The 115,343-nt window shown below is 37.0% G+C and carries 111 protein-coding genes and 2 pseudogenes (2 of these 113 running past the window's edge); 73 read left to right on the top strand and 40 right to left on the bottom strand.

Features of this window, described 5'->3' with window-relative positions:
• The 3 genes from F984_RS10135 to F984_RS10125 all read left to right on the top strand — a co-directional run.
• Nucleotides 1-868 carry the 3' portion of an ABC transporter permease gene (locus tag F984_RS10135; protein WP_004709074.1) on the top strand. Its footprint begins 275 nt before the window's first position, so 868 of the gene's 1,143 nt are visible here — the last part of the coding sequence; its start codon lies beyond the left edge, outside the window; it ends in the stop codon at nt 866-868.
• Between the two features lie 12 nt (nt 869-880).
• Nucleotides 881-2,611 (top strand): ABC transporter ATP-binding protein, encoded by a 1,731-nt coding sequence (locus F984_RS10130; RefSeq protein ID WP_004709072.1) that lies wholly within the window; start codon nt 881-883, stop codon nt 2,609-2,611.
• A 107-nt stretch (nt 2,612-2,718) separates the two neighbouring features.
• Entirely contained in the window at nt 2,719-3,378 is a 660-nt protein-coding gene (locus tag F984_RS10125; RefSeq protein WP_031944769.1) for an SOS response-associated peptidase family protein, read from the top strand.
• A gap of 53 nt (nt 3,379-3,431) precedes the next feature.
• On the opposite strand, the gene F984_RS10120 is transcribed toward F984_RS10125, so the two are convergent.
• Entirely contained in the window at nt 3,432-3,800 is a 369-nt protein-coding gene (locus F984_RS10120; RefSeq protein WP_002049893.1) for a hypothetical protein, read from the bottom strand.
• Nucleotides 3,801-4,109: 309 nt separating this feature from the next.
• Between F984_RS10120 and F984_RS10115 the strand changes: the two genes are divergently transcribed.
• Complete coding sequence (locus F984_RS10115) at nt 4,110-4,967, top strand: 3'(2'),5'-bisphosphate nucleotidase CysQ family protein (protein WP_004709066.1); 858 nt, start codon at nt 4,110-4,112, stop codon at nt 4,965-4,967.
• A 57-nt stretch (nt 4,968-5,024) separates the two neighbouring features.
• The gene (locus tag F984_RS10110; RefSeq protein WP_004709064.1) at nt 5,025-5,759 is read left to right on the top strand and encodes a histidine phosphatase family protein; all 735 of its coding nucleotides are present in this window, start codon (nt 5,025-5,027) and stop codon (nt 5,757-5,759) included.
• A gap of 56 nt (nt 5,760-5,815) precedes the next feature.
• Here F984_RS10110 and rpsT read toward each other — a convergent pair whose 3' ends face one another.
• Complete coding sequence (gene rpsT, locus F984_RS10105) at nt 5,816-6,082, bottom strand: 30S ribosomal protein S20 (protein ID WP_000013652.1); 267 nt, start codon at nt 6,080-6,082, stop codon at nt 5,816-5,818.
• Nucleotides 6,083-6,294: 212 nt separating this feature from the next.
• On the opposite strand from rpsT, the gene F984_RS10100 reads away from it, so the two are divergent.
• From F984_RS10100 to F984_RS10065, 8 genes are all read left to right on the top strand, one after another.
• The gene (locus F984_RS10100; protein WP_004709063.1) at nt 6,295-6,960 is read left to right on the top strand and encodes an NAD(P)H-binding protein; all 666 of its coding nucleotides are present in this window, start codon (nt 6,295-6,297) and stop codon (nt 6,958-6,960) included.
• Nucleotides 6,961-6,971: 11 nt separating this feature from the next.
• Nucleotides 6,972-7,478 carry a ribonuclease E activity regulator RraA gene (gene rraA, locus F984_RS10095; RefSeq protein ID WP_000108826.1) on the top strand — a complete coding sequence of 169 codons (507 nt, stop codon included), beginning with the start codon at nt 6,972-6,974 and terminating at the stop codon, nt 7,476-7,478.
• 24 nt (nt 7,479-7,502) lie between these two features.
• Nucleotides 7,503-8,282, top strand: coding sequence for a glutathione S-transferase N-terminal domain-containing protein (locus tag F984_RS10090; protein WP_004709060.1), 780 nt, complete (start codon nt 7,503-7,505; stop codon nt 8,280-8,282).
• A gap of 145 nt (nt 8,283-8,427) precedes the next feature.
• Nucleotides 8,428-9,360: a Dyp-type peroxidase gene (locus F984_RS10085; RefSeq protein WP_025469311.1), complete on the top strand. Its 933-nt coding sequence runs from the start codon at nt 8,428-8,430 to the stop codon at nt 9,358-9,360.
• A gap of 82 nt (nt 9,361-9,442) precedes the next feature.
• Nucleotides 9,443-9,799, top strand: a complete 357-nt coding sequence (locus F984_RS10080; protein WP_004709057.1) for a hypothetical protein — start codon at nt 9,443-9,445, stop codon at nt 9,797-9,799.
• Nucleotides 9,800-9,933: 134 nt separating this feature from the next.
• A complete protein-coding gene (gene mfd, locus F984_RS10075; RefSeq protein ID WP_004709054.1) occupies nt 9,934-13,395 on the top strand; it encodes a transcription-repair coupling factor in 3,462 nt (1,153 codons plus the stop codon).
• Nucleotides 13,396-13,596: 201 nt separating this feature from the next.
• The gene (locus tag F984_RS10070) at nt 13,597-14,031 is read left to right on the top strand and encodes an HIT domain-containing protein (protein ID WP_000492048.1); all 435 of its coding nucleotides are present in this window, start codon (nt 13,597-13,599) and stop codon (nt 14,029-14,031) included.
• Nucleotides 14,032-14,083: 52 nt separating this feature from the next.
• Nucleotides 14,084-15,553 (top strand): adenylate/guanylate cyclase domain-containing protein, encoded by a 1,470-nt coding sequence (locus F984_RS10065; RefSeq protein WP_004709052.1) that lies wholly within the window; start codon nt 14,084-14,086, stop codon nt 15,551-15,553.
• Nucleotides 15,554-15,604: 51 nt separating this feature from the next.
• On the opposite strand, the gene fdx is transcribed toward F984_RS10065, so the two are convergent.
• The 8 genes from fdx to F984_RS10025 all read right to left on the bottom strand — a co-directional run bounded on the left by fdx (nt 15,605) and on the right by F984_RS10025 (nt 21,718).
• Entirely contained in the window at nt 15,605-15,943 is a 339-nt protein-coding gene (gene fdx, locus F984_RS10060) for an ISC system 2Fe-2S type ferredoxin (RefSeq protein WP_002049779.1), read from the bottom strand.
• 18 nt (nt 15,944-15,961) lie between these two features.
• On the bottom strand, nt 15,962-17,821 hold the full coding sequence (gene hscA / locus F984_RS10055; RefSeq protein ID WP_004709050.1) for a Fe-S protein assembly chaperone HscA: 1,860 nt from the start codon (nt 17,819-17,821) through the stop codon (nt 15,962-15,964).
• Nucleotides 17,822-17,859: 38 nt separating this feature from the next.
• On the bottom strand, nt 17,860-18,378 hold the full coding sequence (hscB, locus tag F984_RS10050) for a Fe-S protein assembly co-chaperone HscB (protein WP_004709049.1): 519 nt from the start codon (nt 18,376-18,378) through the stop codon (nt 17,860-17,862).
• An 85-nt stretch (nt 18,379-18,463) separates the two neighbouring features.
• The gene (iscA, locus tag F984_RS10045) at nt 18,464-18,784 is read right to left on the bottom strand and encodes an iron-sulfur cluster assembly protein IscA (RefSeq protein ID WP_002050042.1); all 321 of its coding nucleotides are present in this window, start codon (nt 18,782-18,784) and stop codon (nt 18,464-18,466) included.
• A gap of 30 nt (nt 18,785-18,814) precedes the next feature.
• Nucleotides 18,815-19,201, bottom strand: coding sequence for a Fe-S cluster assembly scaffold IscU (iscU, locus tag F984_RS10040; RefSeq protein WP_002049835.1), 387 nt, complete (start codon nt 19,199-19,201; stop codon nt 18,815-18,817).
• A gap of 66 nt (nt 19,202-19,267) precedes the next feature.
• Nucleotides 19,268-20,485 (bottom strand): IscS subfamily cysteine desulfurase, encoded by a 1,218-nt coding sequence (locus F984_RS10035; protein ID WP_002050229.1) that lies wholly within the window; start codon nt 20,483-20,485, stop codon nt 19,268-19,270.
• A 1-nt stretch (nt 20,486) separates the two neighbouring features.
• The gene (locus tag F984_RS10030) at nt 20,487-20,960 is read right to left on the bottom strand and encodes an Rrf2 family transcriptional regulator (protein ID WP_002050146.1); all 474 of its coding nucleotides are present in this window, start codon (nt 20,958-20,960) and stop codon (nt 20,487-20,489) included.
• Nucleotides 20,961-21,070: 110 nt separating this feature from the next.
• Entirely contained in the window at nt 21,071-21,718 is a 648-nt protein-coding gene (locus F984_RS10025; protein WP_004709045.1) for a hypothetical protein, read from the bottom strand.
• A 210-nt stretch (nt 21,719-21,928) separates the two neighbouring features.
• Here F984_RS10025 and F984_RS10020 point away from each other — a divergent pair, with 210 nt between their 5' ends.
• From F984_RS10020 to F984_RS10010, 3 genes are all read left to right on the top strand, one after another.
• Entirely contained in the window at nt 21,929-22,384 is a 456-nt protein-coding gene (locus tag F984_RS10020) for a phasin family protein (RefSeq protein ID WP_002049921.1), read from the top strand.
• 169 nt (nt 22,385-22,553) lie between these two features.
• A complete protein-coding gene (locus tag F984_RS10015) occupies nt 22,554-22,826 on the top strand; it encodes an HU family DNA-binding protein (protein WP_001043034.1) in 273 nt (90 codons plus the stop codon).
• 131 nt (nt 22,827-22,957) lie between these two features.
• Complete coding sequence (locus tag F984_RS10010) at nt 22,958-24,823, top strand: SurA N-terminal domain-containing protein (protein WP_004709041.1); 1,866 nt, start codon at nt 22,958-22,960, stop codon at nt 24,821-24,823.
• 39 nt (nt 24,824-24,862) lie between these two features.
• On the opposite strand, the gene F984_RS10005 is transcribed toward F984_RS10010, so the two are convergent.
• Nucleotides 24,863-25,807 carry an AraC family transcriptional regulator gene (locus tag F984_RS10005; protein ID WP_025469310.1) on the bottom strand — a complete coding sequence of 315 codons (945 nt, stop codon included), beginning with the start codon at nt 25,805-25,807 and terminating at the stop codon, nt 24,863-24,865.
• A gap of 189 nt (nt 25,808-25,996) precedes the next feature.
• On the opposite strand from F984_RS10005, the gene F984_RS10000 reads away from it, so the two are divergent.
• Nucleotides 25,997-27,220 (top strand): alkane 1-monooxygenase, encoded by a 1,224-nt coding sequence (locus tag F984_RS10000; protein WP_004709037.1) that lies wholly within the window; start codon nt 25,997-25,999, stop codon nt 27,218-27,220.
• Between the two features lie 115 nt (nt 27,221-27,335).
• On the opposite strand, the gene F984_RS09995 is transcribed toward F984_RS10000, so the two are convergent.
• The 4 genes from F984_RS09995 to F984_RS09980 form a co-directional block, all read right to left on the bottom strand.
• On the bottom strand, nt 27,336-28,541 hold the full coding sequence (locus tag F984_RS09995; protein ID WP_004709036.1) for an acyl-CoA dehydrogenase family protein: 1,206 nt from the start codon (nt 28,539-28,541) through the stop codon (nt 27,336-27,338).
• Nucleotides 28,542-28,562: 21 nt separating this feature from the next.
• Nucleotides 28,563-29,846: an acyl-CoA dehydrogenase family protein gene (locus F984_RS09990; RefSeq protein WP_171062028.1), complete on the bottom strand. Its 1,284-nt coding sequence runs from the start codon at nt 29,844-29,846 to the stop codon at nt 28,563-28,565.
• A gap of 229 nt (nt 29,847-30,075) precedes the next feature.
• Nucleotides 30,076-31,449, bottom strand: a complete 1,374-nt coding sequence (locus tag F984_RS09985; protein ID WP_004709031.1) for an ABC1 kinase family protein — start codon at nt 31,447-31,449, stop codon at nt 30,076-30,078.
• 237 nt (nt 31,450-31,686) lie between these two features.
• The gene (locus tag F984_RS09980) at nt 31,687-31,989 is read right to left on the bottom strand and encodes a hypothetical protein (protein ID WP_004709029.1); all 303 of its coding nucleotides are present in this window, start codon (nt 31,987-31,989) and stop codon (nt 31,687-31,689) included.
• 190 nt (nt 31,990-32,179) lie between these two features.
• Here F984_RS09980 and ybaK point away from each other — a divergent pair, with 190 nt between their 5' ends.
• From ybaK to F984_RS09940, 8 genes are all read left to right on the top strand, one after another.
• Nucleotides 32,180-32,644 (top strand): Cys-tRNA(Pro) deacylase, encoded by a 465-nt coding sequence (ybaK, locus tag F984_RS09975; RefSeq protein WP_004709027.1) that lies wholly within the window; start codon nt 32,180-32,182, stop codon nt 32,642-32,644.
• Nucleotides 32,645-33,069: 425 nt separating this feature from the next.
• Nucleotides 33,070-35,208, top strand: a complete 2,139-nt coding sequence (mtlD, locus tag F984_RS09970; RefSeq protein ID WP_004709026.1) for a bifunctional mannitol-1-phosphate dehydrogenase/phosphatase — start codon at nt 33,070-33,072, stop codon at nt 35,206-35,208.
• A gap of 113 nt (nt 35,209-35,321) precedes the next feature.
• Nucleotides 35,322-35,945 carry a 2'-5' RNA ligase family protein gene (locus F984_RS09965; RefSeq protein WP_004709024.1) on the top strand — a complete coding sequence of 208 codons (624 nt, stop codon included), beginning with the start codon at nt 35,322-35,324 and terminating at the stop codon, nt 35,943-35,945.
• The gene (cobU, locus tag F984_RS09960) at nt 35,933-36,451 is read left to right on the top strand and encodes a bifunctional adenosylcobinamide kinase/adenosylcobinamide-phosphate guanylyltransferase (protein ID WP_004709022.1); all 519 of its coding nucleotides are present in this window, start codon (nt 35,933-35,935) and stop codon (nt 36,449-36,451) included. Before F984_RS09965 ends, cobU begins: the two co-directional genes overlap by 13 nt.
• 2 nt (nt 36,452-36,453) lie before the next feature.
• Nucleotides 36,454-37,509: a nicotinate-nucleotide--dimethylbenzimidazole phosphoribosyltransferase gene (gene cobT / locus F984_RS09955; RefSeq protein WP_004709021.1), complete on the top strand. Its 1,056-nt coding sequence runs from the start codon at nt 36,454-36,456 to the stop codon at nt 37,507-37,509.
• The gene (locus tag F984_RS09950; RefSeq protein ID WP_004709018.1) at nt 37,502-38,101 is read left to right on the top strand and encodes a histidine phosphatase family protein; all 600 of its coding nucleotides are present in this window, start codon (nt 37,502-37,504) and stop codon (nt 38,099-38,101) included. The genes cobT and F984_RS09950 overlap by 8 nt, the downstream gene beginning before the upstream one ends.
• Nucleotides 38,102-38,228: 127 nt before the next feature.
• Nucleotides 38,229-39,797 (top strand): histidine-type phosphatase, encoded by a 1,569-nt coding sequence (locus F984_RS09945; RefSeq protein ID WP_004709015.1) that lies wholly within the window; start codon nt 38,229-38,231, stop codon nt 39,795-39,797.
• Between the two features lie 108 nt (nt 39,798-39,905).
• A complete protein-coding gene (locus tag F984_RS09940; RefSeq protein ID WP_004709013.1) occupies nt 39,906-40,646 on the top strand; it encodes an adenosylcobinamide-GDP ribazoletransferase in 741 nt (246 codons plus the stop codon).
• Nucleotides 40,647-40,693: 47 nt separating this feature from the next.
• On the opposite strand, the gene F984_RS09935 is transcribed toward F984_RS09940, so the two are convergent.
• The 8 genes from F984_RS09935 to F984_RS09905 form a co-directional block, all read right to left on the bottom strand.
• On the bottom strand, nt 40,694-42,814 hold the full coding sequence (locus tag F984_RS09935; RefSeq protein WP_004709012.1) for a TonB-dependent receptor: 2,121 nt from the start codon (nt 42,812-42,814) through the stop codon (nt 40,694-40,696).
• A 66-nt stretch (nt 42,815-42,880) separates the two neighbouring features.
• The gene (locus F984_RS09930; protein ID WP_004709010.1) at nt 42,881-43,372 is read right to left on the bottom strand and encodes a hypothetical protein; all 492 of its coding nucleotides are present in this window, start codon (nt 43,370-43,372) and stop codon (nt 42,881-42,883) included.
• Nucleotides 43,373-43,508: 136 nt separating this feature from the next.
• Nucleotides 43,509-44,618: a 3-deoxy-7-phosphoheptulonate synthase gene (locus F984_RS09925; protein ID WP_016805781.1), complete on the bottom strand. Its 1,110-nt coding sequence runs from the start codon at nt 44,616-44,618 to the stop codon at nt 43,509-43,511.
• A gap of 96 nt (nt 44,619-44,714) precedes the next feature.
• Complete coding sequence (locus tag F984_RS09920) at nt 44,715-45,599, bottom strand: sulfite exporter TauE/SafE family protein (protein ID WP_004709006.1); 885 nt, start codon at nt 45,597-45,599, stop codon at nt 44,715-44,717.
• Nucleotides 45,600-45,737: 138 nt separating this feature from the next.
• Complete coding sequence (locus F984_RS09915; protein ID WP_004709004.1) at nt 45,738-46,034, bottom strand: hypothetical protein; 297 nt, start codon at nt 46,032-46,034, stop codon at nt 45,738-45,740.
• The gene (locus tag F984_RS09910; protein WP_004709002.1) at nt 46,031-47,587 is read right to left on the bottom strand and encodes a PepSY-associated TM helix domain-containing protein; all 1,557 of its coding nucleotides are present in this window, start codon (nt 47,585-47,587) and stop codon (nt 46,031-46,033) included. The genes F984_RS09915 and F984_RS09910 overlap by 4 nt, the downstream gene beginning before the upstream one ends.
• A complete protein-coding gene (locus F984_RS0103820; protein ID WP_004709000.1) occupies nt 47,580-47,879 on the bottom strand; it encodes a hypothetical protein in 300 nt (99 codons plus the stop codon). The genes F984_RS09910 and F984_RS0103820 overlap by 8 nt, the downstream gene beginning before the upstream one ends.
• A 60-nt stretch (nt 47,880-47,939) precedes the next feature.
• Nucleotides 47,940-50,075 (bottom strand): TonB-dependent siderophore receptor, encoded by a 2,136-nt coding sequence (locus tag F984_RS09905; protein WP_025469308.1) that lies wholly within the window; start codon nt 50,073-50,075, stop codon nt 47,940-47,942.
• A gap of 220 nt (nt 50,076-50,295) precedes the next feature.
• Here F984_RS09905 and lpxB point away from each other — a divergent pair, with 220 nt between their 5' ends.
• Complete coding sequence (gene lpxB / locus F984_RS09900; protein WP_004708995.1) at nt 50,296-51,471, top strand: lipid-A-disaccharide synthase; 1,176 nt, start codon at nt 50,296-50,298, stop codon at nt 51,469-51,471.
• 3 nt (nt 51,472-51,474) lie between these two features.
• On the opposite strand, the gene F984_RS09895 is transcribed toward lpxB, so the two are convergent.
• Nucleotides 51,475-52,116, bottom strand: coding sequence for an error-prone polymerase regulator EppR (locus F984_RS09895; protein ID WP_004708993.1), 642 nt, complete (start codon nt 52,114-52,116; stop codon nt 51,475-51,477).
• 116 nt (nt 52,117-52,232) lie between these two features.
• Here F984_RS09895 and F984_RS09890 point away from each other — a divergent pair.
• Nucleotides 52,233-52,976: pseudogene (locus F984_RS09890) on the top strand (biotin/lipoyl-binding protein); the annotation flags it as partial.
• Nucleotides 52,977-53,199: 223 nt separating this feature from the next.
• Here F984_RS09890 and F984_RS09885 read toward each other — a convergent pair.
• From F984_RS09885 to F984_RS09875, 3 genes are all read right to left on the bottom strand, one after another.
• Nucleotides 53,200-54,225, bottom strand: coding sequence for a hypothetical protein (locus F984_RS09885; protein ID WP_004708988.1), 1,026 nt, complete (start codon nt 54,223-54,225; stop codon nt 53,200-53,202).
• A 255-nt stretch (nt 54,226-54,480) separates the two neighbouring features.
• Entirely contained in the window at nt 54,481-55,590 is a 1,110-nt protein-coding gene (locus F984_RS09880) for an XRE family transcriptional regulator (RefSeq protein WP_004708986.1), read from the bottom strand.
• Between the two features lie 13 nt (nt 55,591-55,603).
• The gene (locus F984_RS09875) at nt 55,604-56,314 is read right to left on the bottom strand and encodes a hypothetical protein (RefSeq protein ID WP_004708984.1); all 711 of its coding nucleotides are present in this window, start codon (nt 56,312-56,314) and stop codon (nt 55,604-55,606) included.
• 150 nt (nt 56,315-56,464) lie between these two features.
• Between F984_RS09875 and F984_RS09870 the strand changes: the two genes are divergently transcribed.
• Nucleotides 56,465-59,515 (top strand): DEAD/DEAH box helicase, encoded by a 3,051-nt coding sequence (locus F984_RS09870; protein ID WP_004708981.1) that lies wholly within the window; start codon nt 56,465-56,467, stop codon nt 59,513-59,515.
• A gap of 10 nt (nt 59,516-59,525) precedes the next feature.
• Here F984_RS09870 and F984_RS09865 read toward each other — a convergent pair whose 3' ends face one another.
• Entirely contained in the window at nt 59,526-60,560 is a 1,035-nt protein-coding gene (locus F984_RS09865) for a DNA-binding protein (protein WP_004708979.1), read from the bottom strand.
• Between the two features lie 183 nt (nt 60,561-60,743).
• Here F984_RS09865 and F984_RS0103815 point away from each other — a divergent pair, with 183 nt between their 5' ends.
• Complete coding sequence (locus tag F984_RS0103815) at nt 60,744-61,178, top strand: DUF6367 family protein (RefSeq protein ID WP_004708977.1); 435 nt, start codon at nt 60,744-60,746, stop codon at nt 61,176-61,178.
• 91 nt (nt 61,179-61,269) lie between these two features.
• Here the strand turns inward: F984_RS0103815 and dmeF are convergent, their stop codons facing one another.
• On the bottom strand, nt 61,270-62,205 hold the full coding sequence (gene dmeF / locus F984_RS09860) for a CDF family Co(II)/Ni(II) efflux transporter DmeF (RefSeq protein ID WP_004708976.1): 936 nt from the start codon (nt 62,203-62,205) through the stop codon (nt 61,270-61,272).
• Between the two features lie 60 nt (nt 62,206-62,265).
• On the opposite strand from dmeF, the gene F984_RS09855 reads away from it, so the two are divergent.
• The 16 genes and pseudogenes from F984_RS09855 (at nt 62,266) to F984_RS09780 (ending at nt 80,881) form a co-directional block, all read left to right on the top strand.
• Nucleotides 62,266-62,526 (top strand): metal/formaldehyde-sensitive transcriptional repressor, encoded by a 261-nt coding sequence (locus tag F984_RS09855; protein ID WP_004708970.1) that lies wholly within the window; start codon nt 62,266-62,268, stop codon nt 62,524-62,526.
• A 61-nt stretch (nt 62,527-62,587) separates the two neighbouring features.
• Complete coding sequence (locus F984_RS09850; protein ID WP_004708968.1) at nt 62,588-63,034, top strand: hypothetical protein; 447 nt, start codon at nt 62,588-62,590, stop codon at nt 63,032-63,034.
• Nucleotides 63,035-63,082: 48 nt separating this feature from the next.
• Complete coding sequence (locus F984_RS09845) at nt 63,083-64,300, top strand: TolC family protein (RefSeq protein WP_004708966.1); 1,218 nt, start codon at nt 63,083-63,085, stop codon at nt 64,298-64,300.
• Entirely contained in the window at nt 64,293-65,762 is a 1,470-nt protein-coding gene (locus F984_RS09840) for an efflux RND transporter periplasmic adaptor subunit (RefSeq protein ID WP_004708961.1), read from the top strand. Before F984_RS09845 ends, F984_RS09840 begins: the two co-directional genes overlap by 8 nt.
• 17 nt (nt 65,763-65,779) lie before the next feature.
• Nucleotides 65,780-68,914 carry an efflux RND transporter permease subunit gene (locus tag F984_RS09835; protein WP_004708960.1) on the top strand — a complete coding sequence of 1,045 codons (3,135 nt, stop codon included), beginning with the start codon at nt 65,780-65,782 and terminating at the stop codon, nt 68,912-68,914.
• A gap of 12 nt (nt 68,915-68,926) precedes the next feature.
• Nucleotides 68,927-69,286: a hypothetical protein gene (locus F984_RS09830; RefSeq protein WP_025469307.1), complete on the top strand. Its 360-nt coding sequence runs from the start codon at nt 68,927-68,929 to the stop codon at nt 69,284-69,286.
• A 19-nt stretch (nt 69,287-69,305) separates the two neighbouring features.
• Nucleotides 69,306-70,019 carry a HupE/UreJ family protein gene (locus F984_RS09825; RefSeq protein WP_004708958.1) on the top strand — a complete coding sequence of 238 codons (714 nt, stop codon included), beginning with the start codon at nt 69,306-69,308 and terminating at the stop codon, nt 70,017-70,019.
• Between the two features lie 10 nt (nt 70,020-70,029).
• The gene (locus tag F984_RS09820; protein ID WP_004708957.1) at nt 70,030-70,719 is read left to right on the top strand and encodes a hypothetical protein; all 690 of its coding nucleotides are present in this window, start codon (nt 70,030-70,032) and stop codon (nt 70,717-70,719) included.
• 76 nt (nt 70,720-70,795) lie between these two features.
• Nucleotides 70,796-72,103: an MFS transporter gene (locus F984_RS09815; protein ID WP_004708956.1), complete on the top strand. Its 1,308-nt coding sequence runs from the start codon at nt 70,796-70,798 to the stop codon at nt 72,101-72,103.
• Nucleotides 72,103-72,537: a YqaA family protein gene (locus F984_RS09810; RefSeq protein ID WP_004708954.1), complete on the top strand. Its 435-nt coding sequence runs from the start codon at nt 72,103-72,105 to the stop codon at nt 72,535-72,537. Before F984_RS09815 ends, F984_RS09810 begins: the two co-directional genes overlap by 1 nt.
• 23 nt (nt 72,538-72,560) lie before the next feature.
• Complete coding sequence (locus F984_RS09805; protein WP_004708945.1) at nt 72,561-73,523, top strand: site-specific integrase; 963 nt, start codon at nt 72,561-72,563, stop codon at nt 73,521-73,523.
• A gap of 6 nt (nt 73,524-73,529) precedes the next feature.
• Entirely contained in the window at nt 73,530-76,502 is a 2,973-nt protein-coding gene (locus F984_RS09800; RefSeq protein ID WP_004708944.1) for a Tn3 family transposase, read from the top strand.
• A gap of 83 nt (nt 76,503-76,585) precedes the next feature.
• Nucleotides 76,586-76,867: pseudogene (locus F984_RS09795) on the top strand (HlyD family efflux transporter periplasmic adaptor subunit); the annotation flags it as partial.
• A complete protein-coding gene (locus F984_RS09790; RefSeq protein ID WP_004708942.1) occupies nt 76,860-78,623 on the top strand; it encodes an ATP-binding cassette domain-containing protein in 1,764 nt (587 codons plus the stop codon). The pseudogene F984_RS09795 and the gene F984_RS09790, both read left to right, overlap by 8 nt.
• Nucleotides 78,624-78,633: 10 nt before the next feature.
• Nucleotides 78,634-79,758 carry an ABC transporter permease gene (locus F984_RS09785; protein WP_004708941.1) on the top strand — a complete coding sequence of 375 codons (1,125 nt, stop codon included), beginning with the start codon at nt 78,634-78,636 and terminating at the stop codon, nt 79,756-79,758.
• A gap of 4 nt (nt 79,759-79,762) precedes the next feature.
• On the top strand, nt 79,763-80,881 hold the full coding sequence (locus F984_RS09780; RefSeq protein ID WP_004708940.1) for an ABC transporter permease: 1,119 nt from the start codon (nt 79,763-79,765) through the stop codon (nt 80,879-80,881).
• Nucleotides 80,882-80,927: 46 nt separating this feature from the next.
• Here F984_RS09780 and F984_RS09775 read toward each other — a convergent pair whose 3' ends face one another.
• Nucleotides 80,928-81,797: a DUF2797 domain-containing protein gene (locus tag F984_RS09775; RefSeq protein WP_004708933.1), complete on the bottom strand. Its 870-nt coding sequence runs from the start codon at nt 81,795-81,797 to the stop codon at nt 80,928-80,930.
• A gap of 39 nt (nt 81,798-81,836) precedes the next feature.
• Here F984_RS09775 and F984_RS09770 point away from each other — a divergent pair, with 39 nt between their 5' ends.
• Nucleotides 81,837-82,298, top strand: a complete 462-nt coding sequence (locus F984_RS09770) for a DUF6231 family protein (RefSeq protein ID WP_002049924.1) — start codon at nt 81,837-81,839, stop codon at nt 82,296-82,298.
• 99 nt (nt 82,299-82,397) lie between these two features.
• Nucleotides 82,398-82,988, top strand: a complete 591-nt coding sequence (locus F984_RS09765; RefSeq protein WP_004708930.1) for a YidB family protein — start codon at nt 82,398-82,400, stop codon at nt 82,986-82,988.
• Nucleotides 82,989-83,092: 104 nt separating this feature from the next.
• Here the strand turns inward: F984_RS09765 and F984_RS09760 are convergent, their stop codons facing one another.
• The 3 genes from F984_RS09760 to F984_RS09750 form a co-directional block, all read right to left on the bottom strand.
• Nucleotides 83,093-84,154, bottom strand: a complete 1,062-nt coding sequence (locus tag F984_RS09760) for a porin (protein WP_002050241.1) — start codon at nt 84,152-84,154, stop codon at nt 83,093-83,095.
• A gap of 253 nt (nt 84,155-84,407) precedes the next feature.
• The gene (locus tag F984_RS09755) at nt 84,408-84,821 is read right to left on the bottom strand and encodes an HIT family protein (protein ID WP_000312749.1); all 414 of its coding nucleotides are present in this window, start codon (nt 84,819-84,821) and stop codon (nt 84,408-84,410) included.
• 18 nt (nt 84,822-84,839) lie between these two features.
• Complete coding sequence (locus F984_RS09750; protein ID WP_002049864.1) at nt 84,840-85,109, bottom strand: YARHG domain-containing protein; 270 nt, start codon at nt 85,107-85,109, stop codon at nt 84,840-84,842.
• 264 nt (nt 85,110-85,373) lie between these two features.
• Between F984_RS09750 and F984_RS09745 the strand changes: the two genes are divergently transcribed.
• The 5 genes from F984_RS09745 to F984_RS09725 all read left to right on the top strand — a co-directional run bounded on the left by F984_RS09745 (nt 85,374) and on the right by F984_RS09725 (nt 88,415).
• Nucleotides 85,374-85,799: a GFA family protein gene (locus F984_RS09745; protein WP_004708928.1), complete on the top strand. Its 426-nt coding sequence runs from the start codon at nt 85,374-85,376 to the stop codon at nt 85,797-85,799.
• 127 nt (nt 85,800-85,926) lie between these two features.
• The gene (locus F984_RS09740; protein WP_002049802.1) at nt 85,927-86,127 is read left to right on the top strand and encodes a hypothetical protein; all 201 of its coding nucleotides are present in this window, start codon (nt 85,927-85,929) and stop codon (nt 86,125-86,127) included.
• A gap of 501 nt (nt 86,128-86,628) precedes the next feature.
• Nucleotides 86,629-86,853, top strand: a complete 225-nt coding sequence (locus F984_RS09735; RefSeq protein ID WP_004708927.1) for a hypothetical protein — start codon at nt 86,629-86,631, stop codon at nt 86,851-86,853.
• 177 nt (nt 86,854-87,030) lie between these two features.
• Nucleotides 87,031-87,405 carry a cell envelope integrity TolA family protein gene (locus tag F984_RS09730; RefSeq protein ID WP_004708925.1) on the top strand — a complete coding sequence of 125 codons (375 nt, stop codon included), beginning with the start codon at nt 87,031-87,033 and terminating at the stop codon, nt 87,403-87,405.
• A 242-nt stretch (nt 87,406-87,647) separates the two neighbouring features.
• Nucleotides 87,648-88,415 carry a class I SAM-dependent methyltransferase gene (locus F984_RS09725; RefSeq protein ID WP_004708924.1) on the top strand — a complete coding sequence of 256 codons (768 nt, stop codon included), beginning with the start codon at nt 87,648-87,650 and terminating at the stop codon, nt 88,413-88,415.
• A 121-nt stretch (nt 88,416-88,536) separates the two neighbouring features.
• Here F984_RS09725 and F984_RS09720 read toward each other — a convergent pair whose 3' ends face one another.
• The gene (locus tag F984_RS09720; RefSeq protein WP_004708922.1) at nt 88,537-89,622 is read right to left on the bottom strand and encodes an alpha/beta fold hydrolase; all 1,086 of its coding nucleotides are present in this window, start codon (nt 89,620-89,622) and stop codon (nt 88,537-88,539) included.
• 133 nt (nt 89,623-89,755) lie between these two features.
• Between F984_RS09720 and F984_RS09715 the strand changes: the two genes are divergently transcribed.
• The 7 genes from F984_RS09715 to F984_RS09685 all read left to right on the top strand — a co-directional run bounded on the left by F984_RS09715 (nt 89,756) and on the right by F984_RS09685 (nt 95,215).
• A complete protein-coding gene (locus F984_RS09715; protein ID WP_004708921.1) occupies nt 89,756-90,943 on the top strand; it encodes an O-succinylhomoserine sulfhydrylase in 1,188 nt (395 codons plus the stop codon).
• A gap of 178 nt (nt 90,944-91,121) precedes the next feature.
• Nucleotides 91,122-91,358 (top strand): hypothetical protein, encoded by a 237-nt coding sequence (locus F984_RS09710; RefSeq protein WP_002050238.1) that lies wholly within the window; start codon nt 91,122-91,124, stop codon nt 91,356-91,358.
• A gap of 256 nt (nt 91,359-91,614) precedes the next feature.
• A complete protein-coding gene (locus tag F984_RS09705; protein ID WP_001024697.1) occupies nt 91,615-91,944 on the top strand; it encodes a YbaB/EbfC family nucleoid-associated protein in 330 nt (109 codons plus the stop codon).
• Nucleotides 91,945-91,953: 9 nt separating this feature from the next.
• Nucleotides 91,954-92,550, top strand: coding sequence for a recombination mediator RecR (gene recR, locus F984_RS09700; RefSeq protein WP_000490551.1), 597 nt, complete (start codon nt 91,954-91,956; stop codon nt 92,548-92,550).
• A gap of 306 nt (nt 92,551-92,856) precedes the next feature.
• Complete coding sequence (locus F984_RS09695; protein WP_004708920.1) at nt 92,857-93,981, top strand: ribonuclease D; 1,125 nt, start codon at nt 92,857-92,859, stop codon at nt 93,979-93,981.
• A 496-nt stretch (nt 93,982-94,477) separates the two neighbouring features.
• A complete protein-coding gene (locus tag F984_RS09690) occupies nt 94,478-94,744 on the top strand; it encodes a hypothetical protein (RefSeq protein WP_004708919.1) in 267 nt (88 codons plus the stop codon).
• A gap of 129 nt (nt 94,745-94,873) precedes the next feature.
• Nucleotides 94,874-95,215 (top strand): hypothetical protein, encoded by a 342-nt coding sequence (locus F984_RS09685; RefSeq protein WP_004708917.1) that lies wholly within the window; start codon nt 94,874-94,876, stop codon nt 95,213-95,215.
• Nucleotides 95,216-95,288: 73 nt separating this feature from the next.
• Here the strand turns inward: F984_RS09685 and F984_RS09680 are convergent, their stop codons facing one another.
• The gene (locus F984_RS09680; RefSeq protein ID WP_000086293.1) at nt 95,289-95,453 is read right to left on the bottom strand and encodes a hypothetical protein; all 165 of its coding nucleotides are present in this window, start codon (nt 95,451-95,453) and stop codon (nt 95,289-95,291) included.
• 441 nt (nt 95,454-95,894) lie between these two features.
• Between F984_RS09680 and F984_RS09675 the strand changes: the two genes are divergently transcribed.
• The 7 genes from F984_RS09675 (at nt 95,895) to aroC (ending at nt 102,249) form a co-directional block, all read left to right on the top strand.
• Nucleotides 95,895-96,200: a YcgL domain-containing protein gene (locus F984_RS09675; protein ID WP_002049830.1), complete on the top strand. Its 306-nt coding sequence runs from the start codon at nt 95,895-95,897 to the stop codon at nt 96,198-96,200.
• Nucleotides 96,193-96,579, top strand: a complete 387-nt coding sequence (locus F984_RS09670) for a hypothetical protein (RefSeq protein ID WP_002050047.1) — start codon at nt 96,193-96,195, stop codon at nt 96,577-96,579. Before F984_RS09675 ends, F984_RS09670 begins: the two co-directional genes overlap by 8 nt.
• Before the next feature lie 29 nt (nt 96,580-96,608).
• Nucleotides 96,609-97,460 carry an AAA family ATPase gene (locus tag F984_RS09665; protein ID WP_001271636.1) on the top strand — a complete coding sequence of 284 codons (852 nt, stop codon included), beginning with the start codon at nt 96,609-96,611 and terminating at the stop codon, nt 97,458-97,460.
• A gap of 15 nt (nt 97,461-97,475) precedes the next feature.
• Complete coding sequence (locus F984_RS09660; protein ID WP_000498059.1) at nt 97,476-98,663, top strand: vWA domain-containing protein; 1,188 nt, start codon at nt 97,476-97,478, stop codon at nt 98,661-98,663.
• Nucleotides 98,664-98,699: 36 nt separating this feature from the next.
• Nucleotides 98,700-99,905: a tryptophan synthase subunit beta gene (gene trpB, locus F984_RS09655; RefSeq protein WP_004708913.1), complete on the top strand. Its 1,206-nt coding sequence runs from the start codon at nt 98,700-98,702 to the stop codon at nt 99,903-99,905.
• Nucleotides 99,906-100,140: 235 nt separating this feature from the next.
• Entirely contained in the window at nt 100,141-101,145 is a 1,005-nt protein-coding gene (gene prmB / locus F984_RS09650; protein WP_002049811.1) for a 50S ribosomal protein L3 N(5)-glutamine methyltransferase, read from the top strand.
• Nucleotides 101,146-101,157: 12 nt separating this feature from the next.
• On the top strand, nt 101,158-102,249 hold the full coding sequence (gene aroC, locus F984_RS09645) for a chorismate synthase (protein ID WP_004708911.1): 1,092 nt from the start codon (nt 101,158-101,160) through the stop codon (nt 102,247-102,249).
• Nucleotides 102,250-102,349: 100 nt separating this feature from the next.
• On the opposite strand, the gene F984_RS09640 is transcribed toward aroC, so the two are convergent.
• Nucleotides 102,350-103,579 (bottom strand): GGDEF domain-containing protein, encoded by a 1,230-nt coding sequence (locus tag F984_RS09640; protein ID WP_002050016.1) that lies wholly within the window; start codon nt 103,577-103,579, stop codon nt 102,350-102,352.
• 320 nt (nt 103,580-103,899) lie between these two features.
• On the opposite strand from F984_RS09640, the gene F984_RS09635 reads away from it, so the two are divergent.
• Nucleotides 103,900-104,652: an iron-containing redox enzyme family protein gene (locus F984_RS09635; RefSeq protein ID WP_004708909.1), complete on the top strand. Its 753-nt coding sequence runs from the start codon at nt 103,900-103,902 to the stop codon at nt 104,650-104,652.
• Nucleotides 104,653-104,699: 47 nt separating this feature from the next.
• Here the strand turns inward: F984_RS09635 and F984_RS09630 are convergent, their stop codons facing one another.
• Together F984_RS09630 and lipA are read right to left on the bottom strand one after the other, a co-directional pair.
• On the bottom strand, nt 104,700-105,839 hold the full coding sequence (locus F984_RS09630; RefSeq protein ID WP_004708908.1) for a helix-turn-helix domain-containing protein: 1,140 nt from the start codon (nt 105,837-105,839) through the stop codon (nt 104,700-104,702).
• 157 nt (nt 105,840-105,996) lie between these two features.
• Complete coding sequence (gene lipA / locus F984_RS09625; RefSeq protein WP_004708906.1) at nt 105,997-106,983, bottom strand: lipoyl synthase; 987 nt, start codon at nt 106,981-106,983, stop codon at nt 105,997-105,999.
• A gap of 364 nt (nt 106,984-107,347) precedes the next feature.
• Between lipA and F984_RS09620 the strand changes: the two genes are divergently transcribed.
• From F984_RS09620 to F984_RS09595, 6 genes are read left to right on the top strand one after another with little or no spacing between them, the layout of a single operon-like run.
• A complete protein-coding gene (locus F984_RS09620) occupies nt 107,348-108,310 on the top strand; it encodes a thiamine pyrophosphate-dependent dehydrogenase E1 component subunit alpha (RefSeq protein ID WP_001177517.1) in 963 nt (320 codons plus the stop codon).
• A 13-nt stretch (nt 108,311-108,323) separates the two neighbouring features.
• Nucleotides 108,324-109,343: an alpha-ketoacid dehydrogenase subunit beta gene (locus tag F984_RS09615; RefSeq protein WP_001133053.1), complete on the top strand. Its 1,020-nt coding sequence runs from the start codon at nt 108,324-108,326 to the stop codon at nt 109,341-109,343.
• Nucleotide 109,344: 1 nt separating this feature from the next.
• Nucleotides 109,345-110,871, top strand: coding sequence for a 2-oxo acid dehydrogenase subunit E2 (locus tag F984_RS09610; RefSeq protein ID WP_004708904.1), 1,527 nt, complete (start codon nt 109,345-109,347; stop codon nt 110,869-110,871).
• Between the two features lie 10 nt (nt 110,872-110,881).
• Nucleotides 110,882-112,285, top strand: a complete 1,404-nt coding sequence (gene lpdA, locus F984_RS09605; RefSeq protein ID WP_004708902.1) for a dihydrolipoyl dehydrogenase — start codon at nt 110,882-110,884, stop codon at nt 112,283-112,285.
• 26 nt (nt 112,286-112,311) lie between these two features.
• On the top strand, nt 112,312-113,097 hold the full coding sequence (locus F984_RS09600) for an acetoin reductase (RefSeq protein WP_004708900.1): 786 nt from the start codon (nt 112,312-112,314) through the stop codon (nt 113,095-113,097).
• Nucleotides 113,098-113,126: 29 nt separating this feature from the next.
• On the top strand, nt 113,127-114,185 hold the full coding sequence (locus F984_RS09595; RefSeq protein ID WP_004708898.1) for a 2,3-butanediol dehydrogenase: 1,059 nt from the start codon (nt 113,127-113,129) through the stop codon (nt 114,183-114,185).
• Between the two features lie 47 nt (nt 114,186-114,232).
• On the opposite strand, the gene F984_RS09590 is transcribed toward F984_RS09595, so the two are convergent.
• The gene (locus F984_RS09590; protein ID WP_004708896.1) at nt 114,233-115,144 is read right to left on the bottom strand and encodes a bestrophin family protein; all 912 of its coding nucleotides are present in this window, start codon (nt 115,142-115,144) and stop codon (nt 114,233-114,235) included.
• Nucleotides 115,145-115,213: 69 nt separating this feature from the next.
• A protein-coding gene (locus F984_RS09585; RefSeq protein ID WP_004708893.1) for a sigma-54 interaction domain-containing protein crosses the window boundary here: on the bottom strand, nt 115,214-115,343 show its end. It continues 1,142 nt past the right edge of the window; the window shows 130 of its 1,272 coding nt (coding positions 1,143-1,272); its start codon lies off the right edge, out of view; the stop codon is at nt 115,214-115,216.

Here is a 115,343-nt window from a genome sequence, read left to right as displayed (position 1 = left end):
AGAGTTACCGGAAAATCCAGTCGATCCTTTAAAAGATGTCATTCACCAACTCAAGGCTGAAATTAAACAAGAAAAGACCTCTGGAAATGCAATTGATTATTATGGGGTAGTTGACCCACTAGCTGATGATATGAAAGCAATTGATCAGCAACTAGGTGGACACTTACTCGATCAGCAGAGTGAACTAAAAAGTACTCTTATATTTGGGGCCGACAAATGGGGGCAAGATGTTCTTAAAAAAACCATTAAAGGTGCTGAAACTTCAATTATTGTAGGGCTAGTTTCTGCATTACTCGCAGTGACCTTAGGCACATTATTAGGGGCAATTTCAGGCTACTTTGGTGGTTGGGTAGATGACATCCTTAACTGGTTTTATAATATTTTTACTTCCATTCCATATTTATTATTAGTTCTTGCGATAGCTGCCGTACTGCAACAAAAGGGCATTTTATCTATTGTTTTGATTTTAGGTTTAACGGGTTGGACTGGTGTTTACCGTTTAATTCGTGCGGAGTATATGAAACATACCTCACGTGAATATGTTCTGGCGGCCAAGGCAATTGGTGTTGGCCATTTTCGCCGTATGTTTATTCATATTTTTCCTAATGTCAGCCATATCGCATTGGTTCAAATGTCGATTTTGGTGGTTTCCTTTATTAAATCGGAAGTTATTTTAAGTTTCTTGGGATTTGGTGTACCAGTGGGTGTAGTGTCTTGGGGCAGTATGTTAAATGAAGCTCAAAGTGAACTTCTTTTAGGAAAATGGTGGCAGCTTGTTGCAGCCTCGGTAGCAATGGCTGTTTTAGTTACGGCATTTTCAATGTTTACTGATGCACTGCGTGATGCATTAGATCCAAAATTAAAATAAGAGGAAACGCTAATGTCAGAACAACAAAAAAATGTCCCATTACTTCACATTGAAAACTTACGTGTAAGTTTTAAAGGTGAAGACAAGCAGTATATCGAAACTGTTAAAGGAATCTCCTTTGATATTCTAGCAAATACGACTGTTGCTTTAGTTGGTGAGTCAGGTAGTGGTAAATCGGTTACTTCTTTGGCAACCATGGGTTTACTACCTGTAGGCCAAAGTAAAATTGATGAAAAAAGTAAGATTGTTTTTGAAGGTCAAGATTTACTCAGCTTATCCCGTAAAGATATGCGAAAAATCTGTGGTAAAGATATTGCCATGATTTTTCAAGAACCGATGTCATCATTAAATCCCGTTTTTACGGTAGGTAATCAAATCGCAGAAGTGTTGTGTTTACACATGGGTATGAGTCGTAAACAGGCCCGTCAACGTGTTTTAGAGTTACTTAAAGAGGTCGGGATACCTTCACCGGAAACTAAGATTGATGCTTATCCTAACCAACTGTCTGGTGGTCAACAGCAACGTGTCATGATTGCAATGGCGATTGCTTGTGAACCTAAGCTACTGATAGCCGATGAACCGACTACGGCACTTGATGTCACCATTCAAAAACAAATTATTGATTTACTCGAATCGTTGCGCCAGCGCCGTCAAATGTCGATGCTTTTTATTACGCATGATTTGGCTTTAGTGGGTGAAATTGCAGATCAAGTCATTGTGATGCGTCATGGTGAAATTAGAGAGCAGGGATTTGCAGAACAAGTTCTAGAGCAACCTAAAGATGTATATACCCGAGCATTGCTCTATTGTCGTCCTCAAATATCACAGCGACCTTATCGTTTGCCTGTGACCAGCGATTTTATGCGTCAAGAAGACAATATATTGGTAGAGCAAAGTTTTGATGTTTCAGAAATTCCACAGCGTAAACGTGGTTTAAATGGCGATGAGCAAATTATTTTAGAAGTAAAAGATTTGAAAAAAAGCTTTTATAGCCGTAAGGGGTTATTTGGCAAAGAAGAATTTCAGGCGGTAAAAGGCGTTTCTTTTAAACTTGCTAAAGGTAAAACGCTTGGTTTAGTGGGAGAGTCTGGCTCAGGCAAAACCACTGTCGGGTTATTGCTTATGCGCTTACATCAAGCATCTGGGGGGCAGGCTTTAATTGAAGGTAAAGATATTCTGTCTTTAACTGAAAAAGAGTTTGCCAAATATCAAAGGAAGATCCAAATCATTTTCCAAAATCCATATGCTTCGCTAAATCCACGCTTTACCATTGGGCAGATTTTATTAGAACCTATGCAAATTCATGGCATTGGTAAAGATGATGCGGAACGTAAGCAAATTGCACTTGGTTTACTTGAGCGAGTGAATTTACCTGAACAAGCTTATTATCGATATCCGCATGAGTTCTCGGGTGGTCAACGCCAACGTATTGCGATTGCACGTTGTTTAACGCTAAAGCCTGAAATTCTAATTTGTGATGAATCTGTTTCGGCACTAGATGTGTCGGTTCAGGCACAAGTACTTAACTTATTACAAGACTTACAAGATGAGTTTGGCCTTAGTTATATTTTTATTTCACATGACTTATCGGTTGTGAAATATATTTCTGATCAGGTCATGGTCATGAATCATGGTGAAGTTGTTGAAATCGCTAACTCAGATGAGCTCTATGCGCATCCTCAACATGACTACACTAAACGACTATTACAGGCCATTCCGCAAGGAATTCAGCACATTTCCTAAGCGTAAAGTTATGTCGTTAAAGGCACTTTCGAGTGCCTTTTTATTTGGTTTATAGAATAAATACTTATAAAATAAGAGATGTAAAAGTACAGTATTTTATTCTTGCTATGTGTGCCAACTTTAAACCTTTAACTCTTGCCCAATTGCAGCAACTTCAGTTGCCTGTGGTCGGCTTTAGCTATGCCGATGAGGTTTATCCGGGTGGGACAACGCCGCTATTATTCAAATCACCGCAAGGTTTTGAGTGGCGTGAAGTCATGTTCGGTTTGGTTCCTAAATGGGCCGAAGATACAAATATAGCAAAACATACTTATAACGCCCGTCATGAAACGATTTTCCAAAAACCGAGTTTTCAAGAAGCCGCTCTTAAATGTAAGTTTGGTGTAATACCCGTGACGGAGTTTTATGAGAGTAAATATATAAATGATAAACCTGAGCGATGGGGCGTCCGCCGTAAAGATGGACAGGCTTTTTTCATTGCCGCAATTTATGAAATTTGCAAAATGAATGAAACCATTATCCGTTCTGCAAGTATGTTAACTATGGATGCCATAGACCATCCCATGATGAAAGATTTTCATGAACCGGGCGATGTCAAACGATCAGTCATTGTGATTCCGCATGATCGTCTAGAGGAATGGTTAAGTTTAGAAACACCAGATATTTCAAGCTTTATTGAAGGTTTTCCTATTGAGGAATTTGAATGTTTACACGTTCCCAAAGAGAAGCTTATAAAGCCCACGCCTCAATTAAGTATGTTTGAATAACAACAGTAGAGTCAGGTTATTGGCTTAATTTTTAAGTCAATAACCTTTGTTATTTAGTCAATATTTTTACTTAAAGTTTCTACCTGCTCATCTTGGGCCAGATAAGCCAATTCAATTGGTGAAATCACAAAAGTCGAATTATCTGAGGTTTGTTTAAAAACAAATCCATATTCAAATGATTGTGTATTCTTACTTGGTAACCAGAATAAATAAGGGCAACCCGTATAGCTACCGTCCCAACCCATTTCTTTAGCTAAAGCCAAAGCTGTATCGGATTTAGCAATAATTTCTTTCAGTGATTCTTTGTCTCTTTGGGAGACATCACCATCATCATCAGCAAATGTTTGTAAAAACTCATTTAATGGGGTTAAGTCTTCCCAGTTATTTTCAATTGTTGAAAAGTGATATCCATATAGCGTCATATTTAGTCTTCCATTTTGTTATTGTGCTATTGAACATAGCAAGAAATGTGTGAAAAGGAAATGGTTGGTTTTACATTAAGTTGTTTATTTTTCATAAGTTATAATATGTTTTTTATACAAAATTTAACGTTACTTTCTCTTGAGTAATAAGTGGTTTAATAAGTAAAAATATAAAGAATCAGCTTTTAAGGTAATAGAAGACTTCTTAGTTAAAGATAAGAGCTTTTTGTAAGAATACTAGACTGTTGGTGAATACTGAATTTTTCACAATTCACTTATAATGAAAAGGAAAGTAAATAGAGCTTATTTATGTTTATAACAACAACTCGCCCCAATGATGTCTTAATTGAACAGCTACTACCAATATTGGAAGAGGCTAGTCAGATCTTATTACAAGAATATCAGAACTATTCAGCTGGATATGAGTTTAATATTCAAGAAAAACATGATGATTCACCTGTGACCCAAGCAGATTTAAAAGTAAATCAATTTTTATTAAAACATCTTGCAGAAATCACACCGGAGTTACCAGTTTTATCCGAAGAAAGCGACTATAGCGCTCGCCACGATTGGTCTTCTTGTTGGATGCTAGATCCTCTTGATGGTACGAAAGAGTTTATACATGAACGAGATGAGTTCACGATAAATTTGAGTTTGATTGAGGGGCGTGAAACTGTATTTTCTGTAATTGTTGTACCGTGTGAACAAGTTGTTTATTTAGGTTATTTAAATGATTTGCCTTTTAAATATAACTTTAGCCAACAACAATGGTACCAATATCAAAAAGAATCTTATTCGACACAAGCGCCTGTACAAATTGGCTTAAGTCATAGTAGTAAAAATCCGAAGTATCAGAAGTTTATTGAGCCAATTGAAAAGAGCCGTACCGTAATTCGACGTGAAGCGGGAAGCGCTTATAAATTTTGCATGATGTTAGAAGGCGAGATTGATATTTACCCTAGATTTCACCCTACATCTGAATGGGATACTAGCTCAGGTCAGGGATTATTAGAAAGTATAGGTGGAGGTTTGCTCACACTAAAAGGTAAACCTTTTGAATATAACCAACGTGATACTGTATTAAACGGGGGCTTTATCGCATTTCGTGATCAAGAAAGCAAAAAAATAGCATTTGAAGCTTTGGTACAATCGGGTGTTTTGGATTGAGAGTTATTGCAGACATGCTATAGTGGCAAAATATTGAGAAAAGATGACACGATAAAAATGGCACTCGATTTATTGCCTAAAAGCATGTTTGAAGCAATTGATTTATTGCCTGATGCTTCAACTCCTGTAACCCTTTTTACACGTCACTCCTTAAGAGAGCTGGTAGATGGGCAAGGCTTGGCAGGATATGACCTTCAACTTACACCTCAAGGACGTGAGCTTGCACAGGAATGGGGTAGCTATTTAATCAAAAATACGGATCGTGTAATTCAACACTGTATTTCTAGTCCAATTCAACGTTGTGTAGATACTGCTGCACTTATGATTGAAGGTGCAGATGGGGTAAGTCCTGAGCCGAATACACATACAATTGAAATTGTTGAACAAGGCTTACTGGTAGAACCGGGGAGCTTTGTACTCGATATTCAACAGGCTGCACCATATTTTCGTAAACAAGGTGCTTTAGGCTTTATTAATAGTTTTGTGAACAATGCATTACCTGGTATGAAACATCCCATTACTGGGGTTTTAGATGTGTTGGAACTTATTTATCAGACTCATCCTAAAACAAAAAGTGGGCTGAGTTTAGCTGTTAGTCATGACACAATTATTGCTGCCATAGTTGCCGTAATTTCAGGCAACAATCAAATACAAAAAGCAGATTGGCCAGAAATGATGGAAGGCCTGTTTGTGTGGTTTGAAGGGGATGAATTTCCAAATTGTAAATTGAAATGGATTTGGCGAGGCGAAGCTTACGAGTTAGATGTCTCTAAATTTCATAAAGTAGAGTAATTATAAAATTATAGGTAATAAAAAAAGCCCTGTTGGGCTTTTTTTACATGCTTCAATTAGTTAGCTAAAGCTTTAACTTGAGCATTTAAACGGCTCTTATGACGAGCAGCTTTATTTTTGTGGATGATGCCTTTATCAGCCATGCGGTCGATTACAGGAACAGCTTTTTTGTAAGCTTCTGTAGCAACAGCATAATCACCACCAGCGATTGCACTTAAAGTACGTTTGATGTAAGTACGAACCATAGAACGCAAGCTTGCGTTGTGTTTACGCGCTTTAACGTTTTGGCGCGCACGTTTTTTAGCTTGAGCAGAGTTTGCCACTCTTGCACTCCTTGAAAATAAGTTGGTCTGGGCGGGCTGTGGTCAATCCAGTAAACTGGTGTAACCATCACCAGCCCGTAAACAAGTGCCATATTGTGATGAATCAATACCGTGAAGTCAAGCCTTGAGAGCATTTTAAGCCGTTTTAGGGGCTGCTAAAACCGTAAGAAAAGGTTAAATTTGATACAAACTTAAAGAAGGTTGGATAAAAAATGACTATAAGCACGAAAAAAGCAATTGTAGTAGGTGCTACAGGACTCGTTGGATTAGCTCTAGTTGAAGAGCTTGAACAAACACCGGAATTTGAAGCGATTACAGTTGTTGTTAGAAAAGAATCACAACTACTTAATACATATAAAAAAGTTACTCAGTTAGTAATTGAAGATTTTTTATTGCTCAACGATGAAGACGTAAATGATCATACTCACGCATTTAGCTGTTTAGGTACAACTTTAAAAATAGCAGGTTCAAAACAAGGCTTTTATGCGGTGGATTATGAGATAAATGCTCATTTTGCAGACTTGATCCAAGATAAACATATCCATTTTTTAATTGTAAGTGCACTTGGGGCAAATGCTAATTCACCAATTTTCTACAATAAGGTTAAAGGACAATTAGAAGACTATATTCAGAGTTTAGGCATCGAAAAATTATCTATTTTCAGGCCATCTCTATTGATTGGTAAGCGTAGCGATGTGCGTTTTATGGAAGATTTAGGACAAAGTCTTTTTAAATTCATTGAAAGTAAATGGAATAAACCATTCAAATATAAACCTGTTACCGCAGAGCAATTGGCTCATACCATGGTTGTAGCGGCGCTAACGCAAATTGAAGCATTTAAACGATATGATAATCTCAGTATACAACAAACTCGATAGGGAGAATAAAAGTGTCAACAGTACCATTTGTGACATGTGATTTATTGGATGATAACCCGGAAAAAGATTTACAAGTGGTCACGCCCTCAATGGACGGTAAGTTCTTTAAAAGTTACGGTGCACGTCAAACTTTTGGTGGACAAGTTGTGACTGTAAAGTGTTTTGAAGATAACTCGCGTGTAAAAGAATTATTGGCTACAGATGGTACAGGGAAGGTATTAGTTGTAGATGGTGGTGCTTCAATGCGCTGCGCACTTATGGGAGATATGATTGCTGAATCAGCAGTTAAAAATAACTGGAATGGTGTGGTTATTTATGGCTGTGTACGTGATGTTGATGCACTTGCAACTTTGGATTTAGGTGTACATGCATTGGCTGCAATTCCGCAAAAAAGTAATCGTAAGGGCATTGGTGAAGTAGATATTCCTTTGTATTTTGGTGGAGTCACAATTCAATCTGGCGATTTTATTTATGCAGATAACAATGGAATTGTGATTGCTAAGGAAAAATTAGTTTAGCTCCACAATATAAAGGAACGTGTAATGGTGAATCATCAAATTAAAGTGCTGCAAGCAGTAGCATCTGCAATTGCTCAAGGTGGTAGAGGGGTTACAGGTACAGCATTTCCTAATCAGCCTGTTAAAGCTCTAAAACTTTATGAGTTTGAAGGTTCACCATTTTGTCGGCGTGTTCGTGAAGTGATTACACTTTTAAATTTGGATGTGGAAATTTACCCATGTCCCAAAGGGGGAACAAGATATCGTTCAGTTGTAAAAGAAATAGGCGGTAAATTGCAGTTTCCATTTTTAATTGATGAAAATACAGGCGATAAACTATACGAATCACAAGATATTATTCATCACTTATTCAAACATTATGGTAAGACAGGGCAAACGCCTCAGAAATTTTCAAATTATCCTGAAAAACCATATGTTGCATTTGCTGGAACCTTATTAAATGGTGCTCGTGGAGTCTGGATTGATAAAAAAATAGTAAATCGGGCCGCACCTGAACATAAACTTGAATTATGGAGTTTTGAAGCAAGCCCATATTCAAGAGTAGTAAGAAATGTACTATGCGAACTTGAAATTCCTTATATTTTGCATAATGTGGCTAAAGAAAGGTGGCAAGATATGGGGCCTGCTATTCTTCGCTTAAAACCGGGAAAATATGTACCCTTAAAGGGTGGTAAACGAGAAAAATCGTTGCAGATTATGCAAGGAAAAATGCAAGTGCCTTATTTAGTTGACCCAAATACAGGCGTTAAAATGTTTGAATCTTCCCAAATTGTAAAGTACCTAAAAAAACAATATGGTGGCTAAATATAAATTAGAAAAATTACAAGAGATTGGGATCGTTCAATCTCTTTTTTAATAGTTGAGAACCATAAGAAATCGTACGATAAAAACATGAATATGCTAAATTACTACCGTAAATTACCAAAATAAGGCCTGTTTTATGGAATGTATGAGAATTCAACCTGTAACGAGTCATCCTGGAGAAAATGCATTATTTATTGTATTAGGATTAGCTCAAGGTGATTCTGTTGTAGAAAAAGTAAAAGATTTTGCAGCTAATTTTTCAGCGTTAACTAGAAGTTTGTCTAATCGTTATCCAGAAAGTAAATTTAATGCCACATTCGGTTTTAGCTCAAATGCGTGGGATATCTTATTTTCAGAACAATCAAAGCCTCAAGAATTAGAAACATTTCAAGAAATCAAAGGTCCAAAGTACACAGCCGTTTCAACACCAGGTGATTTATTCTTTCATATTCGTGCTGATCGACAAGCTCTCTGCTATGAATTGGGAAGTATTATCAATGAACAGTTGGGTAAAGTGACTTATCCAATTGATGAAGTACATGGTTTTCGTTATTTCGATGGTCGTGCAATTATTGGCTTTGTAGATGGAACAGAAAATCCTGAACCTGTAATTGCAGCGCAGTGGGCTCTAGTGGGCAGCGAAGATCCCGAATTCATTGGGGGAAGTTATGCATTTATTCAAAAATATACCCATGATATGGAAAAATGGCGTGCTTTAAGTGATGAAGAACAAGAAAAAGTAATTGGTCGTAAGAAGTTTAATGATATTGAACTCGGTGATGATGAAAAGCCTTTAACAGCTCATAATGTTGTAAGTAAAGCGCATGATGCGGAAGGTAATGAGCTAAAAATTATGCGTGCCAATATGCCTTTTTCTAACCCTTCAAAAAATGAATATGGGACTTTCTTTATTGGATACTCGCGTAAATTTAGTACAACCCGTCAAATGCTTGAAAATATGTTCTTAGGAAATGAGCAAGGTCATCTTGACCGCTTACTTGACTTTAGTACTGCCCAAACAGGTACTTTATTTTTCGTACCGACAGTAGATTTTCTAGATGACTTGGGTGACGAGTAGGCATTAAAAAAATAAACTTAGATGGTAGAGGTGAGTAGATTACCTCTACTATATAAATTGAAAATTAATAAGATGTGATGAAATGTTCAAAAAGTTAAGCCAGCTTTTTCAAGGCTCGAAAGAGTCACCAGAGCAATTATATTTACAGGAGAATCAGCTCAGTTTTGATTCAGAGCGTGGTCCGGTTATTAAAGATGTCGTGATTAATGAAAAGTGGTCAGAGCACCTTGAATATTTTTCAAATCGTAAATTACAGAACTTTGATGATTTACGTAAGTTATTCCAAATCACACCACAAATTAATGAAAAAATTGATTTAGAAATTGCAAATCAACGCTATGTCGAAAGGTTAGGTAATACTCAAGAAAAGTTGCTTGAACTTAAAGCAATCATACAAATATTGAACCAATATTATGTGATGTTTCTACGTGATAAATAAGTTCAAACATTTGTTTAAGAACTATAAAAAAGTATCTTAAAGTAGTAGCTTGATTTCAGAAAAATAACTCAATTCAATAAAAACATCATGCTACTATTAACCTCATACCTTTTTAGCTCATAAAAGCCATATACATGTTTCAACAAGAAATCTCTCAATTGAATTTGCAACAGCTCAAGGCCGGTGAAAAGCGTTGGGTGGGGTCATTATTAGGTTCATCAGCAGCTTTATTGCTTAAAGAAATTGCGAATCAGCATTCTTCTTTATTAGTTTTAGTCGCTCGAAATAACCAACATGTTGCTCAATTAGAAAGTGAACTTGAGTTTTATGGAGTAAAGCCGACAATTTTTCCCGATTGGGAAATTTTGCCTTATGATCGGTTATCTCCGCATCAAGATATTGTCTCGGAGCGTCTTGCGATTTTATCGAATATGCCGCAGCAAGGCGTATTACTCATTTCAGCAAGTACTTTGGCTCAACGGGTTGCGCCTTACTCATGGGTTTTGGGTAAGCACTTTGATATAAGAGTGGGGCAAAAATTTGATTTAGAACAGCAAAAACTAAGATTGGTTCAGGCTGGCTACCATTTGGTAGATACAGTTTATGATCATGGAGAATTTGCTGTACGCGGTAGTATTATGGATATTTTTGCATCTGGGCAAGAAGCTCCTATCCGAATAGACCTATTTGATGACGAAATTGATTCGTTAAAATTCTTTGACCCTGAAACCCAGAGAACAACTACAACGCTAAAAAGTTTTACAGTTCTACCCGCTAAAGAGTTTCCATTAAAAGAAGCACGGTCAGTTTTTAGAGATCGTTATTCTGAGTTTTTCCCGACAGCAAACCCTAAGAAAAATCCAATTTATCAAGATGTTTTAGATGGTATAGCATCTCCCGGAATTGAATTTTATTTACCATTATTTTTTGATAAAGAACAAATGCAATCGCAAAGTATGTTTACAATGTACTTGCCAAAGAATTGCATTGTAATTACAACTAGTGATGTTGATACCGATTTAACTAACTTCTGGAAAGAAGTTGTGCGTCGTTATGAAGATCGACGTCATAATATTGATCAACCTATTCTTGCTCCTGAAGAGTTATTTATTTCTCCAAATAATTTGCTTAGTGCTTTAAATCAGTTTCCGCGCATGCTTGTAAGTGCAGAAATTATTGAAGAAAAAGCTGGTGCACTTAACCTTAAAACTGAACAACCACCCAAGTTGCCAGTCGATCCGAAAAAAGAAAAACCATTTAGTGCCGTAAAAAAATATATTGATGAAGCAAATCATCCGGTTCTATTGGTTGCAGAAAGTGCAGGACGCCGAGAAAGTTTAAAAGATGCATTGCGTTCAAGTTTGGGTGAAATTCCGAATGTAGAGAATTTTGAGCAATTCAAAACCAGTCAATTTGCAATTGCGATTACCAATGCACCTTTAGACCGTGGTTTACTTATAACTGATCAATTAACAGTTATTTCAGAAAATCAGCTTTATGAACACCGAGTTGTACAGCGTCGTCGTAAGCGTCAACAGGAGGTTTCTGAAGAGTTTCTAATTCGAAGCTTAACTGAGCTAAGTATTGGTGCTCCTGTCGTACATATTGATCATGGTGTGGGACGTTATGCTGGCTTAATTACACTTGCTATCGAAGGTCAAGACTATGAATTCTTGCAGCTAGATTATGCTGAAGATGCCAAAGTTTATGTCCCAGTAACGAACTTACATCTAATTAGCCGTTATAGTGGTGGTGACCCAGATTTAGCACCTTTACATAAAATTGGTACTGATGCTTGGAGTAAAGCAAAGCGTAAAGCATTAGAGCAAATTCATGATGTTGCAGCCGAGCTTTTGCATATTCAGGCACGTCGTCAGTCAAAACCTGGTTTTGCTTTTGAATTGGATCAATCACTTTATATGCAATTTGCAAGTGGCTTTGCGTATGAAGAAACACTTGATCAGGCCAATGCAATTGAAGCTACGCTGTATGATATGCAGCAAGCAAAACCAATGGATAGATTGGTATGTGGTGATGTAGGTTTTGGTAAAACCGAAGTGGCCATGCGAGCAGCATTTGTTGCAGTACAAAATGGTAAACAAGTTGCAGTTTTAGTTCCTACCACGTTACTTGCCCAACAGCATTATGAGTCTTTTAAAGATCGTTTTGCTGATTGGCCTGTTCGTATTGAAGTGTTATCACGATTTGGTTCGAACAAAACTCATTTAAAAAATATTGAAGACTTGGCGGATGGTAAAGTCGATATTGTGGTAGGCACACACAAGTTATTACAAGAGAATGTTCAGTTTAAAGATCTAGGCTTAATGGTCGTGGATGAGGAACATCGCTTTGGTGTACGTGACAAAGAGCGAATTAAGGCTTTACGTGCTGATGTTGATATGTTAACCCTTACCGCAACTCCAATTCCTCGTACGCTTAATATGGCTTTTTCGGGAATGCGTGATTTATCGATCATTGCCACTCCACCAGCGCGTCGTTTAGCAGTAAAAACGTTTGTTCAAGAACATACAGATGCTTCAATCAAAGAGGCGATTTTGCGTGAGTTATTACGTGGTGGACAAGTTTACTTCTTACATAATGAAGTAGATACCATTGAGCGAGCGGCTGAAAATATTCGTATGCTTGTGCCAGAAGCACGCGTGGCGGTAGCACATGGACAAATGCGCGAACGTGAACTTGAGCAAGTTATGCAGCAGTTCTACCACAAAGAATATAATGTGCTGGTGTGTTCAACCATTATTGAAACGGGTATTGATGTTCCAAATGCCAATACAATTTTAATTGAACGTGCAGATAAGCTTGGCTTAGCACAATTGCACCAGTTGCGTGGACGTGTAGGTCGTTCACATCACCAAGCTTATGCTTACTTATTGGTGCCTTCAATCAAACACTTGAAAGGTGATGCTGAAAAACGTCTTGATGCAATTCAACGAGCTTCTACATTAGGCGCAGGCTTTATGCTCGCTACGGAAGATTTAGAAATTCGTGGTGCTGGTGAATTGTTGGGTGAGCAACAAAGCGGTTCAATGCAGGCGATCGGATATAGCTTGTATATGGAAATGCTTGAGAAAGCGACTAAAGCAATTCAACAGGGTAAAACACCGAATTTCGATGCTCCATTGTCGTTAACTGCAGAAATTAACTTACATATTCCCGCACTTATTCCGGATGATTACTTAGGGGATGTTCATCAACGTTTATTATTCTATAAACGTATTAGTAATACAGATACTCAAGAAAAACTGGATAATATTCGCATGGAGCTTATTGACCGTTTTGGTGTTCCACCGCAATCAGTTAAACACTTGTTTAGCGTGCATCAGATCCGCTTAAAAGCGGAGCATTTGGGTATTACAAAAATTGATATTAATACTCAAGGCGGCAACATTGAATTTTCACCAGATACTCCAGTTCAGGCGATTAGTATTATTCAACTCATGCAAAAGAACCCGACCTATTATCGTATGGAAGGTGGACAGCGCTTGAAAGTGATGGTGCAGCTTGAAGACTATGAAAAACGAATTCAATTTATCAATGATTTACTACAAAAATTGATGAGTGAATTACATGCCTGAGTCCAGTTTTTTGAATAAGCCATAACTGATCAGGGCATTTGTCTTGTTGTGATTGGATTTTATGTACTTTTTTATACCTTGAGATATGAATAAGTGCATAAAATCATTGTTATTTGTAAGTAAACGGGCTACTAATAATATTCACATCAAAACTGATGTGATAGTATTAGCCATTATTGTTTATTGTCATTTATAAAAGATATGTTTAGTTTGCATCCACAACTTGCTCAAGATACTTTTTTTGTAGGCGATTTCCCGCTTTCAACATGTCGTTTAATGAATGATATGCAATTTCCTTGGTTGATTTTAGTACCACGTGTACCAGGAATCACGGAATTATACGAATTAAGTCAAGCTGACCAAGAACAGTTTTTACGTGAATCAAGCTGGTTATCTAGCCAGTTATCTCGCGTTTTTCGTGCTGACAAAATGAATGTTGCAGCTTTAGGTAATATGGTACCTCAATTACATTTCCACCATGTTGTCCGCTATCAAAATGACGTAGCTTGGCCTAAACCAGTGTGGGGGACACCAGCTGTACCATACACAAGTGATGTTTTAGCTCACATGCGTCAGACCCTTATGCTTGCTTTACGTGGTCAGGGTGATATGCCTTTTGATTGGCGCATGGATTAAATCAATGTCATGCCACATGTGAGTGTGGCTACATTGAAATGTGGAGGATAGGGTGCAATTAGAGAGGTTTATAGATCGGGAACCTAAGCAGTTTGCATATTTTCATCGTTTGATGGGGTATTCAATTCTGTCATTGATTTTAGTGATCTATGCCTTTACCTCACCAAATACTAATTATCAAATCTATATTCCTCCTTTCTTTCTTTTTTTACTTTTTGTTAGTTCTAAATTAGAGCACTGGTTACAGTACCAGTTTGATAAGAAAACCCAAAAAAGTGTTTTCTTTGCGATAGATGCAATTGTGGTGGCGGTTACTTTAGCAGGCGTACATCTCAATCTTGTTCCTACATTTATTGCGCTTTTTGCATTATTTTACTCAGCAATTAATAGTCGTATTTCGTTTGCAGTGATTTGTTTAACGAGTCTGCTTGGTGCGATTATTTTTTATTTAAGTACTTTTTTTCTATTTGGTTTTCATCCATATTTTGAAGCCACAAGCCAAGAATTAACGGTAATTACCTTACTTGGTTTAGTGATGTTTATCACTATTGGAAATTACTACCAACATCGCTGGGTTAAAAAAATTAGTCAGCAGCGTCAGCATTATTACGATCAAATGACGCGTTATATCGCTTTTGCTAATCAGTTAAGCCGCTATGCTCCATTACAATTATGGCAGTCGATTATGCGTGGTGAAGCTGAAGCAAAAATTGAATATAAACGTAAAAAAATGACCGTATTCTTTTCTGATATTCAAGGTTTTACTGAATTGTCGGAAACCTTAATTCCAGATGACTTGGCCTTCTTGCTTAATGACTATTTAAGTCATATGACTGAAATTGCGAAGCAATATGAGGCGACTGTCGATAAATTTATGGGAGATGCAATCCTCATCTTTTTTGGAGATCCAAATTCACAAGGTGTTGAACAAGATGCCAAATCTTGTGTGGAAATGGCAATTGCTATGCGTCAGCAAATGAAGTTGCTGCGCGAGCGTTGGAAAAAGATGGTGTATTCAGCCTTACATATCCGTATGGGTATTAGTACGGGTTATTGCCACGTTGGGAATTATGGGGCAACACATCGTATGGCTTATACAATTGTAGGTCGTGATGTAAATTTGGCGGCGCGTTTACAGTATGCTGCTGAAATTGATGAAATACTCATTTCCGATGATACTTATCAACTCATTAAAAGTGATTTTCTATGTGCACCGAAAACCCCAATCTATTTAAAGGGAATTCAAGGTGCAGTAAAAACATGGCAAGTCATGGAAAAATACACAGGAAATAAATCAGATCATCAACAATGGTTTGATTATGAATATAAAGGTTTCCATTTAGTATTGAACTTAGAAGAAGTACAAAACTACGAATATCCGGAATTGGTTGAAGTGCTTGAAAAGATGATTCAACGTATTAAAGTTCAACAAACTTTAATTAATACTCAAGGTGTTGCTCAGCTTAGACTTGAGGATGAAGTTAAGCCAATAAATATTGATCAAGAGCAAGATCAGGTATAAATCATATAAATAAAAAAAAGCTGCTTAAGCAGCTTTTTTTACCATTAAATCTTAATGATTTTCTGAAGCATGATTAATTGTGTATTTCGGAATCTCAATTTCAAGATCTTCGTCTACAATTTTAACCTGACATGAAAGGCGAGAGTCAGGTTCTAAACCCCAAGCACGGTCTAAAAGATCGGCTTCAACATCGTTCATCTCTTCTAAGCTATCAAAACCTTTGCGGACAATCACGTGGCAAGTTGTACATGCACAAGACATATCACAAGCATGTTCAATTTTGATACCTTTATTGAGCAAACTTTGGCAAAGATTTGCATTTTGTTCAACCTCAAATTCTGCACCTTCAGGGCAAATCTGAGCATGAGGAAGTACTTTAATACGTGGCATATTGATCACCTATACCTTTTAGTTTGATTTTGACCAATCGTCGAGCTTTGTGCCTTTTAAGGCATGGTCAATATGTCGGTTCATTCGTAATGCTGCAAAAGCGTCACTATGTACTTTAAGCTGTTGAACTGCATGCTCAATCGCTTGAATATCACTACCTTCGAGCTGAACTTTTAATGATTCTTTTGAAGAATTGAGTTCTGCAAGTTGCTTTTCATCAAGTAAATCAGCATCTACTTTTAAGGCTTGCTCTAGAGCTTCAAGTTCACGCTCTGCTTCAACTTTGGTTTCTTTTAAGTGACGAAGATTTTTGTCTTCTTCGGCATGTTGGAAACCTTCAATTAATAAGCGTTCTGTATCTGCCTCAGATAAACCATACGATGGTTTGATATCGATATGAGCTTGTACACCAGAAGTTGCTTCACGAGCAGAAACAGTAAGTAAGCCATCAGCATCAACTTGGAAAGTGACTTCAATACGGGCTTGACCTGCAGTCATTGGCGGAATGCCATGGAGTACAAATCTACCTAATGAGCGGCAATGTTCAACTAAATCACGTTCACCTTGAACCACATGAATTAACATGGCAGTTTGGCCATCTTGATAGGTTGTGAACTCTTGACGACGTGCAACAGGAATAGCTGTATTACGAGAGATCAGACGTTCAACTAGTCCTCCCATTGTTTCTAAACCAAGAGAAAGAGGAGTGACATCTAGAAGAAGTGAGCCATCTTGGCTATTACCAATTAACTGGTTTGCTGTAATTGAAGCACCGATTGCTACAACTTCATCTGGGTTAATTGTGCAAAGAGGTTCTTGACCAAAAACTTCACGTACAGCTTTTTGAACTGCATAAGAGCGGGTAGAGCCACCCACTAAAACTACATTTTGAATGTCAGTCAAATCAAGCTTTGCATCACGCAATACACGCTTACAAACACTGATTGTTTTATCTAAAGCAACTTGAATGATACTTTCAAATGTAGGTCGGTCTAGTGTAAGAGTTCTATCAAGCAGTTTTAATTCAACTGAATCTTGAGTAGATAATTGCTCTTTAGCTTGACGTGCTGCAACTATAAATACTGCATAGTCTTCATTACTTAATACATCAATATTAAGCTGCTTTTTTGCCCATTTCACAATGAGGCGGTCTAAGTCATCACCACCTAAAGCGGTATGGCCGCCGGTCGCTAAAACTTCAAATACGCCTTGTGAAAAACGTAAGATTGATACATCAAAAGTACCACCGCCCAAATCGTAAATTACATAATTACGGTCGGTCTCTAAATTACTTTCTTGATCTAATCCATAAGCTACTGCAGCAGCTGTAGGTTCATTTAATAAACGTAATACGTTTAAGCCTGCAAGTTGAGCTGCATCGCGAGTTGCTTGACGCTGAGCTTCGTCAAAATAAGCAGGAACTGTAATCACAGCACCATTAACGGGATTTTGTAAGCTGTCTTCAGCACGATCTTTTAATTGTTTTAAAATTTCGGCTGAAATTTCTACTGGTGTTTTGCGCCCGGCACGTGTTTCAAAAGCGGGCATTTCATTTTCTGAGCCTACTAATTCATAAGGATGCTGAAACTTAATATCTGCTTTTGAGCGTCCCATAAATCTTTTAACAGATACAATCGTATTTTTGGGATCTGCAATGATAAATGGTTTAGCTTCTTCACCATAATGAGTTGTATTGTCCCCATAATGAACGATAGAAGGAAGTAATCTTCTATTTTGAACATCATTGAGTACTTTAGGTTTGCCTGATAACACTGTCGCAACTAATGAGTGTGTTGTTCCTAGGTCAATACCAATCGCAATGCGATGTTGGTGTGGGGCACTGGATTGACCTGGTTCAGCAATTTGCAAAAGTGCCATGAGTTAAATCCCTTGAAAATAAAGTAGAGAAAGCAAAATTAAAAATCATCGTCTAAATCAAAGCTGTCTTCTTCATCTAACAGTTGATCTTCTGCTTTATCAATATCGTTTAAAACACGTTGAAAGAAACGCAACTTACGTACGGTATCACGTGCTTCAGCCCAATCTTCTTCGTTGTAATCAATTTTGAATTCACGAACCAAGCCATCAATCCATTGTTGTACTTCCAATCTTAACGTACGTAAATGTTCAGGTGATGTCGCTTCATCAAGTTGTTCACGAAGTTCTAATGCAGATTGTAGAAATTCAAAATCACTAATAGATTGGTCAAGATGATGATCTTGCTTTTTAAGAGCTAAAAGGTAGGCAGCGCGGCTATCAACTTGTGAAAGCGTTTTAAAAGCTTGATTGATTTCACTTGATTTGATCAATGCTTGATCTTTATCTGCGGCTTTATCTGGATGATATTGTTGTTGCAAACTCAAGAAATTTGATTTTAAGCTTGCCAAATCGATATCGAGTGCCACAGGTAAATTGAACAACTCAAAATGATTCATTAGAAATGGGATCCACGTTAATTAAATACATTAAAACAGTGCTGTTGAAAGACACTGTTTTAATGAGAAAAAGGAAAGGAGAGGATTAAACAGTGAAAGACTCACCACAACCACATTCACCCTTTTTATTAGGATTGTTAAATTCGAACCCTTCGTTAAGGCCATTTTTAACATAGTCCATTTCTAAGCCTTCTAAGTAAACTAAGCTTTTAGGATCTACAAAAACCTTAACACCAAATTGTTCGAAAACTTGATCATGTTCATCGATATCGTCTACAAATTCGAGAACATAAGCCAACCCAGAACAACCAGAAGTTTTCACACCAACGCGAATGCCTTCACCCTTACCTCGGTTTTTAAGGTAATTGCTAATATGAGTCGCAGCATTTTCAGTTAAATGAATCATGAAAACTCCAACGTTTATAATGGTAACAAATTAAGCTTTTGACTTTTTACTACGATAATCTTCAATCGCAGCTTTAATCGCGTCTTCAGCTAAAACAGAGCAGTGAACTTTTACTGGCGGAAGAGCTAACTCAGTCGCAATATCAATATTTTTGATTGCTTGAGCTTCATCAAGTGTTTTACCTTTTAACCATTCAGTTACAAGTGAACTTGATGCGATTGCAGAACCACAACCGTAAGTTTTAAAGCGTGCTTCTTCGATTACGCCACTGTCATTTACTTGAATCTGTAAACGCATCACGTCGCCACATGCAGGTGCACCCACCATGCCTGTACCAACATTTTCAGAGTTTTTATCTAAAACACCAACATTACGTGGATTTTCGTAATGATCAATTACCTTTTCGCTATAAGCCATTTTGCTTCTCCAAACCTCGGGGTCAGCCTAATATTAATATGAGGGTTAAAACACTAATTTCAATAATTAGTGTTCTGCCCATTCAACTGTAGAAAGATCGATACCTTCTTTGTACATATCCCAAAGCGGAGAAAGTTCACGTAATTTCTCAACAGCGGCTTTGGTAATTGTAAGCACGTGGTCAATATCTTCTTCAGTCGTGTATTTACCAAAACTAAAGCGAATTGAGCTGTGTGCTAGCTCATCAGATAAACCTAATGCGCGAAGAACATATGAAGGCTCTAAAGTTGCAGACGTACAAGCAGAACCACTTGATACAGCAGCATCTTTAAGCGACATCATTAAAGACTCACCTTCAACAAAGTTGAAGCTGACATTTAAATAATTAGCAACGTTTTGAGTCGGGTGACCGTTTAAGAACACTTGTTCAAGGTCTTGTAAACCGTTCCAAAGTTTGTCACGAAGTTTACGAATACGCTCTTGTTCAGCATGCATTGTTTTGCCTGCAATTTCAAAAGCTTCACCCATACCAACGATTTGGTGAGTTGCCAAAGTACCAGAACGCATACCGCGCTCATGACCACCACCATGAATTTGTGCTTTTAAGCGAACACGTGGGCTACGACGTACATATAATGCGCCGATACCTTTTGGACCATAAATTTTATGAGCAGAGAAACTCATAAGATCAATTTTCATAGTAGATAAGTCGATATCAACTTTACCAGCTGCTTGTGCTGCATCTACATGGAAAAATGTTTTGTTGGCACGTGTTAATTCACCAATCGCCGCTACATCTGTAACCGTACCAATTTCGTTGTTTACCATCATAAGAGAAACAAGAATAGTATCTGGGCGAAGGGCAGCTTTAACCATCTCAGGAGTAATTAAACCTGTTTGTGGCTCTGGCTCTAAGTAAGTAATTTCAAAACCTTGTTCTTCTAATTCACGACAAGGGTCTAGAACAGCTTTGTGTTCAATTTTACTTGTAATGATATGTTTGCCTTTAGATGCATAGAATTGAGCAACACCTTTAAGAGCAAGGTTATCTGACTCAGTTGCACCAGAAGTCCAAACAATTTCACGTGGGTCAGCTTTAATTAAATTTGCGACTTGCTCACGTGCATATTCAACTTTTTCTTCTGCCTGCCAGCCATAAGCATGGGAACGAGATGCAGCATTACCAAAGGTACCGTCGAAAGTTAAACACTCCATCATACGTTCTGCAACTTGCGGATCTACTGGAGTGGTTGCTGCGTAATCAAGATAAATTGGACGTTTCATATCAAATACCTGTACCCGATAAAAGAGCTGAATCTGTGCCAGTCACATTTTGGCGTAATGCAACAGTTTGAACGTTGTCTCGGCTAATGAGGTCGGCAAGAGTGATTTTAGCTAAATAGTCGGCAATATGATGAGAGAGTTCTTGCCATAAATCGTGAGTAAGACACATTGCACCATTTTGGCAGTTACCTTTATGGTCACAACGTGTTGCATCAACAGTTTCATTTACGGCTTCAATAATTTCTAACACAGTAATTTCATCAGCGTTTCGAGCCAAATGGTAACCACCATTTGCACCGCGAACACTAGAAACTAACCCATGACGCTTAAGTTTTGCGAACAACTGCTCTAAATAAGCAACTGAAATAGATTGACGTGCGGCAATTTCGGCGAGCGTGATCGTTTGTTCAGTTGGCTGCAAAGCTAAATCAAGTAGAGCAGTCACTGCGTAGCGACCGCGAGTTGTAAGGCGCATGATTCGATACACATGTTAAGACTAGATAATAGGATTTTATGAATCCCGACTAAAATAGTCAAGTTTTTTTATTTTTAATTCAAGTGCAGGATCAAGATAGAAAAAATAAGTTAAGCTACCCACAAATTATATATGAAATAAGCAATAAATATTAGGCTAATTATACCAAAGCACAAGTTAATGTTGCGTTGGCGCTGCTGTAAACGTGAAATTCGATTTTGATACTGCTTAATTTCGACATTCAAAGAATTTATCTCTGAACGCTGTTGATCAATTTTTTCAAGTAAGGGGGCAATTTTTTTACGTGAAGCAAGTGCTTCGGCTTCATTATCTGGAGTATTGAACCATTGCTTCCAGTCAGCTAGGAGCTTAGGTAAAGTGAGATGTGAAATTAAATCGATGAGTTCTTTTTTAGTTTCTGCATCTCCATCAATTCGCATATTGTTTAAACTACGTTGATTTGAAAAAGCAAAAATTTTGATAAGGTCGATGAGAGTACTATTAATTTCTAAGTCAATACGACGATCATAAGAATGAATATCAAATAACAAACCTTTTTCCGTAAATTGCACATAGAAGTTGAAAAATGGCAAGTAGCTATTAATACGGATTGTGATTTTATTTGCGATAAACTTTTTCGCCTGCAAGCGAAGAACACCATCGTGGGTGAGAATAAATGAGAAAAAAGTTTCTAAAATAATTAGAACAATGTTCAGCAACAGACGTGGGTGTTTTTGTCTTTGTTGCGTTTCACTCATAAAAGTTTATCCTTAAATATTAGAGATTAATTAAGAGAATGAGACATCCTATCTCAAACTTAACACATTGTCCTGTTAAATATATTTACATGACATGATTGTTTTGTAGAACAGTTTCATAAATGTATCAAGTCTTGACTTTGTTATTATAAGAATATTTTGTGGTTAAATAAGACTTCATCTGTCTCATCCGATCAGGAGCTTAGGTCAATGGATAATGCAAATATAGAAACACAATCAGAAGAGCAAGGAGATAAAAACAAATTAAAATCAAAAAGTTCTAGAAAGTCTGCATTGGATTTTAGAAAGTATACCAAGCAAATATGGTTAGCTGGTTTAGGTGCTTTCTCTCGTGCAGAAGAAGAAGGCAATAAACTATTTGACTCACTAGTCAAAGTAGGGGAAGAACTTGAGTCTAAAACTGGTGATTTAGCCGATACAACTGTTGGCAAAGTAACCGAAAAGGCGAAAGAGTCAGTGTCTGATACAAAAGACAAGGTCGAAAAAATTTTAGATACCAGTGTAAATCATTCTTTAAATCGAATTGGTTTAGTTACTCCGAAGGACTTACAGCACATTGAACAACTGTTAGTTCAATTGCATATCAAGGTTGATGCTCTTATTGAAGAAAATCAAAAATTGAAGGCAAAATTGAATGAAAAGTAAAAAAATGTAGGGATTTAGCAAATATATAACAGTTTTTTAGCATTTATTTTTGCTAAAAGCTCTGCTCTAGTATTGCGTTTTCCCCCAAAGCATTGCTATAAAGGCGTCATGGCCTTTTAAACTATAGCCTTGGACCTTAAACAAACGATATTAAGAGGATGTTTTATTCATGAATAAATCAGAATTAATCGATGCAATTGCTGAAAAAGGGGGAGTATCTAAGACTGATGCAGGCAAGGCACTCGATGCGACAATTGCGTCAATTACTGAAGCACTTAAAAAAGGTGACACAGTTACTTTAGTGGGTTTTGGTACTTTCAGTGTTAAAGAGCGTGCTGCACGTACTGGTCGTAACCCTAAAACTGGTGAAGAGCTTCAAATTAAAGCAACAAAAGTACCTAGCTTTAAAGCTGGTAAAGGTCTTAAAGATTCAGTTGCTTAATCTTTTAAGATGATTAAACGCGCCGATATAGGCGCGTTTTTTATTAAAAATCTGAATTGACCAATATTGCTCATTCATTCATTGTGGTTTTTCAGTTAAAATTCTCCTCGAAATAAAATATTGGAATACTTATGGAATCGTTTCGTACAGTCATTAAGGGTTGGCTCGGCAAAGTCCTTTTAATTTTGTTTTTGACCCCTTTAGCGCTTGTAGGTATTAATGGATATTTTAATAGGGGAAACAAGGCAGATGTCGCAAAAACTGTAAATGGACAGGACATATCAAAAAAAGACCTTGAAACTTTAACGCAAAGGTATAAAGAACAATATTTAGCTGCTGTAAAAGGTGATGAAAGTTTACTTAATTTACCGGTTATTCAAGCAAAAGCTCTCGATATATTGGTATCTCGTAATTTACTCATTCAGCAAGCTGAAAAATTGGGTATTTCTTTGAGCGATGCTCAAATCGAGCAAATGTTAGCTCAGCAGCCAAGCTTGCAAGAAAATGGTCAGTTTTCACAAAAATTATATGAAAATTATTTGCGTTCAATTGGTATGACAAGCCAAGCCTTAATTGCGAGCTTGCGTCAAGATCACGCTTTGAAAATGTTGACTTCAACTTTTTCTGATTATGCTTTAGTGAGTAAAGTTGATGTAATGCAAATTGCGAATTTGCAAACTGAACAGCGTACATTACATTTAGCTAGTATTAAGTTAGATACCTATAAAACGGGTTTAACAGCATCTAATCAAGAAGCGACTGACTACTACAATAAACATCAAAACGAGTTTAAACAGCCTGCTTCTGTTGATGTAGATTATGTTGTTTTATCTCCGTCCTTAATGGCGAAACCTGCACCAGCAACAGATGCTGAACTCAAACAAGCCTATGCTAAATTTGTAGAAACTCAGCAAAAAAATGCTAAACGTGTTGTGAAGCATATTCTTATTACCACAGATGCTCGTGATGATGCGGCAGCTCAAAAGCTTGCTAATGAGGTATATGCAAAAATTCAAGGCGGTCTTTCATTTGCTCAAGCAGCAGCTCAGTTCTCAGAAGATCCAACTTCAAAAACGAAAGGTGGTTTAGTAGAGGCGTATGCACCTGGTGTTTTCTCTGATGCATTTGATAAAACTGTTTCAAGTCTGAAAAATGGTCAAGTTTCGCAGCCAGTAAAAACACAATATGGTTACCATATTATTGAAGCAGAGACTCCAGCGAATCAAATTCCTTCGTTTGAAGCTGAGAAGGCGCGTTTAACTGCTGAAGTTGAAAAGAATAAAGTTGCTACTGTTTATTCAGATACAGTAAATAGTTTGAATGAAACAATTGTAGGTAACGATTCTTTAGATGCAGTTGTACAGCAAGTTAAAGGTACAAAAATTGAATCATTAAATGGTGTAACTTTAGCTACTCAAAATCCACAACTAAGCGATCCAAACGTAAAAATTAAATTGTTTAATGATGATGTTAAAAATGGCGATCGTAACGCTTCATCAAATATTCAATTAGCGAATGGTGATACTGTTTGGGTTAAGGTGCGTGATTATCATGCTGCTGGCGTTAAACCACTTGCTCAAGCAATGAACGAAGCAAAAGCTAAAGTAATTGATGAGAAAGCACGCAAAGCAGCTCAAGCAAAAATTGCTACAATGTTGACTGAATTCAAAACTCAGCCAGCTGAGCAAGTTGTTGCGAAAAATAAAGTATCTTTTGAATCTGCAGGTGTATTTACTCGTTCACAAGGTTTAAAACGTGCAATTGAGCGTGCAGCATTTAGTGTTCCTGCACCGAAACCTGGTATGTGGTCTGTTACAACAGCGAACTTACCTAATGAATTGGTTGTCGTTGCCGTTTCTAATGTAAATTCAGCTGCGGTAAATGCTATGCCAGCGGATCAGTTAAAGCAATTACAACAGCTTTATCGTCAATCTCGTGGTCAGCAAATACTCGAAGATTACAGCGAATACTTAAAGTCACACGCTAAAATCAAATAAAACTTATGTAATAAAAAAAGCGCTTCGGCGCTTTTTTTATTACTGATCTCTACTACCTATATAATTTTGTCTATATTGTTTAGGTGATAAATCAAATACTCTCTTAAATGCCTGACTAAATGCAGTTTCTGATGAATAGCCGACTTTATTTGAAATTTGTTGAACTGATAAATTACTTGTCCGTAGATATTGACTCGCTAAGCGAAAGCGATAATGCTGCAAATAAGTAAGAGGTGGTTCACCAATAATATTATTAAAGAGATTGGCAAACTTAGAACGCGACATGCAGCATTGTTCAGCTAATGATTCAACAGTCCAGCTAGCCTCAGGTTGGCTATGGATTGCAGATAGAGCATTACTTAACTCAGGATGTGTTAATGCTCCTAACCAGTTTTGTTGGTCTGACATTTGTTGAATATGATCACGAATACATTCAATTAAAAGAATACTGACTAAGTGATCAATAATTTTGTCATGACCAGGTTGAATTTTTTGTGTTTCGACCGCTAAAAAATAAAGCCCTATTTGCAACCATTCAGGAGGAGTTGTCTGGTTTTCGTGTTGAATAAGCATAATAGATGGTAATGCATTAATCAGTGGTCCCGCCATATACGTATCAACTTGACAGCGTAGACAGAGCAATAATGTATTTTCAGGCGCTGATGAACCTAACTCAATTGGGTCATGACGATGCCCATTAAATAAGGGAGTAATATCGACAGAATCTACCAGTTTGCTTCCAGTCGCTTTTGAATCTGTAGCTTGATGAGCTTTTCCAGAAGGAATTAAAATAATATCTCCAGCTTTTGCAATTATTTTTTCGACATTATTTATTTGAATATATACAGAACCCGTTAAAACGATGTAAGCCAGTAAAGCAGATTGATCTTGTGTTTTAAAAGCCCATTCACCTTGTGCTTTTATATAAATATATTCAGACTTATTTAAGTGGATATCATCAAAAAATTTACTTAGTGCATCCATGTTTACGTGATCAATCATTATTTTAATAAAATTATAGTGAGCTATAAGAATAGATCAACATGTGTTTTTAGGACAAAAAAGTGGAAGAAAATGCCAAAGACTTTGAAATAGGTTTTTTGGACGGTTACAACTGTTAAGCAAATAGTATTTCTTTAACTATATAGATATATAGAAAAAGGAAAAATGACTATGAATGCACCAGTGAATGTTCAGCAAGAACTTATGCCAGTGCCAGCGTCTATGCGTGAGATAGATCGTAAGCGCTATTTATGGATGATTAGTCCGGCTCTACCTGTAATTGGTTTAGGTATTTTAGCTGGATACCATTTTGGTCCACGCCCATTAAAGAAAGTATTTGCTTTAGGTGGTCCACTTTTATTACATGTTGTGATTCCTGCAATTGATACAATTATTGGTAAAGATGCGCGTAATCCAACCGATGAAGAAATTAAACTTCTTGAGAAAGATCCATATTATTCGCGTTTAGTGAAAAGCTTTATTCCATTGCAATATGCGGCAAATATTTATGCATGTTATTTAACAAGCCGTAAAGATACTTCATTTATTGACAAAATTTTGCTTGGTATTTCGATGGGTGCCATTAATGGTATTGCAATTAATACAGCCCATGAACTAAGCCATAAACATGATCGTATCGACCATATTTTATCTCATCTTGCTTTAGTACCTACAGGTTACAACCATTTCCGTATTGAGCATCCATATGGCCATCATAAGCGTGCAGCTACTCCTGAAGATCCGGCATCTTCACGTATGGGTGAAACATTCTATGAATTTTGGCCACGTACAGTTATTGGTTCTTTTAAGTCTGCAATTGAAATTGAGAAAAATCGTTTAAAACGTAAAGGTAAAGAGTTTTGGTCACTCGATAATGAATTACTGCAAGGCTGGGGTATGAGTGCTGCTTTCCATGCTTCTATGGTTGGAATTTTTGGTAAAGGTACGATTCCTTATTTAGCAACACAAGCATTTTACGGGATTAGTCTATTCGAAATTATTAACTATATTGAACATTATGGCTTATTGCGTCAGAAGAAAGAAAATGGTCAATATGAACGTACAATGCCAGAGCATAGCTGGAATAATAACAATGTAGTGACCAACTTATTCTTATATCAGTTACAGCGTCACTCAGATCATCATGCTTATCCAACTCGTCCATTCCAAGCATTACGTCATTTTGATGAAGCACCCGAACTACCAAGTGGTTATGCAAGTATGTTGCTACCAGCATTAATTCCTTCATTATGGTTTAAAATGATGGATAAGCGCGTATTTGATCACTACAAAGGTGATTTAAATAAAGCGAATATTTCACCAAAACGTCGTGCAAAAATCTTCAAAAAATTTGGTGTAGTCGATAAGTCATTAGAAACTACACAAGCTGAATAAATAAAAAATATATTCCTGAAATACCGAACCCTCTACTCATGTGATTAGAGGGTTTTATTTTACCCATAAGTTATAATGCTAAGAAGCAAGGAGGTTAAACCTCCTTGCAATATTTTTATTTTAGTTCGCTTGAAGATTTTCCAAGCTCACGTCGAGCAATAATAAGTTGCTGGATTTGTTGAGTACCTTCAAAAATATCAAGAATTTTTGAATCACGTGCCCACTTTTCAAGTAGTTCATCTTCGTTATAGCCAACACTTGCTGCTAATTCGACACACTTCAAAGTGATTTCGTTGCCTACACGACCTGCTTTTGCTTTAGCGATGGAAGCTTCTTTGGAGTTTGGTTTTTTGTTGTCTGCCATCCATGTGGCTTTCAACATAAGTAACCGTGCAGCTTCCCATTCGGCTTCCATTCGGTAAATTTGCGCAGCAAGGTTGGAAGTTTGCAAATATGGAGTCGAGTAATTGGGATCTAATTGGTCTTTAAAAATTTCTTTAATACGTTCTAAAGAAGCTTTGGCACAGCCAATTGCCATTGCGGCAACTAATGGTCGTGTATTGTCAAAAGTTTCCATTACACCGGCAAAACCTTTTGCAACATCAATTTCAGGATTACCAAGCAAGTTTTTAGCCGGAACACGACAGTCAGTAAAACTAATAACGGCTGTATCAGAAGCTTTGATACCTAACTTATGTTCAAGTCGTTCAACTTTCATTCCGGGAGTACCTTTAGGCACTACAAATGATTTGATGGCTGCACGTCCAAGTTTTCGGTCAAGTGTAGCCCATACGACCACCGAGTCCGCACGTTCACCAGAAGTTACGAAAATCTTTTCACCATTTAAAATATAGTCATTGCCATCTTTAGTTGCCGTAGTACGGATCGCAGCAGAGTCAGAACCACAGCCTGGTTCAGTAATCGCCATAGCTGCCCATGTTCCTTTAAAACGTTCTAGTTGCTCATCATTTGCGACCGCGGCAATTGCAGAGTTTCCTAAACCTTGACGTGGCATACTGAGTAATAGCCCAGTATCGCCATAGCACATTTCAATGATGCCTAACGCTGTTGACATGTTAGTTCCGTTACGGACACCTTCATTATCAGATTCACCACGTTTTCCTGCACCGGCAGCACCTGCATTAATTCCTTCACCACCTTCATTCATGCCATCAATGAGTGAAGCGAGCATATCGAGTTCTTTCGGATAAGCATGTTCTGCTTTATCGTATTTACGGGAAATAGGGCGTAATACATTGATCGCAACATCATGTGCTTGATCAATCATCATTTTGAATTTTTTTGGATTTTGTAAATTCATGAAAATATCCTCTGATTGATCTTAAGCATGTAAGCCAGAATGTAAAATTGCGGTTGCACGTAAATCACGATACCAACGTTCAACAGGGTGTTCTTTTGTGAAACCATGACCACCTAAAATTTGTACGCCATCTGTTCCTATTTTCATTGATTTTTCTGCGCAAAGAATACGAGCTAAATATGCTTCACGGTGGAATGGCTTACCTGCTTCGGCAAGACTTGCGGCATTTAGAATCAGCATGCGCATAGCATCAATTTCAATTGCCATATCTGCAATCATGAATGCGACACTTTGACGATGTGAAATTGGTTCTCCGAAAGCAGTTCGCTCATTGGCATATTTAATACAATAGGCTTTTACCGCTTCACATGTTCCTACAGCCATTGCACACCACATAAGATTGCCTAAATCTAGAAAGGCGGTGTAATCAAAATCTGTTGTGCCTAATCGTAGAGCAGGTGTATGGCTGAATTTTAAAGTAGCTGTCTCTGTTGCTTTGAGACCCATAGCAGGGGTACTTTTAATGGAAATGGTATCGCCCGCTTGTACTACAAACACATCCGGCTTGCCATTAAAATCTGCACTCACCAAGAACACATCAGCTAAATCACCTAAAATGACTAAGGTTTTTTCACCTTCTATAAAATATTGATTATTTTCAAGAGAAGCTTTTGTTTTTAAGATATATGGGTTAAATGCCGGAGTAGCTTCTTGTACAGCGAAAGTGGCGGTAATGTCTGAGTCTTCTGCAAAGCAAGGTAAATACATTGACTGAACTTCAGTAGAACCCCAACGTGTAATCGCATTAATAACGCTAAACGTACTTAAAAGTCCTGCTGTAAGACTAAAATCACCTTCAGCTAGTTTTTCAGCAATCAATAGGTTACTTACAATATTTTGTTCAGCGGCGACACCACCTAGTGCTTCTGGAAGAGCATAATAATTTAGTCCTAAATCTTCTACATATTGCCAAAGGCTTTCTGGAAATTGACCTGCCTGATCAGCATCATGAGCTAATCCTAATAAAACTTCTTGAGCAAATTGAGACATTGCATCAGAAGTCATTTGTTGTTCTTCGGTGAGGCTTAAGTCAAATAGGTTTTTCTTCTGTTGAGGTAGACGCTGTTGGGGGATTTGCTTAGGTTTAAATGCTTTCTGAGTCTGACTTAATGCTCTAAATCCAGCTTTTGAACCTTGATAAAGAGACTTTTCAAGAAATTTACGTAGTTTGAGTTGATCAAGTACATCGCTTCCAGCTAATTTTGTGATAAGCGATAAACCCAACCCTTGGGCTTTATTGATCATATTTGTCATGATTGTGGTGTCCTAACACATTGTTATTGTTTTATGCTGACACGCTGTATAAGAAAAAACTATGTCGTTGCTGACATTCAAAAAATGAGCAGATAAATGGTAAAAGCAAAATAAGTTTTAATACATATTATTGATTTTATAAAAGAAAAGAAATTTTTAAAAAGAACTATTTTGTTTGGATTGACTAGAATGACACGGAATCATTCTAGTCTTAATAATATTAAGCAAAGTTACGAATCATACGTCGTACATTGGTTTTGGCATCAATCACAGTCATAAAGGTATATGCGCCAATAAACTTACGGCTAATGAACATAAATTCTTTTGGAGGAACCGAGAAATATCGAGATGCCATTGATTTGCTTGCTTGCTGCATAACACGACTATGTAACTGGCTCTTTTTCCAGTCATAACGTTCATGTTCATCCATTAGGCCCACTGGCATATCTGGATTATTTGCAGGGGTACTGAATGCTTCTGTCGCAAGTAAAAAGACATCGGCCATGCCGGGTTTAATACTTTCAGGCATTGCATCAAAGAACTCATATCCAGTCATAGCTTGGACCATTGCATCTTTATCGTGCTGATAACCCGCTTGTATAAGATTACGCGCGACTGAGAGTAAATGTTCATCGAACTGACGGATCGCACCAAAGTCTAGTAGTACGATTTTATCCTGAACATCTTGGCCATTACCTAAACGAACAAGGTAGTTACCAAAGTTAGGGTCAGTTTGCATTTCGCCCCATTCAAAAATTTCACGAACTGCAATTTCTAGTGAAGCTTCACCGAGCTGATTGCGACGTTCTTGAGGAAGTGAGAGCATGACTGGACTATTAATAGGTACGCCACGTTCAAACGTCATACATAAGACCTGATCGGTACAGTATTCGTCTACAATCGTAGGGACAATGTAGCGTTCATCATCCTTTAAACGCTCAGCAAAGCGACGTGTTGTGGCTGCCTCTACGTGATAATTGACTTCACGATGCATCATTTCACGTACTTCATCGAACCATTGATCAAACTCACGTGTTTGAGGAACCATGCGTGTAAGCTTAAGCATGTTTTTAAACAGGCTCATATCGGAGTCAATTGCATTCGCAACACCAGGGTATTGAATTTTTAAAACTAATTCTAAACCGTCTGATTTACGTGTTGCGCGATGAACTTGTGCCAGAGAGGCTGTACCGATAGGTTCATGATCAATTGTTAGATCATTTAACTTAGAACCTAGTTGTTCTTGTAAATGAGGTTTAATTGCTGGCCAGTCTAAAGCAACAGTTTGGTTATTTAGGGTATTTAAAGCTTGAGTAATTTCTTCTGGTAAAAAATGTTCACCATAAAGCGCCATCATTTGGCCAATCTTGACAATAGAACCTTTAAGTTTGCCAATTTCAGAGACAAGATAATTAGCTTGTTCGCTCATTGCCTTTTTACGTTTCTTCTCTTTTTCTTCTTCACTAGAAAAGAGGGAAGAGGCACTTGCAGTAGCCCAACGTGTTCCTGCCAGTAAAGAAGCTTTCGCGATTGATAAGCGTCGATCCATGGAAGAAGTTTTTAAACTCTTAAGCTTATCGTTCTGATTTGACATGAAAATAGAATCCTATGCGCATCATGCAGCCAAACGCTGGTGATCTAAAATTGTAACGAATATTACATGTTTTGAACGTATTAAAATAGTTCCCTCAGACTGAATGATGAGTTGAAAGTCTCATTTGGGATTTTAATTTTCTAAAAATAGCCTAAGCATTAATAAGAAAATCAAAATATCCGCCATTCAGAAAAAATAAACTACTATAAAACGCCGTATCAGATACTAACCGGCAAATTACATTTTAAACTGAATTTTCAATTCAGCCTTTTGCATTAAGTGCATACGATTAGCTTGAATATGCTGAATAACCATTTGCTTGACGGAATCATGCATAAAACCAAGTGCATGAGCCTTTACAATAACGATGCTAGGCAGTGTATAGAAAAAGTACTTAACATCATCAAAAGTCGCATTATTAAAAATGCCTTGTTCGATTAAGGTCTGCTGTAAAAATTGCTTTTCATTTAATACATGATCTGAAGCCTCATCCCAAAAACGGTGACGCATTGCCATCAGATTATTGTGTTTGTAACTCATAAATTCGCCAGTTCAGACTTTAAATCTCAACTAAATATATTGGAGTCATCTACCCAATATCAAGTTTAGATTGTTTTTTGTTCGATGTTCGTTTGATTTTTCATGTAAAGGATGTAAATAGCCTAAGCAAATTTTAAACTTTTTTTAAAATAAATATAATCAAGCTCATTTCATTAAAATCTAGAATCCTATGACTCCTGCATGTAGATTGTTAAAAAGTAACAAAATCGAATTTTCTATCCATGAGTACGAACATGACGCAAATGCTAAAAGTTTTGGTTTGGAAGCCGCAGAAAAGTTAAACCTTGATGTAAACGAGGTGTTTAAAACACTTCTTGTTACTGATGAAAAAAATTATTTTGTTGCGGTCATACCAGTTAACCATCAACTCAATTTGAAAAAGGTAGCTTCGGCAGTTGGGTGTAAAAAATTGCAGATGGCAAATCCTAAAGATGCCGAACGTTTAACAGGGTACTTAGTGGGTGGAATTAGTCCATTAGGTCAAAAGAAAAGCTTAAAGACAGTGATTGATGCCTCTGCACAAGAGTTAAGCAAAATTTATGTAAGTGGTGGTAAAAGAGGATTAGATATTGGTTTAAATCCTAAAGACTTGGCACACATATTAACGGCGCAATTTGTAGATGTACTTGATTGATTAAAAAAAGGGCATAGCAAGTTGACACACTAAATGAAAATGATTATCATTATTATGTATTGTTTAGTTCTACCAGAAAATAACAAAAATTATATGAGTTTCTGGTATTGGTAGACCTGCAAGACATAATAAAAATGCAGGTTTGTTAGCAGTAAATGGACCTAAGAAAAACAAACATGATCAGCGCATAAAAAGAAGAAGCAAAGGTAGCAAGCGAGGAAGGTTTGCTACCTTTGTACTTAAACTCAGTTTCAGAATTATCTATATTGTTCAACCTTTTTGAGTATTTAACTCTTCTCAGTAACAGATTTCTTATATTTATGATTAAAAAATAACCACTAATGTTTCATTTATTATCATCCTGCCTTTTTAAGCAATTTTTTGTATACCCTGAATAAAACATGATCAAAAAAAGAGGTAAAAACGTGCTTATTTTTCATGGAAAACCTGTTCATGGAGCTATCTTTGATATGGATGGGACAATGTTTGATACTGAACGGTTACGGTTTCAAACATTGCAACAGGCATCTCAAGAACTCATTGGACAGGAGTTTTCACACGAATATTTAATGCAATGTTTGGGGTTAAGCGCGACAACGGCGGAAAAGCTTGCACAACGTTTATACGGAGTAGATGTTCCATATAAGGAAATTCGAAAACGTGCCGATGAGATGGAACTAGAACATATTCGAAAACACGGCGTACCTATTAAAAAAGGTTTAGTTCAAGTTCTAGAGCGTTTAAGAAAATCTGGTTTAAGAATGGCGGTGGCTACTTCAAGCCGTAGAGCAATTGCCGAAGAATATTTAATTAATGCAAATGTATATAAATTTTTTGATGTTATTACTTGTGGAGATGAAGTAGAACAAGGGAAGCCACATCCAGAAATTTTTCTCAAAGCGGCTAGTCAACTTCATTTAGACGCTAACCAATGTTTAATGTTTGAAGATTCGGAAAATGGTTTAACTTCAGCTCATACATCGAAAGGACTAACAATTTTATTAAAAGATATTAAAGAACCTAATGACGAAATGCTGGAAAAAGCGCATTTTTATTATGACCAGATGTATGATTTTTTAACTGACCTCGACCAATTTATTCCTGTTATGGGTATGCCAGAGATACAGGAACCTTTTCCGCAAAGTCTGAATCAGCTTACTGTTGGAATACATGGTTTCGGTGCTATTGGCGGTGGTTATATAGCGCAGATCTTGTCGCATTGGGATGGTTATACGAAACCAAAACGTATTATTGCGTCAACACGAAATAGTCTTTTCCGCGAAGCTGTAAATGCGTTTGGTACCTATAGTATTCGCTATGGGCAATTTTCTTATGATGAACGTATTGAGAATATGACCATTGTTGACTCTGATAATGAACAACAAATGTTAGAGATGTACACTCATTCAAGTTTGATTGCATTATGTTTGCCCGAGCAAGCAATTGAAACTGAAGCACAGATAATCGCAAAAGGGTTATATGCACGTTTTAATTCACAACTTGAAACATGTATAGAACCGTTAACCTTTCTAATTATTTTAAATAAGGTGGGTGCGAAATATTTGGTGATGAAGCATCTTAAAGAAGCTCTACTCGAGTTAACTAACGATGAAGATGTCACCGAGCATATTTTAAAAGAGCATTATTTTTGCGATACCGTAGTTAATCGTATGGTTTCAAAACTTTCTAATCAGAATTTATATCGTCAACTTCGTATTAAGCATAATTTTCTTGAACAGCATTTAGAAGATGTTGAACAAGAAGACCAAATCGAAATTGAAGACTGTAATAAACTGACTCAAGATCAGCAAAATCAGGCTTCTATCTATGTTGATAATATGCGCCGTAATTTTCAGCCGGGACATATCTTACAAAGCATGGATTTAATCTTGTTCCATAGTGAAACAGATATGCCAATTTATGTAGAAAAAGGCAGCCCTTTGCTTGAAAAGTTGCGTCAGGTGGTGTTGGTTGACCAAATTACTGACATTCAACTCATTAAAAACCGTTTATGGAATGGTGTACATGCGATGCTTGCTTGGTATGCATCTTTAATGGGTTATGAATCTATTGGTGTTGCCATGGGTGATCATTCAGTTAAAGCATTTGCAGAAAACTTAATTGCAGAAGTGAAGCAGGGACTTGCAATTGTATTACCTAACTATGCAAAAGATCTGGATCGAATGTCACAAAGTTTTCTAGACTCATGTGAATATGCATTTAAAGATCCTTGTCAACGCGTAGCTAGAGATCCACTACGCAAACTCAATCACAATGAACGTGTTATGGCATCAATTGCAGTGAATATTCGTCATGATTTACCTTATAAAAATTTATTAAAAGGTGCTGCTTTAGGTTATGCCTATGCGATTCAATTTTTAGAAATTGAAGAGACTAAAGCAGTTGAACATCTGCAACAGCAAATTCAGAATTTAGAATTGAATACAAATCAAAGAAGACAGCTTGAAGTTGAGTTGGTTCAACTTATTCAATATTTATTTTCTGAACAAGGTAAACAACCTTTGGACATTAAGTTGAACAATGCCAAAACTACACTCACTTAATATGTTTAAATGTGCTTAATGAATTAACCTCAACAATTGAAAGGCAAACATGTTTTAATACGAAATTTGTATGATTTTGAATTAAAACTGTGCTGTTAAAACCCTCCACACTCATGGTGCCGACGTCTATGCGGGATTATCCCGAATGGCACCTTGGGCGTCAAAATTACGCTTTATGGTATCTAGAAATTAATGATCAGAAATTAGTTCATTATCTAGATCAATTGCGTGCGCATTTTTCAGAATTTCTAATAGAGCCTAATCACCGTCAATATCATGTCACGCTGTTTATATGCGGTTTCTTGACTCATGAAACTAAAGTTGATGATGACTTTTGTTTTAGTGAGTTTGTGCAGCAAAGGGAAATTTTAAGAAAAGAAGATATTGCACCATTTCAATTAAAAACTGGTTCGGTTGATAGCTTTAGTAGTGCTTTATTTGTAGAAATTCAGGATAAAGAAAATATCTTATCTTTCATACGTCAAAAATTAGGCTCAATTTCTAATGAAATTGCCGCTTTAGATTACTATCCGCACATTACATTGGGTTTGTATAAAAAAGACTATAGTAGTGATTTGATTTTACAAAAAATTTCTCAATTACCTGTACAATACGATCAGGCTGAATTTGATCTTAAAGTTGAGCATTTAACCTTTGGTTATTATGAGGCTCAAATTTTACAAGGGCAGCTGTATCCGTATCAGCATTTGTTTTTAGGTGAGCCATGTTGCAATTGATTTTAGGTGGTGCTCGTTCTGGTAAAAGCCGACTGGCTGAACAAACGGCCATATCTATGCAATTAGCTGTCACTTATGTGGCGACGGCGCAAGCGCTAGATCCAGAAATGCAAAGCCGGATTGCCCATCATCAAAATCATCGTCCTGCTCACTGGTCTTTGGTTGAAGAACCATTATTTTTAGCAAAAACTCTGCAAGAAATTGATAGACCTAACCAAATTATTCTGGTGGATTGTTTAACACTTTGGCTAACCAATTTGTTACTTTTAGAAGACAAAAACGTTCAACAATTTGAGTGTGAACAGCTGTTAAAAGTTTTACCTATACTCCAGTCAGAAATTATTTTAGTAAGTAATGAAACGGGTTTAGGCGTTGTGCCACTCGGTGAGATAAGCCGCCGTTTTGTCGACGAAGCAGGAAGGCTACATCAAGCCTTAGGGCAAATTGCAGATAAGGTTGTGTTTTGTGTGGCGGGTTTTCCAATGATTTTAAAAGGTGAGAAATAAAAATGAACTGGTGGTTAGAATCTGTACAGAAACCTAATCTGGACGCAAAACAACAAGCGGAGCAACATCAACTCCAGCTTACCAAACCTACAGGTGCCTTAGGTGATTTAGAGCAGATTGCAATTACACTTGCTAGTTTACAGTCAAATGCACATCCACAAGTTAACCATCCCTGGATTACAATTTTTGCAGGTGATCATGGTGTAGTTGAAGAAAATATCTCTGCATACCCTCAAGCTGTTACCCGTCAAATGTTGCAAAACTTCACAACTGGTGGTGCGGCAATTAGTGTTATTGCTAAATATCATCAAGCCCATTTACAAGTCATTGACTGTGGCACAGTAGGTGAACCATACCAATATGCAGGTGTTGAACGTCACTGTATTCGTGCCGGCACAGCAAATTTTGCCAAACAAGCTGCAATGAGTACTGACGAATGCCGTGCTGCCTTAGAGTTAGGGAAAAAAAGTGTAGATACTGCTAAAGCGAATGGCGCAGATATTTATATTGCGGGTGAAATGGGTATTGGAAATACCTGTTCAGCTTCTGCGTTAGCCTGTCTTTTACTAAATGATACGGCTGAGCAATTAACGGGAGTTGGTACAGGAATTGGTGCCGATCAGTTAAGACATAAAATTGAAGTAATTGAAAAGGCAATTGAACTTCACCATAAACATGTCATTGGTGATGTCTTTAAAACACTATGTGCTGTAGGTGGTTTGGAAATTGCGGCAATTACAGGTGCTTATATTCGCTGTGCGCAAGTGGGTTTACCTGTGATTGTGGATGGTTTTATTAGTTCTGTAGCCGCTTTATGTGCGGTACGAATGAACCCTAAAGTACGTGACTGGATGTTATTTGGTCATCAATCGGCTGAGTATGGACACCTACGTATTTTACAAGAACTTAATGCTGACCCGATCTTAAAGATGAACTTGCGTTTAGGCGAAGGTAGTGGGGCTGGTACTGCCTTGGCATTAGTTAAAATGGCATGTGTCTTACATAACCAAATGGCTACCTTTGCTCAAGCTGCTGTAAGCGGGGATAAAATTGGGTAAATTTAGAATCGATTTGCTCAGACATGGTGAAAGTCAGTATAGCCATACTTTACGTGGGCATTTAGATGACGAGTTAACAGCAAAAGGTTGGCAGCAAATGCAGTCAACCATTGAGCAAGTCACAGACCAGACATGGGATGTTATTGTAAGTTCCTCATTAAAACGATGTGCTTGTTTTGCTGAGGAACTTGCCAAAACAGCAGAACTCCCTTTACTTATAAATCATGACTTAAAAGAAATGTATTTTGGGGAGTGGGAAGGTATCTCAACTCAGCAAATTTATGAAACTTCACCTGAATTACTTGCAAACTTTTGGCAAAAACCAAATCAATATTGTCCACCTCGCGCTGAAACATTAAACCAGTTTCAAAAAAGGGTTCTGAAAGGGTTTCAGGATTTGGTTACTCATATGCAAAAACATAATTTACAGCATGCGTTAGTTGTTACTCATGGGGGGGTGATTAAACTATTGGCTTGTTTAGCCGAGCAGCAACCTTTAGATGACTTACTTAAAATATCGGCAGAGCTTGGGAAATTATATTCTTTTGAATTTTCTGAAGCAGATGGTCAATTAACTTTTATGTTGAGATAGATGAATTTTATATTTTTATACACTTGTAAGTTATTATTTTTATAAAGATATTTTAAACTATGTAATAGAACTGTCATTACTAAAAATTAAGCTATTGGCATTTATTAATTAATTACTTATTTGGCTTATGAATATTTTATTTAAAACTAGTGTGCTTGCAGCTTCATTATTGCTCGTGGCTTGTAATAATAATGATGATCAAGAAGTTCAAACTCCACCATCTACAAATTCATCAAAATATTATCAAACCAAAACACCTTATCAACCACAGCAAGATCTAAAAAATTATGAGCAAGCTCCAAATGGGTTCCAGCCAGTTTTTACAGAATTGGTTGCGCGACACGGTTCGAGAGGACTATCAAGTCTTAAATATGATTTAGCACTTTATAATTTATGGAAACAGGCGAAAACAGAAAATGCTTTAACGCCTTTGGGTGAGCAATTAGGTGCTGACTTGGAAGCCATGATGAAAGCCAATATTTTATTGGGCTATGGGGTTGAAGGTATTCGCCAATACGGTTATGGAAATGAAACCATGACCGGTATTTTAGAACACCGCGGGATTGCCGATCGCCTATTACAGCGCTTGCCAACACTTGTAAACTCTCAAGCATCTATATTGGTACAAAGTTCTGGGGTAGATCGTGCGGTGGATAGTGCTAAATTCTTCACTGCTGAACTGATAAAACAACAGCCTCAGCTGAAAGATAAAATTGTTCCTGTGTCTTATACCAATTTATCGAGTTCAAGTGTTCCTAGTCTTGTAGACGGGGGTGTTGATCGTTTTAAACTTTATTTTCATAGTCTAAATGCGACTGAAGATTTAACTCAACCACTTAGTGCTAGCCAACAAAAAATTTATGATGCTAGTCAGGCCTATCAAGATTTCGAAGCAAACAATAAAGATTTAGCCCAAAAGTTGAGTGAGTTATCGAAGAATACTCAAGCAGAAAAAATTGCCCAGTCCGTACTCACTCCGATTTTTAAAGCAGACTTTATTAAAAAACTTGGTACGACAGGTTATAGTTTTAGCAATAATGGGTCTTTTACAGTAACTTCACCAAAAGGTGAGCAAATTACAGAAAAAGGTAAGGGTAAAAATACCATTGCTAGTGCAGTAGATGCTGCGGCTTATGTTTATGAGCTTTATTCAATTTCTGGTGGTATGAAAGATGAGTTAAAAGGTGTTGATTTTGATAAATATATGCCTTTGGAAGCCGCAAAATTTTATGCTGAATTTAATGATGCCAATGATTTTTATGAAAAAGGTCCAAGTTTCACAGAGTCGAACCAAGTTACAAGTGAAATTGCTCAAGGACTCAAACAAGATTTATTCCAACAAGTTGATGCTGTTGTAAATAAAGCTCAACCATATAAAGCAGTTTTACGTTTTGCCCATGCTGAAATTATTATTCCTCTGGCAACTAGCTTGGATTTGCATAATATGATGCAGCCGTTACCACTACGCCAGACTTATAACTATTCAACAAGTACATGGCGTGGTGAAGTAGTTTCACCTATGGCAGCCAACGTACAGTGGGATGTTTACCAAAATAGTCAAGGCTCGACTTTAGTGAAGATGCTTTATAACGAAAAAGAGACTTTATTTAAATCTGCGTGTAACTATGCGCGTTACACACCAACTAGTTTTTACTACGACTACATCAAATTAAAGCAGTGCTATCAAATACAGTAGTTTTTCACAGTTTTTGAAGTGTTTAATGGGAATAGGGATTGCTATTCCCATTTTTATTTCCTCATAATTCAGTTTGTTTTTATATATAGATCAGTTAGAGAGTGGGATATGACACCTTTTTGGATTGCATTGCAATTTTTAACTGTTCTACCTATTGAGTTAAAGACTATACCAACGGCGCAACAAAATGGTCGGGCTATTTTGTTTTATCCACTGGTTGGGATGATTATTGGTGGCATACTTTTTCTTGTTGCCTGTCTTTTAGCCAAATTACCCGTTGTTTTACTTGCCGCAATTATACTTACTTTATGGATTTGGCTGACTGGGGGATTGCATCTAGATGGACTGGCCGACACAGCTGACGCTTGGGTAGGTGGCTTTGGGGATAAACAACGTACTTTACAAATCATGAAAGATCCGAGCTGCGGCCCAATTGGAGTCCTCAGCTTAGTTATCATTTGTTTGCTCAAGTTTGCTTTGGTCTTTGTATTAATTGAACAACATCAAACGCTATTCTTAGTATTTGTTCCTGCACTTGGACGTGTGGTGCCATCTATTTTGTTTTTAACTACACCATATGTTCGCGAAAAAGGCTTAGGTCGTTCTTTGACAGACCATTTGCCTAAAACTGTTTCATGGATAGTAGCTGCATTAATTTTACTGTTACCTTTGTATTGGGAATGGCAAGGGCTGATAGCTGTAATTGGTTTTTTAATAAACCTGATTTATTTAAGATATCTGTTTATAAAACGAATTGATGGCATTACGGGAGATACCGTGGGCGCTACGATTGAAATTAGTGAAACCGTTCTGCTTTTTACTTTTGTCTTAAGTTGTTTTTATTTATAGTTAAATTAAGCGTTTGTGGCCAGTTGTGACCACAAACTTAAATTTACTTAATTACCAAAATGATAGCGTAGACCTATTAAATATGTACGTGGAGCTGCCGGTGTATAGCTCACTTCATTATTACTAAAAGAAGTGCTTTCAGCATAATGTGTATCTGCCACATTTAAAATCTGACCATATAGTTCATAGGCCTTTTTACGATAGTTTGCACGCAGGTTGAGTACCGTATGACCATCATATTTTTGAGTATTGGCGTCATTAATCCAATATGAACCTACATATACACCTTCTGCTGAGAGTAATAATTCGGGGATTGGCTTAATTTGATATTCAAGCGTACCAAAAGTTTTTGGTGCGCTCGGCATATCATTTCCACTGTAGTCAATAGTAGCAGACGGCTGGAATTGTTCATAACGATGGCGAGCCCAGCTACCTGAAATTTTCAATTTTTGGTCAAGCTGATCGGAAATTTGCCAAGTTCCACCGACTTCAATACCTTCATGAAGAGTTTTACCTGCATTACGTGGTTCACGGGTATTATCGGGTTTAGTATAACTAATTACTTCATCTTCGCCATTTAAACGATAAAGCGTAATTTCACCATCTAATCGGTCATTGAATGTTTGAAAACGGACACCTGCATCAATATTGGTAAAAGTTGCTTCAGTTAAATTCGGAGTAACTAAATTTGCGCCGTAAAGGCTACTGACCTCTGGTGGAACAAAGCCTTGTGACCAGTTTGTATAGAAGTCGATTTGAGGAGTAATATTCCAAATTGCTCCTAATTTTGGACTAGCCTTATGAAAATTTCTTGTTTCATCTGGAGCGCCAGTAACATTAGAAGGAGTTAAATTATTTTGATAGTCATAACGAATCCAGTCATAACGTGTGCCGCCGACTAAGTTTAAGTTAGGCAAAGCTTGCCAATTCACTTGAGCATAGATCGCTTCATTATCAACGTCGACATCAAAATCACGTAAAAGCTTTCGCTGTTTAAAACTCGTATAAATACGTGTAACAGGATCTCGAAAAACTTCAATATCATTAGTTCTGCCCTGAGTCGGTGAGTGCTCAGCCATACTACCCACGACTAACTTGAATTGGCCTAAAGTTGCTGAGTGTTGTAGGTTGACTCCATAGGACTGAAAACTATTATAAGTGGTCTGCCCGCTGTAAGTTCCTGTTGCAACTCCATCTTTCTTGTCAGTTTTTATGTTATAGCTTGGATTTTGCTCGGTTGTATTATCCCGATAATATAAAGTGATTTGACTTTGCTGTTGATCATTCCAGTCATAACTTAGTTGGGAGGATATACGTGTTGCATCTACTTCCCGGTAAGTAAATGTTTGATAGCTATAACCAGGCCGTTGACTATAATCTTCAGTATTTAAGCTACCTGTCATATCTGCATATAAGTGGTTATAGGTAAATATATTTTTCAGTTTAGTTGAATCAGAAATTTGCCAGTCATGACGTACTGTAATGCTTTGTTTATCCGCTTCGGCATGATCTTGCCAGCTATCACCACGATCACTGGCATAGGCAGAAACTCTTAACCCATGGGTGCCAGTACGAGTATCAAAGGTATCAGAAGCTCCCACGTCAACACGGCGATAACCTTCACTACTTGCGCTCAGATCAATATCTGCTGTTGGTGTGGCACTCGGCGCCTTGGTTAAAAAGTTGAGGGTTCCGCCAATTGCATTACTTCCATAAACACTACTTGCTGGTCCACGTAAAATTTCAATATTGTCTACACCCGCCATATTCATCTCATACAGGGCATTATGGTTAAACACACCTACAGGTCGAATTGAAAGGCCATCTTCTAGATATTGATAAACAGCAGCAGTAGTCATGGGTTGGCGTATAGACATCATGTGCTGTTCATTACCAAGATCATTCATCAAGACTCCTGGTGTTTGGTTTACAAGTTGTCCAATAAAAGTGGCATGTTTATTTTCTATTTGCTCACTATTGATTTGGCTAATTGCAGCTGGAGTTTTATTCAGTATTTCACCTTCGCGACTTGCCGTGACCACAATCGTTGCTAAGGTTTTTGTGTCATTGTTTGCTGGTGTTAAGTCTTCAGCAAAAACTAGAGAGCTAGTTGAAGCAGATAAGCATGCTGCGCTTAAAACAGATAAGCGAAATTTGAGGGATGACATAGAATGACCCTATAAAAAGCAATAAATTTTGAATCCCTGAAAATAGGGATGAGAAAAGTTATGGTTTTATAGAGCAGTTGGTGGGGCGTGTTTAATCGGTAAAATATAGAAAGTAAGGGGGCGTTCTAGTTGTATGGTCCACGTATGACACAGACATCGTACACGGCTAAACCAACATAAAATTAAAACAAAAATCAAAGCAATGAGTGGAATTAAAATTGCTGCATCTAGGCCATGCGTACATAACGGGCAATGCTTCATGATTTGAGTAGCTAGAGCAAAGACTTCTTGAGCATGCGAACTATGAAATTTATCTTGAACAGATTCCATATGGTGATGAGCATGTGAAGCGTGATGCTGCTCCATATTAAAATTTTGTTGGTGGGCTGAATGCTCTAATACAACTGGTTGGCAGTGACTAGGCATAGTATACAACTCAGGTACGATGCCAATTTGCACAAGAGTAGGCAAAAAAATGTGCCATAGTAAACACAGCAAAGTGATAGCACTTAAAAGCGTGCGCCACTTCAGCAAATGTTGACGGAAACTCAGCACCATATTTTAGGCGGTCGTAGTGGAAAAACTCGTCGAAGTATAATCAAAAACGAATAGCTGTCATAGCTGAATTCCGACCAAACAAAATAAAAAAAACCCTCAAAAATGAGGGTTTAATCTTCAATCTTTAAAAGATGAATTAACGGTTAGGTAAAACATCTTTTAAAGCTTCATGCATTTCAAGCAATGTCTTTTCGGTAGTTTCCCAATCAATACAACCATCAGTGACTGATTTACCATATTCAAGGTCGCAAAGATTTTCAGGAATATCTTGACGGCCGCCTTTTAAATGGCTTTCGACCATAATACCTACGATAGACTTATTACCATCTAAAATTTGTTCAGTAATATTTTTAAGAACGAGCGGTTGTAAGTACGGGTCTTTATTTGAGTTTGCGTGGCTCGCATCGATCATGATTTTGTTGCTAACTTTTGCTTTTGCTAAAGCATTTTCTGCTTCTGCAACAGAGCCAGCATCGTAGTTTGGCTTACCATTACCGCCACGTAATACTACGTGTGCATAAGGATTACCATTTGTATTAATAATTGAAACCTGACCGTCTTCATTTAAGCCTAAGAAACTATGGCCATATTTAACAGACTGCATGGCATTGGTTGCGACAGTTAAACCACCGTCTGTACCATTTTTAAAACCTACTGGTGATGATAAGCCAGAAGACATTTCACGGTGAGTTTGGCTCTCGGTTGTACGTGCACCAATCGCAGACCATGAAATTAAATCTTGGTAGTACTGTGGAGAGTTAGGGTCAAGTGCTTCAGTTGCACAAGGTAAACCTTTTTCATTTAACTCAAGTAAAAGTTTACGACCAATACGTAGACCTTTCTCAATGTTAAATGAGTCATTCATATCTGGATCGTTAATTAAGCCTTTCCAGCCAATTGTTGTACGTGGTTTTTCAAAATAAACACGCATAACTAGATATAGAGTATCTTTAACCTTTTCGCTTAATGCTTTTAAGCGGTCAGCATATTCGTGAGCAGCTTTTGGATCATGGATAGAGCAAGGACCAATAACGACAAATAAACGTTTATCTGAGCCATCTAAAATATTACGAATAGTTTCGCGGCCTTTTAGAACAGTTTGGGAAGCAACATCAGATAATGGAAGTTCTGACTTAAGCTCAGCGGGTGTTACAAGAGTTTGGATACTTTTAATGTTAACGTCGTCGATATCTGGCTTTGAAACGGAATTTGAATGTGTAGTCATTGCTGTCACTGGTTCGATCATACTAAAGGTTGTTTTGTGTACTGAATATACCATGAAATAATTATGAAAATACTACATCTCATGGCAATTCAGTTTGGAAAAATCCTATTGATTTTACTATCTTTCAGTCGAGTTGCCTGTTTTTTCAGCAACTACTGCTTGTTGTACCACAGCTGCTTTTGGTTTGGCTTTGACTGGGTGGACCATAAAGTTAACACCAAGAGCAAATAGAGTAATACCCAAAATTTTACGGATTAAACGTTCCGGCATACGTGAGCTAATTAATGTGCCAATAATAATTGCCGGAATAGAACCTACCAACAACCACATAAGTAGCATAAAGTCGACGTTACCGGCACTCATATGTCCAAGACCAGCAACTAAGGTTAGTAATACTGCATGTACGACATCTGATCCAATAATTCGAATCATTGGTAAGTTCGGGAACATAATCACGAGTGCCATAATTCCAAAGGCACCAGCACCAACAGATGATAACGTTACGAATACACCTAGAATAATGCCCATAATCACAATATAGGTGCGTTTATTTTGAACAGCTAATTGCTCATTTTCAGTTTGGATATTCTCTTTATTTCGGAATTTATTAAAGAACTTTTCAATACGAGTACGGAAAATAATAGAAACACCAGTCAAGGTCAGCATAAAGCCTAATACCATTGTTAAAACAGCTTTATAGTGTGTTGACTGACTTAAATAATGTTCCAATACCCAAGCAGTACCGAAAGACGCAGGAATACTACCCACTGCTAGCCATAAAACGATAGGCCACACGATATTGAGTTTTTTTGCGTGAACCATTGATCCACAGAACTTTGAAATTGCGGCATAAAGTAAATCGGTACCAATTGCGATATGCGGTTCAATTCTAAAAAGACCAATTAAAATTGGTGTCATTAATGACCCACCACCAACTCCTGTAATACCTACACAGAAGCCAACTAACATACCCGCTAAGATAAATTCAAAAGCACCAGACATCTTTATCGCCACTTATCACGAAACGCAGATATCTTATTCCTTTTAGAGATAAACAGTTGTCATGAATAATGATTTACTTATGCAAAAAAACGCTAAGCAATTAAAAAAATGCCTATTTTGATGGAATTTTATTCAATTTCATGACTTGGATGATGATTTGAAAGCTCTCAAAGGGTTAAGCCAAAGTATGAGTAAAAAGGTAAGAGGTGTTGCAAAGATCCACCAGCTGACAAAACCAATTGAAAAACCATATTTTTTGATGAGAATAAACCCGCTTAACGCAAATAGTAAAAAGGCCAATATCCTCAACAATGAATAATATTTTTGAGCTAAAGATTTGAAATGACCAGTTGATTTAGGTGAGCGATATTTTTCAGTCGATATGAATAGTAAATACATGCCTAGTAAAGTCAGGATAAACACAAAGAACATCATGAATTCACCTCAATATTTAACTTATTCAGCTTTTTTTGAATTTTTTCTATGGCTTTATATTGAATCGGTTTAATTTTAAAAAATATGAAAAGGGCTAAGGCTGCAAATAACCAGAAAAAAATGTCTATGCGTGCAAAATCCCAATAAGCATTAAAGTTTTGGACATAATGATTTTTTAGCAAATAACTTATATTCAAGAGAGGAAGTGCTATACAAAGCAAAATGAAGATGCCAAGTTGAGTTCGCCACAAATATTGTTTTTTAGTGATGAGTGCAATAATCAAGCTTATTAGCCACACCAAGAAGAAGCTATAAATTTCATAATTGATAGTAGTTGTCGTGACTGTAAACAATCGATTTGCATATAAATAAGCAAGTGTTGCACAAGGCAAACCTATAAATGTAGCAACATTTAAACGATCAACTAAATAATGCCCAAAATGAAACTTACTAGTTTTCTTTTGAAGTTGACGTTTTAGGCTCCAAAGTAACAAGCCAGATGCAATCATTACACATCCTAAAATACCAGAGAAAAACAACCCTAAGCGAAGTAAAGGCTGAGCAAAAGTTGCCATATGTAAGCCATATACTCCAGCATAAAGTGTAGCAATAGGACTATGATTACGTGTATCACCCAAGACTCTGCCAGTTGACGCGTCTAGTGTGATTTGTGCTTGATTACGGGTAATAGAACGGTCTTCTTGCTGAATAAATGTAATTTGAGCCTGATTCGTATTTGGGTTTTTAACACTCATAGTTGCTAAAGTTTGATTTCCCCAACGTTGCTGAACTTGACTCAATAACTTCTCAATAGCTAAGTTTTGAGCAGGTTGAATCGATTGGTTCTCAGAGACCGTCTTTGTGCGAATTTCGGTAAAATATTGATATGGATTATCTGGATAGAGTTTTTGCATTCCCCAAGGAAGATATAAATAGAAGAAAATAGCCAAGCCTGTAAAAGTAATAGTCAAAAAGAAGGGTAGTGCAATAACAGATGAAACATTATGAAAATCTAACCATGAGCGCTGAGACTTAAAGGTCCGTAAAGTAAAAAAGTCGCTAAAGATTTTTTTATGAGTAATAATGCCTGAGATTAAGGCAATTAACATAATAAAAGCCGCTAAAGATACAACGAGCCGTCCAATTAATATCGGAATACCAAAAAGTTGATAGTGAAAACGATAGAAGAAGTCACCACCTTCAGTTGCTGAAAGTTTTAGTTCTTGACCAGTATTTGCATCAAGTGTTGCATTTCCATAACCACCGTCTGGTTTTTCCCAATACATGGTGTTAGCAGGACTTTCTGCGGTAGCAATAGTTAAATACCAAGATTTGGCATCTGGAGCGTTTTTTTGTAAGTACTGATATGCTGTTTTAATTGCTACATCTTGTTTTATTTCATACTGTGCAAGTGCTGGTTGCATCCACAAATTAACTTCATGACGGTAATACGACAAACTCCCCATTAAAAAAATAGTAAATACGAGCCATCCAAAAATTAATCCAGTCCATGAATGCAGCCATGCCATAGATTGGCGTATACCTTTATGCATAACTCACCATTCGTGTCACAATAAAGAAAAGGGTAAATAGCACGATTGATAGCCCAGTCACTTTCCATAACGATTGAATGCAAAAACCTACCATCACAAAAAATACATAAAACAAAATAGAGATAAATGCTGCCAAATAAATGGCTTCAGGTTTATCTAAAGTCAAATGAAAGATACCAGTAAGCCCAAGACTTAAATAAGCCATACAGGCATAACCCATACCGAAAACGACTAAAAATCGATAGAAAACTTTTATACGATATGACATAGGGAGATTTAATGTTTTGGACATCTTTACTGGCACATAAAAAATAAAAGAAAGCCAACACCTAAAGTGGAGTTGGCTACGCGTTTAATATTTAAACTTTACAGCAACCGTATAGTTGGCTGAGGGTCCATAAAAGCCTTGACCATTAGGGAAACTATACAAATATTTCTTATCGAAAATATTATTTCCATTGGCTTGGAGCGTAATGTGATCATTCACTTCATAGCTCGCCATTAAATTTACTAAGGCATAAGCATCTTGCTTGATGGTGCTGTTTGCTGTCGAGTCGTATAGCTTCACGGCATCTTGCCATTGTAGCCCTGCGCCAACTTTCAGCTTAGGTAAAACTGATGGTGTATAGGTAGTCAGCAAATTAAGGGTTTGGTTCGGATTATACGTTCTCGCTTCGCCACCATTTTTAATATCTTTAATACTAAATTGAGCATAGCCAAAAGCAAGATTGACGTTATCAGTGATTTGACCAGATAACCCGACTTCGACACCTTGTGACTCTAAATCGCTGGTTGATACTTTTCGATTAAGTGGATTTCCGTCCGAGTTACGTAGTGGGTAATTGTTTTGTTCGGTTTTGAATACTGAAAGCGTTCCAGTTAAACGGTCATCTAGCCATGAGCTTTTTACCCCCATTTCATAGCTTTTACCTTCAATTGGTTTTAAAGCTTGATTGGTATCTTGATCAATACCAGTTTGTGGACGGAAAATTGAGGTATAGCTCATATAACCTGTATATTCAGGTGTGAAGTTATAAGTTAAGCCCGCATACGGTGAAACTTTACTTTCACTATATTCCATAGGCGAACCATAGCTTTCGCCTTTACTCTCGGCTTTCACATAGTTTGCACCTAGCAAGAGTTTTAAATCTTCATTGAGATGTAAGCGGGTAGCAGCATAAATTGAATCTATATTTTGCGTATAGTTCGCTGCTTCTGTGAAATCTGACCACGTTATAGATTGAGGTGTCCAACTTGCCCAGTTTGTAGTGGTCGAATTGATAACATTACTATCGTTAATTGTTCCCGTAGATTGTTTATCGTGTTGACGACTACGTACATAGTTATAACCTAACGTTGCTTCATGCTCTTGGTTAAAGAGCTTATAAGTTCCCTCAAGGTTAAAATCTACAGCATGTTGTTCTTGATGCTCTTGGCCACCCCATGGTGTCAAAGACACTCCTGAACCATCAGCTTTTGGATAACCATAATAGTAAAGGAGGCGACTGTTATGCTTGTTATCAAGATAGTTATAAGTCAGCTTAGCTGACCATTGATCATTAATTTTCTGTTTTAATTCAACAAAAGCATTCTGTGTTTCATTATCCCAATGCGCCCAGTCAGGGTTTGGGTTATAGGAGCGATCATAAGAAATTTGTTTGCCGTTGGCATCAAGCAAGGGTAGAGCACCCCAGTTGTTTGCATTCGGTTTATTTTTTTCTTGGCTATAACCTACGGTAAGTAATGTTGTATCTGTTAAATCAGCTTCAACAATACCAGCGAAACCATTTTTTTCTGAAGAATATCGGTCAAGGTATGAGTCACCAGTTTGCTCATAGCCCATAATACGACCACGGACTTTTCCACTTGGTAGAATTGAGCCAGATACGTCAGCCTCATAACGCTGAGTATCCCAAGACCCGTAACTTATACCTCCGCTTGCTTGAAATTCTTGGGTTGGGCGTTTTCGAATATTATTGATGGTTGCACTTGGGTCACCAAATGCATTCGTTAAAGAATCAGCACCTTTAACGACTTCTACACGATCATAAAAATAAGTATCAGGATTAGTATTGTTATAGTTATAACCTGAGAGGGGAAAACCTACGCCGTCAGTTAAAATATTTGAAATTTCAAAACCACGAGCCATATAAGTAGTTCGCTCAGTTTCCTGATTGGTTACTGTGACTCCGGGTGTATTGTTTAGAACATCTCGGGTGCTAGTAAGCCCAAAATCTTCAATTTGCTGACGAGTAACGACATTAATAGTTTGAGGCGTTTCTTTAGCCTCAATGTTAAGCTTAGTTGCACTGCTAGAGTTCTTAACATTATAGGCTTTGGTTTGTTCAGAAGACTGCTCTGTACTTGTAGCTTTAACTTGAATCGTCTGCAAAGCTTGTATATCTGCATCTTGAGCATAAGTGAGATTTGCATAACAAATCGCGCAGGCGATTACAGAAAGTTTAAATGGTCGAGGTGGGATGGTCATAATAGTAAAGATAATGTAAATAATTCTCATTTATTTTATTGTTTGTAAATGTAAGCTACAATTCAAATCACATTGTTAATTTTGATTAAAAGATAGTGCATGAGTGTAATTTTAGATTGTGGTGTGCTTCTGCTGGCTTTAGCCATATATATTTAGCAAGTTCAAGATTAATAAGCCTCTATGCTAGAATGCATTATTTGAAATTTTTGGGTAAATCGCCTTGGCAAATCGAAAACTTAAAATAGGCATTGTAGTTGGGGAAGTTTCTGGAGATACACTGGGTGTGAAACTTATGCGTAGTTTCCGTGAACAAGGAATCGATGCTGAGTTTGAAGGAATCGGTGGACCCCAAATGATTGCTGAGGGTTTTAACAGTTATTATCCAATGGAAACTTTATCTGTAATGGGGATTGTTGAGGTATTAAAAGATCTAAAAAAACTATTTGCCGTGCGAGATGGTTTAATTAACCAATGGACTCAGCAACCGGTTGATATTTTTATTGGTATTGATGCACCCGATTTTAACCTCAGACTTTCTAAAAGTATTAAAGAAAAGAATCTTCCGATCAAAACAGTTCAATACGTGAGTCCATCTGTTTGGGCGTGGCGCCAAGGGCGTGTACATGGCATTAAACAGAGCATAGATTTAGTACTTTGTTTATTTCCGTTTGAAAAAGTCTTTTATGAGCGCTATGACGTTCCAGCGGCCTTTGTAGGTCATCCACTAGCAAAACAATTACCACTCGAAAATCCAATTCAAATTGCTAAACAGCAATTGGGCCTTAATGAAAATCAGAAGTATATTGCTTTATTACCAGGTAGCCGAAAAGGTGAAGTAGAGCGACTTCTTCCTATGTTGCTGGGTGCTGCTAATATTTTGCATACCAAATATCCAGATATCCAATTCTTGATTCCGGCCATTAATGATGCCCGTAAGCAACAGATTGAGCAGGGTGTTCAACAATTAGCGCCCCATTTAAAGGCTTGCATTAATATTTTAGAAAATACAGATAGTGAATCTAAAATTGGCCGTATGGTCATGAATGCAAGCGACATTATTGCTTTGGCTTCTGGAACGGCGACGTTAGAAGCAATGTTAATGCATAGACCGATGGTCACTTTCTATAAATTGCATTGGCTGACCTATATAATTGCTAAGCTTTTGGTCAAAATTCCTTACTATTCTTTACCGAATATTATTGCGGGTAAAAAAGTTATTGAAGAGCTGATTCAGGCAGATGCTACGCCAGAAAATTTAGCAGCTGAAATAGAAAAACTAATGAATATTGAAACGGCGCAAATTCAAGTAATGCAACATTTAACCATGCATAAACAACTTATTTCAGGAAATACGGAAGATCCTGTTCAGGCTATTTTGAAATGTCTGAATAGCTAATCTTTAGGATTTTGATTGGCTAATTGCTTTTAATCCTGCTAATGAAAATTTTTTGAAATGTTCAATTAAAGCATGCAATGGCATCTGAGCAATATTTTTAAGAGGCTCAGGTGCTTGAGCATTTGGTCCAGCAATAATGAGCATCATGCAAGGTGTCATCACGCTTAAAATACATGGTAAAACCGCTGGATCATTTTCCTCTAAACCAGCAACTTGACTAATTAACTTACGAATAAGAAAAAATTTTCTCATACCTGTAAGTTCAATAAAACTTAATAAATGCTCAGAAGGTGAAAACAGTTCACGAATAAAAACTTTGCCATGCCAGACATCTTTTTCTGTCAATTTATGCAGTAAAGTTTCAAGTAGTAAACTCAATTTTTCTTCAGGAGAGTAAGTGCTTTCGACAAGTTCTAGTAAGTATTGTTCATCTAGATAGTGGGCATGTGCTTCCACCAAAACTGCTTGATATAAACCATCTCGACCATCAAAGTGATAGTTAATTGCAGCTAAATCGACATTAGCAGCGTTAGCAATTGTTTTGTTCGCTGTTTTTGCAAAACCATACTGGGCAATTAATGGTCCTGCTGCCTCAATAATTTTGGTCTTTGTTAAGTCACCATCACTTCGTCTAGATCTGGACATGTTTAAACCTAATTTTCATTCACCATAAAAGTATATCTTTTATTCAAAGATTGGAGTAATTTAAATTTAAATTGAATTTAAACTAAGAAAATTTGAATTTAATAAAGGATAATAAGATGAATAAAAAAGTGATTGCCATAGTCCTAGTTATTATAGCTCTGGTTGTCATCGGTTTTTGGGTGTGGGGATATAAGACTAAAAATCAAGAAGATAGTAATTTGACTCTATATGGAAACGTGGATATACGCCAAGTTTCACTTGCATTTGAACAGTCGGGCCGTATTGAAAAACTCTTAGTTCAAGAGGGCGATAAAGTTAAAGCCGGTCAAGTATTAGCAACTCTGAATACTAATGCATTACAAATTCAGGCAAAGCAAGCCCAAGCACAACTCAAAGCTCAACAAGAAGCTATCGTTAAACAACAAGTCGGAGCTCGGCCAGAAGAAATTAGTCAAGCAAAAGCACAACTCGCTTCTGCTCAAGCTGATTTAGATAAAGCCAGTAAAAACCTGCAAAGGTTACAAATATTGGTGAGTAGTACGGATGGTAGGGCAATTAGCCAACAAGAACTCGACTATGCCAAAAGTAATCAACATAGTGCTGAAGCAGCAGTCCGTGAAAGACAAGCTAATTTAGAATTGGTCATTAAAGGCGCTAGACAAGAGGATCGAGAAGCAACCAAAGCACAATATGACGCAACCAAAGCGAATTTAGATCTAATCAACTATAACCTTACTCAAGCTGTACTAAAGTCTCCTGTAAATGCAGTGGTGAGAGCGCGACTACAAGAAGTTGGAGATATGACCACTGCGCAAAAGGCAGTTTATACATTGGCCTTAACCGATCCAAAATGGGTTCGAGGGGCGGCCACGATTCGTACGGAATTTATCAAAAGTGATACTAACATTATAAATATTATAAGTAATTCCGTGCAATTTTTTGCAACTCAAAAGGGACAACCATTAGTATAGTACATGAGTACATTGATCCCAGTATTGGCCAGAACCAGCAAACGTGAACTACCTACCCAGATGCAGTGATCTCGATTTGCAACCAATGTACAAGTACGCTATTCCTAAAATTTTAAACCCATCTGTAAGCTTGAGTATTATCCTTATCGTTCCAATAGTTACCATGAAGTTTTATAAGAATACTCCATAATTCTTCTCTTTCCTCATCACTAAAACTTTCCGCTAATTGTCCATGATCTCTATATAGGCCCCAAATATTCTGTTCAGCATTTGAAGAATGTCCCCATTGATAGTAAAGAAATATTAAACCACTGACGATACTATTTTTTTTCCGATTTAGTATTGCAAATTGTTCCATGTTTCCAATAATAGTTGGATGACCTTCAATACCATTAAAAGCTATGATAGGCATTCCTCTATTTCCAAATGCCATAGCCCAAAATTCACCACTTTGAATGTACCCATCATTATTGAAATAGGGCTGAATAATTCCATCTCTCTTATTACTATATAGTTGTAATAGACTCCAATTAACTACCAAAAAAGTTGGTGTGTGGGTAAACTGCTCAGGTTTAATATTTTGCTGGATTTTTGCTATCCCTTTATCAATCATTTCTAAAAGATTGTTACACTCCCAAGGTGACATGCAAGTTTCACCAAAAGCTACACTATTTCCTGCCTGCAATTGTGCATCAATGCTTATTCTTGCATTTAATGACTGTTCTTGATGTTCTTTTAAATTTTCTTGACTATTCACTAATGATGGAGTTTTTACTTCAAAGTAACATTTTTTACCGCTTTTTAAGGTGATTTCAAAATCTGGAGTCTGATGCATTGAAGTTTCAATAATTTTTGTTAAGCATACGCCTTTATCTAATGCTATTGCAAAGAAATAAGCTTCCCCCATGTCTTGTACAATTTTTTCAATAGATGCAATATTTGTAAAAGCATTGATCTTATCAATTGTATTTCTTAGATTAGTACAATAATTTACTAAAGTCTGATCATTCGTTTGATGCCGTATTTCTTCAATATATTGAAGAACTCCCTCTTGTAATGCTAAGTAGGCATTACCCCCTACTTTATCGAGATCGGCAAGCTTCTTCTTATAGATAGTTAATAAATTCTCATTACACATATTTTTTCCAAGTATGGGTAGGGTGTAGCTAACTATAGCTGATATACATGTAATTATAAGTATTTAGGTCATTTTTTAAGTGTAAGGTGGAAAGAATTATTTAATAGATTCTTTTAACTTTCACTTAATGAGAGGGCTGGCAACGATTTATAAAAAAATTACTATTTTGTTTTATAATATTATAAATTAAAGAAATAATAAGGCTAAAATTAATACAGAACTAATTTTTAGCCATTTTGAGTTTACGTGTATCCCTTAATCCAGAATTCTTAATAACGGTCTTTTCTTCGGTAATTCTAATTTAGCCAATGAATCAAATGTAAGCTGATTAAAATCATTTTCTGAAATACCTATCTCATCAAGCATTTTATTTTTATCAAAACCAGGTTGTGATGCAAGTAAACCAATGATTTTCGGTAACATAACACTTTCATCACGATGAGTTTCTTCTGGTTCACTTGTATGATATCCCATTGAGGTAATTTTCATCGAGTTGCTTCGATTAACCCAATCACTAATTAGCCCCAATTTATGCGCTTTGTAATTTATAGCCTTTAAAGATGTTCTCCATGTTTTTTTATACTCAATCATGTTATCAATAGATAGATAGCGGGGAGCAGTGGCAAAGAAAGCATCTGTTGGCATTAAGAATTCTGATGAGAATTGATCAGCTTCTGTCTCAAGAATTCTGTTATCTCTCTCGATACGAATATCTTTATTGTGAGTATGCATAACAATATGCCCAAGTTCATGGGCGCAATCAAAACGTGACCTTTCAGCAGATTTAAAATTATTTACAAACATAAATGGACTGCCGCTTTCATCATCAAAGAAAGACAATGCATCAATTTCTTTAATTTCAAGTGGCAATCTAAAAACCCTAATTCCTTTTAGTTCACATAACGAAATGACATTGTTGATAGGTTGGTTTCCTAATCCCCATAAGGCTCTTAGTTCTGAAGCAATTTTTTCTGGATAATTTTGCTCGCCTAATGCCTCTGTAATATCTAAATCAGGTCGATGAAATTCTGGCAATTTCATTCTTTGAGTCAAATACTTATTAATATTCATTGCTAAAAGAGTATGGGCTTCATTTGACTTTCTGTGTTGGGCTTTGATTCGTGCAACAGAACGATAAAAAATATGTTCAGTCTGCTGAGGTTGTAATCCAACATTAGTGATGAAAAAAGAGAGTGGCAAATTCAATGCAGTACAAATAGAAGCTTGATCATTTTCATTAATTTCTTTATCAGCATCTAATAGTTGTTTTACTTTAGATGTAGAACAACCAAGTTTTTCTGCAAATTCAGAGTTGCTAAGACCACGTAATTCTTTAGCAATACGTAAACGATCCTTATTAAACACTTTAACCTCAAACCTATCCTACAAGCTGAATATCAAAATCATCTGGCTTAATTTCACTAGACGGATCTAACACAGGCTTGGTATCAACTTTTATTGGGAGTGTATTATCTATTTCACAAGCAATTCTGCAAGAGTGATTGCTAGGTAAAATGTCGATTTTTGTTTTATTTGGTGTTTGAACAAAACTGGTAGGATAAGCGATTTCAAAAGGAATCGCTGGGATATCGGTTGCTTTATAAGCTGGATGAGAAGTGGATGGGAAATATAAAATCCATGTACGCAACTTTGATCCATCATCATAAGTAGATTGATTTTCTTTAATGTTTTTTAAAGTCATGTAGCCTTTTACACACGATGCAGAAAGGACTTGATCTTGAAGTCCTAATGCTAAGTTACCACTCATAAAAATAATTTGGATATTTTTAGCCGTATTTTCAATTCTCGGCTGACTATCGTTATGAAACTCCCAAGCTGGGTCTGTTTTTCTTAGTAAAAGTGCAAGTTGTTCACCAATTTTACCCCAGCGGGAGATGAATCTAGACTTATGATAAATTGTATCTAGTCTAAAGTTCGCATCGCCAATCATAATTGCTTGTTTGATTAATTCTGGGTCAGGTAATCCTAGTTCTAAAGCTTTCAGCCGGCCACTCACACCAAAGAAGAAGTCACAGGGAGTAGGTTCTGAGTCGTTTAGAGAATCTTTGTCAAGAAGTTCAAGATTCATATTTTTAATCCAAAATAATGTATAGGTATGTCTTTTTTATAGCATCATTTGATGTTAAAAAAAAGACATTTTGTAAATTTGGTGATATATTATCTCGACAAATATCCTAATTAGCATGAACCAAAATAGATCTAAGAGTAACTATACATTATGATTTCAATAATAGATGATGCAATTCTTAACCAACTCAGAGATTGTCAAATCAAGAGTATCGAAACTATAGCAAATTACCTGGCTGACGATACTAAGCGTTCATGTCTTATTAGTTTACCAACTGGCGCTGGTAAAAGTGGTGTTATTTGTACAATAGGTCATTTTTCTAGCTTTGAAAAAATTTTGGTAGTAACACATAGACGAGCAGTATGTAATCAATTGTACAAACAATTGAAAGGTAAGTTCTTTGAAAAAATCCTATCTAGTGAAATAGATTATAAACAATTTCTAACTAAAAGAATTTTCAATCAAATTAATCATACAGAAGAAAATGGTATCTACTGTACAACTTTTCAGAAAATTATTACTTTAAGCGAAGATGAGTTATTGGCATTAAAGACTACATTTAATCTAATATTAATTGATGAAGGTCATGCAGAACCATCACCTAAATGGGGCACTGCAATTAGAGAGTTAAAAGCAAAAAAAGTAATAATAACAGCAACCCCATACAGAAATGATCTTTTTAGTTTTGACATAGATGCTGAGCATAGTTATATCTATACTTATAAACAGGCTATAGAGGATCGGGTCATTGTTACACCAAATTTTGAAACCATAAATATATCAAAATCTATAGAAGAAGCTGATTTTACTCAACTCTATGAAAAAATAAATCGTATTAAGGAAATACAGCCCGACTCTGTCTGCATTATTAAATGTAAAGAATTTAGAGATATTGAGATATTTTTTACTAAGTTTAAAGAGACTTATAGAACGATAGCTATTCATGATCAATATGAAAATAAAAATATTAAACATGCGTATAATAATGTTCCAGCTAATTTAGCTGAATTGAATTATGAGGTCTTGATCCATCAGAAAAAATTAGATGAGGGAATTGACGTACCAGAAGCAAAAATTTTAATTCTCACTTACCCTGTAGGCAGTGGTAAAGAGTTAGTTCAGACAATTGGAAGAGTAGTAAGGATATATAAGGATTATCAACCGACTGTTTTAGAAGTTTCAACAGAAAGCAATCATAGTCTATGGAACAACTATCTTGAATTTGATGAATATATCTCTAATCCACATTCAGCAAAACGTTTTTTAAATACACTAGATACAGCTCTTCTAGTAGATAATTACTTAGAAGTTTTTCCTGAACATAGTTATTTTGATTCTGGCTATAGAAAGAAGTTTAATTTTAATGAATTTGATCCTATTACCTCTTTAGAGATTCCTCTTGCTTCAGTATGTTTTTACTACAAATTAGATGCATTTAGTTTAAATGATTGTATGGATAAACTTTATTGGGAGTTTAATAGAGAGGGGGCATTAACAAAACCTAATATAGAAATAGGTGTTATTACATCAGTATGTTTTAATAATTCTAGATTCCTTAAAGATAGCTTGTTTTTTGAACCATCTTTAGAAATAATGGTGATAAAAGAAATAGGAGATATTGTTGCAATATTTGATAGTAAAGGTCGAAAATTCAATGGTAGAGATGATCTAAAAATTGGCAGAGCTATTGATGTAGATAAGTTATTTACTGTGGTTGCAGAAACGAAGAAAACCAGAACAAAACAAGCAAATACACGTGCTCTTCAACTGAGCAAGCATCGCCCTGAAAGTATTTCCTTAAAAAGTGTAGATCTAGAAGCTATAAATCATTCGCAATCCAATGCAGCATATGCAGTTACTACAGCTATAGTATCGAATATTAATGAACAAGATAAAGTTGCCTCATCTTATTACTTAGGTGTAGGCTCTGGAAGAATATGTGATCAAAAGAATTCTAAATTCTCTTATGAAGAGTTTATTGAATGGATTGATCATATAAATATTTTATTTGCAGCTAATCAACAAACAAAAAGTGCTTTTTTAAACTCTTATTCACAAGCTGTAGAGTATCTTCCTACAGAAGATCCTACGTTATGCATTTTGGATCTAACTGATATTAGTGGTTTAATAGAGGTTGGTTACAATGGTTTTAGACAAAATATAGATAATACTTTTATCTATAAAAGATACAATAGAGGTATTTCTTTCTTTAATCTATATTACCATCCTGATGATGATACGATAAATAAGTTAGAAAATTTCATAAGTTTTGAATTTAATGAAAAAAAAGAGATTCATGCTATATGTGATACTGATCTGGAATTTTTTATTGATAACCAAAAAGTTGAGTTAAAGGAAATTTTCAATAATATAACAGTGCAACTTCTATTTAGAGATGGTACAACTTTTTCACATGGCCATTTCTTTAAACATAGGTTACCTACAGAGAAAAATGAACTGAATCATAATATAGTTAATAATATTATACCTTTACCATGTTTACTAAAACCTAACTTATCTGAAAAAGATGAAGAGAATTTAGCACCTACAAACTTTAGTATTAATTCAGTTTTTCATTTAATCGACCAAATGTCTAATGTCAAAGATCCTAGTGTTAGTCTAAATGACTTAGGTCACTTTTTTGAATATTTACCAAATATAGATCTAATGCTATGTACTGACATGGGGACTGAACCAGCAGATTTTATTTTATCTTCAAAAGATAGGGTTGTATTTGTTCATGTCAAATGTGGTGATAGTTCCAAATCTCCACAATCTTCTGCGGGTGCCATTTGTGAAGTTGGAGGCCAAGCTCTAAAAAATCTGCATTATTTATTGAATAATAGCCCTTCAAGATATGGGAATATTACAAATATCCAAAAGGCATGGCCTAAATCAACTGGTAATAAACATGGAGTATGTCTAGATAGCCGTATTCGATTGTTTAATAAAGCCTTTGATCTTAGCCACTCCTTAGATGATGTAATTGAGATAATTGATAAACGCAGACAAGACCCTTTGGTACGTAAAGAAATATGGTTAGTTATTGGAAATGCTTTTTCGCACCAGCATTTTATATCTCAACTTAAAAGTCCAAGTACAGCTCTCCCTGAAACTGTTCAAGCATATCAGTTACTAGATACCTGGTTTAGTCAAACTTCAAACCAAGATGTAGATATGAAGATATTTGTGTCTCCATAAGTTGATTGATTTAAATTTGTTTTGGTAGAACAGATTTTTTGTCCTCAATCAGCTTAATGACAGCATTCAGATTTTCAATCAAAACTACCTGAGCGTTAAGCTGGGCATCTTTAGCATGAATATCTTTTTGCATTTGTGTTAGCTGATGTTTTAGGGTTTCTAACCCTTTTTCATATTCAGCTAGTTTAGCAGAAAGGCTTTTAACTACTTGTTCTTTAGAAAGGTTGGTTTGTTGTTCTACTAGAAGCTGTTTATCTATCTTAGTTAATTGATTAGATATATTTTTATTTTCACCTGTCAGTTGTTCGTTGTGCTGTTTGGATAAAGTAAGTTCGGTATCCAAGGCCTGATTATGGCTTTTTAGATTTGTAATCTCGTCTTGTTTAATCACGATGGTTTGTTGCAGTAGTTTTATTTCTGCCTGTAACTGTTGTACCTGTTGTTCATGTTTACGGTTTTCTTGGTCTCGTTGTTCTTTCACAGACTCACGATAATGTTCTAGCGACTTTTGGGCATGTTGGTACTTTTCTTCCAGTGATTTCTGGAAATTTTTATGGTTAAAAATTTCTTCTTTTAGACTAATAACTTGCTGTTCTAGTGAAGAATTTTGAATTTGCTTTTCTTGGAGCAAGGCTTTGGTATTGTGGTAAGCATCTAACTCTTGTTGAGAAGCTAATTCGAGCTGTGTCAAACGAGAGGTGAGGGACTCTATTTCATTATGTAATAAATTTACAGACTTTTCATGTTCCTGCTCTTTGTCTAATAACATTTGTGTGAGTTTTTCTACTTCAATATTAGCTTCAACTTGCAACTGTTCTGCAAGGCAATGAATTAAATGTTCAATAGATTCACTAATTGTAATTTTCTTGATTGTTCCTTTTTCTTCTTCTATTTCCAATTCTTTTAAATACTTATGTATTGTAGTTTTTGAACCAGTATTGCCTAATGCAATTCGTACAGCATCAACAGAAGGGTATTGTCCTTGAGAAATTAGAGTATCTCTAACTTTCTGTATATCACCTTTACTTAGTCCAGAACGAGCCATGATACAATTCCTACAATTTTATTATGTATTACATGGTACATAATTACATACCGAAAAATCAAATATTATGAAGAAAATTTATACAAAAATTAAGGCAGGATAAGATGTAGTTATCCTGCCTTATTAGCTTTTAGATAAGAGAATATGGTAATTTTATTACATAATTTAAAGGGGAGAAAAATAATGCTAAGTTTTGATGAATTTTTGGATCAACAGGAAGAAGAGCCAAATTATTTACTTTTAGAAGTTCCAACTATACTTTTAGGGAATATTACCTTAGAAAGTTACTGGCAAAAATATGATAGTACTTATAGCTATAGGGTTGATCCTGAAGACCCTAAGATTCCGTTGCAAAGACATGTACATATTGCCAAAACAAAACATACTGCAAATAAAAATATGCAAGTGTCATGGAATGTAAATGGCACTAGACACGATAAGGGTTCATTTAATGATAGTGTTGGTAAAAATAAAAAAGTTCGAGAAATTGCAAAGAAAGTTCTTAAATTAGATGGTGGTATTACCCTTGAACACTATACGGAAAGCGATACCGATAATACACTTTTACTTGAATGTGTATATAATACTGAAAATATAAAAATTTTATTAATTAACTAATTGATTTTTAATTAACTTTTGATAGTGAAAGATTCCTAAAAATTTAGTCCTAGCATGCTTAAAATATTAAGCATGCTAGGTACAAATATTGTTATCTATAATTGATTTCCACACTGGCATGTACAATTTCTTCATGTATAGACAAAGCACGTTTTACGATTTCTGGGGTTAAGTTATGATCCTGTGTATCAAGTGCAAGAATACTTGAGAACTTGCCTTTACCCACTTTCCAGACATGCAAATCTGTAATCTGTATCGTTGGATTTAACTCAGTAATAACTTCCCGAATTTCCTCAACCACTGGCTCTTTCATTTCAGCATCTAAAAGGGTTTTACTGGTTTGTTTAATTAAACCCCATGCCCATTTGGAAACTAAAATTGCCCCCACGATACCAAGTACGGCATCAAGGAAATTCCATCCAAAATATTTTGCTGCAAAAAGGGCAATGATTGCCAATACTGAAGTGGTTGCATCTGCAATAACATGAAGAAAAGCAGCCTTTTGATTTAGATCATGTTCATGGTGGTGGGAATGATGGTCATGGTTGTGGTGATCATGATGATCGTGGCTATGATGGTGATTGTCATGTAGTAACCATGCACAGACCAGATTCACGATTAAACCTAAAATGGCGATTAGGATTGCTTCATTATAATGAATCTGTACTGGGTTAAATAATCGTTCAATTGAGCTATAACACATCATAGCAGCAACAACCATTAATAAAATAGCACTGCTGTAACCTGCAAGAATTTCAATTTTCCATGTACCAAAACAAAACCTTTCATCATTGGCATAGTGTCGAGCAGCACGGTAGGCAACATATGCCAATCCCAAAGCAACCATATGTGAACTCATGTGCCAGCCATCAGCAAGCAGTGCCATCGAGTTAAACACAATCCCACCAAAAATTTCAGCAACCATCATGACGCCTGTAAATATCGTTGCAATCAAGATTTTTTTCTGGGCTAAGGGGTTACCCTCATCAAATTGATGAGAGTGTTGGGTTGATAAAAGATTGAGCATATTGTTATTTCCATGTTAAAATACCCCATACAGTATATTTCCATTTGGAGTAAACTTTCAATGGCTCATTTACAGCACAATAGGAAAGTCCTGAATCGTATTAGTCGTTTGCAAGGGCAAATGAATGCAACCTATAAATCGGTAAGTGAGGGTAAAACACCGTGTATAGAGGTATTGCAACAAGTTGCTGCAATTCGTGGGGCTGTTCATGGGCTAATGAACGAACTATTAGAAGACCATCTAAAAAATCATGTTCTCTCCGATAGTTACGATGAAACTGAACTGGAAATTTTTCTGGATTTATTAAAAAAGTACAAATAGGACTTGCTTTGTATTTTTTTAATAGTATTTTAACTTTGTTCAAAGATTTTGCTTGATGACCATGCTAACAGGTAAGTATTTCAGACTTATGCTCACATTTACCTTGTTGTTGTTTACTTTTACAACAACAGGTTTGTATGCATGGTTGCCTGTTATTGCTAAAAATATAGACCATCACCATCAATTAAACATTTCAGTTCAATCAGATAATCTTAGCCTATGGTCATTAGAACACCATGAGCATGATGAAGTTGTCGTAGAAGATAATAAAAACCATCATTGGACAAGCTATGACGAACCTACGTATCATCATTCCGTAAAGCCTGTTCATGCTGATGATGACTTTGCTATAGACCCTGTGTTTATTCTAAGTTTTGTCACTGCTCTTATTTTTCTGTTCCTAAAGTTATCTGAACATCAGATTCGGGTCTTTGACTTTAGGAAACGAATATTTATTTTACGTAATTCATACACCTATACAAAAGCTCTTATCGTCCTAAGAAATTGATTTTTCTATACAAAAAATAATTCTTCATTTTTTTGTATAGGTAAAGTCATGTCTAAAATTTATCAGATATTTCTTACCTGTGGTTTGGTAGTCACGGCAGCACCTGCTTTTGCAGAGCAAGATTATGTCCAACTACAACAACAGGTATTAGCAAACGATGCAATTCTCAAGAGTTTGCAGCAATCGCAGTCTGCGTATGATGTCAATCAACAATACGCTGGGCGATTGAACAATCCAACTTTTAATGTGGAACTGGATAATTTAGGAAATTCCAAGTTAAAAGAACTTGATGGTCCTACCACCATGATTGGGCTTTCTCAAGATATTCCCTTGAACAATAAGCTACAATTACGTAAACAACTGGCAGGATTTCAGGGCAGCAATAATCAGTTTGAGATTGTCAAACGTCAGGCAGAACTTAAATCAGAATTAAGGACATGCCTGTCAAACTGGTATGCTGCAACCCAGCGTGCTGAAATTTTTTCAACCGAAAGTAGTTTGTATAAGCGACAAGTCAATGTACTCACCGAAAAGTTAAAGTACGGTCGTGTGATTCCCTCTGATGTCCAGTTAAGTTCGGCATTGTCAGCAGAATCAACTTTACGTCATCAAAATGAGTTAAAGAAGATTCAATATCAGAGAAACCTTTGCTCTAAATATCTTCCTGATTTGCCAAACCAAGCCATTGAAGTACCTTTGGATATTAACTTTTCCAATCGTGTCAGTTTATTGGAACAGGAAAGTGTCTTAAAAACACAGTTGGCAAAAACGCAACTTGAATTGGCAAAAAAAGAGGCTGTACCTGATATTACATTGGGTGTTGGTGTCCGAAATTATCAGGAAACCAGTGACAAGGTATTTTTAGTTTCCACCTCAATTCCACTCGCTGTCTTCAATCGTAATAAAGGCAATATTGCCATTGCTCAAGCCACCCAAGCCAATGCGGAAACTCAATCTGTTTGGGCAAACCGTAACGCTAAAATTGAATTGGAAAATAAATCGGTTGAGATTTCAAACCTGATTGATGCAATCAAGCAATATGACAGCACAATATTACCCGCAGCTAATGAAAGTTTACGTATTGCTGAACTGGGCTATCAGGCAGGCAAGATTTCCCTATTGGAATTTAATAGCAATAAGCAAATTTGGTTGGATAAACAGTTAGTTCGTTATGACCTGTGGTTGGCTTTGCAAAATCAAATTGCAGAGATTGAAAAAAACTACGTCACCAATTTAGAGCAGGAATATGGGGAACAACATGAATAAAACCACCAATACTTTAATTGCGACAGGTATTGTTGCATTACTGATTATCCTTTGTGCGATTGCTTGGTATAAGACAGGTAATAAACCACAGGAGAGTTCAGGTGAAGCTGTAGAAGAAAATGCTGTGGTTGCTGGCGATGAAAAAGGCCCACATGGTGGACGCTTATATCGAGATGGAGATTTCTCTACGGAAGTTAAGATTTTTGAGGAAGGTGTTGAACCTCATTTACGTGTATATGGCTATTTCAAGGATAAGCCATTAAAGCCTCAAGAACTTACAGCAAATATTTTCATCAAACGTCTTGATGCGGAACAGAATATTCGCTTTGTTCCTGAAAGTGACTATCTGATTGGAAATGAAGTGATTTATGAACCACATTCATTCTTGATGATGATTAATGTTGAATATCAAGGCAAAAAGCATACATGGCAATGGGACACCAAAGAAGGTCGTGCCAATATTCCCGATGCTAGTCTAAAAAGTAGCGGACTGGAATTATTAACGGTTCAACCGATGATGTTTGAAAATAGCTTACAGCTTAAAGGTGAGCTTAAATTTCCAGACAATTTTGAGAGTTTTATTACCCCTAAAGCAAGCGGCACACTGGTTAAAACCCATCGTACCATTGGTGATAAGGTTAGTCAGGGTGACTTACTGGCAACTGTGCAGAGTCAGGATGTGATTCGTTTAAATGCTGAACGTACCATCGCTCAAGATACCTTGCAGTTTACACGTAAAAAAATGGAGCAAGAATGGGCTTTATGGCAAAAACGTGTTTCCCCTGAAATTGACTATATTAATGCCAAACGTGAATTTGATCAGGCTCAGGTTCGTGTCAATGAGTTAAGTAACATCATTAACTCGTATGGCGGTTCTGGCAACGGAATGATTGAAGTACGTGCTGCCATGTCAGGCACAGTGCTGGAAATCCTCAGTGCCATTGGTACAAATGTTAATCCATCTACCCCGATGTTTAAAATTGCCAATACCTCACAGCTTTTGGCAGTGGTGAATATACCTGCTGATCAATTTAATGTGGTGAAAGCAAGCAATAAAGTCACTATCAGGTCACAGACAGCAGATTCAGAAGAAGCACTGGGGCGTATTAAATATATCAGTGATGTGATTAACCCTAAAACTCGTACTGCTCAAGCCTTTGTTGAAATTCCGAATCAGTTTAACTGGCGTTCAGGTCAGTTGATTTCAGCACAAATCTTTGAAAGTCAATCCTTGAAACCGATGGTAGTACGTGAAGATGCACTACAAACCTATCGTGACTGGGACGTGGTTTTTCTTCGTGTTGGTGATGACTTTGAAGTTCGTCCACTTGAGTTGGGTGAGAAATTCAATGGCTTTGTTGAGGTCAAATCGGGTTTAAAAGTTGGACAAAAATATGCAGCAGGTAATTCTTATCTTATAAAAGCAGAGCTGGGTAAATCTGGCGCTTCTCATGACCATTAAAAGCAGGAGTAGCGAACATGTTTGACCAGATTGTAAAACTGTCAATCAAGAACCGTTGGTTGGTATTGATTGTATTTTTGTTTATCGGTGCATTTGGTGTTTATAATTATTTCAAACTGCCAATTGATGCAGTCCCTGATATTACAAATGTTCAGGTACAAATTAACAGCGAGGCTCAGGGACTCTCGCCACTGGAAATGGAAACTCAAGTGACCTTTCCAATTGAAACAGCTCTAGCAGGTATTCCAAATCTTAACTATACCCGTTCAGTATCAAGATACGGCTTATCACAAGTCACTGTTATCTTTAAAGAAGGTACAGATATTTATTTTGCTCGCCAATTGGTGAATGAAAGAATTCAGGGTGTTGTACCTAGTCTGCCAAGTGGTATTTCCACTTCAATGGGGCCTGTGTCTACAGGGCTTGGCGAAATCTTTATGTACACCGTTGAGAATGCACCCAATAATCCAAATCCAATGTCAGCCACGGATTTAAGGACATTACAGGATTGGGTGATTAAACCGCAACTCCGAAATGTTGAGGGTGTCAATGAGATCAATACTATTGGCGGTTATTTAAAACAGTTTGTAGTACGTCCTAATTATGCTTATTTGCGGAGTATTGGCTTAGACCAACAGGTAATTGTTGAAGCCATTTCAAAAAATAGCATGAACAAAGGTTCTGGTTATATTGAAAAAAATGGTGAGCAATATTTACTTCGTTCCGATTCTCAAATCACATCAATTGAGCAAATCAGGAATATTCCAATTACCACAAGTAATGGCTATATCCTACGTTTGAGTGATGTTGCAGAAGTATCTATCGGAAGCGAATTGCGTTCAGGTGCAGCGACCAAAGATGGTCAGGAAGTTGTACTGGGTACAGCATTTATGTTGATTGGCGAGAATTCTCGTAATGTAGCTTATGCTGTAGACCAAAAATTACAGGAAGTACAAAAGTCACTACCAGAAGGTGTTGAAGCAAAAGCGGTTTATAACCGTACCACACTGGTTGATGCAACAATTGAAACTGTTAAGAAGAATCTACTGGAAGGTGCAATCCTTGTGATTGTGGTTCTATTTATCTTTCTAGGGCATTTTCGGGCGGCACTGATTACTGCAATGGTTATTCCATTATCCATGTTGATGACCATTACAGGCATGGTCAATCAGAAAATCAGTGCCAATCTCATGAGTCTTGGCGCATTGGATTTCGGGATTATCGTTGATGGTGCTGTGGTGATTGTTGAAGCATCTCTGGCAAAGCTTGCTTTAAAACAGAAAGAGCTGGGGAGGGTACTCACTCGACAGGAACGATTTGCTACCGTATTTGATGCCACCAAAGAATCCAGAAAAGCCATTCTTTATGGTCAGCTCATTATTATTCTGGTTTATCTACCTGTGATGACGCTGACAGGTGTTGAAGGAAAAATGTTCACACCAATGGCAGCAACAGTAGTAATGGCATTGCTGGCAGCCATGATTCTCTCCATTACTTTTGTCCCTGCCATGATTGCATTGGTTACCACAGGCAAAGTAAAAGATGAAGAGTCTAAAATCATTCATGGCATTAAAAAGTTTTATAACCCTGTTCTGGACTGGTCACTTAACCATCGAATGATACTGGTTGCTTTTGTTGCAGGTTTCTTGGTCTTTAGTGCCAGTTTGTCTACTCGTCTTGGTTCAGAGTTTATTCCATCGCTGGATGAGGGGGATGTGGCATTACACGCATTGCGTATTCCTGGCACGTCTTTAACTCAGGCAATCGAAATGCAATATGCACTTGAACGAGAGATTAAAAAGATTCCAGAGGTCAAAACCATTCTTGCCAAAATTGGTACGGCAGAGATTGCAACCGACCCTGTACCACCAAACGTGGCAGATAACTATGTCATGTTAAAACCCCGTAGTGAATGGCCAAATCCAAATAAGGAAAAAGCTGATGTCGTGGCTGACATTGAACGACTTTCAAAAGGCGTTTATGGCAATAACTACGAGTTCACTCAGCCAATTCAGATGCGTTTTAATGAGCTGATTTCTGGTGTTCGTACTGATGTCGCTGTAAAAATCTCAGGCGATGATTTGGAGCAACTGTTGGAGCTTGGCAATGAAGTTGCAGATATTCTTGAAACAGTCAATGGAACTGCCGACTTAAAAGTTGAGCAAATGTCTGGTTTGCCAATGGTTTCGATTGAACTTAAAAGGGACATGATTGCCAATTATGGTTTAGATGCTGAGGATGTTCAAAATAAAGTGTCTAGCCTAATCACTGGACAAACCGCAGGCAAGCTGTTTGAAGGCGATAGAAAATTCGACATTGTCGTCAGAATGGAGGAAAGTTCTGTTAGCAATCTGGAAAAACTCTATCAAATTCCAATGCGTTTGCCAGATGGTTCAAATGTATTGTTGTCCGATTTGATTGAGTTAAAAACCATTCAAGGGCCAAACCAGATTTCTCGTGAAAATGGTAAACGCCGAATTGTCATCACTGCCAATGTGCGTGGAACAGATATAGGTAGTTATATTGCTGAAGCTCAAGCTAAAGTCGATTCCCAATTCAAATTACCAGAAGGTTACTGGATGTCTTGGGGAGGTACATTTGAGCAGATGCAGTCTGCTACCAATCGTTTGATGGTGGTTGTACCTGTAGCATTGTTATTAATCTTTACCATGATTTTCATGGCCTTGGGTAATATCCGCAATAGTTTATTGGTGTTTACAGGTGTGCCATTTGCATTAACTGGTGGTGTCATTGCTTTAGCCTTACGAGATATTCCACTTTCCATTTCTGCTGCTGTCGGTTTTATTGCTCTATCGGGTGTAGTCGTACTCAATGGATTGGTACTGGTCACTGCCATTCAACGCCTGCAAGCTCAAGGGCAAAGTCTGGTTGATGCTGTCAAACATGGTGCTTTAGAACGATTAAGACCTGTCTTAATTACGGCTCTGGTCGCTTCTTTGGGCTTTATTCCAATGGCATTAAATGTCGGCATTGGTTCTGAGGTTCAACGCCCCATTGCAACAGTGGTGATTGGTGGGATTATTTCTTCCACATTACTTACATTAATTATTCTGCCTACCCTGTATGTCTGGTTCAACCAAAGAGCCAAACGTAAAGTAGAAGTAGAAAATTTCTCTGAGCAACAGGTTTAGGGAAATAATTAAATGATGGGCATGCTGCAAGATAAAAAGTTTAAAGGAATAATGATGTGGCTTGTCTGCATCCTTAGTCTTGCATTGTGCCTGCATTTTAATACCCATGTCACTGAAACCAGTTCATTTGAGGACGCAGCTTATGTAGAGGCACATCCACATCAGCATGAAGTGAATCAACCGCATATACATAGCCACCAAGATACTTATCATGAACATTTTGTTGGTTATGGTGTCGGTCAAAATATTAGTTTTATTGTACTGATTTTCAATTGTCAAATTATTGACAGAATCAAACACTATACCTTTTTAGTGATGAATCGCATTTTTAAACCGCCAAAAAAATTAATGGATTATCAAATCATTATTTAATTTTTGGAGTTTAATTTATATGACAAGTTCTTTCTTGCAGTGGGTAAAATCAAGAAGCCGCTTAAAACTGATAGCAGTATTAAGTCTATTCCTGTTTAGCCCAATGTTATTTGCACATGGTGTTTCGGAAGGTGACAAAGGTTACATTCAGGAAATCTACGGTGTCCATATCATCCCATTTATCTATTTGGGAGCGAAACACATGGTCACAGGATACGACCACCTATTGTTTCTGGTTGGCATTATTTTCTTCCTATATCGGATGAAAGATATTGGCTTATATGTCAGTCTTTTTGCGATTGGTCACTCAATTACGATGCTGATTGGCGTGTACTACAACATCTCAATGAATGCCTACATTATTGATGCAATCATTGGTTTCTCTATTGTTTATAAAGCCTTAGATAATTTGGGTGCTTATCAAAGGTGGTTTGGGTATCAACCCAATACCAAAATTGCAACCTTAATTTTTGGTCTGATACATGGTTTTGGTTTAGCCGTCAAAATTCAGGAGTATGAAGTCCCTAAAGATGGTCTATTGGCAAATTTAATTTCATTTAATGTCGGTGTTGAACTTGGTCAGCTCATGGCATTGTGCATCATTTTGCTATTTATGACCATGTGGCGAAAAACCCCTTACTTCTTTAAAACAGCCTATCAAAGTAATGTCTTTTTGATGTTTCTTGGCTTTTTATTGGTCGGCTATCAGCTTACTGGCTTTATCACACAATAAGGATTGAACTATGTATAACACTGAAATTCCAAAAGACATTCAACTTCCATCTTCCAAAAAGTTGATTAAATCAACAGCAATTGCAGCCGTCAGTTCTGTAGTCGTATTAGTGGCATGTGTAATGCCTGCTGAATATGGTATCGACCCAACAGGGATTGGAAAAGCCATTGGTTTGGTTGAGATGGGAGAAATTAAACAGTCTTTGGCTGAAGAGGCTGAGCAGGGAATGGGTGGAAACACAGGTGGTTTTGCAGAAGAGTTTGATATTTCTGGAGATAGCACAGGTGTCTCAGAGGCAACCCAAGCTCTTGGACAAACACAAGCGAATACAACGGATTCAAATGAAAATGAACCAGTCAGAATGATACCTGCTGTGACCAAAGAATCCATCTCGATTGACCTCAAGGCTGGTCAGGCAACAGAAGTGAAATTGGCAATGCCTAAAGGTGCAAGTGTTAATTTCGACTGGAAAACATCAGGTGGTGGTTTGAATTTTGATACACATGGTGACCCAGTGAATGCCCCTAAAGATTTTTATCATGGTTATGGCAAAGGTCGAAATGAGACGAAGCAATCAGGGACTTTAACGGCTGCATTTGATGGTAAACATGGTTGGTTCTGGCGAAATCGTACAAAAGAAGCTGTCACAGTAACCTTAACAGTTGAAGGACAGTTCAGTGAAATGAAGCGGGTCTTTTAATCTATTCAAGAACGTTTAAGAGCAATGCTCTTAAACGTTCTATGGGTAAATCAAGCGAATCAGGAGAGCCGATAAAATGTTTACAGTATTAAAGAACATAACATATAGACATCTATTTCTTGCACAAGTGATTGCATTAATTGGTACTGGCTTAATTACGATAGCATTGGCTTTGCTTGCCTATGATATGGCTGGAGAAAAAGCAGCACAGGTTTTGGGTATTGCACTGGCAATCAAAATGATTGCTTATATTGCTGTCGCACCTGTCGCCTCAGCTTTTGCAGAACGTTTACCCCGAAAAAAGGTCTTGGTTGGATTAGACATTATTCGGGCATTAACAGCACTTTGCCTGCCATTTGTAACCCAAATCTGGCAGATTTACCTGTTAATTTTTATTCTACAATCCGCATCAGCAGCATTTACCCCTACATTTCAGGCAACGATTCCAGATGTATTGCCTGATGAAAAAGATTATACCAATGCCTTATCACTGTCCCGTCTAGCTTATGATTTAGAAAATATAATTAGTCCAATGTTAGCAGGGCTGCTACTGACAGTGATTAGTTATAACAATTTATTCTTGGGTACAGTCATTGGCTTCATTGGTTCGGCATTATTTGTCGTCAGTGCAAAACTACCTGTCGCAAAAATTCCTGAATTTAAAGGTGTATATAGTCGAATCAAACAAGGGGCGAAAATATATTTTAATACCCCACGATTAAAAGCCTTACTTGCATTAAACCTAGCCATTGCTTCGGCAAGTGCTGTCGTTATCGTCAATACAGTGGTACTGGTTCAATCCACCTTTAAACTGACAGAACATGCAACGACTTGGGCGTTTGGTCTATTTGGTCTTGGTTCTATGCTTTCAGCATTTATATTGCCTAAAGTTCTTGATAAATTTAATGATAGAACAGTGATGCTAACAGGCACAACCATACTGACAATTGGATTATTCACAGGCTATTTCATTCATTCCTATGCTTGGTTGTTGGCATTGTGGTTTATTTTGGGTGTGGGATATTCAGTGGCTCAAACACCAACAGGGCGATTAATCCGTAAATCAGCATCCAGTGAAAATAGAACAGCTTTATTTGCAGCACAATTTGCGTTTTCTCATGCTTGCTGGTTAATCACATATCCACTAGTAGGCTGGTTGAGTACAACCTTTGGAACATTATTTACGTTTATACCAATGGCAATCATTGCTGTACTGGCACTAATAATGGCAACGTTATTATGGTCACAAACAGATGAAGAAGCCAAAGTACATACACATGATAATTTACCATCGGATCATGAGCATTTGAAAGAACACCAAATCAATGGGCAGCATGTCCATGAATATATCATTGATGAATATCATCAAAAATGGTTGAAATAATGCTTGGCTATTTAAGTTTATTTATCAGTGCTTTTGGAGCTGCTACTTTACTACCGCTTCAATCAGAAGCTGTACTCGTAGGTCTTATTAGCACTGGAAAATATTCAGTCGTTTTATTGATTGCTGTTGCAACAATCGGAAATGTTTTGGGTTCATGTGTAAATTGGTGGTTGGGTACTCGAATTGAGCAATACAAAGATAAGAAATGGTTTCCTGTATCAGAAACAAAATTGTCTCAAGCACAAAAGCTATATCAGCAATATGGTTCACCAATATTGTTATTAAGCTGGATTCCTGTAATTGGTGACCCGATTACTTTAATGAGTGGGGTCTTAAAGGAAAAATTTAGCACATTCTTTATCATTGTATTTATTGCTAAGTTATTGAGATACCTATTCTTGTACTTAATATTTTTAGGTGTATTTCTAGCATAGTTTAGTTGTGGTAGGGAGGAAATATGGTTGTAAACTCAGACAAATCTATTCAACATTATATAGATGCTTCTGTTCGTAAGAATACACAAAAGAGTTATCAAAGTGCGGTACGCCATTATGAAGTTGAGTGGAAAGGATTTCTTCCAGCAACAGCAGACAATATTGCTCAATACCTGATTGATTATGCAGATAAACTATCCATTAATACACTTAATCAACGGCTAGCAGCACTTGCACAATGGCATATAGAGCAGGGATTTCCAGATCCCACGAAAGCATCTGTAGTTCACAAAGTATTGAAAGGTATAAAAACCCTACATCCAACTCAGGAAAAACGAGCCAAACCTTTTCAGATTGAACAACTCTACAAAGCTAATAAATGGCTAGATGAAGCTATATCCGATGCCCAAGAAACAGGTAACAGAATTGCTGAACTTCGCCATACACGTAATAAGGCATTCTTATTACTAGGATTCTGGCGAGGTTTTCGTGGTGATGAACTCACCAGACTTAAAATAGAATTTATCGAAGTGAGCCAAGGCGAGGGAATGGTATGTTATTTGCCCCAAAGCAAAGGCGACCGTCATAATAAAGGTACAAGTTTTAAAGTCCCCGCACTCAACCAATTATGTCCTGTCACTGCTTATACCGATTGGCTTCAAATCAGTGAGCTTACAGACGGGGCAGTTTTTCGTTCAATTAATCAATGGGGACAACTTGGTAAAGAGGGGCTTCATATTGATAGTCTTATTCCACTTTTAAGAAAATTATTTGCTGAAATCGGTATAGATTCACCTGAATTATATAGCTCACATTCGTTAAGACGAGGCTTTGCGAATTGGGCAACAGTAAACGGTTGGGACATGAAAATGCTTATGGAGTATGTAGGCTGGAAAAATATCAATTCAGCAATGAAATATATTGAGACTACAAATCCATTTGCTCGACTTAATTTAGAATTAAAAAACAATCATCAAAAGGAATAATAACAAGTGGTTGATATTTATGAAACAGCTTATCCACGCTTTAAATCTAGTTTAACAGCAGAAGAAGTTAAATCGACTTATACGCCAACAGACAAGGAAATGATATTGGCTTGGCGTTTTTCCACTTTGATGCCAGTCCGTATTTACTATTTGCTTATCCTAAAAACTGTACAGAGATTAGGTTATATGCCTAAACTAGAGGATATTCCAGATAGTATTATTGAACATATTAAAAATTCGGTAAAAGAACCAAGAATGTCTTTGAAATCATTAAACTTGGTTGAAAATTCAAGCAATAGACAAAAAATCGTAAATTCAATTAGGAATTATTTAAAAATTATACCTGTAAGTGAGAACACCAATATTGCAATTGAGCTAGCCGCTCGGCAAGCAGCAACAGTAAAACAAGAACTTCCTGATATTATTAATATTGTGATTGAGGAGCTAATACGACAAAACTATGAATTACCTGGCTTTACAACAATAAGTCGTACAGCCCAGACTATAAGAAGTATGGTAAATGAGGAGTATTTTAATAATATAGCTGATTTATTATCCGATGAAATAGTCACTGAATTAAATAACTTACTAATTTTGGATAAATCAAAAAATTCTAGTGGTTGGAATCAATTAAAACAGGAATCTAAAAAACCAACCAATAAAGAGGTGAAAAGATATATTGAGCATATCCTCTGGCTTAAAAATTGGATTAAAAATATCCCAGATATATCACATATTCCAGTTTCAAAACATCTCCAGTTTACGCTCGAAGCTAGGGCTTTAACCATTACCCAAATGAAAGAATTAAAACCCAATAAACGCTACGCCTTAACAGTAATTTTAATACATTCCCAGCTTAATCGAACCCTCGATGATATTGTTGAAATTCTCATCAAAAAGCTGAGAAAGTTACACTATAGTGCTGAAGAGGCTTTAAAATTATACTTTATTGAACATCAAAAACGAGCAGAAAAGCTAATTACCCAGTTAAGAGATGTATTAGAGGCATTTCAAGAAGGACAAAACAATGAAGAAAGAGGTAAGCTCGTTAAGAATGTTATCCATAGTGACCCTATGCTACTGCTTGCTGAATGTGAAGAACATATTGCATATGCAGGAAATAACTATATTCCATTTCTGATTCGTCCATATCAACCTCAGCGTCAGCTTTTGTTAAATTGCATCAGCTTACTAGAACTCAAAACCACCTCATCTGATACTTCATTGATCAATGCAATCCAGTTTGTCTTGGAGAGTCGACATAGCCATAAAAAATATCTAGATTATCCTCTACAACATGGCAGTCTAAAATGGATACCTGAAAAATGGCGTAAATTTATCTTTGAGCAGTCAGCTAAGCCATCTCGTACAATTGACAGAAAATATTTTGAACTATGTGTTCTAACAGAAATCATGCAGGAATTACGGTCTGGTGATTTATATGTCAGCAACAGTGACCAATATAGTGATTATAGAGATCAACTTATTGATTGGGAGGAATATGAGCAGCAAGCTTTAGCTTATGGTCAAATGCTGGATTTACCAATTGTTGGGCAAGATTTTATCAATCATTTGAAACAGTCATTAATCATAACGGCAAATCAAGTCGATAGTGAATTTCCAGATAATCAAAGTGTGGAACTGCATCATAATGAGATTATGATTAGAAAGTCTGCTGCACGAAATAAATCTGCTCAGTTGGAAAAGATTGATAAACTTATTTCTGAACGCCTACCTGATAAAAATATTTTGGATATTTTAACCGAAACAGAGAAATGGTTAGACTTACATAAACAATTTAAACCCATATCAGGATTTCAAGGTAAATTAGAAGACCCACAAACTCGATTCTTGGTTAGCCTTTTTTGTTATGGCTGTAACCTTGGACCTACACAAACAGCTAGGTCGATTAAAGGTTTTCACCGAAAGCAGATTGCATGGCTTAACATCCGCTATGTAACCGAAGAACGTCTAGATAAGGCAATAGTACAAGTTATCAATGCTTATAATAAATTTCTTTTACCCACATATTGGGGAACAGGAAAAAGTGCATCTGCCGATGGTACAAAATGGAATATGTATGAACAAAACCTACTTTCTGAATACCATATTAGATATGGTGGTTACGGTGGGATAGGCTATTACCATGTGTCTGACATGTATATTGCATTATTTAGCCATTTTATCCCATGTGGTGTTTATGAAGCTGTATATATTTTAGATGGTCTGATAAAAAATGAATCAGATATCCAGCCCGATACTCTCCATGGGGACACACATGCCCAAAGTGCCCCTGTATTTGGATTGGCTTACCTCTTGGGTATTAATTTGATGCCTCGTATCAGAAATCTGAAAAAGTTAGTATTTTTTAAACCAGATAAGTCCATTAAATATAAGAATATTAATAATATATTTACTGAGTCCATTCAGTGGGATTTAATAGAAACACATTTACCAGATATGCTGCGGATAGTTTTATCCATAAAAGCAGGGAAGATTACACCATCAACAATCCTAAAAAGACTTGGTACAGCCAGTAGAAAGAACAAACTATATTTTGCTTTTCGAGAATTAGGACGAGTTGTTAGAACAGAATTTCTCTTAAAATACATCGCTGATGAAAAACTACGCTCAACAATCAATGCAGCAACCAATAAGAGTGAAGAATTTAACCAATTTGTAAAATGGCTATTCTTTGGAAATCAAGGTACCATTTCTGAAAATATCAGAGATGAACAACGTAAAATTATTAAGTACAACCAGCTAGTCGCCAACATGACAATTCTACATAATGTTGAAGCAATGACAGGTGTTTTGAAACAATTACAGAATGAAGGCCACCTAATAGATGAAGAGATTTTGGCTGGCCTTGCACCATACCGCACAGAGCATATCAACCGATATGGTGACTACATCCTCAATCTGGAACAAAAAATTCGACCATTAAATTATAAGGTTAAAATTGAAAAGAAAGCCTAAAAGTTTTGCACGGAATTACTTATTATATTCATGAAGTTAGCATTACTTTTGATAAATTCCGTACGAATCGTGGCCGTACCTCGGTTCGTGTATATGCAAATGAAAAAGATTTGAGTTCCATTCATATGGGTGGTACGGCACAGGTCATTCGAGATGCTGATCCGAATCAACCTATCAATGGAAAAATTGGCTATATATCTTCTGTGGCTGAGTTCACGCCTAAAACTGTACAGACTGATGAGATAAGAACAACTCTAGTTTATGAAGTTCGAGTTTACGTAAATGACCCGAATGATCAATTGAAAATGGGTCAACCAGTGACTGTAAAAGTACCACTTGTTTCAGGTGAGAAAGCTCATGACTGATAATAATGTAGTGGTTCAAGCCCATCATTTATCGATGATTTTTAAAGGTGAAAATAAAAAGTTAGCAGATACTAAGGCAATTGATGATTTGGATATGCAAATCAATAAAGGAGAACTTACTGCTTTAGTTGGCCCAGATGGCGCAGGAAAAACAACTTTATTAAGATTAGTTGCTGGACTATATAAAGCTACTTCAGGTTCTCTGAATGTGCTTGGGTTTGATATCGATAAACATCCTCAAGCTGTGCAAGACCGTATTAGTTATATGCCACAACGTTTCGGTCTATATGAAGACTTAAGTGTACAAGAAAATTTAAATTTATATGCTGATTTACATGGCGTTCCCAAAGATGTACGCAGTCAAAGATTTAAACGGTTATTAGAAATAACGGATCTTACTCAATTCATTCAACGCCCAGCAGGGAAACTTTCTGGTGGAATGAAACAAAAGCTAGGACTGGCATGTACGTTAGTTCGTTCCCCAGAATTACTATTGCTTGATGAGCCTAGTGTTGGAGTAGATCCTTTATCAAGAAGAGATTTATGGACTATTATTGAACAGCTTGTTCAAGAAGAAAATTTAAGCGTTATTATAAGTACTGCTTATATGGATGAAGCAGAAAAGTGTGACTATGTATATATCATGTATGAGGGCAAAATTTTAAAGCAAGGCTCACCTGAGCAATTAAAAGAAATAGCACATGGACAAACATGGAAAGTAAAACTTTCAGAGCAAATTAAGGCACGGACTTTACAAGCCCAATTGCTTGGAAATTCTGTTGACATTATTGATGCTGTTCCAAAGGGTGAACAGGTAAACTTTATCAGTCGCCAAAAAGAATTATCAACAAATATTTTACCTCAGGGGCTAGTCGCTCATAGGCGATCAGCCGAACTTGAAGATGCGTTTATGATGTTGTTGCAGCAGACTCAAAAGCAAAGAAAACATGTATCTGTTCCTGAGCAGAATTTTCAATTAGAACAAAACAATAATTTAAAATCACAACAACCCGTCATTGTTGTTAAAGATTTAGTCAGAACCTTTGGCGATTTTACTGCCGTTGCCAATACATCCTTTGATGTAAAGCGAGGCGAAATATTTGGATTACTTGGCCCAAATGGTGCGGGTAAAACCACAACATTTCGGATGTTATGTGGATTGTTACCAGCAAGTAGTGGTTATCTAGAAGTTGCTGGTAAAAACTTACGCACAGCTCGTGCTGAGGCACGAGGCAAAGTGGGGTATGTCTCTCAGAAATTTGCACTGTATAGCAATTTAACTGTTTTAGAAAATTTGAAGTTTTTTGGTGGGGCCTATGGTCTAACAGGCAAAAAACTAAATCAACAAATTGATAATGCATTAGAGCAATACGATTTAAAACCTCATATTAAAAGTGGTGATTTACCCGGTGGTTATAAACAACGACTATCTATGGCTGCAGCACTGTTGCATGAACCAGAAATTTTATTTTTAGATGAACCTACGAGCGGGATAGATCCTCTTGCACGGCGTTCATTTTGGTACAGCATTGGCGAGCTAGCAAATCAGGGAATTACCATCATTATTACGACTCATTTTATGGAGGAGGCGGAATATTGTGACCGCATCGCCATACAAGATGCTGGAAAGTTATTGGCCTTAGGCTCCCCCCAACAAGTACGCGATTTAGCCAGTCGAGATAAGCATATTGGTGATATGAATGAGGCTTTTATAGCAATTGTAGAGCAAGCCCGTGCTTTAAGGCATGCTGTTTAGGAGGTCTACAATGAGCTTTGGATTTTGGAATCGATTGACAGCGTTAGTAAGGAAAGAAACTAAGCAGCTCATTCGTGACAAAAGCAGCCTCGGGATTGGTCTGGTTTTGCCTGTTATTTTAATTTTATTGTTTGGTTATGGACTTTCCTTTGACTTAAATCAGGCACGAGTTGGTGTCGTAGTTGATCAGTCCTCACCACAGATCAATCAGATTTTAGCGGGTTTAAAGGGTTCGCGATATTTAGCAAGTCAAGAGTTTCCTAGTTTACCTAAAGCAGAACAGGCCATTCGAGATGGAGAAATTGATGCCATTTTGCACTTTCCTTCAGATTTTACGAGTCAGACACAACAAGGTAATGCAAAGGCTCAACTACTATTAAATGGTACATCCACCACCATAGCAACAGCTTTGGAGGGCTATATTACAGGGGCTTTGGCTACAGCGGCGTCTATACAAGTTGATCGTGGTCAAATATTAGCAACGTCAAGTGCCATTAATGTTGAACAACGAATATGGTTTAACGAATCTGCTAATAGTACTTGGTTTTTAGTTCCTGGCTTAATGGTATTAATTTTAACTTTAATCGGTGCATTTTTAACAGGTTTACTTATTGCTCGTGAAAGGGAGCGGGGAACACTAGAGGCCTTATTTGTCACACCTGTAAGGCCATTTGAAATTGTATTAGCAAAGCTCATTCCTTATATTGTTGTCGGTATGATTGATATCGTAATCTGTATTATTGCTGCCTATTTTATTTTTGAAGTACCCATGCGCGGTTCATTATTCTCAGTCTTATCGGCTTCATTTCTCTATTTAGTTGTTTCTTTATTACTTGGTTTAACCATATCGGGTTTTGCTCAAAGTCAGTTTCAGGCAAGTCAAATTGCTTTATTGGCAAGTTTTATGCCCGCACTTATGCTTTCAGGATTTGTTTTCGATACACGTAACTTACCTTTAGTGGTGCAAATTATTAGCCAGTTACTACCAGCTACACATTTTATGATTTTAATTAAAACCTTATTTATGGGAGGTGATGACTGGAAGTTATGGCTTAAAGAATGCGGTTTTTTACTGGGGTATATTATTGTTTTGATATGTGCCGTGAACTTTTCACTAAAAAAACGGTTGAGATAAAGTTATGTGGCAAAAATTAATCACGTGGCTGAAGCACTTAAGTTTTTTAGTCAAAAAAGAATTCTTAACTATTTTTAGTGACCCTGCAAATAGAGTCATTCTATTTGTACCAGCACTGATGCAAGCACTTTTGTTTGGTTACGCCGCAACTTATGATGTTAACCGTGTGGATTATGCAATTCTAGATCAGAGCAATGGCCAAGTCTCACATGAACTCATCTCAAAATTAGATGGCTCTGGTATTTTTAAGCGTGTTGCAACACTTCAATATACCGAACAAATCAAACAGGTGATTGATAGCCGTCAGGTATTGCTTGTAATCACGATTCCGTCAGACTTCGAGAGTAAATTAAATAATAACCAAAACTCTCCTATACAGGTGATTGTTGACGGCAGGAATTCATCAACGGCAGTTGTGGCAGGTTCATATCTAAACAAAATAGTTGGACAGTTTAATCAGCAAAAATTTAACTCAGCTTTACCTATTAGCATTGAAACAAGAACATGGTATAACCCAAATCAAGAGTCTCGATGGAGCTTAATGCCTTCATTAATTGCGGCATTAAGTATGATGCAGACACTACTTTTATCTGCCTTGTCAGTCGCACGTGAACGTGAGCAGGGAACATTTGATCAGTTATTAGTGACACCGTATACGCCATTACAAATTATGATTGGTAAAGCTTTGCCGCCAATTTTTGTAGGACTGATGCAGTCAACTATTATTTTATTGATTATTTTGTTCTGGTTTAAAATTCCCCTGAATGGCTCTATTGGGCTGCTTTATTTTGGTTTATTGAGTTTTAACGTGGCTATAGTTGGAGTGGGCTTATCAATTTCTGCATTATCATTAAATATGCAACAAGCCATGCTATTTACGTTTCTACTAATTATGCCTTTGATGTTGCTTTCAGGCTTACTGACACCTGTAGAAAATATGCCAAAAGCACTTGAAATAGCAACTTACGTAAATCCTTTAAGGTTTGGAATTAATTTGGTACAACGGGTGTATTTGGAAGGTGCAAACTTTACACAAGTTCAATTTAATTTTATTCCAATGATCATACTTGGACTGATCACTTTACCTTTAGCAGCTTGGCTATTTAGAAATAGATTATCTTAATCGTATTAATGAAAAAGCCCCATTTTTAGGGGCTTTTTAAATCTACTTATGCACGTACGATCAGTTCGTAACCCGTATATTTACGAATGTTGATAACACCAATATCAAAAATTAAATATTGGCCTTTAATACCTTGTAATACACCACGAATTTTTGGTGTTTTATCTAGGTTTAGAGACTTAATTTTTTCAGGATATTGTTCAACTGGGTAAACAAACTCACGCGGTAACTCATTTTCTAGTAATTCAACTGTCTCGTTAAATTCAAGATTTTGGCTAAACTCTTCACGTATAGTTTGAATTTTAGGTGCAAACTCTTCAATTAATTGATCACGTTGTTCAACCATATTTAGAGGTTCAGCTTCACCCTTAAGAAGTTTACGCCAGTCAGTTTTATCAGCAATTAGGGAACCAAACATGGTTTCAAGTTGACCAGATAAACGACGTGATCCAACTTTTAAAATAGGTAAAGCCTGAGTTGCTCCCTGATCTAGCCAGCGACCTGGCATATGGCTAACGCGGGTAATTCCTACTTTTAAAGCACTTGAATTTGCCAAATACACAATATGTGGTTGGAAACATACACTGTGGGCAAAGTCATCTTCACGACATGTACCTAAATGATAGTGACATGTTTCAGGTTTCATAATGCAAAGATCACACTCAGCTTTCGTTTTAAAACATTTAAAACAGTGACCTTGAGAATAGGACTTCGGTGTTTTGGTGCCACAAGATGTGCAATAAATATTACCTGTCCATTCGATTTCTAGTTCTTGTCCTAAATTAAAAGGAAGATCAATTTCTGAACGGTCTAATACAAATTTGTATTCAACATTTGCCTTGGTTGTCTGTTGATCAGTTACACTAGCATCTTTTAGGCCTGCATGCATTTTATGGCAAATGCCTTGTAGTTCCATAAAGTTTAAACTCACATCTTTCAATTAAGGGTTGCAGTTATGGCTGAACAAAATGTCATCACTTCTATGCTAGACGATTTATCAAACGAACAGCCTATTCATACTGCACTTTGTATTGGCCAGAAAATTGACCAGAATAACGCAATTCAATGGCACTATTTTACCGTAACTGAGCTTTTAAGTCTGCCTTTTACTCAGCGTTATGATTTAGGTTTTGTATTGTTTGATACAGATGAAATGCAAAGCGTTAGCGATGTACATAAATCACAATTATTAGTGAAGTTAAGAGATTTATTAGCAAAACGAATTGTTGTGGTAAGCAAACGCAGTGATGAACAGCTATTACGTTCTTTGGGGTTCACGCAACTCATCGATAAAACTTCACATGATAGTGATTTCGCTTTATGGCAATTTAATATCTTGACCTACAAACATGTTCCAGACTGGTTTAATTCAAAATTTTGGGCAAACCCGGAAAACTGGAATAAATTCCGTTGGTAAAAGACTATTTAATCTCTTTCAAAATTTAACAATTTCGCTTTTGCTGTCTTAACAAAAAAACGCGTATGCTCGTGTATAAACCATACATAAGAGTTACTCATGACAAATTTAAGCAATATTGTAGAAGTTTTGGCTCAGCAAGCTTTAGGTGGGAACCAGCAAGCATCAAGTCAAGGTGGTTTAGGTGGAATTTTAGGTTCTGTATTGGGACAAATGGGTGGTAATACTTCTTCTGGTACTCAAGGTGGTCTAGGTGGAGTATTAGGTTCGGTATTAGGCCAAGTGACTGGAAATAACAATACACCTCAAGCTGGTGGCGGTGTACAAAGTTTATTAATTGCTGTAGTACCTTTAATCTTAGGCTGGGTTCAACAACAAGGTGGTTTACAGGCTGCTTTAGAAAAGTTAAAAGGTGCCGGTTTAGGTAGTCAAGTTCAAAGTTGGGTTGATCCAAATCAAAGTAATAGTGAAGTTCCAACTCAGCAACTGCAAAGCTTATTTAACCCTGCAGATGTTGAACAAGTTGCCCAACAGACTCAAGCGCCAAAAGAGCAAGTTTACGGGGCGATCGCGTCTGTGTTACCTCAGGTTATTGATTCTTTAACACCACAGGGTGAAAGTACAGATCATCAAGAAGCGAATCAAGACATTCAAAACGTGATGAATCTTGTGAGCAGTTTCTTAAAATAAGATTGAGATTAAAAAAGGCCGATATAAAAATTATCGGCTTTTTTGTTGGTACAATAAAATAAAAGGGCATAAGCCCTTTTATTTTATGCAAGATGGTTAATAACTTAGAAGTTATATTCCATCCCAGCACCTACAACAGTACGTTTGTCATCTTGAGCAAGCCAGTCACGTTTTTGTTGAGCAACAATACCGTAGAAACGTGCTTGTTTATTAATTTTGTAGTCTAAGCCCACACCGTATTGATCAATTTTACGATCTTGTTGACCATCTACAGAAGCTTTAGATGATTGGTATTGGCCTTTTACTACAAAAGGTGTTTCACCAATTCTGTAAGTTACAGCACCAACCCATGCATCTTCTTGTAAGCCTTTATATTTAGTTAGCTCATCAGTTGGTTCAGCATGTTGCCATAAACCACCTAATACAAGTCCAGTTGCGCCAAGTTTACTAAAATCGTAAGAACCAGTTACACGGTAAGCATCAGAGAAAATATTGCTAAGGCCATAGGCATTATATTTACCTTGTACGCTGTAGTTAGCAGCAGCAGCTAATGCTAAACCAATATCTTTGTTTTCGTAGCCGATAGAACCTGAAACTGAGTCACCAAAACCGTTACGTTTGTCATCGTTACCAGATGTACCTGGTGTTGGATCAGCAGGAGTTTCACCTTGTTGGAACATTACATTGAATGTTACACCAGCAAGAAGTTTAGGATCAGATTCAAAACCAATAACGTTATTTAGACGTTCTTCACCATACATTGTGTTGGTAATATCTAAAATAGTGTGGTCGTTATAGATGTCTTGGTAGTTGCCAGCAGCATTTTTAAAGTAAGAGTCAAATTTACCAACTTTTAATGTACCAACATTATTTGATTTGATACCGATATAACGGTTACGTTGACCAAGATCTGTACCATCACCATCAGCATTAATTTGCCATTCAGCTAAATAAACTGCTGATAAATTATCAGTCAATTTCTCTTCGCCTTTTACCCCAATACGAGACGCGTTAGAGTTAACTTCGGTAACGTCACTTTTACCATCGAAATTTTTGTTGTCAACTTGGTCAATGGTAACATTGAGTTTACCGTACAAAGTTGGCGCTGCTTGCACCGCGTTTACGCTTAGAGTTGCAACTGCGGCAGCGAGAAGCAATTTCTTCATTGAGATTTCTCCAAAAGGTATTTTTAAATGGCGTATGCCTAGCTAACTTTTATTTTTTAGTTGGCTTATGTACAAAAAGTTACAGAAGCTCACCAACTTGCTAAGAAGTATCTGTAAACTTTGTGACAGTGGAGTGAAGAAGAAATGACAGTTTTATGACAAATAAAAATTAGAAATACTTTATTTTCTTTTGATTTTATTACACTTTTTAAATAAAAAAGCGGAGCCTAAGCTCCGCTTTTATCTCTTCAAATCAAAGAGCTGCTTTAATTTTTTCAGCTAAGGCCTTGATTTTATCTTGATCTCCCAATTGCGCAGCATGTTTACCAAGTTGGTGAACATTTGTTGGAATTAGGTGAAAATGAACATGAGGGACGGTTTGTCCAGCAGCGGCGCCAGATAATTGCATAAGAACAATTCCATCAAGATTTAATGCTGTTTCCATTGCTTTCGCAATTTTTTGCACGATCTGAATGGTATAGGCTGCCGCTTCAGGCGGTAAATCAAGTAAAGTTACTGCAGGAGTTTTTGGAATAACTAATGCATGACCATCGGCTTGGGGCATAATATCCATAAAAGCTAGAACTTGATCATCTTCATAGAGTTTTATCGCTGGAAGTTCTCCACGTAAAATTTTTGCGAAGATATTTTGATCATCATATGCCATGTATTATTCCTTTAAATACTATTTACACTTCAATTCTTTTTGACGTTCTTTAATTGCATCTAGACGTTGCTGCTCTTTATCAGAGAATTTTGGCTTAGTCGTATGACAATTTTCATTACCATATTTTTCTTTAGCATCTTGGTCTTTAAAACAAAAACCTTTTGATGCATAAATTAAATTGTAATCGTCTTGCAATTTTTGACATTCTTGCTCAGGTGTTGCAGCTTGAGCACTGAAACCGGCAAGGGTTACCATTCCAGTGAATACTGCAACCAATAATTTATTCATGAGCTTTTCCTCAGTTAAAGGTATGAACCTGTACTCAATATAAGGTTTATTCCCAATATTTCAATGACTATTAATTACTCAAGTGTTATTAAAAATCACATTTGATCTTATAATACAAAAAAGCTTTAGATATCAATATCTTTTTTTAAATTTATTTTAAATCAATTGGTTAGGTTTTGTTTTAAATTAAACAATAAAAATATGTACATAATCAATATTTAAAGCCATTATAAAAATTTCATAGTGATGAATTAAATACATTATATGAGTAACATTGGTTCTTGTTTATGTAATCAAGTAAAATTCTCTATAACTCGTGAAATAAAAACGGTTTATTACTGTCATTGCAGTTTATGCCGAAAACAAACGGGTACAGGAGCGAATGCGGCTACTTTGGTCAAAGAAAGCCAATTTAACTGGCTATTTGGAAGTGAACATGTTTCTACCTATAAAAAAGAGACTGGTTTTACCTCATCGTTTTGTAATAAATGTGGTTCACCCGTACCCAATAAAATTAATGGTACAAATTATATATGGATACCATTAGGGCTTTTGGAACACTCATTTAATCCAGACTTAAAGCTTAATTTTTGTATAGAGTCAAAACATGAATGGGTCGTGCTAGAAGATGCTCATAAAAGTTTTGTCCATTTACCTGTTCTTGAAGAGTTCTTAAAATACTTTGAATAACAGCCTTTAGTTTTTATATCTTTAATACTTCTTAAGTATTCTTTACATAAATGCTGTGTGTTCACTGTTGAATATATCTGTCATTTAATTAAGCATGAAGTGATATAACTTAAAAAGGATGAATCACATGATAGATGAAGAAAAGCCTTTAAATTTTGAAGATGATGACGAGCCTCTTGATTTTGAAGATGAAGAATTCACAGATGATAAAAAAGAGGATGAAATGTATAACTCGATCACTAAGGATGGATCTAGTGTTGATCCTGCTGATGATGGTACACGACATATTCGTCCAGAAGATGGTGATCCGATAGAACTTGATGAATAAGTGCATCAGTTTAAAAAAGATTAGTCTTTTTAATCTTTAAGTATAAGTGTAATATCCGAGCGCTGTCACAAACAGCAAAAAAGTCCTGAATGATCAGCGCAGAAAATCAAAAGGGTAAAGCCTGCTTACAAAGCGGGCTTTTTTATTTTTATAAAATTTTAGAGGACTAAACTTGATCTATGGGTGCTGTAAAAGCTTATTATTTTAAAAAATATTTAGATATCTTTGATGAATGACTAATCAATGCTCCTATTGTTTGTAATGAGCATTTAAAAGAAGCACAAACGTAAATAATAAAAATAAAAAAAGTAGAAAGATCATGAGTTGAAACATATCGTTAAATTATTTAGGTATTTTACACAATTTAACATTTTATGCAAATTAGTTTACATTTCATTAAGTTTTGTTAAAGCTTTGATTGAGGCTTAATCGTTTTGAAAATGTGACAATTGAAGGAGAATTTGTTAGATTGTTTGATTTTTATTATAACAGGTGAGCCAGATGAAGAAATTTTTATTTGTCCTTATTGCTGGATTTGGGCTAGAAGGTTGCACATCATTGACGCAAAAAGCTGATGAAAATTATATTACCAAGTCTCCCATTACGCCGGTTAATACTGCATTTAATGGAACAAAAGTACTTGAGCATGGAATTTTTACTGAGCAGGATATTGCTGATATGCCTGAGCATTCAAATATCAATTCACGTTACAAAATGTCATTTTAAGTCACTACTTAAAAATTAAAATTGAATAGTTAGGCTAAACAATCTAGTAAATTAGCTGAAATATAAAGTTTACTAAGATTGTATTTAATAATGACTATTCAATATAAACTATCAGCTTGGTAGTTTTTAAAAAGATAAAATGTTAAATTTTAATCATTGAAAAAATTGGTTTTATAAATGAAAAATATCATTATTTTAACTTCAATATTGTTATTAACTGGGTGTGCTATTAACTCTAAATCATTATCGCCAGTGAAAAGCGGTGATGATAAAACTATTGTAGAGGCTGAAAAATATAAGCAACAATATCAAAAAAAGATATTTAAAATTTGGGATGTGCCACCATCTTCTGTAGGTATGAGCGCTAGCGTTAAAGTGTTTTTAAATGATAGTGGTGAGATTGAGCAAATTATTTTTCTAGATAAAGAAGATCCAAAGTTCAAATCAAGTATTGAAAAGGCAATATGGCGTGCAAGCCCATTTGTTTTGCCTTCTAATCCTGAGGTAAGAAAACAGATAAGAAAGTTCAACATCAAGTTTGTGGCAAAGTAAATTTTAAGAACACAAATTTGACTTTTTATTTATAGAAAACCACCAATTGGTGGTTTTCTATATTTGGGATGTAAAATTATAAACAAGATAATTATTAACCATTCTCACTTTAATTACTGTATCCTCATATTCTTTAAAAAAATAAATTTATAACTTTATTTTATTAATTATTTAAAAACTAATCATTATTTTTTATCCACTTTTTCTTTTATGGTTAATTCATCAAAGAAGAGGAATGAGCCATGTTGAATCAACATGAGATAAATTTAAAACAGTATCAAAATAAATCTTTAAGTTATTTGAACAGCACAGCTCACTCTGAAGGGATTGAGTTTGATAAGTTTATTAAAGAGATTGAGAAATATTCAAATGCTGTCGTTTTAGATTTAGGTTGTGGTGGTGGCCATGTGGCTTATAACGTTGCTAATCATGCCGATTTAGTTTTTGCTTACGACTTATCTCATGAAATGCTTGATACTGTCTCAAAAGCTGCCAATGATCGAAAAATAAAAAATATTTTTGTACAACAAGGTATAGCCGAAGATATGCCGTTTACTGATGAACAGTTTGATGTAGTGATTAGCCGCTATTCTGCCCATCACTGGCAACATGTACCAACGGCGATGAAAGAAATAAATCGTGTTTTAAAACCTAATGGTACGGTTATTTTTGTTGATATTATCAGCTCAAGTTTTCCCATTTTAGATACGTTTTTACAGACTATAGAGGTTATTCGAGACCCAAGTCATGTAAGAAACTATAGTATTAAAGAATGGGTTTACTTTATAGAAGATGCTGGTTTTGAGTTAACTACCTTAGATAAACAGTCACTCATGCTAGATTTTGATAGCTGGGTGCAGCGTATGAAAACTCCTGAAGATCAAATAAAAACACTTAAGTATCTACAAGAGAATGTATCAGATGTGGTCAAAAAATATTTTAATATTCAAAAAGACGGGAGTTTTGAAAGCAAAGTAGGATACTTCGTATTTAAAAAAATATCTTTCTAGTCTGCTTTTAGGTTCAATGTTTAAAACATTACAAATCTTCAAAACTAATCAAAATCTTATTTATATTTTAAAACTAAGTATAAAAAAGCCCTTTATGTAAGGGCTTTTTCCTTTTTAAAGCTCAAATTTTTGTTGAACGTTCACTTAGCCATGCTTCTAACTTTGGCCAAAACTCTTGAGAACTTGCTTGGCTTGAAATTAGTCCCAAATGACCACCTGGAATAAGAGTAAATGTAACATCTTGGCTACTGGTTAAATGGCTTAATGGTTGAGCTGCATCCGCCGTAACCAATTGATCGCTACGACCTGCACCAACCAAGAGAGAACAGTCGATATTTTTTAACTCAATTTTTTTATCTTTTAATAAAATAGAACCTTGCTTCAACGGATTTTGTAGCCAAACATTGAATAACATGTCCTGATTAATCCCTCCTGGATAATCAATCATATTATTTAAAAAACTACTTAAAGTGGCATGTTCTTGTACAAACTGAAGGTCATCAAGGTTTTTCATTAATTGAACATGACCATCGAGCCAACCTTTAGGGTCAAGAATTTTAAATCCTAGAGAATTTAAAATACCAGGTGTATGAATCAAACGCTTCGGTAAACCTGAGTAGATACGTTCCTGTAGCTTCTTATTGCGAGCAATAGTGTTATTTATGGTTCGGTAGAGTTTTCCAATATAACCAGAAGCATAACTATCAATTGGACTACCTAATACTATAAGGTTTTTGACATAGTTTGGTTGATTATGCGCTGTATATAAAGTAACGAATATACCTGCCATGCTCCATCCGTGTAGAGAAATTTGGTCACTGCCTGAATGGGTGCGAACAAGTTCTATAGCTTTAGGAATAAAATCCTCTATAAATGATAAAAAGTTAAGATGTCTATCTTTAAAGCCTAAACGCCCCCAATCGACAAGGTATACATCAAAACCTGCATTTTGGAAGTATTTGATAAGAGAACGATATGGATATAAATCATAAATCGCCATATTAATGGCTAAAGGTGCCACAAATACTAATGGTTCTCTAAAGCTCTTTTCTGTAGCTGCATAATAACGAATACGGGTTTGGTTGAATTCACCAATCACTTCAAACGGAGTGCTTTGTGACAATACTAATGTTTGAGGACGAAATAGTCGGGTAGAGAGGTGCTTGATTTGACTTTGTTCCGAGACAAGGGACTTTAAGCGTTTCATCTTGTTTTACCAACTATACTAAAGATTGATTGAAGTCTAAGCGATAATTTTCAGGTTTACCTTGACCTTAAATACCTTAGGCACTCAAAATGATGATAGTTTTTAGTACATGACCAGTAAAGGCGAACATTTAATGAACCAGTCTGATGATTTAGAATACCAACTTGATACTTTAGCCATTCGTACCGGACACACTCGTAGTTTTGAAGGTGAGCATGGCGAACCAATTTTTTTGACTTCATCTTTTGTATATGAAAACGCTGCTGAAGCAGCTGCAAAATTTTCTGGTCAGGTTCAAGGAAATATCTATTCTCGTTTTACTAATCCGACTGTATCGATGTTCGAAAAACGCCTAGCAGCTTTAGACGGGGCTGAGCGAGCGGTTGCAACAAGTTCTGGAATGGGCGCAATTTTGTCAGTTGCAATGGCATATTTAAAAGCGGGTGATCATGTTATTTGCTCAAGAGCAGTATTTGGTTCAGTCGTTGCCTTGTTTGAAAAATATATTGCCAAGTTTGGTGTAGATATTACATTTGTTGATTTATGTGATTTGGATGCATGGAAAAATGCAGTACGTCCAGAAACTAAACTTTTATTTGTTGAGTCACCATCGAATCCATTAGCTGAGATTGCGGATATTCAAGCACTTGCAGATATTGCCCATGCGAAGGGTGCCTTACTTGCAGTTGATAATAGTTTTTGTACGCCAGTTTTACAGCAACCATTAAAATTTGGTGCAGACCTTGTGATTTACTCTGCAACTAAATATTTAGATGGACAAGGGCGCGCATTAGGTGGGGCTGTTGTCGGTAATCATCAATTGCTAGAAGAAGTTTTTGGTGTTGTTCGTACACTTGGACCTTCTATGAGTCCGTTTAATGCGTGGGTGTTCCTAAAAGGTCTAGAAACTTTACGCTTACGTATGAAAGCACACTGTGAGAGTGCTCAAATTCTTGCAGAATGGTTATCTACTCATGAAAAAATAGAAAAAGTTTACTACGCAGGCCTTTCAGCTCATGAAGGACATGAACTTGCTGCAAAACAGCAAAAAGGTTTTGGAGGGATTGTTTCTTTTGTAGTTAAAGGTGAGCGTGAAGGCGCTTGGAAAGTAATTGATAACACCAAATTTATTTCTATTACCGGTAATTTAGGTGATGTGAAATCAACGATTACCCATCCTGCGACCACAACGCACGGCAAACTTTCTGCTGAAGCAAAACAAGCAGCAGGTATTCAAGAAGGTCTAATCCGTGTTTCGGTTGGTTTAGAAGATATTAACGATATTATTGGTGATATCTCACGTGGATTAGATTTAATCTAATTAATTTATATATTTAAGACTAAGCTATACTTATTTTAGTGTGGCTTTTTATTCATAGCGTTGTTACTTACATACAACGAATGAAATAAAAAGACTACATTTTGTTATAAATGACTCTAAAATCACAACGTATAAAAGTTCTAAATTTAATAAAAATAACAAAGTGAGTTTTTTAACCATGCTTAAACCTATAATTATATTAGTCGCTATAGGGGCAATTGGTTTGGTTGGATACAAAGTATTTGCCCAAAAGGACGAACCGACTCAGATTAGCGAAACTGTATTGTTAATTAATGATGCGAACAAATCAGTTGAAGATGCAGATCATTCCATAGAAAAGGCAAATGCCTCTTTTCAAAAAATGCCTTTAAATGAATACAAACCGGACAATAAAAACCTTCAAGCTTCACAATAGTTTCACTTAAATTTTAGAACTGGCTCTAAGCGTAAAAAGTTTTACACAGAAAACTTTAAACAGATAAGTTAGCGAAAATAGTTTCATAGATAGCAATAGAAAACATTAATTTATTGTGTCAGAATTACAGATTAATTTTGATTTAAACGTAATGACCTCAATGATCTTTGTGATGAGTTGAGTGACTAAAAGAGTTTAAGTTCTGAAGTGTTATGTGACTATCAATTATATTTGATAGAGATACGGAGTTAGGTTTATGAATATCAATATGCTCATGCAGCAAGCGCAGCGCATGCAAAAAGATATGGAATCAAATATAAAAAAGGCCAAAGAAGAGCTTGCTCAAACTGAAGTACACGCTGAAGCGGGTGGTGGTTTGGTTAAAGTAACCATGACTGGTCGTTATATCGTAAAACGTATCGAAATTAATCCAGAATTGCTTCAAGATGAACCAGACATGATTGAAGACTTAATCGCAGCTGCGGTGAATGATGCTGTGCGTCAAGCCGAAGTAGTTTCTGAAGAAAAAATGCAAAAAGCTAACTCTGGTATGGGTTTACCTCCTGGTTTAGCGGGCATGTTCTAAGGAAATTCAGTGTTTAGTGATAGATTTGAACAACTCGTTCAAGCTTTACGTATTTTGCCTAGCGTTGGACCGAAGTCGGCTCAACGTATGGCTTTACATCTTTTGATGAAAAATCGTGAAGGTGCATTTGCTTTAGCGCATGCTCTACATGAAGCATCAAGTTATATTCATGAATGTAGTGTTTGCCACTCTTTAACTGAGCACGAAATTTGTGATATTTGCGCTTCAACAGAAAGAGATGATCAACTGCTATGTGTGGTTGAATCTCCGGCAGATGTTATGGCAATTGAACAAAGTGGTAGTTTCCGTGGTAAATACCATGTATTGGGTGGGCATCTTTCTCCATTAGATGGGATTGGGCCAGAGGAAATAGGTATTCCTTACCTAATTCAACGCTTAAGCCAAGGCACTATCGAAGAAGTCATTTTGGCGACTAACGCCACTGTAGAAGGTCAGGCGACAGCGCACTATTTGGTTGAAGCGACGAAACATTTACCTATTCACATGACACGTATTGCTCAAGGTGTACCTCAAGGTGGTGAGCTTGAATATGTTGATAGTCATACATTAAGTCAAGCGGTGCATAACCGTATGCGTATGAAATAAGTACTTCGGTGCTTATTTTAAAGATTTTTTAAAATAAAAATTGTATTATTAAAAAATCTTTTTAAAAGACAAAAACATATTTTTAAAAAATTACTGAGTGAATATATAAATTAAAAAAGCCGTTAGTAAAAATAAATTTTTATAAGGATCTTAAATTGAAAAATTTAAAATAATGATCAAAAAATTATCTCTTTTTGGGAAAATTGTTCAAAAATAGATTATTCATCATGGATTCAGTAGCATTTTTCTATTGCTATGTTATATATACCAGAGTTTAAAGCACTCTTTGCAGTTACTTGAGAAAGCATGTTTCAGTTTATCCAACAGCAAACCGAATTGGTTGATGTCCTTCAACAAATGGATCAATGTTCAACGTACGGACTTGATACAGAATTTATTAAGGTTGATACCCTTTGGCCTAAACTTGGAGTATGTCAAGTTAATGTTAACGGAAATGTATATTTGCTGGATGGCGTGTCGTTAGACTTAAGAGATTTTTGGAAAAAAATCTTTGTTGCTCAACAAAATATTTTTCATGCATGCGGTGAGGATATTGATTTAATCTATCACTATGCTGATGAACAAAATCTATTAAATGTTTTTGATACCCAAGTTGGACTTTCTTTTTTAGGGCATGGTTTACAAGTCAGTTATCAAGGTGCTTTAAAGCTTTGTTTAGAAATCGACATTGAAAAAGACCAAACTCGATCAGATTGGTTAGCAAGACCTTTGTCACCTCAACAGTTATGTTATGCTGCAAATGATGTCCTATACCTTATGCAGTTAGCAAACCATATTAAGGACCAGCTTAAGCAAAAAGGTCTTTATGAGTGTGTTCTTGAAGACTGCCGCAGTTTAACCAAAGAAATTATTAGTGAAACACCAACACCATTACTCTATACAGATGTAGGTAATTATCGACACTCACGCCGTCAATTAATGCAATTGCAAAATTTAAGTGAATGGCGTGAACATATAGTTAAAGCAACCAATCAACCACGTAGTTTTATCCTTAGAAATTCTACAATGATTGATTTGGTTGAAAAAAATCCACGTAATAATTTCCAGTTATCACAAGTAAGAGATATCCGTCCCAATGTTGTTCGTGAATATGGCAAAATTATTCTGGATCTTTTGAAGGATTTACCACTAGAAGGGCAATGGCCAGCTAAAATTGCTAAACCTTTTAAAATTACATCAAAAGAAACATTAGATAAAATGGATGCATTAATTGCAAACGCAATAGAGCAGACTTCCATTCCGAAAGAAGTTTTACTTCGTAAGAAATGGTTAAATGCAATTCATCAACATGTACTTTCTAAAGGTGATGAACAAGACTTACCTGACTATTTGTTAGGTTGGCGCTATGAATTACTCACTAAACCTCTTATTGAGCTATTTACAGAAGAGAAAGCAAGTCTCTTATTTTAAATTTAAATAGGTGTTTTTAGTTTAAATGCACTTTGTATTTAGAAAATATTTTATTTGATTAATATTTATTCAACTTCTTGTATTTAATCTTGCTTTAAAAATAAGCCTTTTTATAAGGCTATCTTTATAAACTTAAATTTTTGTTTAGTTATACTTTATATATTTAGGTTGTTTTGAAGTTTAAATACTATAAATATGAGTTCATCTTAATTTTATATGATTATGCTGAATTAAATTAATTTTATGCGTGAGAAAAATTCAATTGCGTATATATACAGGTCTGTATATTCTTAGCAACAAGAAAAACAATTTCAAAATAAACAATATATAACTATAAGTTTGTTTCGGTGCAGAAATATAGAGGCCTTCTCGGGGAGAGGAGGCCTCTAATTTTATATATAAATTCTTAAAAAGTTTTTAAAATCAATAATAAGTTAATATTGAGATTAATTTTTTATGCTATAAATGAAAGTTACTAATAACTAGAGAGATAAACATGACTAATAATTTTAATGCTGAACAGGCAAGAAAAAATGCTAAAGATGTCAAAATAGATCAAGCAATATTGTTGGAAAAAATCTTATCTGGAACTGAAGAAGTCTCGAAAGAAGGTAAACGTCGAGCAGTGTTTCAATTTCCAATAGATGCTTTGCATCCTGAACATATTACGCAAGTAGAGGAAGAGCTAAAGACAAGAGGTTTCAACGTTTCAACCAATATTGATCAGTCTGGTACAACCGTCAATATTGAAGTCAGTTTCTAAGCTTTAATCTATTCAAACGCCCATAGATTAGGGCGTTTCTTATAATTTTTTACAATCTAAATTTATAAAAATCAATATATTGTTTGACAGTCTTATCCTTCTTCTGTAGCTTTACTTTTTGAGTGGAATATGGATATGAACTTCCAAACAATACTTTCATCTTTCAAAAATCAATCGACTGGTACAGATGCATTTAAAAACTTAAAAAATGCGTGTGAGCAGTATCTTAAGCAATCCTCAAATTTAAATGAAAAAGCCGCAGCTTATCTTATTTATGGGTTTGCTCGTAGTTATGTCATCTTATATGAAGATGAAGCGGTAACTATCGAGTTTGCACAAGCTTCTAAAGAAGCATTAATGAATTACATGAATCATTTAAATGAAGCCTTACTTACTGAAAACCATAGCACAATTTTGAGTGCCTTAAATCAGGTGAGTAATGACTATATGCAGGGCTCAAGAGTCTTTTAAAACTTTTGATTAACTTATTGATAAGATACTTCTTTAGTCCTTAACTTAACTAAAGAAGTATCCAGTAATAATTTTAATGTGATTTTTTCTTGCCGCCACCATCTTGTTTATTGACAGTAGACCATGCGATACGTTCAGCTTCTTCTTGAGAATGACCTCTATCTACTTCACTCTCAACAATATGTTTAGCCTGACGCTTTTGTTTTGCTGTGTAAGATGATTTGTCGCCACGAGACATAGCAAAGACCTCCATATTTTCTTTTAAGATCTTTTATTATTGAAACACATTCGAATTTAAAATCAGTTAAATAATGTCTTATCGTGTATGCATACTTTGAATCTTTTTTAAATCTTATTTTAACTTTTATTTAAATTAAATTTATTATTTTCAATGTGTTAAGATAAATTTAATTTGTTTAAGACTAAGTTTATTGTTTTCAAAATGTAATTTTTTCATTTTATAAAAGTTGATAAAAAGATTTTTTATGTAAAATTAATACGTTAATAAAGGTTGGAAAATTTAAAACTTTAGAAAATTAAAAGTTATTTATCGACCTTAATGATTGTTGTGAGTTAATATTTCGCGAGAAAAGAAAAAACGACTGATGCGTAAACAAACCTGCGTGTGTCTGTTGTTTTTTTTCATGTATGCTGTCCTTAGTTCAAGAGTTGATTTGAAATGCACTGTGATATTTATAGATCGAGCAAAAAAGATGAAATGTACATTTATATTGCTCGTCCAAACTATCCTGATGATGCGGAGCAAGCTGATCCGTTTGAAAAAGTTCCAGAAGCTGTTTTACAAGCATTTGGTCGTGCAACGTTTGTCATGCATTTAGAATTGGCTCCAACACGTAAATTAGCGCGTGTAAATGTTTTACATGTTCTAGACTCATTACAAACAAAAGGTTTCTTTATTCAGATGCCGCCTGAAGGGTTAATTAACCCAAATGCAGTTGAACCAGAGGGCTTACGTGGTGCGTGAAGATCAAGCTGGAGTTCTAAATCAATTACTTTCTTCTCTCGATGCAGTTCCTGAGGAGATCATTGCTTTAACAGCTTATGGCGTTGGCGCTATTATTGCTTTGTGGTGTTGGTGGCGTTTAATGCGCCGCCTACCTGCTACTTTTGGCGCAATAAGCTGGTTAGTTGTTTTTGCCATTTTGGTGACACCAACCGTTTCGGAAGGTCCTAATGCATCTGTAGCTCCAGCTATTTTTGGGCTATTGTTTGGTGTGTTAACTAAAGACAGTCCTTTAATCTGGTCAAATTTATCCTTAATTCTGTTTGTAATCGGTCTAGGTTTGCTTATTGGCTATTGTTGGTCAAAATATACAACAAACAAAAGCATGCGTTCCATCTAACCATTGAAATAGAAAAATAAGGTCTCTACATGTCTGCTGATACCCAACATTTTACCGGTACAGATCAATATATCGCGACTGATAGTCTTAAACTTGCTGTAAAAGCAGCCCGCGCTTTGCAAAAGCCTTTATTGGTTAAAGGTGAGCCGGGTACAGGTAAAACTTTACTTGCTGAGCAAGTGGCAGAAAGCCTCGGTTTAAAACTCATTACTTGGCATATCAAGTCAACAACTAAGGCACAGCAAGGCTTATACGAATACGATGCTGTGTCTCGTTTGCGTGATAGTCAACTGGGTGATGATCGTGTTTACGATATTAAGAACTATATTAAGCCCGGTAAACTGTGGGAAGCTTTCACCAGTGAAGAGCGCTGTGTGCTTTTAATTGATGAAATTGATAAGGCAGATATTGAGTTTCCAAATGACTTGTTACATGAACTTGATAAGATGTCTTTTTATGTTTATGAAACAGGCGAAACGATTACTGCTACTCAACGTCCAATCGTAATTATTACTTCAAATAACGAAAAAGAATTACCAGATGCGTTCTTGCGTCGCTGCTTCTTCCACTATATTGAGTTTCCAGATGAAGCAACGATGCGTGAAATTATCTCGGTACATTTCCCAAATATCTCTGCGACTTTGGTAAATGAAGCTCTGCAAGTTTTCTTCAAACTCCGCGAAATTCCTAACTTAAAGAAACCCCCATCTACATCTGAACTGATCGATTGGTTGAGTCTGCTTATGGCAGATGATATGCCAGAAGATGTACTACGTAATCGAGATACATCAAAAGCTATTCCACCTTTGTATGGCGCACTCATTAAAAACGAACAAGATGTGCAACTGCTTGAACGTTTGGCTTTCATGTCGCGACGTTAAAGGAGGGAATAACCCATGTTTGTGCGGTTATTTTACACCTTACGAAAATATGGTGTTCCAGTCACGACCCGTGAATTGATTGACTTAAATCGTGCGGTGAGTGAAGGTTTAGTTTTTGCCGATCAAGAAGAGTTCTATCAACTTGCTAAAACAATTTTAGTTAAAGATGAACGCTTTTTTGATAAGTTCGATCGTGCCATGAAAGATTACTTTGATGGCATAGAAACCTTTGATATCGATGAATTACTCAAGCAAGTCCATAAACTACCAAAAGACTGGTTCGATTTAGAGCTTTTAGAAAAGCATTTAACACCAGAGCAAAGAGCTGAGCTTCAAAAAGCGGGTTCTTTAGAAGAACTGATGAAAATGCTAGAAGAGCGTTTACGTGAACAGCATAAAAAACACCAAGGTGGTAACCGTATGGTTGGCACAGGTGGAACTTCACCTTTTGGGGCTTTTGGTGACCATCCGGAAGGCGTCAGAATTGGTGGGCCGGGCCGTAAACGTTCGGCGGTTAAAGTTTGGGAACAGCGTAAATACCAAAATCTAGATGATGACCAAGTTCTTGGTACTCGCCAAATGCAAATTGCTTTACGACGTTTACGCAAATTTGCCCGGCAAGGAGCTGCCGAAGAGCTAGACGTTGACGGAACTATTCGAGAAACAGCCAAGCAAGGTATTCTTGATGTTCAAATGGTGCCAGAGCGTCGTAATCGAATTAAAGTACTCATGTTATTTGATGTGGGCGGTTCAATGGATGCTCATATTGCTCAATGTGAAAAGTTGTTTAGCGCGGCTAAAACTGAATTTAAAACACTTGAATACTTTTATTTCCATAACTGTCTTTATGACTATGTTTGGAAAGATAACTACCGAAGAACAGCGACTCGCATGAACACATGGGACTTGTTTCATACCTATGGACGTGACTATCGTGTAATTGTCGTAGGTGATGCCAGTATGGCACCGTATGAGCTGAAATCGGTAGGTGGCTCGGTTGAGTATATGAATGATGAAGCAGGTGAAGTTTGGTTACGTCGTCTGCGTCAGCATTTTGATAAAACAGCATGGTTAAATCCTGAAACAGAAGGGTATTGGCATTACACCCAAACAATTGGTTGGATTAAAGAGATTTTTGAAAACCACATGTACCCCATGACTTTAAAAGGTATTGAAGATTTAACGCGTTACCTTTCTCGATAAACTTGATAACTTTAATAATTTAAAAAGAGGGATGATATGCAACATCAAATTAATGGTATTGCTTTACCAAATGAGCAAGGATTTTTTGGTGAGTATGGAGGGCAATTTATTCCTCCACATTTAAAAGAAGCAATGGATGAAATTAATGTTGCTTATGAAGAAATCCGCCATACACCAGAGTTTCAAAATGAATTATCAGATCTCTTTGCAAATTATGTAGGTCGTCCAAGTCCTTTATTTCATGCAAAACGCCTTTCAGAACAGTTAGGTGGTGCACAAATTTATTTAAAGCGTGAAGACTTAAACCATACGGGTGCTCATAAAATTAATCACTGTTTAGGTGAGGCTCTTCTTGCTAAGTATATGGGCAAAAAGAAAGTGATTGCCGAGACGGGTGCGGGTCAGCATGGGGTTGCTTTGGCAACAGCATGTGCTTTAGTGGGTATTCCATGTGAAATCCACATGGGTCAAGTCGATATTGAAAAAGAACATCCAAATGTGGTCAAAATGAAAATTTTGGGTGCTCATTTGGTATCGGTAACTCGTGGTACAGCAACCTTAAAAGATGCTGTAGATAGCGCATTTGAAGAATATTTAAAAGACCCTAAAAACTTTATTTATGCCATTGGTTCTGTGGTTGGGCCGCATCCATTTCCAAAAATGGTTCGTGATTTTCAATCAATTATCGGTAATGAAATTAAAGAACAGACGCATCAACGCTTTGGTAAAAATCCAGATTATGTGGTGGCATGTGTGGGTGGTGGTTCAAATGCAATCGGTGCTTTCACAGCATTTTTAAATGATCCAGATGTAAAACTTGTTGGAGTTGAACCCGCTGGACATGGGCTAGACACAAATATGCATTCGGCAACCCTAACCTTAGGTAAACCAAGCCAAATTCATGGTATGGCTTGTTATGTCCTCGAAAATGAGGCTGGTGAACCTTTGCCGGTGCATTCTATCGCTTCTGGATTGGACTATCCTGGTGTTGGGCCACAACATAGTTTCTTAAAAGATTTAGGACGTGTGGAATATAGCACTGCAACAGATCAAGAATGTTTAGATGCGTTTATGACCCTATCACGAGTTGAAGGTATTGTTCCTGCACTCGAAAGCTCACATGCGGTGGCTTGGGCAATTCGTGAAGCGCCAAAGCTGCCGAAAGAAACCATGATTGTGGTAAATCTGTCGGGGCGCGGAGACAAAGATTCAGACTATGTTGCAGAAAAGCTTAAGCTTTAAGTCAACTAAACAAGAAAAGCGGTCAATCATAAGGGCCGCTTTTTTGTTTTAGAGACTATAATACTGCTACTTATAAACTTCATTATTTCTTAACTAAAAAAAAGTATTCTAATTTTAAGCTGAGATTATTACAGATTGAGATGTAAAACACTGGTTCACAAGGCAAAGCGTTGCGTTGCTTTGTCTCACTCAGTAGAATAGTCACTTTGCAAAATTTGCCTTTGGAGACGCCTAAGTGGAGCGACCGACGATTAGCCCTGAACATTTACAGGAAGCTGCTGAAAATTTATCAACAATTCGAGATTTTATTCGTTTTGGGGTATCAGCATTACGTCAACATGATGCACATTTAGGACAAGGCACTGAAGATTATTTTGCAGAAAGCTCTGCATTAGTTTTACAAACCTTATCTCTTGAATGGTCAGCAGACTCAGAGATTTTAGATGCTAAACTTTTACCAAGTGAAAAAGCAGAATTCTTAAGCTTGTTGGAGCGTCGTATTAATGAGCGTATTCCAACTTCTTATTTGTTAAATTTAGCTTACTTCTTCAATAAGCCATTTTATGTCGATGAGCGTGTGCTTATTCCTCGTTCACCAATTGCAGAATTAATTGAGCAACGTTTTGCACCATATTGCTTAGATGAAAATGGTCAAATGCGTGAAGCACTTAACAACTTACCAGAAAATAGCAAGCCTAAGACACCGCAACGTATTTTAGACATGTGTACGGGTTCTGGTTGTATTGCAGTAGCTTTAGCTTATGCTTATCCAGATGCAGAAGTCGATGCAACCGACATTTCTAAAGAAGCTTTAGAAGTAGCATCGATTAACGTTGAACATCACAATAAACAATATCAAGTTGCGTTACTTGAATCTGACTTGTTTGCCAAAATTCCAGCTGAAAATCAGTATGATTTAATTGTAAGTAACCCTCCATATGTTGATGCCGAAGATATGGCTGACTTACCGGAAGAGTTTTTACATGAGCCTGAACTTGCATTAGCAGCAGGTCAAGATGGTTTAGACTTGGTTCGTAAAATGTTAGCTCAAGCGGCAGATTACTTAACGGAAGATGGTTTAATTGTAATTGAAGTCGGCAACTCTGAATGGGCTATGCGTCAGAACTTCAATACAGTTGAGTTTAACTGGCTTACTTTCCAAAAAGGTGGTTCAGGCATTTTTGCGTTGACTGCTGAACAATGTCGTCGTTATAGAAAACTATTTGCAGAACAAGCTTAAGGAGTTGTACGTATGGCAGGGAACACTATTGGACAACTCTTTCGTGTGACTACATGCGGTGAATCGCATGGGGTTGGTTTAATGGCAATTGTTGATGGCGTGCCGCCAGGTCTTGCATTAACCGAAGAAGATTTGCAAATAGATTTGGACCGTCGTAAGCCGGGTACATCAAAATTTGCGACTCAGCGTAAAGAGCCTGATCAGGTTGAAATCATTTCAGGTGTATTTGAAGGTAAGACGACTGGTACACCAATCGGTTTGCTTATTCGTAATACTGACCAAAAATCGAAAGATTATGGAAATATTGCGCAAACTTTTAGACCGGGTCATGCAGATTACACTTATACGCAAAAGTATGGTTTCCGTGATTATCGTGGTGGTGGTCGTTCAAGTGCTCGTGAAACTGCTATGCGTGTTGCAGCGGGTGCTATTGCAAAGAAATATTTAGCAGAAAAATTTGGTGTCTTGATTCGTGGTCATGTCACTCAAATTGGTAACGAAGTTGCTGAAAAGTTAGATTGGAATGAAGTTCCAAATAATCCTTTTTTCTGTGGCGATGTAGATGCTGTTCCTCGTTTTGAAGCATTGGTTACGTCTTTACGTGAACAAGGTACAAGCTGTGGCGCCAAGTTAGAAATTTTAGCTGAGAAAGTTCCTGTAGGTTGGGGCGAGCCTGTTTTTGACCGTTTAGACGCTGATATTGCACATGCAATGATGAGTATTAATGCAGTTAAAGGCGTTGAAATCGGCGATGGTTTTGCTGTAGCGGGACAGTTCGGACATGAAACACGTGACGAATTGACTAGTCATGGCTTTCTAGCGAATCATGCAGGTGGTATTTTAGGTGGTATTTCAAGTGGTCAAACCATTCGTGTAGCAATTGCACTAAAACCGACTGCAAGTATCACCACTCCAGGTAAAACCATTAATTTAAACCGTGAAGATACCGATGTGTTGACTAAGGGCCGTCATGATCCGTGCGTGGGTGTTCGAGCAACTCCGATTGCGGAAGCAATGTTAGCAATTGTGCTAATGGATCATTTTTTACGTCATCGTGCTCAAAACGCGGATGTTGTTCCTCCATTTGCACCAATTGAACCATAGTTCTAGCTCTCGTTAACTAAAAAAAGCCACATAATTTAAAGTATGTGGCTTTTTTATTGAGAGCAATTTTTTAATTAAATATATATCTTTTAACTAATTATTAGGTTAAATCTACGATTTGTTCTTGATTTACAGCAATTTGATACTGATTACGGCCATTTGTTTTTGCCTGATAGAGCGCATGATCAGCACGACTAACAAAAGCAGAAATTGAATCATTTAAACGTGGAATTGTTGTTGCCACACCCGCACTAATGGTTACGTATGGTGAAACACTGCTACATGGATGAACAATGGCGATTTTTTTAATTGCATTCATTAATCTTTCGACTTGAATTTGAGCTTGTTGTGCATTCGTCATAGGGAAGAGCAGCAAGAACTCTTCGCCGCCATAGCGAGCAACTAAATCTCCACTACGAGCAGCAATTGAAGAAATAGCAGTCGCAATATCTTTTAAACACTGATCGCCTTTAAGATGTCCTAATGTATCGTTATAGGGTTTAAAGAAATCAATATCAACCATCATAATAGTAAGTGGTGTTTCATGGCGTAGTGCACGACGCCACTCATTATCAAGTGTTTCATCAAGATAACGTCGGTTAGCAAGTCCGGTTAAAGCATCTTGTTGTGAAAGCAAAGACAACTGCTGCGCTTGTTGCATGAGTTCAATACGGTTGAGTTCAATCATACAGTTTTGTAAATAGTTTTCCCGGTGTTGACGGTCTGTAGCGTAGGCAAGCGTCATTCCTAAGAAACTACTAAACGTATATGTGCGGTTCAAAAACGTCCAATCTATATCGCCTTTTACATAAGTACTGACTAAAATACCAACAAGGCCACCGACCCATCCTGCAATAATGGCAGTATAAAAGCGCATACCTACTGCACCGTAGATAATCACAATGGCATACATCATTGCTGCATGAAAAAGAACATTATCTTGGCCATTTTCTAAAACGTTAATTAAAATAAATGTTATGGCAACTGCAGCAGCAGATCCAATTCCGACATAATAATCAAACCACTGATTTAATTTTTTAATAAATGATAAAATCCATGCGATTAAAACAATTATGCCTACCCAAGAATAATAGCTTAACCAGGATAAAACTTGGTCGGTTGGTAAAACTTGGTATATACCAAAGCTTAAAAATAAATATAATATTAAAATAATAGGTGCTCTATAGCGAAACTCATAGGCTGCACCATTTTGATATTGAAAACGATAGATCGTTTCAAGTTGCTTTGGAAACCATACGAAATTCAATCCGCGTGTGGTTAATAAATCTATTTGTTCCTGTCCCAATATATTGGAACCTTGCAACTTCATAATTAATGCTCTCTATATTGGAAGTTGGCATAAAATGCGACTTGTTTTATTAAAGTTCCATCTAAAAGTATTGGTTATATAATGTGTGGTTTATTCAAAATAATAATACAGATTTTTTAAAAAAGTAATGATTTTTATAGGCCCTTATTGTGATAAAAATCACGACATTTCAATGATTAGCGTCACAATTATCTAAAGATTCAAAACCTTTGAGAAAAAATTACAAATGGTCGATTAAAGATTGTATCTTTATCATTTTCGGATAGACTTATAGCCGTGAAGTACAGATGATTGCTGTCATATAAATAGGAAAATTAGCAATGACTGCTCTAAATCAATATGGAATGAGTTTAGAAATTACGCCGCATAATGGATGGTCTCAGCGGTTTTGGGAGGATCTTTTACCAGTGAAGGAACGGGTGAGTAAACATCCGTTTTTTACTGAAATGGCCAATGGGGGATTGAGCCTAGAAAGTTTCCGTTATGCTTTACTTAATTTCTATCCATTGGTAGCGCATTTCCCGTCATATATGGCTGGTGCGTTAGCTAAAGCAACTGCTTTTGCAGAACCAGGTGTAACAGAAACACGAGACTGGTTAATTCAAAATATTAAGGTCGAAGAGCGTCATCTACAGTGGTATCGTGATTGGGCTAAAGGTTTTGGATTAACTGTAGAACAGCTTGATAGCGTGCGCCCCCCAGCTGCAATGAATGCTGTGAATCACTTTTTATGGAATATGAGTCATCGCGGTAACTTGGCTGAATGTTTGGCTGCGACCAATTTGGCAATTGAATGGGCGACAGGTGATTGGTCTATTCAAGTTTATAAAGGTATTCACGCTTATACAGATCATCCTGAGGTCACTATTGATAAACGCTCTTTAGCATGGTTACGTGCTCATGCTCATTATGATGATTTACATCCTTATGAAGCCATGGAGTTGATTAAGCGGTTGTCGAATGATCGACCTGATTGGCAGCAAAAAGCATTTCATGCTGCTGAAGAAGGGTTACGTTATTATGAACTAGCTTTAGATGATTGCTATAGGGTACAGCTTCAAGCCTCGGCTTAATTTCATTTAAAAGAGGGAGAATATTGTTAGATCTTCTCCCTTTTATTTTATTCAAGCAATTTTAAGAGCTTTGTCCGATAAGGCGTTTCTTCAGGCAGAAGCTCAAGTAAGCGTTCAACGGCATCTACACGGTCAGGAACGCGGCTAACCACACGTAATAGTTGGTCTACATCATCAATTTGATAGATAACATGACTCAAGCGGGCATCAAAGCAATCTCTCCAAGCACACAAAAATGGGCTTTCTGATTTGGCTAAAAAACTACCTCTATACAGTGTTAAAGTGGTGGCAGTAAAACCTAAGTTTAATGCTTGCTCAGCCATAAGAAAGTCACATTGAATTTCACAGTTAAGTCTATATGGTCGTGACTCGATAACATCGGGAATCAGGTTTCGAAGCTGTGAAAGTTCAGCTTTTAGTGTAGTGGTACTCACTGGCCGATCGCCATATAAAGCATAGTGAAGCTCTTCTAGGTTTATGCCTTCCGGGCATAAAGCAAGGATACATAAAATTTCGATTTGGCGCTGCGTGAGTGTTAAACCATGTTGGTTATATTGAATTTTAGGTGTGCCTAGCGCCTTAATATATAAAATGTTCTTTTGATGAAGTTGAATGGCTTGTTTTACAATATCAGCACAGCGTTCAACCGCTAAAATTCCCAGTGAGTTATGCTTTTGATATTTAGTTGATAAGTTCATAATGCCATAAAACTGACCTGTGTTTGCATCGGTGATAGGCGCTGCATAACATACCCAGTCTCTAACACTGTTCATCTGGTTTTCATGTGAATAAACACAGCTTGCTGAATGTGTATTTAGGGCAAGACCAATTGCATTTTGACCCACTGCTTGAGTTGACCATTGTCCACCTTCAACAAAATGAACTTGTTCAGCAGATGAACGCATAGGTGTACTACTCCATGTCCAGAGTAAAGTACCATGAGGGTCAGTCACCCCAATTGCCATATCTGCATCTTCAGCAATATGCATCAAATTTCTATGGCACTCTTGGATTGAACGACCAAATAAGGAATGTTGCCATTCCTGATCTAGATCAAATATAGGAGCCGCATCTAGATCGAGTGACGGCTTTTTTCCTAAACAAGGTGTTTCTGAGATTGTTTCCGGTCTAAAGAAAGACGGAAGGTTATCTGTAGAAGGCAATAATAATTGTTTTGACATATCCATATCGAAGTTCCTTTATCGTTGAAATGGCGTATCCGTGGCCGCTCAACAGGTTTAGCTTTCTTATTGTGACTATTTCCTCGTTATTTCATTTACCTTAAATAATTTTAAACAGTTTGACTATTATCCTATTGGGTAAGTTTTGTTATTTCGCCTCGTCCTATGACAAAACGTCCTCTCTTGAAAATGGCTTTGGTGCAGGTTCACCGAAATATTGCCGATCGGCAAAATAGCTAGAACGGACCATTGGTGCACTCCAGATATTTTTAAAGCCTAAACGCTTACCATGCTGTGTGTATCTTTCAAATTCTTGTAAATTCACAAACCGGTGAATAGGGGCATGTGATTTAGAGGGCTGTAAATATTGTCCAATAGTCACTAAATCTACATCATGATCTTTTAAATCATTGAGTAGAGCAATAACCTCAGCTTCAATTTCTCCTAACCCTACCATTAGGCCGCATTTAGTTTTGATATCTGGACAGTATTTTTTAAAACGTTTTAATAAATTTAGTGAATGCTGATAGTCCGAACCGGGACGCATCGCTTTATATAAACGTGGCACTGTCTCAATATTATGATTAAACACATCGGGTGGTGATAAGCTTAATGTAGAGAGTGCTGTTTCTAAACGGCCACGAAAGTCTGGAACTAAAATTTCAATTAGCGTGTCTGGACAACGGTTTCTGATTTCTTCAATACACTTCACAAAATGTGCTGCGCCACCATCGTGTAGATCATCACGGTCTACAGAGGTAATGACTACATATTTTAAGTTTAGATTAGCGACCGTCTCAGCTAGATGTTTAGGTTCATTTTCATCTAAAGGCATTGGACGACCATGTGCTACATCGCAGAAAGGACAACGTCTTGTACAAATGTCTCCCATAATCATAAAGGTTGCCGTACCACCACCAAAACATTCAGGTAGATTTGGACATGCGGCTTCTTCGCAAACACTATGTAGTTGTTGTTGGCGTAATAAATTTTTGATACGTTGAATTTCTTCGAAATCAGTTACTTTTGCTCGAATCCATTCAGGTTTTTTAGGTAATTCTTCGGTAGGTAAAATTTTAATAGGAATACGAGAAACTTTATCTATTCCTCTTAATTTAATACCTGTTTCTATTTGCCTTTTTAAGTCCATATATAAAATTCCATTTTATATTAAATTAATTTTTAACTAGACTGTTTATAATAAAAACCTTATTTATATAAACAAAAAAATAAAGAATTTATTAATGCGTATAATGCACAGCAAATATTATAAATTAATAAAGGTTGGTTAAAGGTTTGTTTTATAAACATATGAAATGAATTAAAATTTTTTAATTTTATTTTCGCTAGTTAAGTTTGTGAAAAATAAAAAATAATAGCTAAAAAAATCATTTAAAACTTTTTAGTCTAATAGCATATTAAATTAAATTGAGCTTTATTATTTATAGCGAAATATATAACTCTCGCTGAAACTTGGTTGATTTTAAATAATCAAGATAATAAAGGAAAAGGATATGCAATTAACGGAAGAGCAATTACTCGCAGCATATAAGCGCATGCGTGATATTCGTGAATTTGAAGATCGACTTCATGAAGAAAATACCAATGGTGATATTCCAGGCTTTATTCACTTATATAGCGGAGAAGAAGCTGTAGCAGTCGGGATTTGCGAAAACTTAACCGACAAAGACTATATCACTTCAACACACCGTGGACATGGACACTGTATTGCAAAAGGATGCGACATTCACGCCATGATGCTGGAAATTTTCGGTAAAGATGACGGGCTGTGCCGTGGAAAAGGCGGTTCTATGCATATTGCCGACTTAGATAAAGGTATGCTCGGTGCCAACGGAATTGTGGGTGGTGGACCTCCTTTAGCAATTGGTGCAGCTTTGACAGCAAAAACCTTAAAGACTGGTGGCGTCGGACTGTCTTTTACAGGTGACGGCGGCTCAAACCAAGGCCTTACTTTTGAAGCGATGAACATGGCTGTTGTTCTTAAACTTCCAGTAATTTTCGTTTTTGAAAATAACGGTTTTGGCGAAGGTACTGGTCATGATTACGCGGTAGGAAGCAAAGACATTGCTGGCCGTGCAGCAGGCTTTGGTTTACCGGCAGTTAAAGTTGACGGTACAGACTTCTTTGCTGTCTATGAAGCCGCTCAAACTGCCATTGAACGCGCGCGCCGTGGTGAAGGTCCAAGCGTGATTGAAACCATCACAAACCGTTTTTATGGCCACTTCGAAGGTGATCCTGGCTTGATTCGTTCTAAAGAAGAAGTCGAGTTCATTAAAGAAAATAAAGATCCTTTGAAAATTTTCCGTGAGAAAGTCAAAGGCAAAATTGATGAAGCCAAACTAGACGAGATTGATGCAGCTTCAAAGGCAAATGTTGATGATGCCGTTGCTAAAGCCCGTGCTGCGGCATATCCGAAACCAGAACAACTCCTTACTGACGTCTATGTCTCTTACTAAAGGAATAGTAAAGATGCCAAATAAAAGTTTTCGTAATGCAATTAAAGAAGCCATTGAATCAGAAATGCGCCGTGATCCAACCGTATTTGTTGTTGGTGAAGATGTTCGCGGTGGGCACGGCGGTAAAAATACTGAAGAAAATCAGTTAGAAGGTTTCGGTGGTGTATTGGGCGTAACCAAAGGCTTATGGACAGAATTTGGTTCGGAACGTGTTATTGATACGCCAATTACCGAGTCTGCAATTATCGGTATGGCTGCTGGTGCTGCAGCAACAGGTTTACGTCCTGTTGCCGATTTAATGTTTATGGATTTCTATGGCGTGTGTCATGACATGCTCTATAACCAAGCCGCTAAATTCCGTTATATGTTCGGTGGAAAAGCAAAAGCACCAATGGTTGTACGTGGCATGATCGGCGCAGGTTTTTCTGCAGCAGCTCAGCATTCTCAGTCACCTTATAACGTATTTGCTGCGGTTCCGGGCTTAAAAGTTGTAGTTCCATCTAGCCCATATGATGTGAAAGGGCTGTTAATTCAGGCTATTCGTGATGACGACCCTGTAGTTTTCTGTGAACATAAAATGCTCTATGACATTAAAGGCGAAGTTCCAGATGATGCCTATACTATTCCTTTTGGTGTGGCAAATTACACCCGTGAAGGGACAGACGTGACCATTATTGCTTTAGGCCTGATGGTACACCGTGCTAATGAAGTAGCAGACAAACTGGCAAAAGATGGCATTTCGGTTGAAGTGGTCGACCCTCGAACAATTTCACCTCTAGATGAAGAAGGAATTTTAGAGTCTGTTGCATCGACTGGGCGTGTGGTTATTGTGGATGAATCAGCAGCACGCTGTGGCTTTGGTCATGATGTGGCTGCCCTGATCGCCCAAAAAGGTTTCCACTATTTGAAAGCACCTGTTGAACTCGTAACGCCACCACATACGCCTGTTCCATTCTCTCCAGTTTTAGAAAAAGAATGGATTCCAAGTGTAGAGCGTATTGAGCAAGCTGTGCGAAAAACATTGGAGGCTTAGGATGAGCGAAATTAAAACGCTAGAGATCCCAAAATGGGGATTATCCATGGAAGAAGGCACGATCGCCCAATGGTTGATTAAAGAGGGTGATAGCTTTAATAAAGGCGATGAAATTTGTGAAATTGAAACCACAAAAATCGTCAATGTGTTAGAAGCGCCTTTTGCTGGAACGTTCCGTAAAATTTTAGCGAAAGATGGTGATACTTTACCTGTTGGTGGTCTTATTGCCGTATGTGCTGAAAGCCAAGTTTCTGATGCAGAAATTGAAAAGTTTATCGCATCACTAGGGGGGTCAGCAGCTCAAGCACCTTCGGAGCAAAATAAAGCGGAAACATCTGTACCTGTTGCTGAAAAAGCAGAACAACCACAGACTGTAGCAGCTAGTGCTTCAGCTCCTGCAAAGGTAGCGAAAGATGACTACGCTGTACCAGAGTCATTACAAGGTTATCAAACATCTAATGAGTTGTTTGCAACGCCGCATGCCTTGAAGCTTGCAGAAAAACACAATGTAAACTTGGCAAAAGTCACAGGTTCTGGTCGTGAAGGACGTATTAGTGTTCAAGACATCCAGAAGGCTGTACAGGCTGCTGGTGGTCAATGGCCTGATGTTAAGCAGCAAACTCAAGCTAAAGTGGTTAAATCTACGGCCGATGATAGCCAAGTTTTAGCGACACCTGTAGCACGCCGTTTAGCAAAACAATGGGGCATTAACCTAAATGATTGCCGTGTTTCAGGTACTCGTGGCCGTGTCTGTAAAGAAGATGTTGAGGCAGTTTACTATCGCAATAACCCAACATCGGTAAATGAACAACCTGTGCAATGTGTAGCTCAACCACAATCGACCATTACTACTGTGGCGATGAATGGGATGCGGAAAGCAATTGCTTCACGCTTACAGGCTGCAAAACGTAACGCACCGCATTTCCGCTTAGTGGTCGATCTTAACGTAGAGGCTTTGCAAAAACTACGTAAGCAGATTAATGAGACTGTTCCACAAGTGAAACTTTCGATTAATGACATGCTAATTAAGGCAGCGGCGGCGGCACTGATTAAAGTACCTGAGGTGAATGTTCAATTTGATGAGGCGACTCAATCAATTTTACAGTTCTCTCAAGCGGATATTTCGGTGGCCGTAGCAATTCCAAATGGTTTAATTACACCAATTGTGAAAGCTGCGAATCAGAAGTCTTTAGCACAGATTTCCGATGACATGCGTGATTTGGCAACGCGTGCCAAGACTGGCAAGTTACAACCTGATGAGTTTCAGGGAGGTAGCTTTAGCATTTCAAATTTAGGAATGTTAGGCGTTAAACAGTTCGACGCCATTATTAATCCACCGCAAGGTGCAATTATGGCATTAGGTGCTTCTGAATCTCGCGCTGTTGTTGAAAATGGCAATGTAGTGGTTCGTGAGATTGTCACAGCAACGTTGTCATGCGATCACCGAGTCATTGATGGCGCAGTTGGGGCAAAATTCTTGGCCAGCTTTAAGCAGTTTGTTGAAAACCCTGCTTTAATTTTGGTGTAGGAGAACCCGCATGTCAGAAGCTCAATTTGATTTAATTGTGATTGGCGCGGGACCGGGTGGGTATGTGGCTGCAATTCGTGCAGCCCAGCTCGGGTTAAAAACCGCAATTGTAGAAGAGCAACATTTAGGCGGAATTTGTCTAAATTGGGGCTGTATTCCAACCAAAGCTTTGCTTGCAGGGGCAGAGCTCGCAACCCAGTTTAAACATGCCGGACAGTTTGGTTTTCAGTTATCCCAACTCGATTTTGATATTCAAAAGCTTGTGCAACATAGCCGACAAGTGTCAGCTCAATTAGTACAAGGCATCGATTACTTGCTTAAAAAGAATCAGGTGACTGTGTTTAAAGGTCGTGCTCAGCTTACGGCAAAAGAAAAAATTGAAGTGACCGATGCTCAAGGGAACAGTCAGGCTTTAAGTGCACCGCATATTATTTTGGCAACTGGAGCTAAAGCTCGACATGTTCCTCAACTTCCTGTCGATGGAACGTATGTGTGGAGCTATAAAGAAGCACTGGTTCCAGAGCAGTTACCGAAAAGTTTACTGGTTGTTGGCTCAGGTGCGATTGGTAGTGAGTTTGCTAGCCTTTATCAAGATTTGGGATGTCAGGTCACCCTTATTGATTTAGCCAAGCAGATTTTACCAACCGAAGATGCAGAAGTTGCCCAATTTGTCAGAAAACAATTTGAACAAAAAGGAATGAAAGTCTTAACCGATGCTGTCGTTCAAAGTATTCAAATTGAAAATGGTCAAGTTCACTGTGTAGTTGAAACGGCAAATGATGTTCAAACGCTTGTTTTTGAGCGTGTACTTTCGGCAATTGGTGTACAGCCGAATACCACGGGGCTAGGACTAGAACGTTTAGGTGTAGAACTCAATCCACAAGGTTTTGTGGCAATTGATGACTATTGTAAAACCAACGTAGCAGGACTTTATGCCATTGGTGATGTTGCTGGAGCACCGTGTCTTGCCCATAAAGCAAGCCATGAAGCCATGATATGTGTCGAGAAAATTGCTGGTGTAGCAAACGTCCATTCACTCGATCGTAGCCAGATTCCGGGTTGTATTTTTACTCATCCACAAGTAGCGAGCATTGGTTTAACAGAAAATGTAGCAAAAGCTCAGAACTTACCTGTACGAATCGGCAAATTTTCTTTAACTGCAAATGGCAAAGCTTTGGCAATTGGAGATGCGTCAGGTTTCGTTAAAACGGTGGTACATGCAGAGACGGGTGAATTACTTGGTGCACATATGGTCGGCCATGAAGTGACCGAACATATCCAAGGATTTGCGATTGCCAAATACCTAGAAGCAACTGATGAAAGTTTAGCTCAAGTGATTTTCCCGCATCCAACATTATCAGAAGCCATGCATGAATCCATTTTGGCTTCAATGCAACGAGCGATTCATATGTAGAAATTCTATATTTACAGGAGTTGAACATGGTTAAGGGATTAAAAAATAAAGTCGCTTTAGTAACTGGGGCAGCTCAAGGCATTGGCCGTGGGATTGCCCTGCGCTTGGCGCAAGAAGGGGCACATATTGCATTAGTGGATATGAAACAAGATCGACTAAACGATGTGCAGCAGGAAATTCAGGCTTTAGATGTAAATGCGAGCACATTTATTGCTGATGTAAGTGACCGCGAGCAAGTGTATGCCGCTATAAATCATGCTGAGCAGACTCTTGGTGGGTTTGATGTCATGATTAATAACGCTGGAATTGCACAAGTCCAAGCGATTGCTGATGTCACACCTGACGAATTTCAAAAAATTGTTGATATTAATATTGGTGGAGTGCTGTGGGGCATACAGGCTGCTGCTACAAAATTTAAGCAGCGGCAACATAAAGGTAAAATCATTAATGCTTGCTCAATTGCAGGCCACGACGGGTTTGCTTTACTCGGTATTTACTCGGCAACTAAATTTGCGGTACGAGCACTTACCCAAGCCGCGGCAAAAGAATATGCCAGTCACGGTATTACGGTAAATGGATATTGCCCCGGAATTGTCGGAACTGACATGTGGGTTGAAATTGATAAACGTTTTGCTGAAATTACCGGTGCCGCAATTGGTGAAACTTATAAAAAGTATGTGGAAGGCATTGCTTTAGGTAGAGCCCAAACACCAGACGATGTAGCTGCATTAGTTGCTTTTCTGGCAAGTGAAGATTCGGACTATATTACGGGTCAATCCATTTTAACGGACGGCGGAATTGTCTATCGCTAAAACAACATCCTGATTTGAGGGAGATAATAATGAAAGCAGCGCGTTTTTATGACAGAGGCGATATCCGTATTGAAGATATCCCTGAACCAGAAGTCACTCCCGGCACTGTAGGCATTAAGGTAGCTTGGTGTGGAATTTGTGGTACAGATTTGCACGAATTTATGGAAGGACCAATTTTTATTCCACCGTGCGGACATCCGCATCCTATTTCAGGCGAATCTGCGCCGATTACCATGGGACATGAATTTTCAGGTGTGGTTTATGCCGTAGGTGAAGGTATTGATGATATTGAAATTGGTCAACATGTTGTCGTGGAGCCTTATATTGTGGCTGATGATGTACCAACTGGACCGGGCGATAATTATCATCTTTCTAAAAATATGAACTTTATTGGTTTAGGTGGCCGTGGTGGTGGTTTGTCGGAGAAAATTGCAGTTAAACGCCGTTGGGTACATCCAATTTCCAATAAAATTCCACTGGATCAGGCAGCTTTAATTGAACCGTTATCGGTTGGTCATCATGCTTTCGTACGTAGTGGAGCAAAGGCTGGTGATATTGCACTGGTTGGCGGAGCTGGCCCAATTGGTTTATTACTTTCGGCAATTTTAAAAGCGAAAGGGCTTAAGGTTATCATTACTGAGCTAAGTGCAAAACGTAAAGAAAAAGCCAAAGAGTCGGGAGTTGCAGATTATATTTTAGACCCATCAGAAGTTGATGTTGTTTCTGAGGTCATGAAAATCACTAATGGCGATGGTGTCGATGTCGCGTTTGAATGTAGTAGCGTTAACAAGGTATTAGATACTTTGGTTGCAGCAATGAAACCAACAGGCGTTATTGTTATTGTTTCGATTTGGAGCCATCCAGCATCAATTAATGTGCATAGTGTGGTAATGAAAGAGCTTAATGTAAGAGGCACGATTGCCTATGTAAATGACCATCAGGAGACTATTAAACTGGTTGAAGAAGGTAAAATAAATCTGGAACCTTTTATTACTCAGCGTATTCAACTTGATGATTTGATTTCACAAGGTTTTGAAACCTTAATTCATAACAATGAGTCGGCAGTTAAGATTATTGTACATCCATAAATAAGTACTTAAGCCTATAAAAAAGAGCGAATCATCGCTCTTTTTTATTAAAGTAAATTATTGTTTTTGGCTTCAATAATAGGAGGTAATGGCTGTCCTAAAGAGCTTAAAGACTCTCGCTCAATTAAGCGAACAATTGAATCGAGCGGTAAATCATTTTCTTGTAAACCAAAAGGTTCTTCAATTTGAGCACTTAAAGCATCTAGCCCTAAAAACATATAAGCAATTAAACCCACAATAAGCGGTGTCCAAATACCTAAAGCTGCTTCAAGGCTAAAAGGTAATATGAAACAAAAACAGTAAACAGCGCGATGTAAAAGTACTGAATATGAGTAGGGTAAAGGTGTACCGGCAATACGGTCACAACCCGCTTGAATATTGCCTAGCTCAACAATATGGCGTGTCAGAGTGCTATAGATAATGTCACTAATTTCGCCGTCTTTTAGAGCTTTGACTAAATCTTTTTGAATATTTTCGAGTACAAATTGTGGTGCATTAATATGCTCATTTAAATAATCAAGTGAAGAGTTATTTAAATACGCATGTTCAAGAAATTTGGTTGGTTCGGCGGTTTGTTGGCGTAAGCGATCACGCAATAAATTGCTAAAAATTAAGACCTGATGAATTAAATGTTCACGTTGTTCATTGGATAAAACATGGCTGTCTCTAACAATATGTCTGGCATTGGCAATTAATGCACCCCAAAGTTTGCGACCTTCCCACCATCGATCATAACAGGCATTATTCCGAAAACCTGTACAAATCGAAAGAATCACACCAAAGATAGTAAATCCAATCGCGGGTACAGTAGGAATTTGAATCCAATGATAATAAGAGAGCCAGACCACACATGCTGAAATAAGTACAACAAAACTTAGTGCTGGTAAAACCTTGGGTAGAACAGTTCCTTTCCATGCAAATAAGAGTTTAAAAACGCTGCTTTTATCGCGAACAATCATAGAAAGCCTTTGAACTAACGGACCTAACCAACTGCAATATGATACGCCTTAGATGAGTTAAATACCTAGCTAAAGCTTGTGCTTTTGTCTGTATCGCCAAAGAGTAGTGCGGCTAATTCCAAAAATATTCGCGACCATATTTAAGTTATGGTTATATTTTTCTAAAGCGGCTTGCACATTTTCTGGACTCAGCTCTGTA

Origin of the sequence: Acinetobacter nosocomialis NIPH 2119 (assembly GCF_000368085.1) — a bacterium.
Classification (GTDB): Bacteria; Pseudomonadota; Gammaproteobacteria; order Pseudomonadales; family Moraxellaceae; genus Acinetobacter; species Acinetobacter nosocomialis.
Note: the sequence above shows the minus strand (reverse complement) of the source record. Positions and strands in the feature narration are given on the sequence as shown.

Coding starts and splice junctions, on each gene's coding strand:
- F984_RS10130 (WP_004709072.1), top strand. CDS start 881: ATGTCAGAACAACAAAAAAATGTCCCATTACTTCACATTGAAAACTTA.
- F984_RS10125 (WP_031944769.1), top strand. CDS start 2,719: ATGTGTGCCAACTTTAAACCTTTAACTCTTGCCCAATTGCAGCAACTT.
- F984_RS10120 (WP_002049893.1), bottom strand. CDS start 3,800: ATGACGCTATATGGATATCACTTTTCAACAATTGAAAATAACTGGGAA.
- F984_RS10115 (WP_004709066.1), top strand. CDS start 4,110: ATGTTTATAACAACAACTCGCCCCAATGATGTCTTAATTGAACAGCTA.
- F984_RS10110 (WP_004709064.1), top strand. CDS start 5,025: ATGGCACTCGATTTATTGCCTAAAAGCATGTTTGAAGCAATTGATTTA.
- F984_RS10100 (WP_004709063.1), top strand. CDS start 6,295: ATGACTATAAGCACGAAAAAAGCAATTGTAGTAGGTGCTACAGGACTC.
- F984_RS10090 (WP_004709060.1), top strand. CDS start 7,503: ATGGTGAATCATCAAATTAAAGTGCTGCAAGCAGTAGCATCTGCAATT.
- F984_RS10085 (WP_025469311.1), top strand. CDS start 8,428: ATGAGAATTCAACCTGTAACGAGTCATCCTGGAGAAAATGCATTATTT.
- F984_RS10080 (WP_004709057.1), top strand. CDS start 9,443: ATGTTCAAAAAGTTAAGCCAGCTTTTTCAAGGCTCGAAAGAGTCACCA.
- mfd (WP_004709054.1), top strand. CDS start 9,934: ATGTTTCAACAAGAAATCTCTCAATTGAATTTGCAACAGCTCAAGGCC.
- F984_RS10070 (WP_000492048.1), top strand. CDS start 13,597: ATGTTTAGTTTGCATCCACAACTTGCTCAAGATACTTTTTTTGTAGGC.
- fdx (WP_002049779.1), bottom strand. CDS start 15,943: ATGCCACGTATTAAAGTACTTCCTCATGCTCAGATTTGCCCTGAAGGT.
- hscA (WP_004709050.1), bottom strand. CDS start 17,821: ATGGCACTTTTGCAAATTGCTGAACCAGGTCAATCCAGTGCCCCACAC.
- hscB (WP_004709049.1), bottom strand. CDS start 18,378: ATGAATCATTTTGAGTTGTTCAATTTACCTGTGGCACTCGATATCGAT.
- iscA (WP_002050042.1), bottom strand. CDS start 18,784: ATGATTCATTTAACTGAAAATGCTGCGACTCATATTAGCAATTACCTT.
- iscU (WP_002049835.1), bottom strand. CDS start 19,201: ATGGCTTATAGCGAAAAGGTAATTGATCATTACGAAAATCCACGTAAT.
- F984_RS10035 (WP_002050229.1), bottom strand. CDS start 20,485: ATGAAACGTCCAATTTATCTTGATTACGCAGCAACCACTCCAGTAGAT.
- F984_RS10030 (WP_002050146.1), bottom strand. CDS start 20,960: ATGCGCCTTACAACTCGCGGTCGCTACGCAGTGACTGCTCTACTTGAT.
- F984_RS10025 (WP_004709045.1), bottom strand. CDS start 21,718: ATGAGTGAAACGCAACAAAGACAAAAACACCCACGTCTGTTGCTGAAC.
- F984_RS10020 (WP_002049921.1), top strand. CDS start 21,929: ATGGATAATGCAAATATAGAAACACAATCAGAAGAGCAAGGAGATAAA.
- F984_RS10015 (WP_001043034.1), top strand. CDS start 22,554: ATGAATAAATCAGAATTAATCGATGCAATTGCTGAAAAAGGGGGAGTA.
- F984_RS10010 (WP_004709041.1), top strand. CDS start 22,958: ATGGAATCGTTTCGTACAGTCATTAAGGGTTGGCTCGGCAAAGTCCTT.
- F984_RS10005 (WP_025469310.1), bottom strand. CDS start 25,807: ATGGATGCACTAAGTAAATTTTTTGATGATATCCACTTAAATAAGTCT.
- F984_RS10000 (WP_004709037.1), top strand. CDS start 25,997: ATGAATGCACCAGTGAATGTTCAGCAAGAACTTATGCCAGTGCCAGCG.
- F984_RS09995 (WP_004709036.1), bottom strand. CDS start 28,541: ATGAATTTACAAAATCCAAAAAAATTCAAAATGATGATTGATCAAGCA.
- F984_RS09990 (WP_171062028.1), bottom strand. CDS start 29,846: ATGATCAATAAAGCCCAAGGGTTGGGTTTATCGCTTATCACAAAATTA.
- F984_RS09985 (WP_004709031.1), bottom strand. CDS start 31,449: ATGTCAAATCAGAACGATAAGCTTAAGAGTTTAAAAACTTCTTCCATG.
- F984_RS09980 (WP_004709029.1), bottom strand. CDS start 31,989: ATGAGTTACAAACACAATAATCTGATGGCAATGCGTCACCGTTTTTGG.
- ybaK (WP_004709027.1), top strand. CDS start 32,180: ATGACTCCTGCATGTAGATTGTTAAAAAGTAACAAAATCGAATTTTCT.
- F984_RS09965 (WP_004709024.1), top strand. CDS start 35,322: ATGGTGCCGACGTCTATGCGGGATTATCCCGAATGGCACCTTGGGCGT.
- cobU (WP_004709022.1), top strand. CDS start 35,933: ATGTTGCAATTGATTTTAGGTGGTGCTCGTTCTGGTAAAAGCCGACTG.
- cobT (WP_004709021.1), top strand. CDS start 36,454: ATGAACTGGTGGTTAGAATCTGTACAGAAACCTAATCTGGACGCAAAA.
- F984_RS09945 (WP_004709015.1), top strand. CDS start 38,229: ATGAATATTTTATTTAAAACTAGTGTGCTTGCAGCTTCATTATTGCTC.
- F984_RS09940 (WP_004709013.1), top strand. CDS start 39,906: ATGACACCTTTTTGGATTGCATTGCAATTTTTAACTGTTCTACCTATT.
- F984_RS09935 (WP_004709012.1), bottom strand. CDS start 42,814: ATGTCATCCCTCAAATTTCGCTTATCTGTTTTAAGCGCAGCATGCTTA.
- F984_RS09930 (WP_004709010.1), bottom strand. CDS start 43,372: ATGGTGCTGAGTTTCCGTCAACATTTGCTGAAGTGGCGCACGCTTTTA.
- F984_RS09925 (WP_016805781.1), bottom strand. CDS start 44,618: ATGATCGAACCAGTGACAGCAATGACTACACATTCAAATTCCGTTTCA.
- F984_RS09920 (WP_004709006.1), bottom strand. CDS start 45,599: ATGTCTGGTGCTTTTGAATTTATCTTAGCGGGTATGTTAGTTGGCTTC.
- F984_RS09915 (WP_004709004.1), bottom strand. CDS start 46,034: ATGATGTTCTTTGTGTTTATCCTGACTTTACTAGGCATGTATTTACTA.
- F984_RS09910 (WP_004709002.1), bottom strand. CDS start 47,587: ATGCATAAAGGTATACGCCAATCTATGGCATGGCTGCATTCATGGACT.
- F984_RS0103820 (WP_004709000.1), bottom strand. CDS start 47,879: ATGTCCAAAACATTAAATCTCCCTATGTCATATCGTATAAAAGTTTTC.
- F984_RS09905 (WP_025469308.1), bottom strand. CDS start 50,075: ATGACCATCCCACCTCGACCATTTAAACTTTCTGTAATCGCCTGCGCG.
- F984_RS09895 (WP_004708993.1), bottom strand. CDS start 52,116: ATGTCCAGATCTAGACGAAGTGATGGTGACTTAACAAAGACCAAAATT.
- F984_RS09885 (WP_004708988.1), bottom strand. CDS start 54,225: ATGTGTAATGAGAATTTATTAACTATCTATAAGAAGAAGCTTGCCGAT.
- F984_RS09875 (WP_004708984.1), bottom strand. CDS start 56,314: ATGAATCTTGAACTTCTTGACAAAGATTCTCTAAACGACTCAGAACCT.
- F984_RS09870 (WP_004708981.1), top strand. CDS start 56,465: ATGATTTCAATAATAGATGATGCAATTCTTAACCAACTCAGAGATTGT.
- F984_RS09865 (WP_004708979.1), bottom strand. CDS start 60,560: ATGGCTCGTTCTGGACTAAGTAAAGGTGATATACAGAAAGTTAGAGAT.
- F984_RS0103815 (WP_004708977.1), top strand. CDS start 60,744: ATGCTAAGTTTTGATGAATTTTTGGATCAACAGGAAGAAGAGCCAAAT.
- dmeF (WP_004708976.1), bottom strand. CDS start 62,205: ATGCTCAATCTTTTATCAACCCAACACTCTCATCAATTTGATGAGGGT.
- F984_RS09855 (WP_004708970.1), top strand. CDS start 62,266: ATGGCTCATTTACAGCACAATAGGAAAGTCCTGAATCGTATTAGTCGT.
- F984_RS09850 (WP_004708968.1), top strand. CDS start 62,588: ATGCTAACAGGTAAGTATTTCAGACTTATGCTCACATTTACCTTGTTG.
- F984_RS09845 (WP_004708966.1), top strand. CDS start 63,083: ATGTCTAAAATTTATCAGATATTTCTTACCTGTGGTTTGGTAGTCACG.
- F984_RS09840 (WP_004708961.1), top strand. CDS start 64,293: ATGAATAAAACCACCAATACTTTAATTGCGACAGGTATTGTTGCATTA.
- F984_RS09835 (WP_004708960.1), top strand. CDS start 65,780: ATGTTTGACCAGATTGTAAAACTGTCAATCAAGAACCGTTGGTTGGTA.
- F984_RS09830 (WP_025469307.1), top strand. CDS start 68,927: ATGATGGGCATGCTGCAAGATAAAAAGTTTAAAGGAATAATGATGTGG.
- F984_RS09825 (WP_004708958.1), top strand. CDS start 69,306: ATGACAAGTTCTTTCTTGCAGTGGGTAAAATCAAGAAGCCGCTTAAAA.
- F984_RS09820 (WP_004708957.1), top strand. CDS start 70,030: ATGTATAACACTGAAATTCCAAAAGACATTCAACTTCCATCTTCCAAA.
- F984_RS09815 (WP_004708956.1), top strand. CDS start 70,796: ATGTTTACAGTATTAAAGAACATAACATATAGACATCTATTTCTTGCA.
- F984_RS09810 (WP_004708954.1), top strand. CDS start 72,103: ATGCTTGGCTATTTAAGTTTATTTATCAGTGCTTTTGGAGCTGCTACT.
- F984_RS09805 (WP_004708945.1), top strand. CDS start 72,561: ATGGTTGTAAACTCAGACAAATCTATTCAACATTATATAGATGCTTCT.
- F984_RS09790 (WP_004708942.1), top strand. CDS start 76,860: ATGACTGATAATAATGTAGTGGTTCAAGCCCATCATTTATCGATGATT.
- F984_RS09785 (WP_004708941.1), top strand. CDS start 78,634: ATGAGCTTTGGATTTTGGAATCGATTGACAGCGTTAGTAAGGAAAGAA.
- F984_RS09780 (WP_004708940.1), top strand. CDS start 79,763: ATGTGGCAAAAATTAATCACGTGGCTGAAGCACTTAAGTTTTTTAGTC.
- F984_RS09775 (WP_004708933.1), bottom strand. CDS start 81,797: ATGGAACTACAAGGCATTTGCCATAAAATGCATGCAGGCCTAAAAGAT.
- F984_RS09770 (WP_002049924.1), top strand. CDS start 81,837: ATGGCTGAACAAAATGTCATCACTTCTATGCTAGACGATTTATCAAAC.
- F984_RS09765 (WP_004708930.1), top strand. CDS start 82,398: ATGACAAATTTAAGCAATATTGTAGAAGTTTTGGCTCAGCAAGCTTTA.
- F984_RS09760 (WP_002050241.1), bottom strand. CDS start 84,154: ATGAAGAAATTGCTTCTCGCTGCCGCAGTTGCAACTCTAAGCGTAAAC.
- F984_RS09755 (WP_000312749.1), bottom strand. CDS start 84,821: ATGGCATATGATGATCAAAATATCTTCGCAAAAATTTTACGTGGAGAA.
- F984_RS09750 (WP_002049864.1), bottom strand. CDS start 85,109: ATGAATAAATTATTGGTTGCAGTATTCACTGGAATGGTAACCCTTGCC.
- F984_RS09745 (WP_004708928.1), top strand. CDS start 85,374: ATGAGTAACATTGGTTCTTGTTTATGTAATCAAGTAAAATTCTCTATA.
- F984_RS09740 (WP_002049802.1), top strand. CDS start 85,927: ATGATAGATGAAGAAAAGCCTTTAAATTTTGAAGATGATGACGAGCCT.
- F984_RS09735 (WP_004708927.1), top strand. CDS start 86,629: ATGAAGAAATTTTTATTTGTCCTTATTGCTGGATTTGGGCTAGAAGGT.
- F984_RS09730 (WP_004708925.1), top strand. CDS start 87,031: ATGAAAAATATCATTATTTTAACTTCAATATTGTTATTAACTGGGTGT.
- F984_RS09725 (WP_004708924.1), top strand. CDS start 87,648: ATGTTGAATCAACATGAGATAAATTTAAAACAGTATCAAAATAAATCT.
- F984_RS09720 (WP_004708922.1), bottom strand. CDS start 89,622: ATGAAACGCTTAAAGTCCCTTGTCTCGGAACAAAGTCAAATCAAGCAC.
- F984_RS09715 (WP_004708921.1), top strand. CDS start 89,756: ATGAACCAGTCTGATGATTTAGAATACCAACTTGATACTTTAGCCATT.
- F984_RS09710 (WP_002050238.1), top strand. CDS start 91,122: ATGCTTAAACCTATAATTATATTAGTCGCTATAGGGGCAATTGGTTTG.
- F984_RS09705 (WP_001024697.1), top strand. CDS start 91,615: ATGAATATCAATATGCTCATGCAGCAAGCGCAGCGCATGCAAAAAGAT.
- F984_RS09695 (WP_004708920.1), top strand. CDS start 92,857: ATGTTTCAGTTTATCCAACAGCAAACCGAATTGGTTGATGTCCTTCAA.
- F984_RS09690 (WP_004708919.1), top strand. CDS start 94,478: ATGACTAATAATTTTAATGCTGAACAGGCAAGAAAAAATGCTAAAGAT.
- F984_RS09685 (WP_004708917.1), top strand. CDS start 94,874: ATGGATATGAACTTCCAAACAATACTTTCATCTTTCAAAAATCAATCG.
- F984_RS09680 (WP_000086293.1), bottom strand. CDS start 95,453: ATGTCTCGTGGCGACAAATCATCTTACACAGCAAAACAAAAGCGTCAG.
- F984_RS09675 (WP_002049830.1), top strand. CDS start 95,895: ATGCACTGTGATATTTATAGATCGAGCAAAAAAGATGAAATGTACATT.
- F984_RS09665 (WP_001271636.1), top strand. CDS start 96,609: ATGTCTGCTGATACCCAACATTTTACCGGTACAGATCAATATATCGCG.
- F984_RS09660 (WP_000498059.1), top strand. CDS start 97,476: ATGTTTGTGCGGTTATTTTACACCTTACGAAAATATGGTGTTCCAGTC.
- trpB (WP_004708913.1), top strand. CDS start 98,700: ATGCAACATCAAATTAATGGTATTGCTTTACCAAATGAGCAAGGATTT.
- aroC (WP_004708911.1), top strand. CDS start 101,158: ATGGCAGGGAACACTATTGGACAACTCTTTCGTGTGACTACATGCGGT.
- F984_RS09640 (WP_002050016.1), bottom strand. CDS start 103,579: ATGAAGTTGCAAGGTTCCAATATATTGGGACAGGAACAAATAGATTTA.
- F984_RS09635 (WP_004708909.1), top strand. CDS start 103,900: ATGACTGCTCTAAATCAATATGGAATGAGTTTAGAAATTACGCCGCAT.
- F984_RS09630 (WP_004708908.1), bottom strand. CDS start 105,839: ATGGATATGTCAAAACAATTATTATTGCCTTCTACAGATAACCTTCCG.
- lipA (WP_004708906.1), bottom strand. CDS start 106,983: ATGGACTTAAAAAGGCAAATAGAAACAGGTATTAAATTAAGAGGAATA.
- F984_RS09620 (WP_001177517.1), top strand. CDS start 107,348: ATGCAATTAACGGAAGAGCAATTACTCGCAGCATATAAGCGCATGCGT.
- F984_RS09615 (WP_001133053.1), top strand. CDS start 108,324: ATGCCAAATAAAAGTTTTCGTAATGCAATTAAAGAAGCCATTGAATCA.
- F984_RS09610 (WP_004708904.1), top strand. CDS start 109,345: ATGAGCGAAATTAAAACGCTAGAGATCCCAAAATGGGGATTATCCATG.
- lpdA (WP_004708902.1), top strand. CDS start 110,882: ATGTCAGAAGCTCAATTTGATTTAATTGTGATTGGCGCGGGACCGGGT.
- F984_RS09600 (WP_004708900.1), top strand. CDS start 112,312: ATGGTTAAGGGATTAAAAAATAAAGTCGCTTTAGTAACTGGGGCAGCT.
- F984_RS09595 (WP_004708898.1), top strand. CDS start 113,127: ATGAAAGCAGCGCGTTTTTATGACAGAGGCGATATCCGTATTGAAGAT.
- F984_RS09590 (WP_004708896.1), bottom strand. CDS start 115,144: ATGATTGTTCGCGATAAAAGCAGCGTTTTTAAACTCTTATTTGCATGG.